Source organism: Streptococcus oralis ATCC 35037 (genome assembly GCF_900637025.1).
In the GTDB taxonomy this organism is placed as follows: Bacteria; Bacillota; Bacilli; order Lactobacillales; family Streptococcaceae; genus Streptococcus; species Streptococcus oralis.
On sequence record NZ_LR134336.1, the window covers coordinates 832,058 to 947,400 of the forward strand.

117 protein-coding genes, 1 tRNA gene, 1 pseudogene and 1 riboswitch (2 of these 120 running past the window's edge) are annotated in these 115,343 nt (G+C 39.7%); of the genes and pseudogenes, 107 read left to right on the plus strand and 12 right to left on the minus strand.

Annotated elements, in window-relative coordinates; all coding sequences use genetic code 11:
- From lacD to lacG, 5 genes are all read left to right on the plus strand, one after another.
- Positions 1 to 911, plus strand: partial view of a tagatose-bisphosphate aldolase gene (gene lacD, locus EL140_RS04205; RefSeq protein ID WP_001229130.1) — the 3' portion only. The gene continues 70 nt to the left of window position 1, outside the view; only the last 911 of its 981 coding nucleotides appear in the window; its start codon lies beyond the left edge, outside the window; its stop codon occupies positions 909 to 911.
- Between the two features lie 236 nt (positions 912 to 1,147).
- Complete coding sequence (locus EL140_RS04210; RefSeq protein WP_000285724.1) at positions 1,148 to 1,984, plus strand: PRD domain-containing protein; 837 nt, start codon at positions 1,148 to 1,150, stop codon at positions 1,982 to 1,984.
- A 35-nt stretch (positions 1,985 to 2,019) separates the two neighbouring features.
- Positions 2,020 to 2,337, plus strand: coding sequence for a PTS lactose/cellobiose transporter subunit IIA (locus tag EL140_RS04215; protein ID WP_001078328.1), 318 nt, complete (start codon positions 2,020 to 2,022; stop codon positions 2,335 to 2,337).
- Entirely contained in the window at positions 2,337 to 4,031 is a 1,695-nt protein-coding gene (locus EL140_RS04220) for a lactose-specific PTS transporter subunit EIIC (RefSeq protein ID WP_001037310.1), read from the plus strand. Before EL140_RS04215 ends, EL140_RS04220 begins: the two co-directional genes overlap by 1 nt.
- A gap of 84 nt (positions 4,032 to 4,115) precedes the next feature.
- Positions 4,116 to 5,522, plus strand: a complete 1,407-nt coding sequence (lacG, locus tag EL140_RS04225; protein WP_000047702.1) for a 6-phospho-beta-galactosidase — start codon at positions 4,116 to 4,118, stop codon at positions 5,520 to 5,522.
- Between the two features lie 40 nt (positions 5,523 to 5,562).
- Here the strand turns inward: lacG and EL140_RS04230 are convergent, their stop codons facing one another.
- The 4 genes from EL140_RS04230 to nrdH all read right to left on the minus strand — a co-directional run bounded on the left by EL140_RS04230 (position 5,563) and on the right by nrdH (position 10,083).
- Positions 5,563 to 6,330 (minus strand): DeoR/GlpR family DNA-binding transcription regulator, encoded by a 768-nt coding sequence (locus EL140_RS04230; protein ID WP_000917585.1) that lies wholly within the window; start codon positions 6,328 to 6,330, stop codon positions 5,563 to 5,565.
- Between the two features lie 137 nt (positions 6,331 to 6,467).
- Positions 6,468 to 7,430: a class 1b ribonucleoside-diphosphate reductase subunit beta gene (nrdF, locus tag EL140_RS04235; protein ID WP_000451378.1), complete on the minus strand. Its 963-nt coding sequence runs from the start codon at positions 7,428 to 7,430 to the stop codon at positions 6,468 to 6,470.
- Positions 7,431 to 7,624: 194 nt separating this feature from the next.
- Positions 7,625 to 9,784, minus strand: a complete 2,160-nt coding sequence (gene nrdE / locus EL140_RS04240) for a class 1b ribonucleoside-diphosphate reductase subunit alpha (RefSeq protein ID WP_000523274.1) — start codon at positions 9,782 to 9,784, stop codon at positions 7,625 to 7,627.
- Between the two features lie 80 nt (positions 9,785 to 9,864).
- Positions 9,865 to 10,083: a glutaredoxin-like protein NrdH gene (nrdH, locus tag EL140_RS04245; protein ID WP_000259240.1), complete on the minus strand. Its 219-nt coding sequence runs from the start codon at positions 10,081 to 10,083 to the stop codon at positions 9,865 to 9,867.
- A 362-nt stretch (positions 10,084 to 10,445) separates the two neighbouring features.
- On the opposite strand from nrdH, the gene EL140_RS04250 reads away from it, so the two are divergent.
- The 5 genes from EL140_RS04250 (at position 10,446) to EL140_RS04270 (ending at position 19,413) form a co-directional block, all read left to right on the plus strand.
- On the plus strand, positions 10,446 to 10,709 hold the full coding sequence (locus tag EL140_RS04250) for a phosphocarrier protein HPr (protein ID WP_000146948.1): 264 nt from the start codon (positions 10,446 to 10,448) through the stop codon (positions 10,707 to 10,709).
- A 5-nt stretch (positions 10,710 to 10,714) separates the two neighbouring features.
- Positions 10,715 to 12,448, plus strand: coding sequence for a phosphoenolpyruvate--protein phosphotransferase (gene ptsP, locus EL140_RS04255; RefSeq protein ID WP_000138129.1), 1,734 nt, complete (start codon positions 10,715 to 10,717; stop codon positions 12,446 to 12,448).
- 253 nt (positions 12,449 to 12,701) lie between these two features.
- Complete coding sequence (locus tag EL140_RS04260) at positions 12,702 to 15,239, plus strand: pneumococcal-type histidine triad protein (RefSeq protein ID WP_000700239.1); 2,538 nt, start codon at positions 12,702 to 12,704, stop codon at positions 15,237 to 15,239.
- 195 nt (positions 15,240 to 15,434) lie between these two features.
- On the plus strand, positions 15,435 to 16,352 hold the full coding sequence (locus EL140_RS04265; RefSeq protein ID WP_000747428.1) for a metal ABC transporter solute-binding protein, Zn/Mn family: 918 nt from the start codon (positions 15,435 to 15,437) through the stop codon (positions 16,350 to 16,352).
- Positions 16,353 to 16,365: 13 nt separating this feature from the next.
- Complete coding sequence (locus EL140_RS04270; RefSeq protein ID WP_000731459.1) at positions 16,366 to 19,413, plus strand: pneumococcal-type histidine triad protein; 3,048 nt, start codon at positions 16,366 to 16,368, stop codon at positions 19,411 to 19,413.
- Between the two features lie 36 nt (positions 19,414 to 19,449).
- Here EL140_RS04270 and pepT read toward each other — a convergent pair whose 3' ends face one another.
- A complete protein-coding gene (gene pepT / locus EL140_RS04275; protein ID WP_000222028.1) occupies positions 19,450 to 20,673 on the minus strand; it encodes a peptidase T in 1,224 nt (407 codons plus the stop codon).
- A 358-nt stretch (positions 20,674 to 21,031) separates the two neighbouring features.
- Here pepT and pitA point away from each other — a divergent pair, with 358 nt between their 5' ends.
- The 6 genes from pitA to hemH all read left to right on the plus strand — a co-directional run bounded on the left by pitA (position 21,032) and on the right by hemH (position 28,577).
- A complete protein-coding gene (gene pitA, locus EL140_RS04280) occupies positions 21,032 to 23,623 on the plus strand; it encodes a PI-2 pilus tip adhesin PitA (RefSeq protein WP_001026096.1) in 2,592 nt (863 codons plus the stop codon).
- Complete coding sequence (gene sipA, locus EL140_RS04285) at positions 23,623 to 24,174, plus strand: PI-2 pilus system signal peptidase SipA (protein WP_000924790.1); 552 nt, start codon at positions 23,623 to 23,625, stop codon at positions 24,172 to 24,174. The genes pitA and sipA overlap by 1 nt, the downstream gene beginning before the upstream one ends.
- Before the next feature lie 44 nt (positions 24,175 to 24,218).
- A complete protein-coding gene (locus EL140_RS04290) occupies positions 24,219 to 25,439 on the plus strand; it encodes a DUF7601 domain-containing protein (RefSeq protein WP_000750686.1) in 1,221 nt (406 codons plus the stop codon).
- A gap of 16 nt (positions 25,440 to 25,455) precedes the next feature.
- The gene (gene srtB, locus EL140_RS04295; protein WP_002874528.1) at positions 25,456 to 26,457 is read left to right on the plus strand and encodes a PI-2 pilus system class B sortase SrtG1; all 1,002 of its coding nucleotides are present in this window, start codon (positions 25,456 to 25,458) and stop codon (positions 26,455 to 26,457) included.
- Between the two features lie 75 nt (positions 26,458 to 26,532).
- Entirely contained in the window at positions 26,533 to 27,405 is an 873-nt protein-coding gene (srtB, locus tag EL140_RS04300) for a PI-2 pilus system class B sortase SrtG2 (protein WP_000858435.1), read from the plus strand.
- A gap of 77 nt (positions 27,406 to 27,482) precedes the next feature.
- Positions 27,483 to 28,577 (plus strand): ferrochelatase, encoded by a 1,095-nt coding sequence (hemH, locus tag EL140_RS04305; RefSeq protein ID WP_000709219.1) that lies wholly within the window; start codon positions 27,483 to 27,485, stop codon positions 28,575 to 28,577.
- Positions 28,578 to 28,618: 41 nt separating this feature from the next.
- Here hemH and mscL read toward each other — a convergent pair whose 3' ends face one another.
- Both mscL and EL140_RS04315 read right to left on the minus strand, forming a co-directional pair.
- Positions 28,619 to 28,999 (minus strand): large conductance mechanosensitive channel protein MscL, encoded by a 381-nt coding sequence (mscL, locus tag EL140_RS04310; RefSeq protein ID WP_000910206.1) that lies wholly within the window; start codon positions 28,997 to 28,999, stop codon positions 28,619 to 28,621.
- A gap of 79 nt (positions 29,000 to 29,078) precedes the next feature.
- Positions 29,079 to 29,516: a GtrA family protein gene (locus EL140_RS04315; RefSeq protein WP_002874529.1), complete on the minus strand. Its 438-nt coding sequence runs from the start codon at positions 29,514 to 29,516 to the stop codon at positions 29,079 to 29,081.
- A gap of 28 nt (positions 29,517 to 29,544) precedes the next feature.
- A riboswitch (PreQ1 riboswitch) is annotated at positions 29,545 to 29,641 on the plus strand.
- Here EL140_RS04315 and EL140_RS04320 point away from each other — a divergent pair.
- The 4 genes from EL140_RS04320 to dapA all read left to right on the plus strand — a co-directional run bounded on the left by EL140_RS04320 (position 29,639) and on the right by dapA (position 32,787).
- Positions 29,639 to 30,151: a QueT transporter family protein gene (locus tag EL140_RS04320; RefSeq protein ID WP_000737303.1), complete on the plus strand. Its 513-nt coding sequence runs from the start codon at positions 29,639 to 29,641 to the stop codon at positions 30,149 to 30,151. Its footprint overlaps the riboswitch before it by 3 nt.
- Positions 30,152 to 30,256: 105 nt before the next feature.
- Positions 30,257 to 30,329, plus strand: a tRNA-Thr gene (locus tag EL140_RS04325).
- Positions 30,330 to 30,718: 389 nt separating this feature from the next.
- Complete coding sequence (locus EL140_RS04330) at positions 30,719 to 31,795, plus strand: aspartate-semialdehyde dehydrogenase (protein ID WP_000542496.1); 1,077 nt, start codon at positions 30,719 to 30,721, stop codon at positions 31,793 to 31,795.
- A 56-nt stretch (positions 31,796 to 31,851) separates the two neighbouring features.
- Positions 31,852 to 32,787, plus strand: coding sequence for a 4-hydroxy-tetrahydrodipicolinate synthase (gene dapA, locus EL140_RS04335; protein ID WP_000121601.1), 936 nt, complete (start codon positions 31,852 to 31,854; stop codon positions 32,785 to 32,787).
- A 46-nt stretch (positions 32,788 to 32,833) separates the two neighbouring features.
- Here dapA and mnmE read toward each other — a convergent pair whose 3' ends face one another.
- Together mnmE and EL140_RS04345 are read right to left on the minus strand one after the other, a co-directional pair.
- Complete coding sequence (mnmE, locus tag EL140_RS04340) at positions 32,834 to 34,207, minus strand: tRNA uridine-5-carboxymethylaminomethyl(34) synthesis GTPase MnmE (protein WP_000632735.1); 1,374 nt, start codon at positions 34,205 to 34,207, stop codon at positions 32,834 to 32,836.
- Positions 34,208 to 34,341: 134 nt separating this feature from the next.
- Complete coding sequence (locus EL140_RS04345; protein ID WP_001117394.1) at positions 34,342 to 34,524, minus strand: 4-oxalocrotonate tautomerase; 183 nt, start codon at positions 34,522 to 34,524, stop codon at positions 34,342 to 34,344.
- 122 nt (positions 34,525 to 34,646) lie between these two features.
- Here EL140_RS04345 and EL140_RS04350 point away from each other — a divergent pair, with 122 nt between their 5' ends.
- The 82 genes and pseudogenes from EL140_RS04350 to EL140_RS04790 all read left to right on the plus strand — a co-directional run bounded on the left by EL140_RS04350 (position 34,647) and on the right by EL140_RS04790 (position 104,223).
- On the plus strand, positions 34,647 to 35,237 hold the full coding sequence (locus tag EL140_RS04350; RefSeq protein ID WP_000068127.1) for a thymidine kinase: 591 nt from the start codon (positions 34,647 to 34,649) through the stop codon (positions 35,235 to 35,237).
- On the plus strand, positions 35,234 to 36,313 hold the full coding sequence (gene prfA / locus EL140_RS04355; protein ID WP_001028817.1) for a peptide chain release factor 1: 1,080 nt from the start codon (positions 35,234 to 35,236) through the stop codon (positions 36,311 to 36,313). Before EL140_RS04350 ends, prfA begins: the two co-directional genes overlap by 4 nt.
- Positions 36,313 to 37,149, plus strand: coding sequence for a peptide chain release factor N(5)-glutamine methyltransferase (prmC, locus tag EL140_RS04360; protein ID WP_000761885.1), 837 nt, complete (start codon positions 36,313 to 36,315; stop codon positions 37,147 to 37,149). Before prfA ends, prmC begins: the two co-directional genes overlap by 1 nt.
- A complete protein-coding gene (locus EL140_RS04365) occupies positions 37,133 to 37,735 on the plus strand; it encodes an L-threonylcarbamoyladenylate synthase (RefSeq protein ID WP_000969272.1) in 603 nt (200 codons plus the stop codon). Before prmC ends, EL140_RS04365 begins: the two co-directional genes overlap by 17 nt.
- Position 37,736: 1 nt before the next feature.
- Entirely contained in the window at positions 37,737 to 38,168 is a 432-nt protein-coding gene (locus EL140_RS04370; RefSeq protein WP_000945729.1) for a GNAT family N-acetyltransferase, read from the plus strand.
- 49 nt (positions 38,169 to 38,217) lie between these two features.
- The gene (gene glyA, locus EL140_RS04375; protein ID WP_000575509.1) at positions 38,218 to 39,474 is read left to right on the plus strand and encodes a serine hydroxymethyltransferase; all 1,257 of its coding nucleotides are present in this window, start codon (positions 38,218 to 38,220) and stop codon (positions 39,472 to 39,474) included.
- A 7-nt stretch (positions 39,475 to 39,481) separates the two neighbouring features.
- Positions 39,482 to 40,456, plus strand: coding sequence for a nucleoid-associated protein (locus tag EL140_RS04380; RefSeq protein WP_000356113.1), 975 nt, complete (start codon positions 39,482 to 39,484; stop codon positions 40,454 to 40,456).
- The gene (locus EL140_RS04385; RefSeq protein ID WP_002874542.1) at positions 40,456 to 41,058 is read left to right on the plus strand and encodes a lysozyme family protein; all 603 of its coding nucleotides are present in this window, start codon (positions 40,456 to 40,458) and stop codon (positions 41,056 to 41,058) included. The genes EL140_RS04380 and EL140_RS04385 overlap by 1 nt, the downstream gene beginning before the upstream one ends.
- An 86-nt stretch (positions 41,059 to 41,144) precedes the next feature.
- Complete coding sequence (locus EL140_RS04390; RefSeq protein ID WP_001227373.1) at positions 41,145 to 42,119, plus strand: DUF1002 domain-containing protein; 975 nt, start codon at positions 41,145 to 41,147, stop codon at positions 42,117 to 42,119.
- Between the two features lie 72 nt (positions 42,120 to 42,191).
- On the plus strand, positions 42,192 to 43,547 hold the full coding sequence (gene rlmD, locus EL140_RS04395; protein ID WP_000914613.1) for a 23S rRNA (uracil(1939)-C(5))-methyltransferase RlmD: 1,356 nt from the start codon (positions 42,192 to 42,194) through the stop codon (positions 43,545 to 43,547).
- A 147-nt stretch (positions 43,548 to 43,694) separates the two neighbouring features.
- Positions 43,695 to 44,444 (plus strand): CPBP family intramembrane glutamic endopeptidase, encoded by a 750-nt coding sequence (locus EL140_RS04400; RefSeq protein ID WP_000134978.1) that lies wholly within the window; start codon positions 43,695 to 43,697, stop codon positions 44,442 to 44,444.
- A gap of 16 nt (positions 44,445 to 44,460) precedes the next feature.
- Positions 44,461 to 44,871, plus strand: coding sequence for a DUF7668 domain-containing protein (locus EL140_RS04405; protein ID WP_000510790.1), 411 nt, complete (start codon positions 44,461 to 44,463; stop codon positions 44,869 to 44,871).
- A gap of 112 nt (positions 44,872 to 44,983) precedes the next feature.
- Positions 44,984 to 45,145: a hypothetical protein gene (locus EL140_RS09595; RefSeq protein WP_000281046.1), complete on the plus strand. Its 162-nt coding sequence runs from the start codon at positions 44,984 to 44,986 to the stop codon at positions 45,143 to 45,145.
- Positions 45,146 to 45,165: 20 nt separating this feature from the next.
- Positions 45,166 to 45,657 carry a nucleotidyltransferase gene (locus EL140_RS04410; RefSeq protein ID WP_000054544.1) on the plus strand — a complete coding sequence of 164 codons (492 nt, stop codon included), beginning with the start codon at positions 45,166 to 45,168 and terminating at the stop codon, positions 45,655 to 45,657.
- An 829-nt stretch (positions 45,658 to 46,486) separates the two neighbouring features.
- Entirely contained in the window at positions 46,487 to 46,780 is a 294-nt protein-coding gene (locus tag EL140_RS04420; RefSeq protein WP_001110967.1) for a WXG100 family type VII secretion target, read from the plus strand.
- Between the two features lie 65 nt (positions 46,781 to 46,845).
- Entirely contained in the window at positions 46,846 to 50,304 is a 3,459-nt protein-coding gene (gene esaA, locus EL140_RS04425) for a type VII secretion protein EsaA (protein ID WP_001087830.1), read from the plus strand.
- A gap of 98 nt (positions 50,305 to 50,402) precedes the next feature.
- Complete coding sequence (locus tag EL140_RS04430) at positions 50,403 to 50,888, plus strand: type VII secretion EssA family protein (RefSeq protein WP_000757695.1); 486 nt, start codon at positions 50,403 to 50,405, stop codon at positions 50,886 to 50,888.
- Positions 50,888 to 51,136, plus strand: coding sequence for an EsaB/YukD family protein (locus EL140_RS04435; RefSeq protein ID WP_000692379.1), 249 nt, complete (start codon positions 50,888 to 50,890; stop codon positions 51,134 to 51,136). The genes EL140_RS04430 and EL140_RS04435 overlap by 1 nt, the downstream gene beginning before the upstream one ends.
- Positions 51,133 to 52,323, plus strand: coding sequence for a type VII secretion protein EssB (gene essB, locus EL140_RS04440; RefSeq protein ID WP_000867923.1), 1,191 nt, complete (start codon positions 51,133 to 51,135; stop codon positions 52,321 to 52,323). Before EL140_RS04435 ends, essB begins: the two co-directional genes overlap by 4 nt.
- Entirely contained in the window at positions 52,313 to 56,761 is a 4,449-nt protein-coding gene (essC, locus tag EL140_RS04445; RefSeq protein WP_000201552.1) for a type VII secretion protein EssC, read from the plus strand. Before essB ends, essC begins: the two co-directional genes overlap by 11 nt.
- A 106-nt stretch (positions 56,762 to 56,867) precedes the next feature.
- Positions 56,868 to 57,269 (plus strand): YwqH-like family protein, encoded by a 402-nt coding sequence (locus EL140_RS04450; RefSeq protein ID WP_000534139.1) that lies wholly within the window; start codon positions 56,868 to 56,870, stop codon positions 57,267 to 57,269.
- A gap of 1 nt (position 57,270) precedes the next feature.
- Positions 57,271 to 57,564 carry a hypothetical protein gene (locus tag EL140_RS04455; protein WP_000016523.1) on the plus strand — a complete coding sequence of 98 codons (294 nt, stop codon included), beginning with the start codon at positions 57,271 to 57,273 and terminating at the stop codon, positions 57,562 to 57,564.
- Entirely contained in the window at positions 57,561 to 58,217 is a 657-nt protein-coding gene (locus tag EL140_RS04460) for a DUF4176 domain-containing protein (RefSeq protein WP_000844685.1), read from the plus strand. Before EL140_RS04455 ends, EL140_RS04460 begins: the two co-directional genes overlap by 4 nt.
- Positions 58,201 to 59,760, plus strand: a complete 1,560-nt coding sequence (locus EL140_RS04465) for a T7SS effector LXG polymorphic toxin (RefSeq protein WP_000695164.1) — start codon at positions 58,201 to 58,203, stop codon at positions 59,758 to 59,760. Before EL140_RS04460 ends, EL140_RS04465 begins: the two co-directional genes overlap by 17 nt.
- Positions 59,761 to 59,769: 9 nt before the next feature.
- Entirely contained in the window at positions 59,770 to 60,426 is a 657-nt protein-coding gene (locus EL140_RS04470) for a DUF443 domain-containing protein (RefSeq protein WP_000405074.1), read from the plus strand.
- A 94-nt stretch (positions 60,427 to 60,520) separates the two neighbouring features.
- Entirely contained in the window at positions 60,521 to 61,177 is a 657-nt protein-coding gene (locus EL140_RS04475; protein ID WP_000405254.1) for a DUF443 domain-containing protein, read from the plus strand.
- Between the two features lie 42 nt (positions 61,178 to 61,219).
- Positions 61,220 to 61,876, plus strand: a complete 657-nt coding sequence (locus tag EL140_RS04480) for a DUF443 domain-containing protein (RefSeq protein WP_000248448.1) — start codon at positions 61,220 to 61,222, stop codon at positions 61,874 to 61,876.
- Positions 61,877 to 62,131: 255 nt separating this feature from the next.
- Positions 62,132 to 62,431, plus strand: coding sequence for a DUF4176 domain-containing protein (locus EL140_RS04485; protein WP_000036011.1), 300 nt, complete (start codon positions 62,132 to 62,134; stop codon positions 62,429 to 62,431).
- Positions 62,432 to 62,653: 222 nt separating this feature from the next.
- Complete coding sequence (locus EL140_RS04490) at positions 62,654 to 62,950, plus strand: hypothetical protein (protein ID WP_000534138.1); 297 nt, start codon at positions 62,654 to 62,656, stop codon at positions 62,948 to 62,950.
- 1 nt (position 62,951) lies between these two features.
- The gene (locus EL140_RS09710; RefSeq protein WP_002875613.1) at positions 62,952 to 63,701 is read left to right on the plus strand and encodes a hypothetical protein; all 750 of its coding nucleotides are present in this window, start codon (positions 62,952 to 62,954) and stop codon (positions 63,699 to 63,701) included.
- A gap of 52 nt (positions 63,702 to 63,753) precedes the next feature.
- A complete protein-coding gene (locus EL140_RS04500; protein ID WP_000269411.1) occupies positions 63,754 to 64,101 on the plus strand; it encodes a hypothetical protein in 348 nt (115 codons plus the stop codon).
- Entirely contained in the window at positions 64,101 to 64,781 is a 681-nt protein-coding gene (locus EL140_RS04505) for a hypothetical protein (RefSeq protein WP_000412066.1), read from the plus strand. Before EL140_RS04500 ends, EL140_RS04505 begins: the two co-directional genes overlap by 1 nt.
- A gap of 1 nt (position 64,782) precedes the next feature.
- Positions 64,783 to 65,076 (plus strand): DUF4176 domain-containing protein, encoded by a 294-nt coding sequence (locus tag EL140_RS04510; RefSeq protein ID WP_000926358.1) that lies wholly within the window; start codon positions 64,783 to 64,785, stop codon positions 65,074 to 65,076.
- 225 nt (positions 65,077 to 65,301) lie between these two features.
- Entirely contained in the window at positions 65,302 to 65,730 is a 429-nt protein-coding gene (locus tag EL140_RS04515) for a DUF5082 domain-containing protein (RefSeq protein WP_001279021.1), read from the plus strand.
- Positions 65,731 to 65,742: 12 nt separating this feature from the next.
- A complete protein-coding gene (locus EL140_RS04520) occupies positions 65,743 to 66,036 on the plus strand; it encodes a hypothetical protein (RefSeq protein WP_000357787.1) in 294 nt (97 codons plus the stop codon).
- Positions 66,036 to 66,740, plus strand: a complete 705-nt coding sequence (locus tag EL140_RS04525; protein WP_000250985.1) for a DUF4176 domain-containing protein — start codon at positions 66,036 to 66,038, stop codon at positions 66,738 to 66,740. The genes EL140_RS04520 and EL140_RS04525 overlap by 1 nt, the downstream gene beginning before the upstream one ends.
- On the plus strand, positions 66,740 to 68,854 hold the full coding sequence (locus EL140_RS09715) for a T7SS effector LXG polymorphic toxin (protein WP_126475665.1): 2,115 nt from the start codon (positions 66,740 to 66,742) through the stop codon (positions 68,852 to 68,854). Before EL140_RS04525 ends, EL140_RS09715 begins: the two co-directional genes overlap by 1 nt.
- A gap of 32 nt (positions 68,855 to 68,886) precedes the next feature.
- Positions 68,887 to 69,153 (plus strand): hypothetical protein, encoded by a 267-nt coding sequence (locus EL140_RS04535; RefSeq protein ID WP_000204308.1) that lies wholly within the window; start codon positions 68,887 to 68,889, stop codon positions 69,151 to 69,153.
- Positions 69,137 to 69,793 (plus strand): enhanced serine sensitivity protein SseB C-terminal domain-containing protein, encoded by a 657-nt coding sequence (locus EL140_RS04540; RefSeq protein ID WP_001021820.1) that lies wholly within the window; start codon positions 69,137 to 69,139, stop codon positions 69,791 to 69,793. Before EL140_RS04535 ends, EL140_RS04540 begins: the two co-directional genes overlap by 17 nt.
- Positions 69,794 to 69,825: 32 nt before the next feature.
- The gene (locus EL140_RS04545; RefSeq protein WP_004181369.1) at positions 69,826 to 70,071 is read left to right on the plus strand and encodes a DUF4176 domain-containing protein; all 246 of its coding nucleotides are present in this window, start codon (positions 69,826 to 69,828) and stop codon (positions 70,069 to 70,071) included.
- Positions 70,071 to 72,029: a GH-E family nuclease gene (locus EL140_RS09765; protein WP_269470916.1), complete on the plus strand. Its 1,959-nt coding sequence runs from the start codon at positions 70,071 to 70,073 to the stop codon at positions 72,027 to 72,029. Before EL140_RS04545 ends, EL140_RS09765 begins: the two co-directional genes overlap by 1 nt.
- Before the next feature lie 20 nt (positions 72,030 to 72,049).
- The gene (locus EL140_RS04565; protein ID WP_002879635.1) at positions 72,050 to 72,613 is read left to right on the plus strand and encodes a suppressor of fused domain protein; all 564 of its coding nucleotides are present in this window, start codon (positions 72,050 to 72,052) and stop codon (positions 72,611 to 72,613) included.
- 16 nt (positions 72,614 to 72,629) lie between these two features.
- A complete protein-coding gene (locus EL140_RS09660; RefSeq protein ID WP_197718139.1) occupies positions 72,630 to 73,838 on the plus strand; it encodes a hypothetical protein in 1,209 nt (402 codons plus the stop codon).
- Positions 73,839 to 73,860: 22 nt separating this feature from the next.
- Complete coding sequence (locus tag EL140_RS04585; RefSeq protein ID WP_000447048.1) at positions 73,861 to 74,238, plus strand: immunity 22 family protein; 378 nt, start codon at positions 73,861 to 73,863, stop codon at positions 74,236 to 74,238.
- A gap of 181 nt (positions 74,239 to 74,419) precedes the next feature.
- Positions 74,420 to 75,493, plus strand: coding sequence for an HNH/ENDO VII family nuclease (locus EL140_RS09720; RefSeq protein WP_232007598.1), 1,074 nt, complete (start codon positions 74,420 to 74,422; stop codon positions 75,491 to 75,493).
- 13 nt (positions 75,494 to 75,506) lie between these two features.
- Complete coding sequence (locus EL140_RS04600) at positions 75,507 to 76,049, plus strand: ankyrin repeat domain-containing protein (protein WP_002875492.1); 543 nt, start codon at positions 75,507 to 75,509, stop codon at positions 76,047 to 76,049.
- Positions 76,036 to 76,371 (plus strand): DUF2185 domain-containing protein, encoded by a 336-nt coding sequence (locus EL140_RS04605; RefSeq protein WP_000868444.1) that lies wholly within the window; start codon positions 76,036 to 76,038, stop codon positions 76,369 to 76,371. The genes EL140_RS04600 and EL140_RS04605 overlap by 14 nt, the downstream gene beginning before the upstream one ends.
- 303 nt (positions 76,372 to 76,674) lie before the next feature.
- Entirely contained in the window at positions 76,675 to 77,934 is a 1,260-nt protein-coding gene (locus EL140_RS04615) for an HNH endonuclease signature motif containing protein (protein WP_000192115.1), read from the plus strand.
- A gap of 109 nt (positions 77,935 to 78,043) precedes the next feature.
- Positions 78,044 to 78,538 (plus strand): SMI1/KNR4 family protein, encoded by a 495-nt coding sequence (locus EL140_RS04620; RefSeq protein ID WP_000389501.1) that lies wholly within the window; start codon positions 78,044 to 78,046, stop codon positions 78,536 to 78,538.
- A 266-nt stretch (positions 78,539 to 78,804) separates the two neighbouring features.
- Positions 78,805 to 79,329 carry a hypothetical protein gene (locus tag EL140_RS04625; RefSeq protein ID WP_230452378.1) on the plus strand — a complete coding sequence of 175 codons (525 nt, stop codon included), beginning with the start codon at positions 78,805 to 78,807 and terminating at the stop codon, positions 79,327 to 79,329.
- 47 nt (positions 79,330 to 79,376) lie between these two features.
- Positions 79,377 to 79,574 carry a hypothetical protein gene (locus EL140_RS04630; RefSeq protein ID WP_000258268.1) on the plus strand — a complete coding sequence of 66 codons (198 nt, stop codon included), beginning with the start codon at positions 79,377 to 79,379 and terminating at the stop codon, positions 79,572 to 79,574.
- A 25-nt stretch (positions 79,575 to 79,599) separates the two neighbouring features.
- Entirely contained in the window at positions 79,600 to 80,010 is a 411-nt protein-coding gene (locus EL140_RS04640) for a hypothetical protein (RefSeq protein ID WP_000537059.1), read from the plus strand.
- A complete protein-coding gene (locus tag EL140_RS04645) occupies positions 80,007 to 80,396 on the plus strand; it encodes a hypothetical protein (RefSeq protein WP_000656834.1) in 390 nt (129 codons plus the stop codon). The genes EL140_RS04640 and EL140_RS04645 overlap by 4 nt, the downstream gene beginning before the upstream one ends.
- A gap of 209 nt (positions 80,397 to 80,605) precedes the next feature.
- Positions 80,606 to 80,782: a filamentous hemagglutinin gene (locus EL140_RS09725; protein WP_232007599.1), complete on the plus strand. Its 177-nt coding sequence runs from the start codon at positions 80,606 to 80,608 to the stop codon at positions 80,780 to 80,782.
- Positions 80,779 to 81,177 carry a hypothetical protein gene (locus tag EL140_RS04655; protein WP_000625734.1) on the plus strand — a complete coding sequence of 133 codons (399 nt, stop codon included), beginning with the start codon at positions 80,779 to 80,781 and terminating at the stop codon, positions 81,175 to 81,177. The genes EL140_RS09725 and EL140_RS04655 overlap by 4 nt, the downstream gene beginning before the upstream one ends.
- 94 nt (positions 81,178 to 81,271) lie before the next feature.
- Positions 81,272 to 81,649 carry an immunity 22 family protein gene (locus EL140_RS04660; RefSeq protein WP_000811034.1) on the plus strand — a complete coding sequence of 126 codons (378 nt, stop codon included), beginning with the start codon at positions 81,272 to 81,274 and terminating at the stop codon, positions 81,647 to 81,649.
- A 126-nt stretch (positions 81,650 to 81,775) separates the two neighbouring features.
- Positions 81,776 to 82,750: an HNH endonuclease signature motif containing protein gene (locus tag EL140_RS04665; protein ID WP_000142179.1), complete on the plus strand. Its 975-nt coding sequence runs from the start codon at positions 81,776 to 81,778 to the stop codon at positions 82,748 to 82,750.
- 24 nt (positions 82,751 to 82,774) lie between these two features.
- Positions 82,775 to 83,275: an SMI1/KNR4 family protein gene (locus tag EL140_RS04670; RefSeq protein WP_000455918.1), complete on the plus strand. Its 501-nt coding sequence runs from the start codon at positions 82,775 to 82,777 to the stop codon at positions 83,273 to 83,275.
- A gap of 246 nt (positions 83,276 to 83,521) precedes the next feature.
- Positions 83,522 to 83,656 (plus strand): annotated as a pseudogene (locus EL140_RS09585) (TipC family immunity protein); the annotation flags it as partial.
- 394 nt (positions 83,657 to 84,050) lie between these two features.
- On the plus strand, positions 84,051 to 84,668 hold the full coding sequence (locus EL140_RS04680; RefSeq protein WP_000573115.1) for an SAP domain-containing protein: 618 nt from the start codon (positions 84,051 to 84,053) through the stop codon (positions 84,666 to 84,668).
- A gap of 40 nt (positions 84,669 to 84,708) precedes the next feature.
- Positions 84,709 to 85,563, plus strand: coding sequence for an ADP-ribosylglycohydrolase family protein (locus EL140_RS04685; protein ID WP_000900075.1), 855 nt, complete (start codon positions 84,709 to 84,711; stop codon positions 85,561 to 85,563).
- Between the two features lie 29 nt (positions 85,564 to 85,592).
- Entirely contained in the window at positions 85,593 to 85,982 is a 390-nt protein-coding gene (locus EL140_RS04690) for a DUF7668 domain-containing protein (protein ID WP_000421345.1), read from the plus strand.
- A gap of 234 nt (positions 85,983 to 86,216) precedes the next feature.
- Positions 86,217 to 86,888, plus strand: a complete 672-nt coding sequence (locus EL140_RS04695) for a hypothetical protein (protein ID WP_000760104.1) — start codon at positions 86,217 to 86,219, stop codon at positions 86,886 to 86,888.
- Between the two features lie 59 nt (positions 86,889 to 86,947).
- Positions 86,948 to 87,610 carry a DUF443 domain-containing protein gene (locus EL140_RS04700; RefSeq protein ID WP_000865034.1) on the plus strand — a complete coding sequence of 221 codons (663 nt, stop codon included), beginning with the start codon at positions 86,948 to 86,950 and terminating at the stop codon, positions 87,608 to 87,610.
- Positions 87,611 to 87,772: 162 nt separating this feature from the next.
- Positions 87,773 to 88,231 (plus strand): hypothetical protein, encoded by a 459-nt coding sequence (locus EL140_RS09730; RefSeq protein ID WP_001108323.1) that lies wholly within the window; start codon positions 87,773 to 87,775, stop codon positions 88,229 to 88,231.
- Between the two features lie 9 nt (positions 88,232 to 88,240).
- Complete coding sequence (locus tag EL140_RS09735) at positions 88,241 to 88,534, plus strand: hypothetical protein (RefSeq protein ID WP_002874562.1); 294 nt, start codon at positions 88,241 to 88,243, stop codon at positions 88,532 to 88,534.
- 38 nt (positions 88,535 to 88,572) lie between these two features.
- Complete coding sequence (locus tag EL140_RS04710; RefSeq protein ID WP_000841301.1) at positions 88,573 to 88,935, plus strand: hypothetical protein; 363 nt, start codon at positions 88,573 to 88,575, stop codon at positions 88,933 to 88,935.
- A 180-nt stretch (positions 88,936 to 89,115) separates the two neighbouring features.
- A complete protein-coding gene (locus EL140_RS04715; RefSeq protein ID WP_000710091.1) occupies positions 89,116 to 89,997 on the plus strand; it encodes a diacylglycerol/lipid kinase family protein in 882 nt (293 codons plus the stop codon).
- Positions 89,998 to 90,060: 63 nt separating this feature from the next.
- Positions 90,061 to 90,552, plus strand: a complete 492-nt coding sequence (locus EL140_RS04720) for a nucleotidyltransferase family protein (protein ID WP_001086579.1) — start codon at positions 90,061 to 90,063, stop codon at positions 90,550 to 90,552.
- A 176-nt stretch (positions 90,553 to 90,728) separates the two neighbouring features.
- Positions 90,729 to 92,471 (plus strand): glycoside hydrolase family 13 protein, encoded by a 1,743-nt coding sequence (locus EL140_RS04725; protein ID WP_000423947.1) that lies wholly within the window; start codon positions 90,729 to 90,731, stop codon positions 92,469 to 92,471.
- A gap of 119 nt (positions 92,472 to 92,590) precedes the next feature.
- Positions 92,591 to 92,902, plus strand: a complete 312-nt coding sequence (locus EL140_RS04730; RefSeq protein WP_000420560.1) for a hypothetical protein — start codon at positions 92,591 to 92,593, stop codon at positions 92,900 to 92,902.
- Between the two features lie 3 nt (positions 92,903 to 92,905).
- A complete protein-coding gene (locus EL140_RS04735; RefSeq protein WP_000708292.1) occupies positions 92,906 to 93,619 on the plus strand; it encodes an alpha/beta fold hydrolase in 714 nt (237 codons plus the stop codon).
- A 190-nt stretch (positions 93,620 to 93,809) separates the two neighbouring features.
- A complete protein-coding gene (locus tag EL140_RS04740) occupies positions 93,810 to 94,364 on the plus strand; it encodes a hypothetical protein (protein ID WP_000515984.1) in 555 nt (184 codons plus the stop codon).
- Positions 94,365 to 94,986: 622 nt separating this feature from the next.
- The gene (locus EL140_RS04750; protein WP_000732145.1) at positions 94,987 to 96,447 is read left to right on the plus strand and encodes an aminotransferase class I/II-fold pyridoxal phosphate-dependent enzyme; all 1,461 of its coding nucleotides are present in this window, start codon (positions 94,987 to 94,989) and stop codon (positions 96,445 to 96,447) included.
- Entirely contained in the window at positions 96,448 to 97,308 is an 861-nt protein-coding gene (gene speE, locus EL140_RS04755) for a polyamine aminopropyltransferase (RefSeq protein ID WP_000366719.1), read from the plus strand.
- A complete protein-coding gene (locus EL140_RS04760; RefSeq protein ID WP_000088752.1) occupies positions 97,305 to 98,564 on the plus strand; it encodes a saccharopine dehydrogenase family protein in 1,260 nt (419 codons plus the stop codon). The genes speE and EL140_RS04760 overlap by 4 nt, the downstream gene beginning before the upstream one ends.
- On the plus strand, positions 98,564 to 99,691 hold the full coding sequence (nspC, locus tag EL140_RS04765; RefSeq protein WP_000764385.1) for a carboxynorspermidine decarboxylase: 1,128 nt from the start codon (positions 98,564 to 98,566) through the stop codon (positions 99,689 to 99,691). The genes EL140_RS04760 and nspC overlap by 1 nt, the downstream gene beginning before the upstream one ends.
- The gene (gene aguA, locus EL140_RS04770; RefSeq protein WP_000573463.1) at positions 99,688 to 100,773 is read left to right on the plus strand and encodes an agmatine deiminase; all 1,086 of its coding nucleotides are present in this window, start codon (positions 99,688 to 99,690) and stop codon (positions 100,771 to 100,773) included. The genes nspC and aguA overlap by 4 nt, the downstream gene beginning before the upstream one ends.
- A gap of 9 nt (positions 100,774 to 100,782) precedes the next feature.
- Complete coding sequence (gene aguB, locus EL140_RS04775) at positions 100,783 to 101,658, plus strand: N-carbamoylputrescine amidase (protein WP_001246734.1); 876 nt, start codon at positions 100,783 to 100,785, stop codon at positions 101,656 to 101,658.
- 144 nt (positions 101,659 to 101,802) lie between these two features.
- The gene (locus EL140_RS04780) at positions 101,803 to 102,540 is read left to right on the plus strand and encodes a TraX family protein (RefSeq protein WP_000759207.1); all 738 of its coding nucleotides are present in this window, start codon (positions 101,803 to 101,805) and stop codon (positions 102,538 to 102,540) included.
- A 106-nt stretch (positions 102,541 to 102,646) separates the two neighbouring features.
- Positions 102,647 to 103,345, plus strand: a complete 699-nt coding sequence (locus EL140_RS04785) for a response regulator transcription factor (protein WP_001284151.1) — start codon at positions 102,647 to 102,649, stop codon at positions 103,343 to 103,345.
- A complete protein-coding gene (locus tag EL140_RS04790) occupies positions 103,345 to 104,223 on the plus strand; it encodes a sensor histidine kinase (protein WP_000639367.1) in 879 nt (292 codons plus the stop codon). The genes EL140_RS04785 and EL140_RS04790 overlap by 1 nt, the downstream gene beginning before the upstream one ends.
- 38 nt (positions 104,224 to 104,261) lie before the next feature.
- On the opposite strand, the gene EL140_RS04795 is transcribed toward EL140_RS04790, so the two are convergent.
- The 3 genes from EL140_RS04795 to EL140_RS04805 form a co-directional block, all read right to left on the minus strand.
- On the minus strand, positions 104,262 to 105,014 hold the full coding sequence (locus EL140_RS04795; protein ID WP_000581965.1) for an ABC transporter permease: 753 nt from the start codon (positions 105,012 to 105,014) through the stop codon (positions 104,262 to 104,264).
- A 10-nt stretch (positions 105,015 to 105,024) separates the two neighbouring features.
- On the minus strand, positions 105,025 to 105,933 hold the full coding sequence (locus tag EL140_RS04800; RefSeq protein WP_000859679.1) for an ATP-binding cassette domain-containing protein: 909 nt from the start codon (positions 105,931 to 105,933) through the stop codon (positions 105,025 to 105,027).
- 142 nt (positions 105,934 to 106,075) lie between these two features.
- The gene (locus tag EL140_RS04805) at positions 106,076 to 106,885 is read right to left on the minus strand and encodes a Cof-type HAD-IIB family hydrolase (protein ID WP_000593587.1); all 810 of its coding nucleotides are present in this window, start codon (positions 106,883 to 106,885) and stop codon (positions 106,076 to 106,078) included.
- A gap of 146 nt (positions 106,886 to 107,031) precedes the next feature.
- Here EL140_RS04805 and EL140_RS04810 point away from each other — a divergent pair, with 146 nt between their 5' ends.
- The 5 genes from EL140_RS04810 to EL140_RS04830 form a co-directional block, all read left to right on the plus strand.
- Positions 107,032 to 107,493, plus strand: a complete 462-nt coding sequence (locus EL140_RS04810) for a MarR family winged helix-turn-helix transcriptional regulator (RefSeq protein WP_000170425.1) — start codon at positions 107,032 to 107,034, stop codon at positions 107,491 to 107,493.
- Positions 107,486 to 107,905 carry an EVE domain-containing protein gene (locus tag EL140_RS04815; protein ID WP_001138501.1) on the plus strand — a complete coding sequence of 140 codons (420 nt, stop codon included), beginning with the start codon at positions 107,486 to 107,488 and terminating at the stop codon, positions 107,903 to 107,905. Before EL140_RS04810 ends, EL140_RS04815 begins: the two co-directional genes overlap by 8 nt.
- A 106-nt stretch (positions 107,906 to 108,011) precedes the next feature.
- The gene (rexB, locus tag EL140_RS04820; RefSeq protein ID WP_000772320.1) at positions 108,012 to 111,287 is read left to right on the plus strand and encodes an ATP-dependent nuclease subunit B; all 3,276 of its coding nucleotides are present in this window, start codon (positions 108,012 to 108,014) and stop codon (positions 111,285 to 111,287) included.
- On the plus strand, positions 111,284 to 114,937 hold the full coding sequence (gene addA / locus EL140_RS04825; protein ID WP_000802719.1) for a helicase-exonuclease AddAB subunit AddA: 3,654 nt from the start codon (positions 111,284 to 111,286) through the stop codon (positions 114,935 to 114,937). Before rexB ends, addA begins: the two co-directional genes overlap by 4 nt.
- Positions 114,938 to 114,954: 17 nt before the next feature.
- Positions 114,955 to 115,343, plus strand: partial view of a hypothetical protein gene (locus EL140_RS04830; RefSeq protein WP_000174746.1) — the start only. It continues 790 nt past the right edge of the window; only the first 389 of its 1,179 coding nucleotides appear in the window; the start codon lies at positions 114,955 to 114,957; the stop codon falls past the right edge of the window.

Genomic DNA, 115,343 nt, shown 5'->3' on the forward strand with positions numbered 1-115,343 from the left:
TTGCCTTTGACCAACGTGGTGCTTTGAAACGCCTTATGGCTCAATACCAAACAGAAGAGCCGACAGTGGCTCAAATGGAAGAACTCAAAGTCTTAGTTGCAGATGAATTGACAAAATACGCATCCTCTATGCTTCTTGACCCAGAGTATGGTCTTCCAGCTACAAAAGCGCTTGATCCAAATGCTGGTCTTCTCCTTGCTTATGAGAAAACTGGCTACGATACAACTAGCACTAAACGCTTGCCTGACTGCTTGGATGTTTGGTCTGCAAAACGCATCAAAGAACAAGGTGCAGACGCTGTTAAGTTCTTGCTTTACTATGACGTAGACAGCGCTGACGAACTCAACCAAGAAAAACAAGCCTACATTGAACGCATCGGTTCAGAGTGTGTGGCAGAAGATATTCCATTCTTCCTTGAAATCTTGGCTTACGATGAAAAAATTGCTGATGCAGGTTCAGCAGAATACGCAAAAGTGAAACCACACAAGGTTATTGGTGCTATGAAAGTCTTCTCAGACCCACGCTTTAACATCGATGTCTTGAAAGTAGAAGTTCCAGTCAACGTCAAATACGTTGAAGGCTTTGGCGATGGTGAAATCGTGCATACTCGTGAAGAAGCGGCAGCTTTCTTCAAAGCGCAAGACGAAGCAACAAATCTTCCATACATCTACTTGAGTGCGGGTGTATCAGCTAAACTCTTCCAAGAAACGCTTGTCTTTGCCCACGAATCAGGTGCAAACTTCAACGGAGTTCTTTGTGGCCGTGCAACTTGGGCTGGATCAGTTGAAGCCTACATCAAAGACGGTGAAGCAGCAGCTCGTGAGTGGTTGCGTACAACTGGATTTGAGAACATTGACGAACTCAACAAGGTTCTTCAAACAACAGCGACTTCATGGAAAGAACGTGTATAAGTTTCCCCCCTAATCTTAGGAACATTGATCTAAATAAAAATTTTAAAAAAAGTTGAATGTAAAGGTTTACAAAAAAACTGACTTGTGCTATACTTAAATCACAAGTTAATACAAGGTGAGTGTTACTAAGTAATATTAGGCATGATCACAGGTGAATTAGAAATCAAAGGATTTTCTAGTTCATTTGTGGTCATTTTTTGTACTCATATACCTTTAAGATATAAAAGGAGGTTGACATGTATCGAATTCTAAATCCAATGAATCACAATGTTTCACTTGTCAGAAATGACAAAGGAGAAGAGGTGATTGTAATTGGTAAGGGGATTGCATTCGGAAAGAAGAAGGGGGATTTGATTGCTGAAAATCAGGTTGAGAAAATCTTTCGGATGAAGACCGAAGAGTCCAGAGAAAATTTTATGGCTCTGCTCAAAGATGTTCCGCTGGATTTTATCACAGTGACTTATGAGATTATTGATAAGCTTTCTAAGAAATATCATTATCCGATTCAAGAGTATCTATACGTAACCTTGACAGATCATATTTACTGTTCTTACCAAGCTCTAACACAAGGAAGGTACAAGGATAGTAATCTGCCAGATATTTCTGCCAAGTATCCTGTCGCTTTTCAAATCGCAAAGGAAGCCTTTGAAATCTATCGTCAGAAGTTGACAGATCATTTCCCTGAGGATGAAATTATTCGGATTGCTTATCATTTCATCAATGCCGAAGGGGAGAATGAAGTTCAAGTGGTTGAGTCGATTGATAAGAGGAAAGAAATTCTCAGGAATGTCGAAGAAGTGCTAAAGGGTTATGCAATTCAACGAACCAAAGAGAATAATCATTTCTATGATCGTTTTATGATTCATTTGAATTATTTCTTGGATTATTTAGACAGATCTAGAGATGATAACCAATCACTTCTGGATATGGAAGATCATATTAAACAATCCTATCCAAAAGCGTTCGAGATTGGTTCCAAGATCTATGATGTGATTACGCAACATACGGGTCTTGATTTGTATAAAAGTGAACGAGTTTATCTAGTTCTACATATCCAACGTTTATTGTCATAAAAATTTAATTAAAAATACATAAGGAGAATTCTATCATGAATAGAGAAGAAGTAACATTGTTAGGTTTTGAAATTGTTGCCTATGCTGGCGATGCTCGTTCAAAACTATTGGAAGCCTTGAAGGCTGCTGAAGCTGGCGATTTTGCGAAAGCTGATACTCTCGTAGAGGAAGCTGGTGGTTGCATCGCTGAGGCTCATCACGCGCAAACAAGTCTATTAACTAAGGAAGCTTCAGGTGAGGACTTAGCCTATAGTGTAACCATGATGCACGGTCAGGATCACTTGATGACAACTATCTTGTTAAAAGATTTGATGCACCATTTAATCGAACTCTACAAGAGAGGAGTTAAGTAATGAATAAATTAATTGCTTTTATCGAGAAAGGAAAGCCTTTCTTTGAAAAACTGTCTCGTAATATCTACCTTCGTGCCATTCGAGATGGTTTCATTGCTGGAATGCCAGTTATTCTCTTCTCAAGTATCTTTATCTTGATTGCTTTTGTACCAAACTCATGGGGCTTTAAATGGTCTGACGATGTTGTCAATCTCCTCATGAAACCTTATAGCTATTCAATGGGGATTCTAGCTCTCTTGGTAGCTGGTACAACAGCTAAGTCATTGACCGACTCAGTAAACCGTAGCATGGAGAAAACCAACCAAATCAACTATATGTCGACACTTTTGGCTGCGATTGTTGGTTTGTTAATGTTAGCAGCTGATCCTATCGAAAATGGACTAGCTACTGGATTCTTGGGGACAAAAGGTTTGCTTTCGGCCTTCCTTGCTGCCTTTGTTACTGTAGCCATCTATAAGGTTTGTGTTAAGAACAACGTCACTATTCGTATGCCTGACGAAGTTCCACCAAATATCTCACAAGTCTTTAAAGATGTGATTCCATTCACTCTATCAGTGGTTTCTCTTTATGCTCTTGATTTACTAGCTCGTCATTTTGTTGGTGCAAGCGTAGCTGAATCAATCGGTAAATTCTTTGCACCATTATTCTCAGCTGCTGATGGCTATCTAGGTATTACCATTATCTTTGGTGCCTTTGCCTTCTTCTGGTTTGTTGGTATCCATGGTCCATCTATCGTTGAACCTGCTATCGCAGCGATTACCTATGCAAATGCCGAAGTCAACTTGAACCTTCTCCAACAAGGTATGCACGCTGACAAGATTCTTACTTCTGGTACACAAATGTTTATCGTTACCATGGGTGGTACTGGTGCGACACTGGTTGTTCCATTCATGTTCATGTGGTTAACCAAATCGAAACGTAACCGTGCAATCGGACGTGCTTCAGTAGTTCCAACTTTCTTTGGTGTAAATGAACCAATCTTGTTTGGTGCACCGCTTGTCTTGAACCCAATCTTCTTTATTCCATTCATCTTTGCGCCAATTGCCAACGTATGGATTTTTAAATTCTTCATTGAGACGCTTGGCATGAACTCATTTACTGCCAACCTTCCTTGGACAACACCAGGTCCGCTCGGTATTGTTCTCGGTACAAACTTCCAATTCTTGTCATTTGTACTTGCTGCTTTGTTAATCCTTGTTGACGTAGCCATCTACTATCCATTCCTCAAGGTTTATGATGAACAAATCCTTGAAGAAGAACGTTCTGGTAAAGCCAATGATGAATTGAAAGAAAAAGTAGCTGCAAACTTCAATACTGCCAAAGCAGATGCTATTCTTGAAAAAGCTGGTGTAGAAGCAGCGCAAAACACAATCACAGAAGAAACAAATGTTCTCGTTCTCTGTGCAGGAGGAGGTACAAGTGGTCTCCTTGCAAATGCTCTAAACAAGGCAGCTGCAGAGTACAAAGTTCCTGTTAAAGCAGCAGCTGGTGGCTATGGTGCTCACCGTGAAATGTTGCCTGAGTTTGATCTGGTTATCCTTGCTCCTCAAGTTGCTTCAAACTTTGAAGACATGAAGGCCGAAACCGACAAACTTGGTATCAAACTTGCCAAGACAGAAGGTGGCCAATACATTAAACTGACTCGTGATGGAAAAGGCGCTCTTGCCTTTGTTCAAGCGCAGTTCGAAGAGTAAAATGTAAATAGCGAAGAAGTGAGATGGAGGAACTCCTCCCAACTATACCCCCATCTCATTTATATTTCTTGAAAGGTGAAATACATGTCAAAAACATTACCAAAAGACTTTATTTTCGGTGGCGCAACAGCTGCCTATCAAGCAGAAGGTGCTACACATACTGATGGTAAAGGACCAGTAGCGTGGGATAAATATCTTGAAGATAACTACTGGTACACTGCTGAACCAGCCAGTGATTTCTATCACAAATACCCAGTTGACCTCAAACTTGCAGAAGAGTATGGTGTTAATGGTATCCGTATTTCAATCGCTTGGTCACGTATCTTTCCAACTGGTTATGGGAAGGTTAATGACAAGGGGGTTGAGTTCTATCATAATCTATTTGCAGAATGTCACAAACGGCATGTTGAGCCCTTTGTAACTCTTCATCACTTTGATACGCCAGAAGCTCTACATTCAAATGGAGACTTCTTAAACCGTGAAAACATTGAACACTTTGTAGACTACGCGGCTTTCTGTTTTGAAGAATTCCCAGAAGTAAACTATTGGACAACCTTTAATGAAATTGGGCCAATTGGTGATGGTCAATACTTGGTTGGGAAATTCCCTCCTGGTATTCAGTACGACCTTGCCAAAGTCTTCCAATCTCATCACAATATGATGGTGTCGCATGCGCGTGCAGTCAAGCTATATAAAGGTAAAGGTTATAAAGGTGAAATTGGTGTGGTGCATGCCCTGCCTACTAAGTATCCTCTGGATCCAGATAATCCTGCAGATGTCCGTGCAGCTGAGTTAGAAGATATTATCCATAACAAGTTTATCCTAGACGCGACTTATCTAGGACGATATTCCGAAGAAACCATGGAAGGTGTCAACCATATCTTAGCAGTCAATGGTGGAAGTTTAGATCTGCGTGAAGAAGACTTCGCTGTGCTAGAAGCTGCAAAAGACTTGAACGACTTCCTTGGAATTAACTACTACATGAGTGATTGGATGCAAGCCTTGGATGGCGAAACAGAAATCATTCATAACGGTAAGGGTGAAAAAGGAAGCTCTAAGTACCAAATCAAAGGTGTTGGTCGTCGTGTAGCTCCTGATTATGTCCCACGTACGGACTGGGACTGGATTATCTATCCTCAAGGTTTGTATGATCAAATCATGCGCGTGAAGAAAGATTATCCTAACTACAAGAAAATCTACATCACAGAGAATGGTCTCGGATACAAAGACGAGTTTGTTGATAACACTGTTTACGATGATGGTCGTATTGATTACGTGAAGCAACACTTGGAAGTTTTGTCTGATGCGATTGCAGATGGAGCTAATGTCAAAGGCTATTTTATCTGGTCGCTAATGGATGTCTTTTCTTGGTCAAATGGCTATGAAAAGCGTTACGGTCTCTTCTATGTTGATTTTGAAACCCAGGAGCGTTATCCAAAGAAATCAGCTCACTGGTACAAGAAACTAGCTGAGACCCAACTTATTGATTAAAATTGAACAAAAATTCCCCGCTACAAAGGCAGGGGAATTTTTATGGTTTTGATAAAAGAATGGTTGTTTGTTTTGACAGGTCTTCAAATGTTTCCTGACTCAGTTTGGAATCTGAAACGATGGTATCAATCTCTGAGATATTGTAGAAAGTGTAAAAATCAAACTTATTAAACTTGCTGTGGTCTGCTAGTAAGTATTTTTTATTGGCATTGTTCAAGGCGATTCGTTGTACCTCACCCTCTTCTTCACTGAAAGTAGCAATTGCCTTATCCTTAATACCATTACAACTTACAAAAGCTTTAGAAAACTGAAGGTTGGTCAAATCCTGTAAGGTAAGTGTCCCTACAAAAGCACCAGTGATGGAGCGATAATTTCCGCCAATCAAGATCAAATCTGTTAGTTTTCGTTCGTTTAGGATTAGAAAAACTGGAAGACTGTTTGTTACAACACGAATATTATCGATAGGGAGCTCACGAGCAAAACATTCTAAGGTTGTTCCTGGCCCGATAAAAATAGTTTCACCTTCGTCAATCAAATGGCCGGCAAAACGGCTGATTTCTTGTTTTTCAGCAATCTGCAAGCCTTGTTTTTCAACGTTTGAGCGTTCGTTGTTTAAGAGAGAACCTGTACGAAGTTTTTCAGCGCCACCGTGCACACGAACCAGCAAATCCTTATCTGCTAGTTCTTGTAAATAGCGGCGAGCTGTCATATCTGACACATCAAGACTCTCCATAATCTCTTTTACAGTAATAGTGCCTTTTGTGTTTACTGCTTCTAGAATACTATCTAGTTTTTCTTGCTTTAGCATCCTTATCACCTCGATTTCTACTATTATTATCTTACCATAAAACCCTCAATCAATCAAATAAAAAAACAAAATAAAACAAAAACAAAAATATCATGGTTGTTTTAAACAAACCATGATATTTTGAATGATTGGTCAAATTAGTCTAAACCGTAGTTGTAATCCTCGTCTTGCATGGCTTCAACTTCACCAAGGAGGTAACCATTTCCGACTTGAGAGAAGAAGTCGTGGTTAGAAGTTCCTGTTGAGATTCCGTTCATGACGATAGGATTGACATCATCTGCAGAATCTGGGAAGAGTGGATCTTGTCCTAGGTTCATAAGGGCCTTATTGGCATTGTAACGAAGGAAGGTTTTGACTTCCTCAGTCCAACCAACACCGTCATAGAGACTTTCTGTATAACCTTCTTCGTTCTCATAGAGGGTATAGAGCAGGTCGTACATCCATTCTTTGAGCTTTTCTTGCTCTTCTTCAGGCAATTCATTGAAACCAAGTTGGAATTTGTAACCAATATAAGTTCCGTGAACAGACTCATCACGGATAATCAGTTTGATGATTTCCGCAACGTTGGCCAGTTTGTTGTTACCGAGATAGTAGAGTGGGGTAAAGAAACCTGAGTAGAAGAGGAAGGTTTCAAGGAAGACACTGGCTACTTTCTTTTCTAGTGGGCTACCATTGAGATAGATTTCATTGATGATTTCCGCTTTTCTTTGTAGGTAGGGGTTAGTGTTGGTCCATTCAAAGATTTCTTCGATTTCAGCCTTGGTATTCAAGGTCGAAAAGATAGAAGAGTAAGATTTTGCATGGACAGATTCCATAAATTGGATGTTGTTAAAAACAGCTTCCTCATGCGGTGTACGGATGTCGGAACGAAGAGCCTGAACCCCTGTTTCAGATTGCATGGTATCAAGAAGGGTCAAACCACCAAAGACTTTTCCAACCAGGTCTTTTTCTTTGTTTGATAGTTTTCTCCAGTCGTCTAGATCATTTGACAAGGGGATACGCGTATCGAGCCAGAATTGCTCTGTCAGCTTTTCCCAAGTTGATTTGTCGATGACATCTTCGATGGCATTCCAGTTAATGGCTTTGTAGTAAGTTTCCATTTGAAATCTCTTTCTGTATGTAATAATGCGATTGTCAAATCATCTCTATTTTATCATAGTCTGAGAAGAGTATCGCACAAAAAGTCGGAAGCCCGACTTTTTAGTTTTTCATAGTATTTAAGATACTTATCAAGTTTTTTCTGGTGGGTAACTTAATCAGTAGTCTGAGAAAATGTGGTTGCCTCAGATAAAAATTAAATCACACAGCTTTCACATTGGTTAGCACCAACTTCTCCACCGTCGTCTGTAAAGGTACGGACGTAGTAGATAGACTTGATTCCCTTGTTAAAGGCATAGTTACGAAGGATAGACAAATCACGTGTCGTTTGTTTGTTTTCCTTCTTCCATTCGTAAAGACCTTTTGGAATGTCGCTACGCATGAAGAGAGTGAGCGAAAGCCCTTGATCTACGTGCTCAGTTGCAGCCGCGTAAACATCAATCACCTTACGCATATCCATGTCATAAGCAGAAGTGTAGTAAGGGATAGTGTCTGTTGACAAGCCTGCGGCAGGGTAGTAGATCTTACCAATTTTCTTCTCTTGGCGTTCTTCGATACGTTGTGTAATAGGATGGATAGAAGCAGAAACGTCGTTGATGTAGCTGATAGAACCATTTGGAGCAACAGCTAGACGGTTTTGATGGTAAAGTCCATCTGCTTGAACCTTTTCTCGAAGTTCAGCCCAGTCAGTAGCGCTTGGAATAAAGACATCTTTAAAGAGCTCTTTGACACGGTCTGATTTTGGAACAAATTCGCCTGTCACATACTTGTCGAAGTAGCTTCCGTTAGCATAGTCTGATTTTTCAAAGTTGTGGAAGGTGATACCACGTTCACGCGCGATGTTATTAGATTCTACCAAGGTCCAGTAGTTCATAAGCATAAAGTAGATGCTTGTAAATTCAACTGACTCAGCTGATCCATATTCGATCAGTTGTTGGGCAAGGTAACTGTGAAGTCCCATTGCACCAAGCCCAAAGGTGTGGGCCAAGCTATTTCCGTGGTCGATAGTAGGAACAGCTACGATGTGTGAACTATCTGTAACGAAAGTAAGGGCACGAACCATAGCGCGGATAGAACGACCAAAGTCAGGTGACGTCATCATGTTGACCACGTTGGTTGAACCAAGGTTACATGAAACGTCCGTTCCCATTTGAAGGAATTCTTGAGCATCGTTGATCAAGCTTGGTTCTTGAACTTGAAGAATCTCGGAACACAAGTTACTCATGATAATCTTTCCATCGACAGGATTTGCACGGTTAGCCGTATCAATGTTGACGACATAAGGGTAACCAGATTCTTGTTGCAATTTAGAGATTTCAGTTTCCAAATCACGCGCCTTGATTTTTGTCTTGCGGATGTTTGGATTTGCGACCAATTCATCGTATTTTTCAGTGATGTCGATGTAGTTGAACGGTACACCGTACTCAAGCTCTACAGAGTAAGGGCTAAAGAGATACATTTCTTCATTTTTACGAGCTAATTCGTAGAATTTATCGGGCACCACAACACCGAGTGAAAGGGTCTTTACACGAACTTTTTCATCAGCATTTTCTTTCTTAGTGGAAAGGAAGGCGATGATATCTGGGTGAAAGACATTGAGGTAGACAACCCCAGCACCTTGACGCTGACCCAATTGGTTAGAGTAGGAGAAACTGTCTTCGAAGAGTTTCATAACTGGTACGACACCAGAAGCAGCACCTTCATAACCTTTGATAGGTGCGCCAGCTTCACGAAGGTTGCTGAGGGAAATTCCCACACCACCACCGATACGTGAAAGTTGGAGAGCTGAGTTGATAGAACGGCCGATAGAGTTCATATCATCAGTTACTTGGATTAAGAAGCAAGATACCAACTCCCCACGACGAGCACGACCAGCATTCAAGAAGGAAGGAGTAGCAGGTTGGTAGCGTTGGTGGATGATTTCATTGGCAATATCAGTCGCAATCGCTTCATCCCCGTCAGCAAAATAAAGTGCATTAAAGAAGACACGGTCTTCCATACTTTCAAGGTAGTATTCACCGTCATTAGTCTTCAAGGCATACTGGTTGTAAAACTTATAGGCAGCCATGAATGATTTGAATTGGAAGTTTTGGTCTTTGATAAATTGATGCAATTCTTCCAAAAACTCTGGACGGTATTTCTTGAGAAATGCAGTTTCGATGTAGTTGTGTTCAATGAGGTAGTTGATTTTATCAGTAATTGAATCAAAAACCATGGTATTTGGAACCACATTTTCTTTAAAGAAGGCATCCAAGGCTTCCTTATCTTTATGAAGCATGATTTGTCCATTGACAGGACGGTTGATTTCGTTATTGAGACGGAAGTAGGTCACGTCCTCAAGATGTTTTAATCCCATAAAATTTCCTTTATCTAATTACAAAAGAAAGGCCTCTAAGTTAGCCCTAGAAGCAATCTCTTCTGGATGATGTACTAAGATTATGCTAATTGTTTCAGTTTTCCTGGTTGGAAGCCTGAAAAGACTTCAGTTGGTGTTTGGATAACAGGAGCTGCACTGAAACCGAGCTCTTTAACTTGATCGATGTACTCTGGTTGCTCGTCGAGATTGATCTCACGATAAGCGACATTGTTGCTGTCCAAGAAACGCTTGGTCATCTTACATTGGACACAGTTGTTTTTAGAATAAACGGTTACCATTTTCGTAACTCCTCTTTCAAAATAGATTACTTTCTTAGTATATCAGAAAAAAAAACTTTGTCAAACTTTTTAAACTAAATCTTGTGCTAAAAAGTTACAGTTTTAAAAACAAAGCACAAGATATAGTGTTTTGTAAGAGTGTAAAATTGGGTTTTCATTGAACTATCAAAGTTTATCAAAACAAAAAAACTATATACTGTATATTGGTAAGATAAATAGAAGATTTTCAGCAAGTTATCAGAAAGGAAATAGAAGAAAGTCCATAAAACACTTGAAAAATAATCTAGAAGGTGATATAATACAGTCTTGTAAGGGTTATCACATATAATCCAAAAAAGAAATAACTAAAGGAGAGTCAAACTATGGCTTCTAAAGATTTCCACGTAGTGGCAGAAACAGGTATTCACGCACGTCCAGCAACATTGTTGGTTCAAACAGCTAGCAAATTTGCTTCAGATATCACTCTTGAATACAAAGGTAAATCAGTAAACCTTAAATCTATCATGGGTGTTATGAGTCTTGGTGTTGGCCAAGGTGCTGACGTTACAATTTCAGCTGAAGGTGCAGATGCTGACGACGCAATCGCTGCTATCACTGAAACTATGGAAAAAGAAGGATTGGCATAAGGAAAATGACAGAAATGCTTAAAGGAATCGCAGCATCTGACGGTGTTGCAGTTGCAAAAGCATATCTACTCGTTCAACCGGATTTGTCATTTGAGACTATTACAGTCGAAGATACAAACGCAGAAGAAGCTCGCCTTGATGCCGCTCTACAGGCATCACAAGACGAGCTTTCTGTTATTCGCGAGAAAGCAGTAGGTACGCTCGGTGAAGAAGCTGCTCAAGTTTTTGACGCTCACTTAATGGTTCTTGCTGACCCAGAAATGATCAGCCAAATCAAGGAAACAATCCGTGCGAAGAAAGTGAATGCAGAAGCAGGTCTGAAAGAAGTAACAGACATGTTTATCACTATCTTTGAAGGCATGGAAGACAACCCATACATGCAAGAACGCGCAGCGGATATCCGCGACGTGACAAAACGTGTATTGGCAAACCTACTTGGTAAAAAATTACCAAACCCAGCTTCTATCAATGAAGAAGTAATCGTGATTGCGCATGACTTGACTCCTTCAGATACAGCTCAATTGGACAAAAACTTTGTAAAAGCTTTTGTAACCAACATTGGTGGACGTACAAGCCACTCTGCTATCATGGCACGTACGCTTGAAATTGCAGCAGTATTGGGTACAAACAATATCACTGAAATCGTTAAAGATGGTGACATTCTTGCCGTTAACGGTATCACAGGTGAAGTTATTATCAACCCAACTGATGAGCAAGCGGCTGAATTCAAGGCTGCTGGTGAAGCTTATGCGAAACAAAAAGCTGAATGGGCTCTCTTGAAAGATGCTAAAACAGTAACTGCTGATGGCAAACACTTTGAATTGGCTGCCAACATCGGTACTCCAAAAGACGTTGAAGGTGTCAATGACAACGGTGCAGAAGCTGTTGGTCTATACCGTACAGAGTTCTTGTACATGGATTCTCAAGACTTCCCAACAGAAGACGAGCAATACGAAGCTTACAAGGCTGTACTTGAAGGAATGAACGGTAAACCTGTTGTCGTTCGTACAATGGATATCGGTGGAGATAAGGAGCTTCCTTACTTCGATATGCCTCACGAAATGAACCCATTCCTTGGATTCCGTGCTCTTCGTATCTCTATCTCTGAGACTGGAGATGCTATGTTCCGCACACAAATCCGTGCTCTTCTTCGTGCGTCTGTTCACGGTCAATTACGTATCATGTTCCCAATGGTTGCGCTCTTGAAAGAATTCCGTGCAGCGAAAGCAGTCTTTGACGAAGAAAAAGCAAACCTTCTTGCTGAAGGTGTTGCAGTTGCGGATAATATCCAAGTTGGTATCATGATCGAAATTCCTGCAGCAGCAATGCTTGCAGACCAATTTGCTAAAGAAGTTGACTTCTTCTCAATTGGTACAAACGACTTGATCCAATACACAATGGCAGCAGACCGTATGAACGAGCAAGTTTCATACCTTTACCAACCATACAACCCATCAATCCTACGCTTGATCAACAACGTTATCAAAGCAGCTCACGCTGAAGGAAAATGGGCTGGTATGTGTGGTGAGATGGCTGGTGACCAACAAGCTGTTCCACTTCTTGTCGGAATGGGCTTGGATGAGTTCTCTATGTCAGCAACATCTGTACTTCGTACACGCAGCTTGATGAAGAAATTGGATACAGCTAAGATGGAAGAGTACGCAAATCGTGCCCTTACAGAATGCTCAACAATGGAAGAAGTTCTTGAACTTCAAAAAGAATACGTTAATTTTGATTAATCGAAAAGTCCTTGCAACGCAGTTGCAGGGATTTTTTGATATTTTTAAAAGAATTTTCAAGAAAATCTTTCTTATAGAAAGTCCAACCTTGAAAAAGTAGTGGTCAGAATAAAAAAATACTTAACCGGTTCATAAAATCCTTGACAAGTTGGAGATTTAGGGGTAAACTATTAACCAGTTAAGTAAAAGAAAGGAGTTTCTGCAATTTAGGAATGAATTGCAACTAGAAATATCGAAAAGAAAGTGAGTTTCAATGAAAATTAATAAAAAATACCTTGCTGGTTCTGCGGCAGCTTTAATTTTAAGTGTTTGTTCTTACGAGTTGGGACTTTATCAAGCTAGAACGGTTAAGGAAAATAATCGTGTTTCCTATATAGATGGAAAACAGGCTGCGCAAAAAACAGAGAATCTGACTCCTGATGAGGTTAGCAAGAAAGAAGGCATCAATGCGGAGCAAATCGTCATCAAGATAACAGACCAGGGCTATGTCACTTCACATGGTGACCACTATCATTATTACAATGGCAAGGTTCCTTATGACGCTATCATCAGTGAAGAGTTGCTCATGAAGGATCCAAACTACCAGCTCAAGGACGAGGATATTATCAGTGAAATCAAGGGTGGTTATGTTATCAAGGTAGATGGAAAATACTATGTCTACCTTAAGGACGCAGCCCATGCGGATAATGTTCGTACGAAAGAAGAAATTAATCGACAAAAACAAGAGCATAGTCAGTATCGTGAAGGAGGAACTTCAGCAAACGATGGTGCGGTAGCCTTGGCACGTTCACAAGGACGCTATACCACAGATGATGGCTACATCTTTAATGCTTCTGATATCATTGAAGATACTGGTGATGCTTATATCGTTCCTCACGGCGACCATTACCATTATATTCCTAAGAGTGAGTTATCAGCCAGCGAATTGGCTGCCGCAGAAGCCTTCCTATCTGGTAGAAGTGGTCAATCAAATACGCCTACATATCGCCGTACCAATAACAACAGTGCTAGCAGTGATATAGATAGATGGACCCCATCCTATAATAATCAAGGTAGTGGCTATACGAACACAAACACGGCTAACAACAGTAGCGACGATAACCAAGCAAGTCAGAGTGATGAGGATATTGATAGCCTTCTGAAACAACTTTACGCCTTGCCGCTCAGCCAACGACACGTAGAATCTGATGGTCTTGTCTTCGACCCAGCACAGATTACAAGTCGAACAGCTAGAGGAGTTGCTGTGCCTCATGGGAACCATTACCATTTCATCCCTTATTCACAGATGTCTGAATTGGAAGAACGAATCGCTCGTATTATTCCTCTACAGTACAGTTCGAACCATAGGGTGCCGGATTCAAGACCAGAACAACCAAGTCCACAACCGACTCCGGAACCTAGTCCAAGCCCGCAACCTGCACCAACTCCTCAACCAACTCCAAGCAATCCAATTGACGAAAAATTAGTTAAACAGGCTATTCGAAAAGTAGCTGACGGCTATGTCTTTGAGGAGAATGGAACCTCACGTTATATTCCTGCCAAGAAGCTTTCAGCAGAAACAGCAGCAGCCATTGATAGTAAACTAGCCAAGCAAGAAAGTTTGTCTCATAAACTCGGAGCTAAGAAAACCAATCTCCCATCTGATGATCGAGGATTTTACAATAAGGCTTATGATTTACTAGCAAGAATTCATCAGGACTTACTTGATAATAAAGGGCGCCAAGCTGATTTTGACGCTTTGGATAAACTGTTGGAACGTTTAAATGATGAAAGCAGTGATAAAGTCAAGTTGGTGGATGATATCTTGGCCTTTCTAGCACCGATTCGTCATCCAGAACGTTTAGGAAAACCAAATGCGCAAATTGCCTACACTGATGATGAGATTCAGGTAGCCAAGTTGGCAGGCAAGTATACAACAGAAGATGGCTATATCTTTGATCCTCGTGATATCACCAGTGATGAGGGGGATGCCTATGTAGCTCCACATATGACCCATAGTCATTGGATTAAGAAAGATAGTTTGTCTGAAGCCGAAAGAGCGGCAGCCCAGGCTTATGCTAAAGAGAAAGGTTTGACTCCTCCTTCAACAGACCATCAGAATCCAGGAAATACGGAGGCTAAAGGAGCAGAAGCTATCTACAACCGCGTGAAAGCAGCTAAGAAGGTGCCGCTTGATCGTATGCCTTACAATCTCCAACATACCGTGGAAGTTAAAAACGGTAGTTTAATCATTCCTCATTATGATCATTACCATAACATAAAATTTGAGTGGTTTGACGAAGGACTTTATGAGGCACCTAAGGGGTATACTCTTGAGGATCTCTTTGCGACTGTCAAGTACTATGTCGAACATCCAAACGAACGTCCGCATTCAGATAGTGGTTGGGGGAATGCAAGTGACCATGTTCAAAGAAACCAAAATGGTCAAGCTGATACCAATCAAACGGAAAAACCATCAGAGGAGAAACCTCGTACAGAAAAACCTGAGGAAGAAAAACCTCGCGAAGAGAAACCTCAGAGTGAGAAACCAGAATCTCCAAAACCAACTGAGGAGCCAGAAGAAGAATCACCAGAGGAACCAGAAGAACCTCAGGTTGAAACTGAAAAGGTTGAAGAAAAACTGAGAGAGGCTGAAGAGCTACTTGCAAAGATCCAAGACCCCATTATCAAGTCCAATGCCAAAGAAACTCTCACTGGCTTAAAAAATAACCTGCTATTTGGCTCCCAGGACAACAATACTATTATGGCAGAAGCTGAAAAATTATTGGCTTTGTTAAGGGAGAGTAAGTAGTTGTAACAACATTTTCTAACTCCTAAAAACAGGATAGGAGAACTAGAAAAGTTAAAATCGAAAATGAGAACAGAATGTAAGTTCTAGTTCTCATTTTTTTCATGAAAATATGTAAAATATCTTGACATATAGTGTAAATAAAGATAAACTATTTACTAGTTAATTAAATGGTTAAATACTAGTTAAGGAGTAACGATGAAAAAAAGAACATTTCTATTATTAGTGGTAGGTCTCTTGGTTCTTGTCTTAGGAGCATGTAGCCAAAAAGAAAAACAAGAAGCAAAAGGGATGAAGATTGTAACAAGTTTTTACCCAATCTATGCCATGGTCAAAGAGGTATCAGGTGACTTGAATGACGTACGGATGATTCAGTCAAGTAGTGGGATTCACTCCTTTGAACCGTCAGCAAATGACATTGCTGCTATCTATGATGCAGATGTCTTTGTCTACCATTCTCATACGCTCGAATCTTGGGCTGGAAGCCTAGATCCTAACTTGAAAAACTCAAAAGTTAAAGTTTTAGAAGCTTCTGAAGGAATGACCTTGGAGCGTGTACCAGGTTTGGAAGATGTAGAAGTAGGGGATGGAGTTGATGAAAAGACACTCTATGACCCTCACACTTGGTTAGATCCAGAAAAAGCAGGTGAAGAAGCTCAGATTATCGCTGACAAACTTTCGGAGATTGATAGTGCTAATAAGGAAACGTATCAAAAGAATGCTAAAAACTTTATCGCTAAAGCCCAAGAATTGACTAAGAAGTACCAGCCTATTTTTGAAAAAGCGAGTCAAAAGACCTTTGTTACACAACACACAGCCTTTTCTTATCTCGCTAAACGCTTTGGTTTGAAACAACTTGGTATAGCAGGGATTTCCCCTGAACAAGAACCAAGTCCGAGACAACTAACAGAAATTCAGGAATTCGTTAAGACCTATAAGGTTAAAACCATCTTTACTGAGAGCAATGCTTCTTCTAAAGTCGCTGAGACCTTGGTCAAATCAACAGGAGTTAGCCTAAAGACACTCAATCCTTTAGAAGCAGATCCTGAAAATGACAAAACTTACTTAGAAAATCTAGAAGAAAACATGAATGTTCTTGCAGAAGAATTAAAATGAGGAGATGATGAAAATGAAGAAGAAATACCTTGCAGCAGGATCGGCTCTTGTCCTTTCCCTAAGCCTTTGCATCTATGCATTGAACCAACACCAGGTAGAAGGAAACAAAGATAATAACCGTGTGTCTTATGTCGATGGGAAGCAAGATTCTCAAAAAACAGAGACCCAGACACCAGATCAAGTTAGCAAAAAAGAAGATATTCAGGCTGAACAAATTGTCGTGAAAATCACCGATCAAGGTTATGTGACTTCACATGGTGATCATTTCCATTATTACAATGGTAAAGTTCCTTTTGACGCGATTTTCAGCGAAGAACTGTTGATGAAAGATGCCAATTATCAACTGAAAGACGCTGATATTGTCAACGAAATCAAAGGTGGCTACATTATCAAGGTTGATGGTAAGTATTATGTCTACCTTAAAGATGCGGCTCATGCTGATAATATTCGTACGAAGGAGGAAATTGAGCGCCAAAAACAAGACCATACTCACGACGCACCAACTTCTAATAGTGCAGTGGCGCTTGCTCAATCTCAAGGTCGCTATACAACTGATGATGGCTACATCTTTAATCCTTCTGATATTATAGAGGATACTGGAGATGCTTATATCGTACCTCACGGTGGACATTACCACTACATTCCAAAGAGTTCCTTGTCTGCTAGCGAATTAGCTGCTGCCCAAGCCTACCTCTCTGGAACTAGAACTCAGCAGAGTGTGACTAACTATCGTCCTAGTCCAAACGAAACTGGTCAAACTACCAACCAAAGTCAACAGGCTGAAACACCAAGTAATCAAGCTGAGAGTCTTCAGAGTCTATTGCAACAGCTCTATGCTCTTCCAAGTAGTCAACGTTATGCTGAATCAGATGGCTTGATTTTTGACCCTGCTAAGATTTCAAGTAGAACGCCGAGTGGTGTGGCGATTCCTCACGGAAATCACTATCATTTCATCCCATATACAAAACTTTCTGCCTTGGAAGAAAAGATTGCGCGTATGATTCCTTTATCTAGCGACGGTGGGAAGCCAACACCTTTGGAAAATCCAAGCAAACCAACAGAACATCCAGCTCAACCAGATCATCATCATGACCAAGACGGTAACCATGGAAGTCAGGATACCAACCACGAAGATCATGACCATGATGGAGAGGAGCATGACCATCACCACGGTGAAGAACATGATCATGGTTTTGCAGCTGACCGTGTTATTAGTGAAGATGAGCAAGGGTTTGTAGTTTCTCATGGAGATCACGCTCATTATTTCTTTAAGAAGGACTTGACTGCAGCCCAAATCAAAGCTGCCCAAGATCACTTGAAAGAAAATCATCAGTCTCAGCACGTTCAACCACTTGCAAAGACTGTGGAAAGTTTCTCAAGAGATGCTAGCGATGAAGAAAAAATCAAGTATATCTCACAGACCTACGGAGTACCGCTTGAAGCGATTCGCATTTCAAATGGATTCTTTGTCTTTGGAAATCCGGATCAAGCCTATGATCCAACCCATATCCATCCCTATGCTGTTCGAAAAGAACATGTTCGTATTCCTCTCCAAACTGGGAACCCAGAACTGGATTTCCTAAATGAACTGTATACAACTGCCCTACGTGATGGGGTATCTCCTTATAGTTTACAGGTAGAAAGTGGTAGTTTTGTGATTCCTCACGGAGACCACAATCACTACATCAAGGTTCAAACTAAGGGCTATGAAGTAGCTTTGAAAAATAAGATTCCGGCCCTACAATCGACCTATCAACCTGGAGCATTTGATGAACAAACAGTTCTATCTAAGGTGGATCAACTGTTAGCAGATAGCAGAAGTCTCTACAAAGACCAGCCAATCATGCAGAGACGGGTTGAACTTGCTTTGGGGCAATTCACCGAAAATATGAAAAAACTGGCAACAAACTCAACTGCTGGATACCTAGCAGCCTTGGATCTCTTTGATAAACAGTATATCCATGTGGATCAAAGTATGGCACCGGTTGAAACTTCACCTTTAGATAAGAAGTATCAAGCCCTTGTAGATAAGATCAATACACTGGATACAGATACTTATGGCTTGCCTAAGAAAGATCTTTTGGTACATTTGCAGGAAGCAAAACTAGCACAGGATGAGACAGAGTTGACTGCGATTGAAGCGAAACTGCAGGCCTTGCAAGATTTCCGAGATCGGACAGGGGTTACAACAGTAGAGTACATCAAGTACTTCTACGAACATGTGTCTGATGGTCGTTTGAGAGAAGAACTTCGGAACCGTGTTGCCAAGTTGACATGGGAACTTTACCAGTCACAATCTTTCCTCAAAGCAACCGACTTGAACAAGTTATTCCCAACTATTTACCAAACTAAGTTAGAAGTAGAAGAAGCTCTCAAAGAAGAACCCGTTTCTACAAAAGTTGGTAAGACTATTCTAGATACGGAAAAAGTAGATAGTCAAACTGCTAAGACCGCCATCTATGAATTCCTAAAAGAACTCTACGGTGATTTTATGCCAGAAGAGCGGGTTAGTCATGTTAAGAAGGAAGAAGTGGATGCTCTCCTAACTAAAGCTGCTCAACTCCTAGCACGTGTCAAAGAAGATGGTGTCAAACAATCCCTAGCTGAAGAAGCAGCTAATATCAAAGCGGCTACTGAAAAGGAAAATGCAGACCTTGACGAAGCTAAAACACAACTTGAGGATCTCTTGAATCGTATTGCAGCGACTATCCAACGAGAGAAAAAAGAAGCAGAACAAGATCCACAAACGGTGATTATCTACCAAAAACTCTATAATATCTTGCTCTCTCTTCACAAGTACTTAGAGGATAACAAAGGATCTGATGCTGACTTTGAACGTGTCGATGCCCTTTTTGATCAACTCGCAGCTAAAAGTAGTGATAAAGAAGGTCTCCTCACTCTAGCTAAAGATATCATTAGCTTGAACCAAGAACTTCGTTCAAAAGCAAGTGAAACTGACAGTCAATCTAAGTCTGAGAAAGGCAGTGAAACAACTGCTTCTCAATCAAGCGAAAAGCAAGAGAAAAGTGAGACTGAGCCAAGTGCTCAACCAAACGAATAAAAAGAAAGACGAAGTAGCTGAGCTACCTCGTCTTTTTTAGTCTTTATAAGCTACAATACCAATGATGGTATCCACCGCACGCTCCATGGTCTGAAGACTCACGTATTCAAAACGTCCATGCATGTTTTCACCACCAGCAAAGATATTAGGAGTTGGGATCCCCATAAAGGAAATCTTAGACCCATCTGTTCCACCACGAATTGGTTCGATAATTGGCGTGATTCCCAGATCCTCCATTACGGCTTTGGCAATGGTTACAGGAGTCATGTCTTTCTCAATGACTTCCTTCATATTGTAGTACTGGTCTGTCAGAGTTAAGGTCACGCGATTATTCCCAAGCTCTTGATTCATCTTGTCAGCGATGGCTTGCATAGCTGCTTTACGAGCTTCAAAGGAATCCTTTTCAAAATCTCGAATGATGTAGCTTGCACGCGCCTCCTCAACACTACCTGACACATCCATAAGATGATAGAAACCTTGATAACCATCTGTCAATTCAGGTCGGTCATTCTCTGGAAGTTGATTATGAAAATCAATCGCTAGCTGAAGGGCATTGACCATCTGTCCTTTAGCAGTACCAGGGTGAACATTGCGCCCTTGGAAATGAAGCTCAGCAGCAGCTGCTGAGAAAGTTTCATACTGAAGCTCACCTAGCGGACCACCATCAACAGTATAGGCAAAGTCAACGTTAAAGTCTTCAGCATCAAATTTGTTAGCTCCAACACCGATTTCTTCATCTGGTCCAAAACCAACTCGAATCTCACAGTGTTTGATTTCGGGATGAGCAGTCAGATATTCAATAGCAGTCATAATTTCAGCAATCCCTGACTTGTCATCAGCACCCAGCAAGGTCGTGCCATCAGTTGTGATAAGCGTTTGGCCTGGATATTTCTCAAGGCTCTTGAAATCAGCAGGATCGAGTTTAAATCCAGAATCACCCAAGTCGATAACTCCACCATCGTAATTTTCAATGACTTGCGGATTAACTCCCTCAGCATTAAAATCAGCAGTATCCATGTGGGAGATGAAGCCAATCTTGCGTGTAAGGCTGGGATCATTAGCTGGTAAGGTACCAATAGCAAAACCATTTGGAAGGTAGTAGACGTTTTGCAGACCGACACGTTTCATTTCAGGAATAAGAACATTGGTCGCAAAATCTACCTGGCTTTGCGTACTTGGAGTAGTAGTAGAGTGTTCATCAGAACGCGTATTGACCTTAACGTAGGTCAAGAAACGATCTAAAAGGTTCGGATAAGTCATAAAAACTCCTTTAACAATCATAAAATAGAATGCAAACTTCGGAAAAAACCTTATTCTGAAAATTTCATGAATTTTGAAAAAATATAATAATTCAAATTCAATAGACTTTTAAATGAAATTTTGGATATTCTAGAATAAAATATATGCATTGATATTTTATGAGATTTTTTTATTCTTTTTTCATTTTACCATAGAATAGTTTGAAAGACAAAGAAGAATCATACTCTTTTATTAATTAACATAATATAAAATTAATCATATTAATTGACACTGCGTGAACTTTATTGTACAATTATCTTGTAAATGTCCTAGATTGATATAGTAACAATATTAGTACATTCTAGTTAAGGAGAATAAAATGAACATTCGCTTCGATTTTAAGAAAGTTCAAATTATTGCACGCCGTTTAGTTACACTGTTAGCTATTCTCTTTTTGTGTGCTCCGATAAGTCTGTTAAATGCAGATTCTACTACAGAACCTCAGACAACTCTTCACAAGACAATTACTCCGATATCAGGACAGGATGACAAGTATGAGTTGTCATTGGATATCACGTCCAAACTGGGAACGGAGACCCAAACGGATCCCTTGGATGTTGTTTTAGTAGCAGACCTCTCAGGAAGTATGCAGAATCAGGATGTCCAATCTTTTGATGGACGGACGATCAGTAGGATTGACGCATTGAAAAATACTCTAAGAGGAACAAATGGTCGTAAGGGCTTAATTGATACCATTCTATCCAATTCCAATAACCGCTTATCTATGGTAGGATTTGGTGGGAAAATTGACAATAAAAAGGTTGATCAGTATTGGGATGGAAATAAATGGAGACTATTTAGACCATACTGGCCCTATGAACGGATGACAAAATACTATGATGGTGTTTCACCATGGGATGATGCTAACACGATTTTAGGATGGAGTAACAATGCTCGTGCTGCTAAAACAGCGGTATACAACATGAGTATTGCAGGAGGTAATTCCATTGGTACTGAGTCAGGGATTGGTACTGGGACCAATATTGGGGCTGGATTAACCTTGGCCAACCAGTTAATGGGAAGTGCAAGATCTAATGCTAAGAAAGTCGTTATTTTGCTTTCAGATGGCTTTGCGAATATGGTCTACGATGCCAATGGTTACACTATATATAACTACAATAACGAAGATCCTAATATCGAAACAGCTCCCCAGTGGTTTTGGGATAGATTAAATAATAATCTAAATAGTCTATCATATAGCTTGGCTCCAACACTTGATGGTTTCTATTCGATTAAATTTCGTTATTCAAACAATGTCGACAGTATTACCAGTCTGCAATATTATATGAGGCAACATAATGCCTCCATTCCAAATGAAATATTCTCTGCAAATGATGAAGACCAGTTACGGGACAGTTTTAAAGATATCACTGATAAGATTCTGCCACTGGGAATCCACCATGTGTCCATCAAGGATGTTCTTTCTAAGTATGTCCAGCTATTACCGAACGGATCGTCAGAGTTTCGTGTAGTGAAAGAAAAGGATGGTAGCAGTGAAATATTAACTGAAAATCAAGTAACTTTTGATACCAAAACAACCTCAGAAGGATTAGTGGAAGTTACGGCAAAATTTTCTCCGAATTATTCCTTAGAAGATGGAGCTAGATATGTCCTAAAATTCACTGTTACATCTAGTCAAGAAGCCCTGGATGCCATTGCTGGTGATAAAAAACTAGAGGCTGGTGATGCTGAGGGTTCTGATGTCAATAAACTCTACTCCAATAAAGGTGCTAGTGTCACCTATTCCTATGGAATAGGCAACTCTCAAACCAAGACCAAAGAATACTCTGACAACCCAACATTTAAGCCTTCAGATCCATTAACGGTACCAGTGGAAGTTGAATGGCAAGGTGTGACGGGTGCGAGAACTGTTATTACAGCTGATCAACCGAGTAATGTTGAACTGAAACTGGTTCAAAAGAACAAGAACGGAGGTTCTGATAATCAAGACTATCGAAAGACAAATGTGAATGTTAGTAAAAACGTATCTAATGAAACGAGGAACTTTGAAAAAGTTGCCAAAGGATATCAATACGATTTAATTGCACCCGATGTCCCAGCCTTTACCAAAGAAATAAAAAATGTTGGTACAGAATCTAACCCATCCTTTAAGGTAATCTATAAACAATTGCCAAGTCTGACGATTAAGAAAGTGTTGGAAGCTGAAAATAACTTGAACAAGGAGTTTAGGATTAAGGTAAAACTAACCTCTCCTGATTCTAAGCCATTGAATGGAACTTTCGGAGAGATAACTGTTGTGAATGGTGAAGCGGAGATCCGTGTCGAAAAACGAAAGCGTTGGAGAGGCATTCTAAGCTATCTTCCTCGAGGAACCCATTACAAGGTTGAAGAAGAAGCGGCATCAACGAATGGTTACCACGTTACATATGAGAATCAAGAGGGTGATCTGAATAAAGACGAAACAAGCACTGTCACGAATCACAAGCTTCCAAGTTTATCCGTTACAAAAAAGGTTACGGGTGTATTTGCCAACCTATTAAAATCCTTCAAGATTACCATTAACATCAGGGATGCTCAGAATAGTCCATTGAATGGAACCTATACTGCAACGGTGAATAATAAAAGAACCCCTCTGCAATTTACGAATGGTCGAGCGTCTATTGATCTAAACAAAGATCAAACCATAAAAATTGATGGACTTCCACTTGATAGTCACTATACCGTAGAAGAGGAAACAAACTCTTCTCGTGGATATCAGGTATCTTATGAAAATCAAGAAGGCAAACTGGATGGGGATAAGTCCGCGACAGTCACGAATAATAAGAACAGTGTACCTGAAACCGGAGTTGACTTCCTCAGCAGTACACTCATGTTAGGAATAATCCTTCCTCTAGGAGGAATCTTCTTTACAATCCTACTCGGCTATCTAGTGGTACATAGGAGAAAATAATGCTACTTAAAAAGAAACATAAGAAAACAGTAACACAAGTCAATCGGGATAAGTCTCCGCCGAGTGTATGGGGAGATATCCTCTACTTAGTCAGTAAGCTTCTGATGGTTGGGTTTGTACTAGCCACCCTTTACTTTTTTGTCTTTGGACTATTGAGATACAATGACGATGGCATGAAGCCAGCCTTAAAAGATGGCGACTTGGTTGTCTACTATAGGTTGGATAAACGTTATTCGATTGGTGATCTGCTCGTCTATAGTTATAAGGGCAAGGAAAGAGTGGCGCGTGTCATTGCAACCGAAGGAAGTACGATCGATATAAACGAAAATGGTCTCATCATCAACGGTTCTCCTCAACAAGAGCAGGATATCTACAAAGAAACGCTGCTCTATAAGGAAGGGGCTACCTTCCCAATGAAAGTCCCAGCAGGACAACTCTTTGTCCTCGGAGACAATCGAACAACGGCTGTAGATAGTCGTGCTTTTGGAACCATTCCTATACAGGATACCCATGGCAAGGTGGTAACAGTCCTAAGGCGACGGGGCTTTTGATGACAATTTATGAAAAAAGAAATTAAAAAATAAAAGGAATAATCATGAAAAAAACATTTTTGAAAAAATTAGTTACTGCAAGTATTGCAGCTGTAACCGCCTTGTCGGTCTTTAGAGGAGTGCCAACATTTGCGGATGATAATGATGTGGCGACTGCCAAAGCAACTGGTGAAACAAGTGCAAAAGTTTCTATTAATAAGGTGTTGAACATTGCTGAAGGAATTACAACACCTGAAGCAACTTTTACATTTACTTTCACCCCTAAAACTGGTACATCATCAAATGGTGCACCCTATGAAACAATTGATTCTTCTAATGGTCAAATTACAGATAAAAATGTATCTTATTCTGGAACAGACGTTTTAGCAACTGGCCAAACTAACATTAAGAAAGATACCGGCGATATTTTTAGAGAAGTGAACTATACACATGCTGGTGAATATGTCTATACTGTTGCTGAAAAACAAAATGTTGGTTGGAAAGTTATTCAAAAAAATGGTTCACCTATTGATTTTATGACATATGATAATCGCAACTATGAAATGCACGTTATTGTTAAGAACAAAACTACAGGAGGAACATATATTTCTTCTGTGTATTTTAAACAAGTATCCCCAAGTGTGAATGGTAAAGTAAAACCATCTGAAAGTGGAACTACTTACAAATATGATCTTTTCACTAACATTTATCGTAAAAATGCTGGTAAAATTACAGATCCAAATGAACCAAACCCTAATAAACCAAATGTTTCAAAAGTTGACCCAAATGCTAAATCTTTAGTAATTAAAAAAGTTGTATCAGGTGCTACTGCAGATAAATCAAAAGATTTCACTTTCAAGCTTACTTTCACAAAAGCATCTACAGAAACTTCACAATCAATCACTGGTAAAATCGGTGAAACCTCAAAAACATTTGTCTATGGTCAAGAAACGACTATAACACTACGTCACGATCAATCTTTAGTGTTTGACACAATTCCTGCTGGTACTCGTTATAAATTGGTTGAAACTGGATCTCAAGGTTACACAGCTTCAGCTGCATATAAGGAGAACGGAGCATCAAAAAATCAAGCTGGTACAGTTTCTACAAATTTCACTCAAGATAGTATCCTTATTGGTGAAAAACCAAACGATAACACTATCACAAATAGCTTACCAGACGTTACCCCTACTGGTCTCTTGATTGACAACCTTCCTTTCATCTTGATGATTGGTCTTGGTTTGGCTGGATTTGTTGTTTTGTCTAAAAAACGCAGACAAGCTTAGGCAACTGGTTTGACCGATGAAAATCAAGCGTGAGAAACCAAAAAGGAGTTTGTCTAGGCGTCTGGTCCTTGCTGTAGATGCATTGATGAATCATATCTTGCTCCTCTTGACAGCCTTAGTCTTTCTCTTTGGTTTCTACGCCCTTTGGGATGCCAATCAGGTTTATTCTCAGGCTTCATCAAGTGAGTATGAGGCCTATAGACCAGTGAGTACCACTGAGAAGGATGAGCTTGCTAGTTTTTCTGGCTTTCACAAGCTACAGCAAGTCAATCCAGAGGTTATCGGTTGGATCAATGTCTATGGCACCAATATCGACTATCCCTTAGTCCAAGCCAAAGACAATGAAAAATACCTGAACAAGGATTCCAAGGGAGAATTTGCAGCTACAGGAGCTATTTTCCTTGAGGCTCGAAATGAATCCAAGTTCGAAGACTTTAATACCATCATCTACGGGCACCATGTAGAAAATGGGGTTATGTTTGGAGATGTAGCAAAGTTTTCTGATAAGGAATTCTTTGACCAGCATCGCTACGGTAGTATTTACTATAATGGCGTTGAAAAAGGTCTTGAGATCTTTGAAATGCTCGAGGTAGACGCCTATGACTTTAACATCTATGATCCAGGTATTAATGGAGATGATCGGCGCCAAGAATATATCGATCACTTACTCTCGGTTGCCATTCACAAACGAGACATTACACTGGGGCCAAATGACCATATCATCCTTCTCAGTACCTGTTTCCTAGACGTAACAAATGGGAGACATATCGTAGTTGCCAAGATTACGGATACGGTTCCAAAGAACACCTTCCATACGAAAAAATCAAAACCATTTCCTTACAGCGTCTTTGATGATTCGTCGCTCGGACGATTTCTCTCATCGATTCCTTTGTGGATATGGTATATCATCTTATTTATCTTGCTCTTGCTATTGATCTTCTTGCTCATCATCCTCTACTTGATCTTGCGTCGTAGAAGAGAAGCAAAGGAAGAAGGGGCAGATACCATTACTGACTAAACTACCAATAAAAGAGAAAGGGACAGCCTCTCTTGCTCTTTTATTTTCAAGGCTAGAAAGGAGAAAGAAGGAAATATGAAAACAAGTACAAGTCGCGAAGCCATAAAGGCCATTCTATCCCTCTTTCTAGCTTTTTTCTGTCTTTTTACAGCTGATAGAGCTCTTGCGAGCGACTACGATCATTATAATCCCATTGAAAAGGATGCCAGCAGTACGGGCTTTGAAACCTTGCAACACCTCAACAAGGATGTTTGTGGTTGGATTAGCCTCGATGGGACCAAGGTAGACTATCCTCTCTTACAGAGTCAGGACAATGTCAAATACCTTGACCGCAATGCCTTTGGCGATTATACTGTGTCAGGTTCTATATTCCTAGACTATCGTTTTAACCCAAATTTTACGGACTTTAACACCATCATTTATGGTCACTCCATGGCTTCTGGTGCTATGTTTGGGGAGATTCAAAAATTTGCGGATCAAGATTTTTTTGAAAAGCATCGTTATGGCTCTATCTATTATAACGGCCGTGAACGAGGGCTTGAGATATTTGGAATTTTAGAAGTAGATGCCTATGACACGGAGATTTACCGAATTTTGAGTTCCAACGATGAGGAACACCAGGCCTACTATCAATATTTGCTAAGTAAAGCCAAGTACAAGCGAGATGTTTCCTTGACCTCAACGGACAAGATTGTTTTATTAAGCACCTGTTTCCTTAATATTACCAACGGACGGCATATCCTCTTAGCTAAAATAACGGATGCACCAGTAAAAGCAGCCCAGGATAAAAGTGGGGAAGCAGTAGGGACGCGGTATTTCGATCAAGGCCTACCAACGCATTGGATTTATATCCTTGCCTTTCTTCTCCTGATTATCGTTATTTTACTCCTTGTCGTTATCATCCTAATCATAAGGCGAGATAGAAAGACAAAAGAACAAAAGAAATAGTAGACGTCGGAAGCGTTTACTATTTTTTTCTTTCATGATAGAATAGATAGTGAAAATAATATCATAAGGATGATAACATGAAAAAAGCTATATTAATGATGACCTTTGGATCTCCAGAGGAGATTAGTTTTGAAGGAGTAGCAGAATTTTTTACAAATATTCGTCGTGGTGTTAGACCCCAAGACCACGAGATTCAGACTCTCTATGACAACTATGTCCTTATCGGTGGGACGCCCTTGCAGCGGATTACACGTGAGGAGGTTGATTTAGTCAAGGAACGTTTAGGCGAGGAGTACGGTATCTACTTTGCCAATAAGTTTTCTCGGCCCTTTATCCCTGATGTGATCAAGCAGATGGAGTCTGATGGTATTGAAGAATGTATTTGTTTGATTTTGGAACCTCATTATTCCTTTTACTCAGTCATGGGGTATGAAAAGTTTTTGGAAAGCCAGCAGATCCGATTTTTAGTCATTAAGGACTGGTATCAACAACAGCCTTTGCTGGACTTCTGGACAGATGAGATTGAAAAAATTTTACGAAACCATGTGGGAGAAGAATCTTTCAAGGTAATCTTTTCAGCTCACAGTGTTCCCATTTTTGCCTTGGATTATGGAGATCCTTATATCGATCAGATTTTCGATAATAGCAAGCTCATTGCTGAACAACTCGGCCTAACAGCCGACCAGTATACCAATACTTGGCAGAGCGAAAGCGATATTGGAATCCCTTGGATCAAGCCAGATGTCTTAGAATATTTACGAGAACAAAAGCAACATCCAGAGCATTATATTTTTGTCCCGATTAGCTTTATCAGTGAGCACATCGAAGTCTTGTTTGATAACGATGTGGAATGTTATGAGTTGTGTCAAGAATTAGGTGTCACCTACCATCGTCCACCTATGCCCAATACAGATAGCCGTTTAATTGACGCTTTAGTTGCTACTGTACGAGCCAATGAAGACAAAGAATTTAAAGCTTTTCTCCCAGAAGAAGAAACCTTCGATGAGTTAGCGCCTTCGGCAACTACAAAGGACATCATGGAGGAGACAGACGACCTTCAGATGCCAGAATTTGTCAAAAAGCTCATTGAGAAAAAAGGCCGTGAAAATGTGAAGATGCCTTACTTGATTAAGAAAATGCTCGAAAAAGCTGGGAAGTTACCAAAAGAGTAAAGAAAAAAGGATTTAGCTTTAAGCTAAATCCTTTATCTGTTTTATTTTTTCTCAAGAAGAGCTTTGATTTCTTGAAGAACTTCAAGTTCAGTTGGAGCAGCAGGTGCTTCCTCAACTACTTCCTCTTTCTTACGAAGGTTTTGCGCTTTTTCCATAGCTTTAATAACGAAGAAAAGCACAGTACCTACAACGAGAAAGTTGATAATAGCACTCAAGAATTTACCATATGTAACACCATTCCATGCAAGCTCAGCGATGTTTTGTACTTTCGCAGCTTCCAAAGCTGGGTTCAATAGAAGTGGAGTGATGATATCGTTAACAAATGAAGTAACGATAGCACCAAATGCAGAGGCAATGATCACACCGACAGCGAGGTCAACGACATTACCACGAAGCAAGAATTCTTTAAGATCCTTTAACATTTTCATAAATTCCTTTCCTAATTTTCTAATTTATTATATCCTAAATTGTGACAAAAAGCAACTTGAACGCTCAAAGTGGTCAGTTGTTTCCTTTAAAAATATAGATTTTGCTGAAAATATAGTTTAAAATGATGATCAAGATTTGTGCTAGAATAGTTTCAATCGTATTAACCCTATCTATATTAAATTCGACAAACTGGCCAATAATATCAGGGAAAGTTGTAACAAAGATATAAGTTAAAAGAACGTCAAGACCAAGAGTAGAAAGACGAGCTAAGAAAAACTTAGCCAGGCGGGTTGGCCAATTCCTTCTCTCTTGTTTAAAGACGATTGTATCATTTGTGAGAAAGGCAAAGAGAATCCCGATAATATTTGCGAGGGCAGTTGCGAGGATTTCCTGGTGGCTGATATGGTAAATAACCAAACGTGATACAATAGAAACCAGAGTAGTAGCGCCACCAAAAAAAAGATAGGCAAGGATTTCATTATCAAAGAAAGCTTTTATTTGATTTTTCATGATTTTAGTATAGCATAAAGTCATATATTGTGCTATACTGGTAAGGTTGATAACCTCAACCCTTGGTGCTTAGCTTCTTTCACCAAGCATATTTTACGCGGGAAACCGCTAAAGGAGAAAACATGAAAAAATTAACTGTTCGTGACATGGCAGACATCGCTATCGTTGCTGCGATCTATGTAGTTTTGACTATTACGCCACCAATCAATGTTCTTAGTTTTGGGGCGTATCAGTTCCGTATTTCAGAAATGTTGAATTTCTTGGCCTTTTACAACCCTAAATATATCATCGGTGTGACAATTGGATGTATGATTGCTAATTTATTTAGTAGTTTTGGCCTAATAGATGTCTTTGTCGGTGGAGGTTCTACCCTAGTTTTCCTTAGTCTAGGGGTATTGCTCTTTGCAAAATACAGCAAAGATTACCTCTTTAACGGATTGATTCGAAAAGATCATTTCTTCTTTTCAATCCTCTTCTCCATTTCAATGATTACCATTGCAGCTGAACTCCATATCTTGACAGAAGCTCCCTTCTTCTTCACATGGTTCTCTACTGGAATTGGTGAGTTTGCATCACTTATAGTGGGAGCGATTTTGATTGGTAAATTGGGACAGCGAATCGATCTAACAAAATAAGAAGTTTATAAGCTAGATTCTTGCTAAATCTAGCTTTTTTCATTCCATAAAATTAAAAGAGAGCGCTTGACAAGAACATAGAACTATAGTATACTTTTTAGGTAAGCTGATTTAGCTCAGTTGGCAGAGCGCATCCATGGTAAGGATGAGGTCGCCGGTTCAATCCCGGCAATTAGCATTAAATAGATACAAAAACTCTTATTTACAAGGGTTTTTGTTATGTCTGCCCCAAATTTTTCAAAGATATTTCTTATGCACCTGTATAAATGAAGCAAAGAGTTTTGGCTGTTGACAAAAGTGACTCTATCTAGTAGAATAGTAGATGCGATGAGTCGATAGGCAGTCTTCGGACTGCTATTGAGCATAAGGAGGTCACAACGCAGGAGCGGACCTTGATGAGTTGTGTGAACCTGCTCATCACATGAAGATGCCTCTTAGTCCCTGGTCAATGACTAGGGATTTTTAGTTTTCAGAAAATATAGTCTAAAAATGCTTTTCAATTTCTGGAAAAAGTAGTATAATACATCTATTATAGAAATTTTTAGAAAATTCCGAAAGAGGTTATTTATGGGATATACAGTTGCTGTAGTCGGCGCGACAGGTGCTGTCGGAGCTCAGATGATAAAAATGTTGGAAGAATCAACACTTCCAATCGATAAAATTCGTTACCTTGCTTCTGCACGTTCAGCAGGCAAAACTTTGAAATTTAAAGACCAAGATATTACGATTGAAGAAACAACTGAGACAGCCTTTGAGGGTGTTGATATTGCACTCTTCTCAGCAGGTGGTTCGACATCAGCTAAGTATGCACCATACGCAGTTCAAGCTGGGGCAGTAGTAGTAGATAACACATCTTATTTCCGTCAAAATCCAGATGTTCCTTTGGTTGTTCCAGAGGTCAATGCTCATGCACTTGATGCCCACAACGGAATCATTGCCTGCCCTAACTGTTCAACAATCCAAATGATGGTGGCTCTTGAGCCTGTTCGTCAAACATGGGGCTTGGATCGTATCATCGTTTCAACTTACCAAGCAGTCTCTGGTGCAGGTATGGGAGCTATTCTTGAAACACAACGTGAACTTCGTGAAGTCTTGAATGATGGTGTGAATCCACGTGATTTGCATGCGGAAATCTTGCCTTCAGGTGGTGACAAGAAACACTATCCTATCGCCTTTAACGCTCTTCCGCAAATCGATGTCTTCACAGACAATGATTACACTTACGAAGAGATGAAGATGACCAAGGAAACGAAGAAAATCATGGAAGATGACAGCATCGCAGTGTCTGCAACATGTGTTCGTATTCCAGTCTTATCAGCTCACTCTGAGTCAGTTTATATCGAAACAAAAGAAGTGGCCCCAATCGAAGAAGTGAAAGCAGCTATCGCAGCCTTCCCAGGTGCAGTTCTTGAAGATGATGTAGCTCATCAAATCTATCCACAAGCCATCAATGCAGTTGGTTCACGTGATACCTTTGTTGGTCGTATCCGTAAAGACTTGGATGCAGAAAAAGGAATCCACATGTGGGTTGTTTCAGATAACCTTCTCAAAGGTGCTGCCTGGAACTCAGTTCAGATTGCAGAAACGCTTCATGAACGTGGATTGGTTCGTCCAACAGCTGAGTTGAAATTTGAATTAAAATAGTCATATCGTTTAGGAGTTCAGATGAACTCCTTCTTTGAAATAGAGAGGTGTTTCTCATGTCTTATCAAGATTTAAAAGAGTGTAAAATCATCACAGCCTTTATTACCCCTTTCCATGAGGATGGTTCCATCAACTTTGATGCCATTCCAGCCTTGATTGAGCATTTATTGGCCCATCACACAGACGGCATTCTCCTAGCTGGAACAACTGCTGAGAGTCCAACTTTGACTCACGATGAAGAGTTGGAACTCTTTGCAGCTGTACAAAAGATTGTTAATGGACGTGTTCCTTTGATTGCGGGTGTAGGTACCAATGATACCCGAGACTCAATTGAGTTTGTCAAAGAAGTCGCAGACTTTGGCGGTTTCGCTGCTGGGCTTGCAATCGTACCTTACTACAACAAACCTTCACAAGAAGGCATGTATCAGCACTTTAAAGCGATTGCAGATGCTTCTGACCTACCGATTATCATCTATAACATTCCAGGGCGTGTGGTTGTCGAATTGACTCCAGAAACCATGCTTCGTTTGGCTGACCACCCAAATATCATCGGTGTTAAGGAATGTACTAGCTTGGCTAATATGGCTTACTTGATTGAACACAAGCCAGAAGAATTTTTGATTTATACTGGTGAGGATGGAGACGCTTTCCATGCTATGAATCTTGGTGCGGATGGGGTTATTTCTGTTGCCTCCCATACAAATGGAGATGAGATGCACGAGATGCTCACTGCCATTGCAGAAAGCGATATGAAGAAAGCAGCAGCTATTCAACGTAAATTCATTCCTAAGGTCAACGCCCTCTTCTCTTATCCAAGTCCTGCTCCAGTTAAGGCTGTTTTGAACTATATGGGATTTGAAGCTGGACCAACTCGATTACCTCTAGTTCCAGCACCAGAAGAAGATGCTAAACGCATTATCAAAGTTGTCGTAGATGGCGACTACGAAGCGACCAAGGCAACTGTAACAGGTGTTTTAAGACCAGATTACTAATAAAGACAATAAAATCCATGACCGCAAGAAGGATCATGGATTTTTCTTATTTTCCTAAACAGAATTGGCTAAAGAGTTGGGTGATGAGTTCATCAGGTGCGGCATCTCCAGTGATTTCTCCGAGAATTTCCCAAGTACGAGTCAAATCTACTTGAAGAAGATCAACTGGCATACCCAGTTCCAGCCCTTCATTAACAGCTTGTAGGCTTTCAACTGCTTTTTCAATCAAGGAAATATGACGGGCATTTGACAAGTAAGTAGCATCTTGCTCGACCAAACCAGCATTTTCAAAGAAGAGGTTGTTAATGCGTTCTTCAATCTTATCGATGTTTCGATTTTTAAGGACTGAAATGCGGATGATATCTTCTGGAAGTTCCTCTGTTTCAATAGCTTCTTGCAGGTCAGTTTTGTTGAGGAGAATGATTCGATTAGTATCTTGACTAATTTCAAGAAGTTGTCGGTCTTGGGCAGTTAGAGGTTCGCTAGCATTTAAGACAAGCAGGACCAAGTCAGCTTCCTTGAGGGCTTTTCTAGAACGTTCGACACCGATTTGTTCCACGATGTCATCTGTTTCACGGATACCAGCTGTATCAATCAATTTTAGAGGAACCCCATTGATGTTGACGTATTCTTCGATGACATCACGGGTGGTACCAGCGATGTCCGTTACAATAGCCTTGTCTTCACGAAGGAGATTGTTGAGGAGACTGGATTTCCCAACATTGGGACGGCCGATAATGGCAGTGGAAATTCCCTCACGAAGGATTTTACCACGACGAGCTGTTCTAAGGAGATTGGTTAGCAATTGCTCAAACTCCATAGTTTTCTCACGGACGACTGCAGTAGTGGCTTCCTCAACATCGTCATACTCAGGATAGTCGATATTGACCTCAACTTGGGCAAGTGTATTGAGGATTTCTTGGCGAGTATTATTAATGAGGTCAGAAAGAGAACCGTCCAATTGTTTGACTGCGATATTCATGGCCTTGTCTGTCTTAGCACGGATGATGTCCATCACTGCCTCAGCCTGTGTCAAGTCCACGCGACCGTTTAGAAAGGCGCGTTTGGTAAATTCACCAGGTTCTGCTAACCGAGCTCCTTCACGGATAGCTAGTTGGAGAATCTCATTGGTCACCGCAATCCCACCGTGAGTGTTAATCTCGATAATATCCTCACGAGTGAAGGTCTTTGGAGACTTCATAGCTCCAACCATAACTTCGTCCATGACCTTCCCTGTCTGCGGGTCAATAATGTGACCGTAGTTGAGGGTATGGCTTGCAACCTTGCTCAAGTCTTTTCCTTTAAAAATCTTTTGCGCAATGGCAAAACTATCTGTTCCGCTCAGGCGGACAATACCAATGGCTCCTTCACCTAGTGGAGTAGAGATAGCAGCGATGGTATCAAATTCACGTGTAATCATACTATTTCCTTTTGTATTTCTTTTCTTAGGATAGGTATCCAAGCATCTCTTCAAATTGTAACAAAATTAGACTATTTCTTCAATGGATGCTACTTGGAGATTGAAAAAGCCTAAGCAATTCTGCTTAAGCTGGTTTATTTGGTGCGCATTTCCCCTTGAGGAAAGTAAGTTCCTTCTGGCATGTCGTTGATGATGACATGAACAGCTGATTGAGGTGCTCCAGTGTTGCGGACAACAGCTTCCGTTACTTCCTTAGCAAGAGCTTTCTTTTGATCGAGCGTGCGACCTTCAAATAAATCGATGCGTACAAATGGCATAATAGCTTCCTCCACTAGTTTTTGATTTCTTCTATTTTACCACATTTTGCCGTTTAAAGCTTCAGAAAATTATGATATACTAGAATGTAGCAAAAATTTAGAAATGGACGTGAAATAATAGCATGGCACAGTTGTATTATCGTTATGGGACCATGAACTCTGGTAAGACGATTGAGATTCTCAAGGTGGCCTATAACTACGAGGAGCAAGGAAAGGGAGTTGTGATTATGACTTCGGCTCTGGATACGCGTGACGGTGTTGGCTATGTGTCGAGCCGAATCGGCATGAAACGCCCAGCCATTGCGATTGAGGAAACGACGGATATCTTCGGCTATATCCGAGACTTACCTGAGAAACCTTACTGTGTGTTGGTCGATGAGGCCCAGTTTCTCAAGCGTCACCATGTTTACGACCTAGCTCGTGTTGTCGATGAGTTAGACATACCTGTCATGGCTTTTGGTTTGAAGAATGACTTTCGCAATGAATTGTTCGAAGGTTCCAAATATCTCTTGCTCTTAGCAGACAAGATTGACGAAATCAAGACCATTTGTCAGTACTGTAAGAAAAAGGCGACTATGGTGTTGCGTACGCAGGATGGTGTGCCAGTCTATGATGGCGAACAAATTCAGATCGGTGGAAATGAAACCTATATCTCAGTCTGCCGAAAACATTATTTTGCGCCTGAAATCAATAAGGAGAATGAAGAAAAATGAACATCTATGATCAACTACAAGCTGTAGAAGACCGTTATGAAGAATTAGGAGAATTGCTCAGTGACCCTGATGTCGTTTCAGACACCAAGCGATTCATGGAGCTTTCAAAAGAAGAGGCTTCAACTCGTGATACGGTAACAGCCTACCGTGAGTACAAACAAGTTCTTCAAAACATCGTTGATGCCGAAGAGATGATTAAGGAATCAGGCGGAGATGTGGACTTGGAAGAAATGGCCAAGCAAGAATTGAAAGATGCCAAGGCTGAAAAAGAAGAGTATGAAGAAAAATTGAAAATCTTGCTCCTTCCAAAGGATCCAAACGATGACAAGAACATCATCCTTGAAATCCGTGGAGCAGCTGGTGGAGATGAAGCAGCGCTCTTCGCTGGAGACCTTCTAACCATGTACCAAAAGTATGCAGAAGCCCAAGGCTGGCGCTTTGAAGTCATGGAAGCTTCTATGAATGGTGTCGGTGGTTTCAAGGAAGTGGTTGCTATGGTTTCTGGTCAATCTGTATATTCTAAGCTTAAGTACGAATCTGGGGCCCACCGTGTGCAACGTGTCCCTGTGACAGAGAGCCAAGGCCGTGTCCACACCTCAACAGCGACAGTTCTAATCATGCCTGAAGTGGAAGAAGTAGAGTACGATATTGATCCAAAAGACCTTCGTGTTGACATCTACCACGCATCTGGTGCTGGTGGTCAGAACGTCAACAAGGTTGCGACTGCCGTTCGTATTGTTCACTTGCCGACCAATATCAAGGTTGAGATGCAGGAAGAACGTACCCAGCAGAAAAACCGTGAGAAGGCTATGAAGATTATTCGTGCGCGTGTGGCTGACCATTTTGCTCAGATTGCCCAAGATGAACAAGACGCTGAGCGTAAGTCGACAATCGGTACTGGTGACCGTTCAGAACGTATCCGTACTTACAATTTCCCACAAAACCGTGTCACAGACCACCGTATTGGATTGACCCTCCAAAAACTAGATACCATCTTGTCTGGTAAATTGGATGAAGTTGTGGATGCCTTGGTTCTTTATGACCAAACACAAAAATTAGAAGAATTAAACAAATAATGAAATTAGCTCAATTATTTTCAGATTTTGAAGAAGAGTTGATGAGACAAGGAGAGGAAGCAGAAAGCCTCTCTTTTGTCTACCGTAGCCTAAAAAATCTCTCTTTTACGGACTTTGTCTTTGCTCTTCAGCAGGAAGTGACAAAAGAGGAAGAAAATTTTGTAGAAGAAATTTACCAGCAGTTAGTGGCTCACAAACCGGCGCAGTACATCATTGGTCACGCAGAATTTTTTGGAATGCAGTTAAAAGTAGATGAGCGGGTTTTGATTCCTCGTCCAGAGACAGAAGAGTTGGTGGAACTCATCCTCACAGAAAATCCTGAGGAAAATCTTAAGGTCCTAGATATTGGAACTGGAAGTGGTGCCATAGCCCTCGCACTAGCAAAAAACAGACCAGATTGGTCAGTGACAGCAGCAGATATTTCACAAGAGGCTTTGCAGCTTGCATCTGAGAATGCCAAAAATCAAAATCTTAATATATTTTTTAAAAAATCTGATTGTTTTGCAGAAATTTCTGAAAAATATGATATAATTGTATCCAATCCACCCTATATCTCTCGTGAAGATGAGTCAGAGGTTGGTTTGAATGTTTTGCATTCAGAACCTCATCTAGCTCTCTTTGCAGATGAGGATGGCCTAGCTATTTATCGCAGAATTGCGGAAGATGCAAAAGACTATCTCACAGATGGTGGTAAGATTTACCTTGAAATTGGATACAAGCAAGGTCAAAGTGTTCCTGCGCTTTTTAGGAAATATCTTCCTGAAAAACGAGTACGAACACTCAAAGACCAATTTGGTCAAGATAGGATGGTTGTAGTTGATGATGGACAGGATTAGACAAGAGTTGGAAAAGGGCGGAGCTGTTGTTTTGCCTACAGAGACAGTTTATGGTCTCTTTGCTAAGGCCTTAGACGAAAAAGCTGTCGACCATGTTTACAAACTCAAACGTCGTCCTAGAGATAAGGCACTCAATCTTAATGTCGCTTTTCTAGAGGACATCTTGCACTTTTCAAAGAATCAGCCAACTTATCTACAAAAGCTTGTAGAGGCCTTTTTACCGGGTCCCTTGACCATTATCCTCGAAGCCAATGACCGAGTTCCCTATTGGGTCAACTCTGGTCTTGCAACTGTCGGATTTCGGATGCCGAGTCACCCCATTACACTTGATTTGATTCGAGAGACAGGTCCTTTGATTGGGCCGTCTGCCAATATCTCGGGTCAGGCGAGTGGCGTGACCTTTGCTCAAATTCTAGAGGATTTTGACCAAGAGGTTTTGGGACTGGAGGACGACGCTTTTCTAACTGGACAGGATTCGACGATTTTGGATTTGTCTGGAGACAAGGTGAAAATCTTACGCCAGGGGGCGATTAAGCGAGAAGATATTCTTGCACAGTTGCCAGAGATTTCTTTTGAGGAGGAATGAGATGCTAAGAAATTTGCAAGAAACAGATGTGAATGCTATATGTGAGATTAACCAAGAGGCTTTGGGCTATTCTTTTAGTTCAGAGGACACAGCTAGTCAACTAGCTAGACTGTCTCAGGATTCTCATCATTTCCTACTTGGCTATGAGGATGAGGTCAGCCATGTCCTACTTGGATATGTCCATGCTGAAGTTTATGAATCCCTCTATTCCAAAGCAGGATTTAATATTTTAGGCTTAGCAGTTTCGCCTCAAGCACAAGGACGAGGTATCGGTAAAAGCTTACTGCAAGGGTTGGATCAAGAAGCAAAAAGACGGGGTTATGGGTTTATCCGCTTAAACTCTGCTGATCATCGTCTGGGAGCTCATGCATTTTATGAAAAAGTTGGTTATACTTGTGATAAAGTGCAGAAACGGTTTATTCGCATCTTTTAGTATAATTTCTTAAACTAAAGGACCAGTCACACTATAAAGGAGAAGACCTATGATTTTTGATAAAGACGATTTTAAAGCATACGATGCTGATCTCTGGAATGCTATTGCCAAAGAAGAAGAACGCCAACAAAACAATATCGAGTTGATTGCTTCGGAAAACGTGGTTTCCAAGGCTGTTATGGCAGCTCAAGGGTCTATCTTGACAAACAAATATGCCGAGGGTTACCCAGGACGCCGTTATTATGGTGGAACTGATGTAGTAGACGTGGTAGAAACTCTAGCTATTGAACGTGCAAAAGAAATTTTCGGTGCTAAATTCGCCAATGTCCAACCTCACTCAGGAAGCCAAGCCAACTGTGCAGCATATATGGCTTTGATTGAGCCTGGTGACACTGTAATGGGAATGGATTTGGCAGCAGGTGGACACTTGACCCACGGAGCTCCAGTTAGCTTCTCTGGTCAAACCTACAACTTTGTTTCTTACAGTGTTGATCCTGAAACGGAACTCTTGGACTTTGATGCTATCTTGAAACAAGCCCAAGAAGTAAAACCAAAACTAATCGTAGCAGGTGCTTCAGCCTATTCTCAAATTATTGATTTTTCAAAATTCCGTGAAATCGCAGATGCTGTTGGGGCGAAGCTCATGGTCGATATGGCCCATATCGCTGGTTTGGTTGCGACCGGTCTTCACCCAAGCCCAGTGCCATATGCTCATATCACTACAACAACGACCCACAAAACCCTTCGTGGACCACGTGGTGGCTTGATTTTGACAAATGATGAAGATCTAGCTAAGAAAATCAACTCAGCTATTTTCCCAGGTATTCAAGGTGGTCCTTTGGAGCATGTTGTCGCTGCTAAGGCTGTTTCCTTCAAAGAAGTTTTGGACCCAGCCTTCAAGGAATATGCTGCTAATGTCATCAAAAACAGCAAGGCTATGGTTGAAGTCTTCTTGCAAGACCCTGATTTCCGTATCATTTCTGGTGGTACTGAAAATCACCTCTTCCTAGTGGATGTAACCAAGGTTGTAGAAAACGGAAAAGTTGCTCAAAACTTGCTGGATGAAGTCAATATTACCCTAAATAAAAACTCAATTCCATACGAAACCTTGTCACCATTCAAGACAAGTGGAATTCGTATCGGAGCAGCAGCCATCACTGCACGTGGATTTGGTGAAGAAGAAAGCCGTAAAGTGGCTGAACTCATCATTAAAACCCTTAAGAATGCAGAAAATGAAGCTGTCTTAGAAGAAGTGAGAAGTGAAGTCAAAGCGTTGACAGATGCCTTCCCACTATACGAGGACTAATACTTTTATGGACATTTATATTAAGAAAGCTATTATCCATCAGTTCAGCCCAGATGATACTGAGCTGTTTCTAGCGGATAAATTTCTCAATATCACTCCAAAAATCGAAGAATACCTGCGCAAAAAAATTGAACGCGTGTATTCAGATGAAGCCAAGACTGGGATTTTCGAAGAAGAAAATCCCTTCTTCAATCACATCACAGATGATTTGTTGGAGACATCAGTAACACTGGCTAATCTCTGGAAAGAGGAGTTTAGCATTTCTGAAAATCTCAAGACCAATGACTTGGTTTTTGTTCAGTTTTCTAAAGAAGGCGTTGAACATTTCGCTTTCTTGCGAATTGCTCTACGTGAGACCTTGACCCACCTTGGTGGAGAAGTTGATAACCCAATCAAGCTAACTCAGAATAACCTTCCTGGATTTGGAACAGGGGCTGATGAGGCTTTGGTGGTCAATCTTCAAAGTCGCAAGTACCATCTCATCGAAAAACGAATCAAGTACAATGGGACTTTCTTGAATTATTTTTCAGACAATCTCCTAGCTGTTGCACCTAAGATTTCGCCAAAAAAATCCATCAAGGAACTGGAAAAAACGGCCCAGAGAATTGCTGAAACTTTTAACACAGATGATTTTCAATTTCAATCTAAGGTCAAATCAGCGATTTTTAACAATCTGGAAGAAAACAATGAACTGTCACCTGAAAAATTGGCTAATGACCTTTTTGACAACAATCTGACAGCTCGTTTGAGCTTTATCGACCTAGTCAAGGAAGCCGTACCAGAACCAGTCCAGTTCGATGAAATTGATGCTAGTCGCCAATTAAAGAAATTTGAAAATCAAAAACTTTCCTTGTCAAATGGAATTGAACTCATCGTTCCAAATAATGTTTACCAAGACGCAGAATCGGTCGAGTTTATCCAAAATGACAATGGCACCTATTCTATCTTAATCAAAAATATCGAGGATATTCAAAGTAAATAATGTTTAAATTTATAAGAAGAGTGCTTGTGCTAGCAGTCTTCCTTTTAGCAGGATACAAAGCTTATCATATCCATCAGGATGTTAAACAAGTCATGACCTACCAACCCATGGTTCGAGAAATCTTGAGCGAAAGAGATACTCCAGCCAATGAAGAGTTGGTGCTCGCCATGATTTATACCGAAACGAAGGGAAAAGAGCGGGATGTCATGCAGTCTAGTGAGTCTGCTAGTGGCGCTACCAATACCATCAATGACGATGCCTCTAGTATTCGCCAAGGGATACAAACACTAACAGATAACCTCTATTTGGCACAGAGCAAAGGAGTAGATGTCTGGACCGCCGTTCAAGCCTATAATTTTGGACCTGCCTATATCGACTTTATCGCTCAAAATGGCAAGGAAAATACTCTGGCATTAGCCAAGCGTTACTCCCGAGAAACGGTCGCTCCAATCCTTGGTAATACTACAGGGAAGACCTACACCTATATTAACCCTATTTCTATCTTTCACGGTGCCGAACTCTATGAAAATGGTGGAAATTATTACTACTCGAGACAGGTTCGCTTTAATCTCTATATCATGAAATTCTTTAATTTCTTCTAAACATCTGGTTTGACCAGGTGTTTTTCACTATAAGTTTTCTTTAAGATTGTTTTATTACCCTAGAAAGGTAAAGGAGGGAATACCCCATGAGAAAGAAATTCTTTCTAACAAGTGCTGCAATATTGTGGGCTGCAACAGCTATGACGAGTGTCCACGCAGCAACAGATGTTCAAAAAGTAATCGATGAAACCTATGTACAACCCGAATATGTCCTAGGTTCTTCTCTATCTGAAGACCAGAAAAATCAAACTCTTAGCAAACTTGGCTATGACGCATCAAAAGACACCAAAGATATCAAAACTATGACACCTGATATCTATTCGAAAATTATGAATGTGGCTAATGATGCTAGTCTACAGCTCTATTCTTCAGCTAAGATTCAAAAGCTAGGAGATAAGTCGCCTCTAGAGGTCAAGATTGAAACGCCTGAAAATATCACCAAGGTGACGCAGGATATGTACCGTAACGCAGCAGTGACGCTGGGAGTGGAGCATGCCAAAATCACAGTTGCAGCTCCTATTCCAGTTACAGGTGAGAGCGCCCTTGCAGGGATTTACTACTCGTTAGAGGCCAATGGTGCTAAAGTACCGCAAGCCAATAAAGACTTGGCCCAAGAGGAGCTAAAAGCCTTATCAGATATCAATGCTGAAAACAAGGACAAGTCAGGCTACGATGCCAATAAACTCAATGTCGCTTTGGCAGATATCAAGGCAGGAATCGCAAAGGCAAAAGAAGCCAAAGGCAATCTGACAGAAGAAGATGTTCGCAAAATTGTAGAAGACACACTAAAAAACTACAAACTCGATCAGGTTATAACAGGAAACCAGGTCAATATCATCATCAATTTTGCACTCAACCTTTCAAAGAGTGACATTTTGAACAATGCTGATTTCACTAAAACCCTAAATGACCTCAAGGAAAGTATTGTTTCCCAAGCTGGAGATAGTTTTAAAAATATCAATCTCAACTTTGATGCCAATAAAGCGCTGGAAGACGGGGGCAACTTCTTTAGCTCCCTTTGGCAAGCCATTGTCAACTTCTTCAAGAGTTTTGGTGCTTAGGTCATTTCATGATATAATAGATGGTAACAGAAATGTTGCCGTCTTTTTTTAGACCGATAGAAAGTGAAGAATATGTTAAAGAAAAATGATATTGTAGAAGTTGAAATTGTTGATTTGACCCATGAAGGGGCAGGAGTTGCCAAGGTAGAAGGCTTGGTCTTTTTTGTAGAGAATGCTCTTCCGACTGAGAAAATTCTTATGCGTGTCCTTAAAGTCAATAAAAAAATTGGCTTTGGGAAAGTTGAAGAATACCTTGTTCAATCACCTCATCGTAACCAAGATTTAGATTTGGCTTACCTGCGTTCAGGAATTGCTGACTTGGGGCATCTTGCCTACCCAGAACAGCTCAAGTTTAAAACCAAGCAAGTCAAAGACAGTCTCTACAAAATTGCTGGCATTAGAGATGTAGAGGTCGCTGAAACGCTGGGTATGGAACATCCAGTCAAGTACCGAAATAAGGCACAGGTGCCCGTTCGTCGAGTGAATGGTGTCTTGGAAACAGGTTTTTTCCGTAAAAATTCGCATGATCTCATGCCACTGGAAGATTTCTTTATCCAAGATCCTATGATTGATGAGGTAGTAGTGGCCCTACGCGACTTGCTCCGTCGTTATGATTTGAAACCTTATGATGAAAAGGAACAGTCTGGCTTGATTCGAAACCTCGTTGTGCGTCGTGGGCACTATTCAGGACAAATCATGGTCATTTTGGTAACCACTCGTCCGAAAGTTTTCCGTGTTGACCAATTGATCGAACAACTAATCAAGCAATTTCCAGAGATTGTCTCTGTCGTGCAAAATATCAACGACCAGAATACCAATGCTATTTTCGGTAAGGACTGGCGAACACTTTATGGTCAAGACTACATTACCGACCAAATGTTGGGAAATGACTTCCAAATATCTGGACCAGCCTTCTATCAGGTCAATACAGAAATGGCTGAGAAACTCTATCAAACAGCCATTGACTTTGCAGAGTTAAAAGGAGATGATGTGGTGATTGATGCTTACTCAGGAATTGGAACGATTGGATTGTCTGTTGCGAAACATGTAAAGGAAGTCTACGGTGTTGAAGTGATTCCAGAAGCCGTGGAGAATAGCCAGAAAAATGCTAGTATAAATGGCATCACTAATGCCCACTATGTATGTGATACAGCTGAAAATGCTATGAAGAATTGGCTCAAGGAAGGTATCCAACCAACCGCTATCCTAGTCGACCCACCAAGAAAAGGCCTCACAGAAAGCTTTATCAAGGCAGGTAGTCAAACAGGAGCAGACCGCATTGCCTATATCTCCTGCAATGTTGCAACCATGGCGCGTGATATCAAACTCTACCAAGAGTTGGGCTATGAATTGAAGAAAATCCAGCCGGTGGATCTATTTCCTCAAACGCACCACGTGGAGTGTGTAGCTTTGCTTGTAAAAGCCTAGAAAGCTTGGTATGAATCAATAATGAAAAGCCTTGATTGTAAGGCTTTTTTTGTGTTTTTGTGATAGAATATAGGTAGTTATAATCGAGAGCAACTAAGAAGCAGTAACAAATATTACATTTAAAATAATCAAAATAAGGAAGATAAAATGACAGAAATTGATAAAAGGAATTTAAAAAATTATCTTTATATTACATTTGGAATTACTTATATAGCTTGGGGGCTTCTTGCCATCTTTACTCAATCTCATATTTTTGGATTAGAAACATTTATAGGGAGAATGTTACATATAGTAGGTGCACTTGGTCCAGCTATTGCAAGTGGCTTTTATTTGAAAAGGAATAATATAAAATTTAAACATTTTATATTTAATAAAAGAAAAAATAGTAGTATTTATTTCATTATTCATTTGTTAGCAATTTTGATACTATTTTCTGTATCTTCCTTAGAATTAAATGGAGTATCAATTTATCTGATGCCATTATTCTTTATACAACTAATTTTTTTTGGTGGTGGACATGAAGAATTAGGATGGAGAGGAATACTACAGCCATTACTTGATAAAAAATATACTTATTGGCAATCTAATTTGATTGTAGGTTCAATCTGGGGAATTTGGCATCTGCCTTTATGGTTTATAGTTGGAGAAAGTCATCAAGGATTTCCTTTTATTTTATTTTTTATACATACGTTATTTTTAAGTTTTGTTTTAGGACTTCTTTACCGTCAAACGAAATCTGTCGGTTACTGTTTATTATTTCATGCGTTCGCAAATTTGTTAAATCTCTATTTTGTGTTAAAAATTAATGCTATTTTTATTATAATTTTTATTGGTTATTTAATTTATACAATATTGGCAAGTAATAGAATTAGTAAAGAAAAGGATTTTAAATTTTAGAAAAGGAAGTATTATCATGGGAATATTCGATGATTTTGAGTACAAAGAAAACTACCAAAATGAAGAAAAAGTAATTGAAGTACTTAAAAAGATTTTAAGAGCAATTCATCTAAATAATTATAGAGATATTATGGATTGTGTTGATGGTTCGGAAGTTGATGATGTAAAAGAGTTACTTGAATATATTGACGAGTCATTACAATTAAATGATTTTGATAAAATTGATGAATATGGTGTAGAATGTAATTTCCATCCGAATTATGAGTATTCTCAACTACAAGTTTATGAATTTAATGATCAAACTGGTTTTGCTGTTGAATATCAGATGACCTCCGATTCTGAATTAGTAGATTTAACCCTACAGTTAGAATTTTTATATAATGAGGATGGTTACAAAATAACTTCTATAGATGTAGATCCTGGATAAACCAAACTTAATTATCTTTGTTATATGATAAATGCGTATATTAAGGATAAATAATTTGATTGTAAATTGCTTAAAATATTGGTTAGTTTTTCAAATATTGGGAGAATGAAAGATGTATCTATTGGAATTGTACCAAAATGATTATTCTAAAGATTTAGTCGTGTTTGATTTTTTAGAAGATGGAAAAGACTTTGTATCTAAAATAACTGGATATACTCTAGAAAATGAAAATGATTTTGTTCAAGGTAATAAAGTAGAAATAATGAACATTTAGATGAAAGGTTTAGAGTAAACATGAGTCTCTTATTTGAAGAATTTAAAACCATTTGTTTCCATTTAAATCGAGTCGGAATTACACCGACACTGATGGGTTCTTTGGGATTGGAGTATAGAACGAAAGAAAATTGGGTGCCGTCTGACATTGACATTCATGTGCCTGGTGACCCTAGAGGTTGGGAAGCACCGGATCATCTAAGAATTTATGACTGGGACAAGATAATGAAAGTGATGAAAGACTTAGGCTACGTCTTAATAGATATTCATGAGCATGAATTCCAAAAGGATAGAGTGAGTGTTGAATTTGGAAGTATCGATTCCTTACTTGATTTTGCAGGAGTTTCGGAATCGGATATAGAGCTTATTCACATTGAAGGCATCACTTTTCGTCTTCCAAGTCTGGAGCAGTATCTAAGTATTTACAAAGCTTCTTCTCAAGACTCCTATCGAAATGATCACAATAACAATAAGGATTTTAAAAAGATCGAGTGGCTGGAAAGACATTTGTAAATTATCATATAAAAAGTAGTAAGTTGTAAGACTGGCTGCTATGTTATTTTTATCATCATTTTTATTGGTCATTTAATTTATTCTATATTGGCGAGTAATAGAATTAGTAAAGAAAAGAATTTTAAATTTTAGATCAGCTTATCCATTATTGAAAGTAACGAATTTTAATTAGATGATTAATGTTAGAGAATTATCAATTGTAATTTTAAGTGGAGTTATGGATGCCGTTTCTTTTGGGAGTGATGATAATCTTTCCGTTCCACAGTATCATTTTAAAATGATTTTCATTGCCTTTTGTTTATTAGTATAAAAGCAGAATATTACCACATATCGAGGTTGTAGGACTGCTGGAGAGAAAGGGATAAAGCCCACCGTTTCAGGGTTTACAAAAGACTTGATATTCGGTTTTTTTTGAATTTTTGAGTGAAGTATAAATCTAACAGTCTAAAGTGATGTAGTAGGATTGGTAGTGGTAAAGTATGAAATTTATTCCCACATACGCAGAGGGGGTGCAAAATGTTCCAGCAGGTAGGGTGTCTGTGGGAATTGTTTTGCACCCCCTTTTTTTGATATCACCAAGATGGTCGATGGAAGTAGGAGTTCAGTAATTGATACAATAGTCTACAATGAAATGCTTTATAACCTAGTATTTCTATATTGAAAGATGTGACATGCTTGATTGCATACATCAAATAGTGGGAAGTATTCAATCGATTTATAAAGTTGAATCAAAATTCTAAAAAACACTTGCAATTTGACGAGTTTGTGATACAATATTGACTATAAGGTTATCGGGAAGATGACCAAGTCAAAAAAGGAGAATAATGATATGCCAGCAATTTCGTTGACCCCAGAACAGTTAAAGTCTGAAGCACAAACTTATACCAATGCTTCTGAACAATTGAAAGATGCCATTAACAAAGTTTCAGGCGCAAATGGTCGTCTTCAAGGACAATGGCAGGGTGCGGCTTTCCAATCTTACTTGGAACAATTCCAACAATTATCAGTAAGCGTAACTCAAATGGAACAACTTCTTGAAAGTATCCATGCACAATTGAATCAATACGCAGATACTGTTGCTGATCGTGACCGTCAGGATGCAACTTCATTTGGTTTGAATTAATCATCGGTGAACGGTGCTTCGAAAGGGGCGTCGTTTTTTGCTAGTTATAAGTGGAAAAGGGAATAATGAATAGTCCTCATAAAGAAAAACGATACTTAAAAATTTTAACTGCAGTAGCATGCGTATCCCTGTTATCAGGTTCTCTTGTTTATTTTGCATTAAAGGATCAGAGCCTTCACTATTCAAGTGAGATCAAGCAAACTGCTAAGGTTCAATATGCGCTTGTGAATGAAGATAAAGGTGCAAGGTTTGAAAATACTGATTATAATTTAGGCTCGGATTTTGTCACTTTAATTAATCAGGATACAGAGAATAACTGGGAGACAACTAATCGTAGCGTGGCTGAAGCAGGATTGAAGTCTGGTCAGTTTGATGCAGTTATTACTCTTCCGTCAGACTTTTCTGAGAAATTGTTGAGCTTAGAGAGTGTTTCTCCAGAAAAAGCCACTGTTTCTTACCAGATTCGCGAAGGGCAAAACGAACAAGCTAATCAGGCTGTCCACAGTCAAGTTAATACAGTCTTACAAGGATTTAACCAACGGGTGGTTCGGATGTATTTTTCGAGCATCATTCGGAATCTTTCAGATGCACAGACGAATGTGAATCAGATGGCATCTACAGAGTTGTCTCAAAATACGTTCATCATTTCAAATATTCAAGCTCCATTTTCGACCCTACCAGATTCATTTAGAAGTACTCAATCCATTGCAAATAGTCTGAAGACGGATAATGAACTCTTTAAGACCCAACAAGAAGCTTTTGTTAAATCAGTCGCAAGCAGCATGGAAGCGAACAACAACTCTTTAGATGTTTCTGGGAAAGCCCTTGAGTCTACAACAAACTCTGTGAATGAGTTTTCAAAAGAAGCTAATACTCGTCTTGAAAAGTCAACCGACCAATATAAGGAGCAATCTGAAAAAGATAAGGCTACCTTGGAAAAACAATGGACAGATGATCAGAAACATTATTTTGACTTGTATAATGCCCTTTACACTGTCGGGAATGCTAAATTAAAAGAATTGCAGTCTTCCGATACGGCAACCGGTTCCTTTATGGCAGATTTCAAGGCTAAGGCGGGGGAGTATAAAACTGCACAAAGTAAGGTCAAGGGGAACTTAGAGGCACAAATCACTTCTTTAGAAAAAGAAGTAGCGGAGCTTAGAGCACTCAGGGAGACCATTGCAGAGACTTATTATGGCTCTAAGGATTTAAGTGATCAGACAGCTACTGATAAAGATATTCGCTCGGCTATTTTGAACTTAATGACGAAGCCAGAAAATCGAAGCAAACTCCCTAAGCAGTATATTGAGGCAATTGCTAGTCACTTACCGATGATTTCATCTGGAGATTTGAGTGCTCTCATTGCTAAATTAGAGCAAGATAAATTGATCTCATCAGATGAGGCTACAACTTATCGTAATGCACTGAAAATTGTGTCTAACTACAGTAGCGAGTTGGGTGGCTCTTTAGGACAAAATACAACCTTTAAGTATCTGTCCTCAGCGGCTACTGTTACTAGTCCAGTGACCTATCCCATTCACCAAACTCTAGAATTTGATCCGTCAACTGGTAGTCAGACAGTCCAATTGAACATCGATGATGCAAAGATGGGGAATCTTGAACTGGAAGGTGTGACGAAAGATTCAATTGAAGCCTCTATCCGTCAACAGTTAAAAGATACAGGCTATCATGTGACAGCTGCAGTATCAGGAAATACAATTCAAGTCACATTTGTCAATGAAAGAACGGCGTCAACTACTCCTGTCGCCTCTTCGGGCTCAGGGGGATCAAGTACTTCAAATGCGGGTGCAAGTGATGCAGCAACATCTACAAATTCCACTTCTACAAGTGAAAGAACGGCAGCAACGCCAACTACTTCATCAGAAGTCAGTCAACCAAGCTATGCGACACTTCCTAAAAAGGTGAGTGTCACGATTAGTGGTCAGATAAAGTGGAATTTATCTGATGATGTGAAAAAGAATTCCTATAACCAAGTAGGTTATAGTTGGACAGATGGAAGTTCAGTTCAAGCTAGTGCTCAATTATCTGTCTTTAATGGTAAGTATGACACTTTGGCTGAGGATTTACCTGCGATTCTGAAAAACTTCCAAAACCTAGACCTTACTGCCCAACAAATCGTTACTTTATTTGCATCACCAGGGGCAAGTTTAGATATCAATCAATTTGCAGGCACGCTATCAAGTGGTACTCTCGTACAAAAGGCTAGTCCAGATTCTGTATATAGTCTCTACAATAATCTAACTGACGATGAACGGGCTTCAGAAATATCGGATGTTTTAGTTACGAAGTATCGACTTGCAGGAGATAATTTATACAAACAGGTAGATCAGCAATTAAAGGATGTGACAGATATTCTAGGTGAAAAAGAGAATCCTAAAGAAGGCACCCTTCATCAAGTGTATCAGTCTCTCCCAGACTCAGATTTGCTTGTTAAGCAAGCTTCTGCCTTAAATACCTGGTATGGGGAAATGCAGAAGGTCTTAGATGAGGCTCATAATCAGTGGAAAGATTCTGAGAAACTTGCTTATGAATCAGTTGTCAATGATCAAAATCCACAACCAGAGAAGATGAATACCTCTAAGCTGGAAGAAGATGTGAAGTCACTTTTGTCTCAATACGATAGCTTACGAGATAGTTCTAAAAAAGCTGCACAAGCTACAGCTGATGGAGCTGCTCAGGTACGAGATATCTCACCACAAATCCAACAGTTAAACGAGACAACAGAGTCGGTTCAAAAGTCTGCAGATGGTGTTCTTTCCAGTCTGAATCAGAGTGTGAAGGAAACAAGTGGTACAGTTGAGAAAAATACCTCTTATGCAGAACAGTTTGGAAAGGTGCTTGCCAATGCGAAAAGTGGAGGTGCTGATAACAAGCAAGTGTTTAATTTCTTATCCGATCCAATTACTACAAAAGTTACAGAAGGTAAGACACAGGCAGCTAGTCACATTTCCATCATCCCCTATTATATGACCTTGTTGTTATCGGTTATTTCTTTTGTGATAGCTATGACGATCGGACGCTTTGTTAAAGATAGACAGGAAAGGGAAGAAACTGATCTTTTGACAACGAAAAAGTGGGACTTGAAACTTCAAAGTTTCTTACCGACAATCATAACAGTTGCTGTTGGTTCGATTTTGTTTTCAGGAGTTACAATAGGAGTAGCAACAGCAGCCAATGGATTCTTATGGTTCATTTATAGCTTTATGTTAATGGCAAGTTTGATTTTGATGCTATCTTACGGCTTGAAGAAAGCTCCGTATCCGACTTATATTGTATCCGCATCCCTCTTAGGTTTTTATCTCCTACTAACTCCTATTTTGGGAGTAGCAACTCAATCAGGAAGTTTCCTTAATTTCTTATATCGAATGTCTCCGTTACAAAATATTGAAAATGGCTTTAGTTATCTCTTGGTTGGTGGTAGCTTAAGCATTGTAACGATTCTTCTACTCTTATTATTTGTAGGAATCGGAGTTAGTCTTAATCTCTTTACAAGAAAGAAATAATCAAGGTAAGGATCCGTAAGGATCCTTTTTGTCTTCTTGTGAGATGGTGTGATTTGTAGTATAATAAAGCTATCTTTACCAAGTGGGGGAGGAGATTTATGAAGAAGGTTCAAGTCATTTTTAGTCTATTATTGTTGTGTCTTTTTCTTAACTCAGGTGATGTCCGAGCAGATGATGGAAGTTTTGAAATTAATAATCAAACCATCTATGATCAAGGGAACAGTCCTCAGACTACTAAGTCTAAGAATATTCCTGAATTATTTTTAGAAGATAGTGTGAAGAAAGAAAAACAGCTACAAAAAGCACAGCAAGAGAATATTCATCAAGCGCAGTCCTCTCTTTTTACCGGGACTAAAGATACGAATAGTTTTCAGAGTCAGGATAAGGTGACGCGTGGCTTGTTTCAAGCAGATTATAGAGCAGATGAAACAATTTTGACTGGAGAGAGCACCTCTAACACTTCGCTACCTACTTGGCTATCTATTTTGGGATTTGGGATAGGTCTACTTGGAGTGACCTATCTAGGTGTTTGGCTAGGTAGGAAGTACTCAAAAGTGCTTCGTTTTAAGAAGGAGAGTGTGTGATGAAGATAATTACGGTTGGTATAAAATGGAGAGAGCAAATATATGATTTGAAACTTCCAACACAGGTTTCATTCAAGAGAGTAAAAGAGCTGATATGTGAGTCATTTTCAATGATGAACCAAGAGCTACCAAGTCACTTTGATCTTCAAGTGACTAATAAATCAATTGTCTTTTATGATGATGACCAGATAGCGGACTTTCCTTTAGGAAACGGAGATCAATTAGAAATTGTAGGGAGAAAGAAATGAAAGTACAAGAGACAAGTATCCAATCCAAGTGGTCGAAAGAGGCTGGTGAATTAGAGATTAAGTTATCCGCTAATCAATTTCAACTGAATCGGATGAAGCAGTATCGATTCTTTTTAGAAAGCACGGCACATTTAGCTCAAGGAGCAGTGAAAGAAGAGGCAGAAGAGGTCGTCCGTCTTTCTTACCAAATTCCAGCAGGTTATCAGTCGATTCGAGAAGCTGTTGAAAATAAAGAAATCTTAGAGCGCCTTCATCTTTTTCAAAAGTTACAATTCTTAAAAGAAGCTGTCGATCAGCCTATGAAACCCTTTATTCACCCAGATAATCTGTTTGTAAGCGGGGAAAGTGTCCTTTTAGGACATAGAGGGATGACAGATAGTGTTGTTCCTTTTTCACTCATGAAAGAGGACTTGTTAAAGCAATATAAGGCTTTAGCTGTGTTCATTTTACAACCTAAGCTCAACTTTGAAGAGTTAATTGATAGTCTTACGACGGTAAAAAATGCTTTTGCGGAAACTCTTTTTAAAGCGGAGACTTTTGATGAAGTAGACCATCTCATTAGTGAGCAGGTTCGTATTCAAGAAGAGAAGCGTCAAAAGGAAAAACTGTTTGTCTCGAAAAGGAACTATCAATTGTTTAAATGGGGTTCTTTAGGACTCGCAATTGTAACAGTTGCGATGGGGATTGCAACAGGTATTTATACTTTTTATGTGGTGCCTAAGCAGGATAAAATCATTCAGGCTGAGACGAGTTACATTGCTAAGGATTATACGGCAGTGGTAGAAGGTCTTAAGTCAGAAGCTCCAAATAGTCTTCCAAAGGGAGTCCAGTATACACTTGCGGCTAGCTCGTTAGAGTTAGACAATCTGACTCAAGAACAAAAGGAAGCTGTATCTAGAAACTTGTCACAGAAATCTAGTGAGAATACTCTTTCTTATTGGATCTATATCGGCCGTGGGGAACTTGAAAAAGCACTTGATATTGCTCAAAATATTGGGGACATTCAGTATATCCTTCATGCTTATACGAAGCTCTATGATCAGGTCAATACAGACAGTACGATGAGCGGAGCGAAAAAGCGAGAACTCCTTGAAAAGTATCAAAAAGAAATTGATAAGTTACAGGAACAATTAAACGGAAGTTCAAAGGCAAATATTACATCAAAGGAGACTAAAAATGGCAACTAAGGGCAAACAAGCGACTTGGAGTCAAAAGCTGTCAGATGAAGAGGTTCTTTGGCATGTGTTTTCGTTTAAAGAATGCTTTGAGTACAAAGAGTTGACCGAAAGGGCCTCCTCAATCAATATTGGAGAAAGTCATATCTCAATTACTGAAAGTGGTCTTGAAAAGGACGGAATCCCTTGGGCTGGTCAGGAGGAGGAAAGTCTGGTAGCCATTCCACATGAACAGATTCAGATCCATTCCTTTACCTATCCTAAGCTGGACTTACTCTTTTCTAAGGAGAAGAAAGCAGATGTTTGCCTTGAAAGTCAAGCTCTCCTTTACCTGAAGGTTAAGGAGAATACCTATCATCTCTCTGGATCATCTAATGGAGCTAAGGTTTATCTAAATGGACAAATTCTAGAGGAAGTTGATGCCTCTATTCAGGTAGGGGATGTTTTGGTGGTGGACTGCTTTCTTTTCTCATTTCGAGAACATCAGATCCATTTCCTGCCCTTGAGCGGACAGTACACTATCCAATCTGATCATTTGTTTGAAGAACCTTATCAAGCTGAGTTCCCACATGAGTTTCCTAATTATCGTAGAAGTCCACGCATTTATCTAAAAGAGCCTGAGGACAAGGTGGAAATCAATTCACCAGCGCCAGAAGAAAAACTTAGACGTGGTGAGCTATGGCGTGCGATCGTACCGCCTGTTGGAATGGTGGTGATTAGCGGAGCCTCTAGTGTCTTTATGCAGGGAAATGCCTTGCTTATGATGGGAATGGCCAGTGCCAGTCTCTTGACAGCTGGATTTTCAGTATCGAGCTATTTTACCAACAAAAAGGAAGTCAAAGAGAAGAATCAGAAAAGAAACGATGATTATCAAGAGTATCTCTTAGAGACAGGAAGCCAATTGAGTCGTCTAAAGGCGGAACAAAAGAAAGCCTTGACATATAATTTTCCATCGGTTGATGAATTAGTGGATTTAGTAGAAAGTTACAACCCACGGATTTATGAGAAGATGGTGACAAATGATGACTTTCTAAAGGTTCATTTAGGAACTGGAGCGATTGATTCTAGTTATTCCTTACGTTTTCAACCAACCAATCGCAAGGAAGACTGGAGCCGCTTTGTCGAGAAAAAACTGGTACAACCGCATATAAAATTAGAGGATGCGCCTATTGTTCTCTCTCTACGTGATCAGGCTTTGGGATTAGCGGGAGCAGCTCCTGTCTTACGAGTAGCAGTTCAAACACTATTGTTTCAGATTGCGGCGCTCCATTCCTACCATGATGTAGAGTTTGTGACCTTGGTCTCCCAAGAGGAATACGAGAATCACTGGCGAGAATGGCGCTGGTTGCCTCATGCGCAAATGCGGAGTCTCAATCTACGGGGACTTATTCACGATGACCAGACCAGGGACATGGTCTTGACCTCTTTTTACCAGATGTTAGTCAAGCGTCGTCAGGTTGTTCGGGAACAAAAGCAGGAGCAAATCTTCTCGCCGCACTATGTCTTGACGATTTTGGATGAGTCATGGCTGTCAGGACATGGGCTCAATGAATTTCTGGCAGAGGATATGACCCAGTATGGGGTGACGGTTATCTGGGGTAAGGAAAGTCTCAATATGTTGCCTGAGACGGTGACGGCAGTGGTTGATTACCAAAATGGAGAGACAGCCAAGCTCGTCAATAATCATCATATCTATGTCAACCAAGACTTTAAGCCTAATCGTCTGCCTCAAAATGGAAAACTTGAAGAAGCGATTTACCGTTTGGCCAATCTCAATCATATCGAAGTGGAGAAAAACTCGATTCCAGATACGATTTCCTTTATGGAACTCTACGGTGTTAAGCAGGTCGAGGAATTGGATGTGGAGAAACGCTGGCAGGCGGCGGATGCATCTAAGTCTCTCGCTGTACCGCTAGGTGTTCGAGGGAAGGATGATATTGTGCTGCTCAACCTTCATGAGCGTGCCCATGGTCCACACGGACTAGTTGCAGGGACTACCGGCTCTGGTAAGTCTGAGATTGTGCAGAGCTATATTCTGTCTCTAGCTGTTAACTTTGCGCCAGAAGATGTTGGATTTCTTCCGATTGACTTCAAAGGGGGAGGAATGGCCAATCTCTTTGCCAAGCTGCCTCACTTGATGGGTGCTATTACTAACTTGGATGGAGCTGGGACGGCTCGTGCGCTGAAGAGTATTCGTGCGGAACTTCAAAAGCGTCAGCGTCTCTTTGGGAAATTCGGTGTCAACCATATCAATGGCTATACCAAGCTCTATAAAAAAGGGAAGGCACTTAGCGATCCAGAGGAGAAAAAGACCTATCCGACAGAGCCTTTACCTCATCTTTTCCTGATCTCAGATGAGTTTGCGGAGTTGAAGCAAAATGAACCAGAGTTTATGGCAGAACTCGTCTCCACGGCACGTATCGGACGTTCCCTAGGGGTTCACCTGATCCTTGCGACTCAAAAGCCATCTGGAGTGGTAGATGAGCAGATCTGGTCTAATTCTCGCTTTAAGCTGGCGCTCAAGGTTGCCGATCCTTCAGACTCAAATGAGATTATCAAAACCCCAGATGCGGCTAGTATCACTCAGCCTGGTCGTGCTTATCTTCAGGTCGGAAACAATGAAATCTATGAACTCTTCCAGTCAGCATGGAGTGGAGCGGATTATCAGCCTTATAGTGATGAAGGTAATCAAGTAGATGAACGGATTTGGTTAGTGAATCAACTAGGGCAGAGCGAACTCTTGATTGACGGAAATGACGGGGATTACTCGGTTGAAGAGACACAAGAGCAGGAGACAGAGCTTGAAGCTGTGATTGATTATATCAATAAGGAAACGGAGCGTCTGCAAATCATCCTCCCTGAAAAGCCATGGTTACCACCTCTTGGAGAGGAGCTAGTAGGAGCGGCAATTGACCGCCAAGCAGAGTGGACAACCCCACGTCAACTCTCCATTCCACTAGGCATGCTGGATCTGCCAAGTGCTCAAAAGCAAGAGGTCTACCACTTTGATATTGAGGAGTTAGGCAATACCGTCTTATATGGGTCCCCAGGCTTTGGAAAATCAACAGCTCTTCAAACTATCCTCATGAATCTGGCTCGTAGAAATACGCCTGAGCAAGTTCAGTTTAACCTTTTTGATTTTGGGACGAATGGTCTCTTACCAATTAGAGAGTTGCCACATGTGGCGGATCTGGTTCGACTAGATGAGGAAGAAAAGCTCCTCAAGTATCTGAAACGTCTGGATAGTCTTATGAAAGAGCGGAAAGCCCTCTTTACAGAGGCTGGCGTGTCTAGTCTGTCACAGTATGAGCAAAAGACGGGTCAAGCACTCCCTGTTCTTCTCAACTTCTTTGATGGCTATGACTCAGTACGGGAAAGCCCATTAGAGGAGATCATCGAGTCAGCTGTCAACCAGCTCCTACGTGAAGGAGCTAGTCTGGGTATTTATACTCTGATAACCGTACTCAGCGCTAGTAGCTTGCGTTTACGGATGAGCTCGACGATTCCCAATGCTTTGAGCTTTTACTTAGTAGAAGAAGGAGCGCTTCGGACGGTTATGGGACGTGATGCCCTGCCAGGCCAGGAAATTGTCGGCCGTGCTCAGGTGACACAGGAAGAAGTTCTAGAGTTACAAGTCTATCTGCCGATAGAAGGAAAAGACGATATCGACCGTCTTTCTCACTTAACAGCAGAAATCCAATCGATGAATCAGGACTGGCAAGGCTTACGTCCAGAAGCAGTACCTATGTTGCCAAGTAATATTTCTACGAGTTTCTTTGAAGATCACGAGGAAGTTCAGGATATGTGGCAAAGAGGCGAGTTGCCAATTGGTTTTGACAAAGAAAGCACACACCCGGTTGGCTTTGTGCCAAAACGAGACGGCTACTTTGAGCTTCTCTATGATACCATGCAACAGCTAGAATATGGCGAAGCAGCGCTTCTGACAGGCTTAGAAAAAGTGCCTAGTCACATTAAAAAGTTCTTGGTGGATCCAACAGGAAACTACCATCAGTCGGAAGGGCTGTTCGACGAAGTATTTGTGGGCGAGGAGATCCCTGGTTTCTTTATGGATATGCAGTCTGAAGTGGATGCGCGCACGCCAGCTGATTTGGATTATCCTATCTACATCTTGATTCCAGAAGCACAAGCCCTCAGCAAGCTTATGAATCTTAAGATGACAGAAGATGCCTTTAAGGCTCTCCTGCACAAAGGAGGGACAGTTGGGCTCCACTTCATCTTTATGGGTGAGCTTCGTCAGATCGTTAACGGCTATATGGAAGTGGATAAGATTCTGAAGGTCAATGTGCCTGCAGGCTGTATCGGTATTCGTTTCCAAGACCAGAATGTTGTATCTATCAAGAGTAGCTTCACAGAATCGGTTGTCGGAGTGGATGAGTACAACTACTTCACCAGCCGAGAAGGCTATCGTATTAAGCTTATCAGTGAATAAAAGCGAGTCATTTGACTTGCTTTTATTTTTAGGGTTCTTTCCCAATCCTTATGGTAAAACATTGGAATTTTTGATATAATTAGAAAAAAAGTGGAGAAGTTTATGTATGGGACGATACGATAGTGCTATTGCGAATTGTCATGCACAAATCCGTTGGATTCGTTTGGATATACGTACTTATGAGAATAAGATAAGACGGTTGGAATCTGCGAATGATTGTATCCAGAGTCAGATGGATGTTGTTAGTAAAAACAAGACTTCTGCGAGTGATTTGAATAAGCACTCTACAACTGATTTTCAAGGGACTCGTCGGGAAGATTTTAATAAAACGTTAGCAGGAATTTCTGATGCGATTACAACTTGGTTGACAGATACAGAAATGAATCGTAAGAGTATTCGCTTTAAAATATCAGAATATAATGGGAATATTGAAGATTGCCAGACCAAAATTAATAGTCTGAATAGCCAGATTGAATACTATCATCGCTTGAATAGGGAGGAGGACTAGTATGTCAGGTCAAGCAGAAATATATGTCCAAACAGAAGAATGGGCTGGACAGGTCGGACATTATCATTCGGGTGTTGCCTCTGTTCGTCCACTATCTACTCTTCCTTTTTCCTATACAGATTTATCTCCTTTTAAGAACTTTAATCAAGCCATTCAGAATTTAAATACATCTGTCATAAAATATCGAACTTATGTGAATTCTCAATCCTCTAATATGCTTAGGGTTTCTGAGAATAAGTTGTTGGATGATCGTTCAGGAGCAGATGGATTTCAAGATGGGATTCGATTAAAATGAAGACAGCAGAACAAATTTGGAAAGAGTATTGTGACGGTAATACGGCATTTCCCACTACAGATTTTTTACATCAGATAGCTTTTATTTTAAAAAATCGTCCAGAGGTATTGGGCGCAATCGTAAAAGCTTTTTTGGATAAAAAACCAAACTATATTTATCATCCGCGGATTGGCGCTGATATTGAAGTGACTTTTTTACCGAAAGAAGTGTATATTTGTCGGAACGAGACAGAGATTACGTTATCTAAAAGTGAGTTTGTCCATTTTTTAGATGGGGTTGATAAGGTTTATAGCGATATTCTTCCCTTGGGCACATTGGTTGAGATTGATAAGGAGCAGTTATCTCAAGAGTTAGTAGTGTCACTTTTAGGCGATGAGCCACTTTATGTCATGATTATGGGGCGAAAAGTCGTTTTCGACGGAGCTTATGTGGATTATTTAGCACAGTTCTGGCCTCTTGGTCTTCAAGCAGAGCTTCCACCGATGGCTATTCATAAGACCATGATCAAACGAATCATCGCTCAGGGTTATGCGGAATCAGAAAAAGAAAGTTCCTATGTGGGTCAATTACGGGAAATATTAATGAAAACAGCTATTCCTTCCCACTTTTATCTACGATTACAGGAGGAGTTAGACGATGAAAATCAAGCGTAGTGAGTTGGAAAGTTTAAAGGATTTTCTCTATAAGCAGACCCAAGCTTTCGAGTCTGATTTGGCTGAGGCACAGTCGACTGCGCAGAGTCTTGCCTCGAGTCAAGCGCTGCGTGGTGATGTCAAGACTGCGATTAACCATGAGTTGAACTATTATAACCTCCCTCTCCTTCAGGGTTATGTGGATTATTCTAATCTGCTTTATACTGAGTTTGACAATCTGATTTCTGACTTTGAATCAACAGTCGGTGAGAAAAGCGCAACAGCTGTCATCAACAGTGAGGCCTTAACTAGCTTGAAGCAGAGTGTGGATGGTCTCCATTCCTCCATTGTCCGGGATATGGATGCGACGAATAAATATTATACGGAAATTTCTGACTTGATCTCACTGAAAGCTCCCAGTAAGGATAAGTTGAGTCGGGCTATTGAGGCGTCGAAACAGTCGCTTTCAGAGACGGAGAAGCGCCTGACTGCCTTCAATGACAAGCAGGCCACAAGTGAGTTAGATGCGATTTTAAACAATCAAAATAAGGGCTTAACGAAGGTGAGTGGGACGGTTACCATGGCCAGCCCTTATCGTAATCCTGAAGCGCTAGCTATCTATCGTAATCCTCATTTCAAGAAGGCGGTAAACCGTTATCACCAGAAAGTGGATAGTCTAGCAAGGGCTTACTTCCAGAAGAATCATCCAGGCGTTGCATTTGACAAGGATAAGGCAGGGATTGAGGAATTGCAGGCTCTGGCGAGGGAGGTGACTAAGAAGGCGGAGTATGGAGATTCATCTTCAGTTAAGACGTTAGGAGACTATGGTAATGACTTAGCGGAAACTTCAGTCTATACAAGTCTTGAAGAAGGTATCAAGCACCTTATTGAGAAAATGAAAGTATCAGTACCGGATGCAGCTAATTATTGGAGCGTAGGAATGACTGGTAATTCATATTATCAAAATATGAATTTCTCCTTTAATGCTCAACAATTTGCGAAAGACTCCACGACGAATGCTCTAAAAGGTCTTTTTAAGAATATTACTGTGTCAGAAGTTGGTATTCCGATTCCAGGTACGAATGTTTCCATGGGGATATCAGGTATTAGCTCGGTCTTTATGGGATTAGACCTTGTCAAAAATCTTCAAGAAGAAAATGCCGGACGTGCCTTTACACATACTGCAGTAACGACGGCAGTGACAGCAGTAGGGGTTGATATGCTTACTACAGGAATAATATATGCTAGTGTTGGGACAGGCTATGTTGCTAGTGGAGCTACCATTTTAGCAACTGCTATGGCAAGCAATCCAGTTGGTTGGTCAATTGCGGCTGGTGTTGCAGTAGCTTTTGTAGTTGACCAAGCTTATAAAAATAACTTTTTGGGCATTAAAACCATAGCAAATGAGATGGGCGACAATCTTGAAAAAAGTGTTAAGGAAATAGGAAGCAATATTGATTCAGGTATCAAAGAAGTTGGAAACAAAATTGATGCAGGTATCAAGGAAGTCGGAAATAGTATTGATACCGGTATTAAATCAATTCAGAAAGTGTTTGGGTGGTAGGAGTAAAAGATGGAGATAAATTTTAGAAATTCTAACATTGGTTGCTATCAAATAGTCGAAATAGATGGGCATTCTCAGAAATATATTATGGATACTAGCACTCTGAAACCTAAGAGATACTGTTGGGGGTTATTACCCCAAAATATCACTGTTGATATGACGGAATTGGATAAGAAAAATGTTAGTTTTGAAACAAAATCAAAAACACTATTGGGAACTAGCACTATAGCTATAATGGTCCAACCGATTGTAAAAATTGGATACGATATGTTAAAAAATTTATTTGTAAATTATGAGATAAGTCAACAAATATTCTTAAAGATAGTTTTATATTTTATTTCTATGTTGATTTCTTATCTTGTTATTTGGAATTCTCTGAGAAAAGCTCATAAAATTGCGGCTGAGCGGTTACCTAAGGAAGGTAAGAAATTTAGATTAACATTTCAAACGACTAAAAGAAGAGAGTTAACAGGCTATATATTTCTTTTCCTAAACATAGCATGCTTACTTTTCTTTTTAATGTTAAACAATGGTGAAGAGGGAGCAATTTTAGTAATTAATGGTATAATTTCATTAGCCTTATACTTGAGCGTTTGGACGATGCCCCCAATAAGCTTTGCTTATAGAAATAAATTTTTGACAGTTGAAAGAATTGAAGAATTGTGATAATGATAAAGCGACCTTTATGCTGAGGTTTCGATGGATTTGATAGTGGTTTACAAAATTATTGAATTACCGGCTTTGTATTTGGAGGAAAATTTTGGAAATTAACTATAGAGAAACGAAGTATTTTTGTCATCAACTTGTAGAACTAAATGGGAAAAAATACATATTAGATGCAAGTTCAATGACTCCTAAGTTCTACTATTGGGGTGTTCCAACGGAGGAATTAACGGTTGAGATGGCGGAACTAAATAGAGAGGATATCAATTTTAGTACCCCGATTAATAAGTTTAAAGCTTCATATGTGGCAATCATGGTTCAACCGCTTGTATGGATTGTTTATTCTTTATTGAAAACTTTTTTTAAAGAGTACAATATTAGCCAACAGATAATTTTAAAATTAGTAGTATTTTGCGCATCTATACTATTCTCTTACTTGATTTTTTATTTGAAAAGAGAGCAAGAACGTAAAAATGTTAAAGCTTTACTGCCTTCTTCTAGTAGAAGATATGAGATGATTTTTAAACCAATATCTGCAAGAAAGCAAGTTTTTGACGCCTATATTTTTACTGTTCCTATAATAGCTTGTTTGGCACTTTATTTGTCTATTAATGATGGAGGAGAAGGTATTGTTCTCGTTATTAATAGCATTATCTCATTTTTTCTTCTATCATTTTTATTTGGAAAGGTTCCCATTCTTTCCGCTTATAAGATTAGAAACGTCACATTTGAAGGAATTAGAGAAATTAAATGAGGTCTTTGATTCAGGCATTAAATCAATTCAGAAAGTGTTTTGGTGGTAAATGTGGAAATTAATTTTAGAGGATTAGATGTTGCTTATTTTGATGTGTTAGAGATGGGAGAGAAAAAGTACGTTCTTGATTCCAACTCCACAACACCAAAGAGTTATTATTGGGGACTTTCCCCTGAAACTCTTGAAGTTGATTTGATAGAACTCGATAGTCAGAATAAAAATTTTGATAAAAAAATTAAGATGGGTCCTTCAGGAATGCGTATGGTATCTATTGGTTTTGGTCTTCTTTCGTATAGAGTAGTAACATCAATTTTTAGATATTATGATATTAGTCATAATCTATATTTAAAAGTATCTTTATTTCCTATATCTATTTTGGTAGCTTATATTGTCTATCAAAGTATTTTAATCAAATCAAGGAAGGAAATTTCAAGTCGTTTATCGCAGGAGAAGAAGAGGTTTAAAATAGTCTTTCAGAATAATAAGAAAAAAAGACAATTCCATGCCTATCTATTTCTCATTTTACATACAATTGCTTTCTCTATTTATATGGGAGAAGATGATGGAACAGAAGCTGCAATTCTAGTGTTGAATGGTTTGTTGGCCTATCTATTTATTTGGATTGAATCTGGCGTTATTCCATTGACTTATGCTTATCAAAAGAAATACCTAGAATTTAAAGAAGTGAAAAAGGTATAATATAACTTATAATAAAATTCAGAAAGTGTTTGGGTTGTAGTAGTAAAAGATGGAGATAAATTTTAGAAATTCTAACATTGGTTGCTATCAAATAGTTGAAATAGATGGGCATTCTCAGAAATATATTATGGATACTAGCACTCTGAAACCTAAGAGATACTGTTAGGGGTTATTCCAATTGATGTATTTTATAATAATCAACAACTTTTTTTCGACCGAATTTGAGGAATTAAACTAGCTTACGAAGGAGTGTATATGTCAAAAATTTTACCTATAGGAAGTATTGTGTATCTCAATAAAGGAAATCAGAAATTGATGATTTTGAATCGGGGAGTTACTATTCATCAAAATAAGCAAGATGTTTTATTTGATTACTCAGCAGCTATCTACCCGATGGGTTTAAATCCTGATCAATTATTTTATTTCAATCATGAAGATGTGGATCGAATTGTATTTAAAGGATACTCTGACGAGGAAGAAGATCGATTTGTGGAGCTTTATCTACAATGGCTAGAAGAAAACAAGGAAAAGGTAGTGAAAGGAAGAACAAAATAGTATCATTTTTATACTTTTTTTACCAGAGTAGCTTCACAGAATCGGTTGTCGGAGTGGATGAGTACAACTACTTCACCAGCCGAGAAGGCTATCGTATTAAGCTTATCAGTGAATAAAAGCGAGTCATTTGACTTGCTTTTATTTTTAGGGTTCTTTCCCAATCCTTATGGTAAAACATTGGAATTTTTGATATAATTAGAAAAAAAGTGGAGAAGTTTATGTATGGGACGATACGATAGTGCTATTGCGAATTGTCATGCACAAATCCGTTGGATTCGTTTGGATATACGTACTTATGAGAATAAGATAAGACGGTTGGAATCTGCGAATGATTGTATCCAGAGTCAGATGGATGTTGTTAGTAAAAACAAGACTTCTGCGAGTGATTTGAATAAGCACTCTACAACTGATTTTCAAGGGACTTGTCGGGAAGATTTTAATAAAACGTTAGCAGGAATTTCCGATGCGATTACAACTTGGTTGACAGATACAGAAATGAATCGTAGAGGCCTTAACTAGCTTGAAGCAGAGTGTGGATGGTCTCCATTCCTCCATTGTCAGGGATATGGATGCGACGAATAAATATTATACGAAAATTTCTGACTTGATCTCACTGAAAGCTCCCAGTAAGGATAAGTTGAGTCGGGCTATTGAGGCGTCGAAACAGTCGCTTTCAGAGACGGAGAAGCGCCTGGCTGCCTTCAATGGCAAGCAGGCCACAAGTGAGTTAGATGCGATTTTAAACAATCAAAATAAGGGCTTAACGAAGGTGAGTGGGACGGTTACCATGGCCAGCCCTTATCGTAATCCTGAAGCGCTAGCTATCTATCGTAATCCTCATTTCAAGAAGGTGGCAAACCGCTATCACCAGAAAGTGGATAGTCTAGCAAGGGCTTACTTCCAGAAGAATCATCCAGGCGTTGCATTTGACAAGGACAAGGCAGGGATTGAGGAATTGCAGGCTCTTGCGAGGGAGGTGACTAAGAAGGCGGAGTATGGAGGGGAAGGAAAAAATCAAACTTACACGTTAGAGGAAGCCGTGAAAGATTTCGCTGAAGGCTTGACGCCAAGCGAATTTTCTAAAGAAACTATAGGAGCTTTTTTGGATCATGTTAAAGGGAAAGTTATTGAGGAATCTAAAAATATAGGTCGTTCACTGGCGGCGACTTTGCAACCGCGTGATGCTGCAGGAAGATTTATAAAAGATAGTTCAAAAATGAGAAATTGGCTAACTAGCACGCTGAAAAAAAATACCGAATTCTACCAGTAAAGTTCTTGGAAATGATGCTAAATGGGGTGGAAGAGGACTTGTTGGTCTAGGAATGTGGTCAGAAGGAAGTGAGCATTATAAAGAATACCATAATGTTGGTAGAGCAGTTAGTTATGGCTTAACGGCTGGAACAGCTGGCTGGGTAGCCGGTCTTGCTGTGGATTCAGCTTTGGCTGGAGCAGCTACAGGTTTACTTCCAATTGTAGTTGGTGTAGGAGCAGCTGTTGTAGTTGGTTCTGCTGTTTCTGTAGGTGTAAAAGCTCTGTATAAAAATGTGAAACCATTTAGAGCTGTAGTTGATGGTGCAGGAGATCTTTTAAACGGAATAGGAAAAGGAATATCTAATATCGGAAAATCATTTAGCAATCCACTTAAAGCAATTAAAGGAGTTTTTGGATAATGGAAAAAAAAGATAAATATGTAGCCCGTGTAGTAGGTAGACTAGACAATCGTTATTATTTAATAGAAGTCCATAACCGTCTTTATGTAATAGATTATTTTAATCCAAATGACATCCGAAATTATTTGTGGGGATTTTTTCCAAAACATTTTTCAAGTTATAATATTTATGATGTTACAGATAGATCAGATAGATATAAAATTAAGCCTAATCCAAAATGGTTATCTGTTTTTAAAAGTATCAATGCTAGTAGTTTTATCAGTTTAGTGGTAGCATTGTGGTTATTGTTCTTTCCACCTACTTTTGCTCATAATGATAAAATCCCTCAGTTTTGGCTTCCGATTTTAGTTGTATTTGTTGTAGGTCTGCTACTGATTATTACTTTTTTAAATTTAGGCTTGGATAAAAGCATTGACCTTGAACAATTAGACCATAAAATAATAAGCCCTACTACAGTAATTAAATCTGAGAAAACATATTTACCTGAAAAATTAGCAAAATTTATTTTCTTTGTTTTAGGATTATCTGCTTGCTTTATAGTCGGAATACTCACATCAAATTATTTTACATTATTCTTCTTCACTTTTGTTGGGGGATATGCTTTGATATTGTACCCTTATTTTATAGAAATAATACTAAACAAATATAAGTTTCAAATTAAAAATACACAGGAGGCATAAAATGTTATTACCATTAGGAAGTATTGTTTACCTAGCAGATGGTAACCAGAAAGTTGTGATTATTGGTCGTGGAATGATTGTTAATCAGGAGGGAACAGATGTTGTTTTTGACTATACAGGCTCTGTTTTTCCAGACGGTCTCAATCCAGAAGAGATTTATTATTTTAACGAAGAAGATATTGACGAAGTCATATTTGAAGGTTACCGTAATGATGAGGAAGAACGCTATGCAAAGCTTTATCTACAGTGGTTGGAGGAAAACAAGGAGAAAGTGGTAAAAGGAAGAACGAAATAGTATCATTTTTATACTATTATTTTTACCAGAGTAGCTTTACAGAGTCCGTTGTCGGAGTGGATGAGTACAACTACTTCACCAGCCGAGAAGGCTATCGTATTAAGCTTATCAGCGAATAAAAGCGAGTCATTTGACTTGCTTTTATTTTTCATTCCTTATGGTAAAACATCAAAATTTTTGATATAATTCTATTAACTGTAAGATTTAGTCAAAAGAGGTATAAAGATGAGTGATTTTGAAGAAAAGCGGCTTGCTAGTAATGCTTATAATCGAGCGCAAGCGAGTCGCTATGAAAGTTTGGCGAATCAGTACCAGAAAGCATACGATAAGAAAAAAGCAGAGATTGAGAAGTTAGAATCTGCTAGAAAAGAACTTTCTAAGCAAATTCAATCCTATAGTGAGTTCCGCAATACAGTTTCTCAATACTCTACAACTATTTCTACAGATACCTTTAAAGGGACAAGACGTGATACATTTGATAAGACTTTATCGAAAATTGCGACGACGATGAATACGCATCAAAATGATCATGAAATGAATTTGGCGAAGTTGGATGCAGAGATCGCAAAGCGAAAATTGGAGCTAGGCGATTTAGGTGGTGCTATTGGAAGTGCTTGGAATGCGGTTGAAAGCTTCTTGGCAGCTATTTTTTAGGGAGTAGGATAGATGGATAAAATAGGAATCAGTTCGGCTTCTTGGCAACGTGTTGTTACCTCAGCACGGACTAAGGTCGCATCTGTATCAGACATTCAAGTGACAAAGATTGGAAAAACTACCTTGAATCGGATGAAATCTTTTGAGACCCTTCAAGAACAAGCGAAAAAAATTCTGAGTGATTATAAGGATTTTGAAATGGAGCGTACTTCTCAAATGATTACGGTTGGTGAGAAGATTGTGGCTGATGATAAAGCTATGGCCGGTCAGTTTGATAAGAATACAGCCAATGTGAGGTTTAAGTAATGGTTCAATACGATAAGAATAAGATTTTTACAAGTATTATTACTAGCCGTACGAGAGAGACATTCGAAGTAGATGATACTTTGATTCAACTTGGTCAACAATTAGGAATGCGTCCGCAGATTTTGAAGGGACTCTATAAGGCTCTGAGAAAACTGGAGGATATCTATGAGTATGTGCCAAGTTTCGGTGCAACTTTTACTTGTCATTTTGATTATGAGAACCAGGAAGCTCAGATCCATTATAATCAACTAGATCAACTATTTTCCATCACGGATTTACAGGATTTTATGGGGATTGTGGACAGTGTCTACAGTCCTATTTATCCTTTAGGTTCTGTTGTTGAGCTAGATTTGGAGCTCTTACCAGAGGAACTCCAGAAGAGCTTAGCGGAGGGGCCAGGACCACTCGTTACGATTTCAGGCCGTAAGATGCCTCTTCAAGAAGGATTTGATGACTATGTGGTAGACTACTTGGCTCGCATCTGGCCCTTGGGTGAGATGCCTGGAATGGATGCTTTTTTCGTTAGTAACATGATGATTGAGCGGCTTCGTTTTGAAGGTTACAGTGACGATTGGGAAAGTCAGTTCACAGAGGATGTTTTACGTGCGACTCAGCTCTCCCATCAACAAGTCTCGACTGCCTTTATGCGCAGTGAGGATTTTGTTCGGTATTATGAGCCGTATTTAAACACGGAGGAAGGCTAATGGGATTTTATGTAGATATTGCGGAGCTTCAGAAAGCCCAAGAGGCCTATATGAAGATGGTCGCAACTGCTCAGAGTCAGTTGGATACCGCTAAAAATGGGATGAATGCCATCATCACCAGTAATTCCATGCATGGAGAAGTTGGGAAAGCGATTACGAATGAAATCAATAATGTTCATAACCCCGTGATTGTTGGCTTAAAGAATGGCTTAGAATTTCTAGGTTCTGAGTTTTCCAAGACGATCACGGATTTTCAGAATCTTGTTGGCGAAACCTCTGCAACGGCAGTTTTAGCAGAAGAAACTTTGGATGATGCGGTCAAGAAGCTAAATGAAGCCGATGAAAAGCATAAGGTGATGGATACCAATTTCAAGAGTATCTATGATGGTATTTCGAGTCTCTATCGTCTGAGTGCTCCCTTAAGCAGCACCTTCTATACCAATACCCAGACAGCCCGGAAGTATGTTCAAGATACGAAGAATAAGGTCAATGCCTTTGATAAGATGACGACAACCAGCAGTGCGGAGCAACTTTTTAGTGCTTTAAGTAGCCAGATGGCAGCTGCTGGAAGAGTGAAGAGTCTGAGTTATAGTGATCCTATTTTGACCGACTTTGTGGCGCATGAAGATCTCGGTAAAGCGATTTATGAGATGGATCAGCAGTATGCGAAAGCCAAGGCAGAAGCGATTGAGGCTGCTAAACGCAAGGCAGAACAAGAAGCCGCTGAGCGAGAAGCTTCTTATCGCCGTCATCACCCCGTCCAAGCCTGGCTGAAGGATCGCTCGAATGGGATTGGTTCCTGGTGGGGCGATGTTGTTGAGGGAACACGAAATCTGCCTATTCCACAGGACTTGAAAGATACACTCCTGTTTGCGGAAGGTTTTATTGGTTCAGCTGGAAGTATGGTTTCAGATACTGCCATCGGAGCTGTAGATTTGACTCAGATCATTGGCATTGCTAGTATTGATGGCGTCAATCGCTTAACAGGAGGTCGAACTCCAGAGTGGATGAAGCGGGACTTGCAAGGAACGGCAGATAACCTGTCTAGCCTTGCGGAGTTAGGAGTAGGAACTTACACTGCTCTGACGGATCCAGGAGCGGCTCAGCGTGGTCAGGATCCCAATGCTAGTTATGCGGATAAGGCAGCTTATCGTGCTCAGGAGACAGGGAAAGCCCTCTGGGATAAAGTTACCCATATGGATGCCTATGATGCAGGAGGCTTGACCTTTGAGATTGCCAGTCTTTTTGTCGGTCCAGCAGCTGTAGGTAAGATGGCTAAGGGCACGAAACTCGGAGCTAAGGCAGCTGAGATGATTCAGTTAGCCAAGAACAGTACCAAGGCAAGAATTCTCGCAAATGTCGAAAAATGGGGATCAAAGGTTGACAATATCCTAGCGAAGAGCAATAATGTCATTGGAAAATTTGGCGAGAAATTATTAGACACCCGAATCCCAGTCGGCATTCGTAAAAAGGCATTTGCCTTTGCGGGAGGTATGGGCTCAATGCCTACCTTCAGCGTTGAGAGTAAGACTCTGCGTGAGGTTAGACAGTTCTTTAGTAAACATGCGGATGATGTAGTGAGAGTGGCAGAGAAGCCCTTTGATAAAGAGCGGATTCTTGAAAATATTAGGCAAAGTCGACTTGCACGGGAAAGTTCGAAGTTTGGGGAGTATTTAAGAAAAGAAAATCAAATTAAATACCCTACAGGTATTGATGGTAGTGTAAAAATAATAGAGAAGGCTGACCTTCCATCATGGATTGTGGATTCATTTCAGGATGGACAATATCGGACGGTAGTGACAACAGAAGAAGTAACTGTTTATCGTACATTTGGAGGACACTCTGATGCTGGAGGAGGTTTTGTAACTTCCAGCCCTTCAAAAAATAGAATTCAAGCGAAGATTGATACTGCATTACTTCCCGAATGGAAAAATACTCGAATGTATGAAGTAGAGATTCGAATTCCTAAAGGAGAAACACTGAGTATTGGAAAAGTTGCGCCGCAGAAGATTTCTTTATCAGGGACTGTGCTGAAAGGTGGTGCTGACCAAATATTATTACCGCAAGACTGGCCATTAGAATGGATTTCGGATTTTAGAATAGTTCCTAATTGATGGATTATCAATAATTGAGGGAGAAAAGAGATATGACAAGTAGTTTAAAGCGAATTGCTGAAAAAATTGTTTTTATTATTGAAGAAGAGTACCCCAAACAAAAAAGTGTTACAGGCTCAATTCAAAGTATTTATCAATTAGCAAATGAAATTATAGAAAGTGGAGAAGTAGCAAAAAACATAAATCTTAAAAGTCTAGTTAGAATGTTTGCAGATGAGACAACGCATTATCAAAGTGAGATCATTTACTTACTTCAAGATTTAGATAAGGAATTGAAAAAGAATGAACATAAAAGATAGTTTACAACATTTTTCATCGAATCGAACAGAAGAGAATAGGTCGAAACTTCTTTCAGATATGGAGAAATGGACGCTGTTCGTCCCTATAAGATGGGTAGATAAGCAGACGTTCCGCATTCTCCATATTCAGGATAGAACAGAAAATTTTTATCTGCCGATTTTAACGAGTAAAGAAGAGCAACTGCCGCCTATAAGTGATAATAATTCAATTCGTTTGGAATCTGTTTGCCTATCTGATTGTATACAGTTACTTCAGTCTAATCATCAAATAGCTGGAATTGTTCTAAACCCTATGTCTGATAATGTAGTCCTTCCATCGGCTTTATTCCACGGACAGAATACGACGAAAAAACAAGTATCATTTGGAGTTCCAAGTAAAGATTATTCTTGGCTGACAACTCCTTTAAGTTCATTCTTACAACAGAATACGGGTGTTCGGACGGTCTACCTATTGATGGTTGTTAGAGAGGATCAACCAGTAGCAACGCTCGTTGTAGATGGTGAAGAAAAAGATTGTCTTGCTATTGTTGATTATTTAAATCATCAGCAGTATTCTGAAGCTATTGATATTCTTCCCCTACAGACAGCTTTTTCAAAAGAAATCATTAAAGATGTTTCTCCTTTTTATACTAATCTATAGTACCATCTCTTCAAGAAGGATTTGATGACTATGTGGTAGACTACTTGGCTCGCATCTGGCCCTTGGGTGAGATGCCTGGAATGGATGCTTTTTTCGTAAGTAACATGATGATTGAGCGACTTCGTTTTGAAGGTTACAGTGACGACTGGGAAAGTCAGTTTACAGAGGATGTTTTACGTGCGACTCAGCTCTCCCAGCAACAAGTATCGACTGCCTTTATGCGCAGTGAGGATTTTGTTCGGTATTATGAGCCGTATTTAAACACGGAGGAAGACTAATGGGATTTTATGTCGATATTGCGGAGCTTCAGAAAGCCCAAGAGGCCTATATGAAGATGGTCGCAACTGCTCAGAGTCAGTTGGATACCGCTAAAAATGGGATGAATGCCATCATCACCAGTAATTCCATGCATGGAGAAGTTGGGAAAGCGATTACGAATGAAATCAATAATGTTCATAACCCCGTGATTGTTGGCTTAAAGAATGGCTTAGAATTTCTAGGTTCTGAGTTCTCCAAGACGATCACGGATTTTCAGAATCTTGTTGGCGAAACCTCTGCAACAGCAGTTTTAGCAGAAGAAACTTTGGATGATGCGGTCAAGAAGCTAAATGAAGCCGATGAAAAGCATAAGGTGATGGATACCAATTTCAAGAGTATCTATGATGGTATTTCGAGTCTCTATCGTCTGAGTGCTCCCTTAAGCAGCACCTTCTATACTAATACCCAGACAGCTCGGAAGTATGTTCAGGATACGAAGAATAAGGTCAATGCCTTTGATAAGATGACGACAACCAGCAGTGCAGAGCAACTTTTTAGTGCTTTAAGTAGCCAGATGGTGGCTGCTGGAAGAGTGAAGAGTCTGAGTTATAGTGATCCTATTTTAACCAACTTTGTGGCGCATGAAGATCTCGGTAAAGCGATTTATGAGATGGATCAGCAGTATGCGAAAGCCAAGGCAGAAGCGATTGAGGCTGCTAAACGCAAGGCAGAACAAGAAGCCGCTGAGCGAGAAGCTTCTTATCGCCGTCATCACCCCATCCAAGCCTGGCTGAAGGATCGCTCGAATGGGATTGGTTCCTGGTGGGGCGATGTTGTTGAGGGAACACGAAATCTGCCTATTCCACAGGACTTGAAAGATACACTCCTGTTTGCGGAAGGTTTTATTGGTTCAGCTGGAAGTATGGTTTCAGATACTGCCATCGGAGCTGTAGATTTGACTCAGATCATTGGCATTGCTAGTATTGATGGCGTCAATCGCTTAACAGGAGGTCGAACTCCAGAGTGGATGAAGCGGGACTTGCAAGGAACGGCAGATAACCTGTCTAGCCTTGCGGAGTTAGGAGTAGGAACTTACACTGCTCTGACGGATCCAGGAGCGGCTCAGCGTGGCCAGGATCCCAATGCTAGTTATGCGGATAAGGCAGCTTATCGTGCTCAGGAGACAGGGAAAGCCCTCTGGGATAAAGTTACCCATATGGATGCCTATGATGCAGGAGGCTTGACCTTTGAGATTGCCAGTCTTTTTGTCGGTCCAGCAGCTGTAGGTAAGATGGCTAAGGGGACCAAGCTAGGAGCTAAGGCAGCTGAGATGATTCAGTTAGCCAAGAACAGCACCAAGGCAAGAATTCTCGCAAATGTTGAAAAATGGGGTTCAAAGGTTGACAAGATTCTTGCGAAGAGCAATAATGTCATTGGAAAATTTGGCGAGAAATTATTAGATACCCGAATCCCAGTCGGCATTCGTAAAAAGGCATTTGCCTTTGCGGGAGGTATGGGCTCAATGCCTACCTTCAGCGTCGAGAGTAAGACTCTGCGTGATGTGATGCACTTCTCAAGCAAACATGCGGATGATGTAGTACGAGGAGTAGGTGGTTCTGGAGAAGTAAGGCAACTCGTTCCGCGTAAGCTATCTGATTCAGAGAAAAAACTTTACAAGCGTCCATCAGGTTATAGGAAGAATACAAAGGAAACTGTCTGGGATAAAGCTAAGGATGAACAAGGTGTTGTCAAAGATCCTATTACTAAAAAGGTAATGGATATTGAGGAGCCTTGGGATATGGGGCATAAACCGGGACATGAATTTAGAAAACACCAACAAAGTGCGGCTGATAGAAAAATAACTCGTAAACAATTTTTAGATGAATATAATAATCCCAATAGCTATAGACCAGAGTTACCAGAATCTAATAGAAGTCACATTGGTGAAGATAAGACGGATTTTTATTTTGGTCCATGATTTTGAAGAAAGGACTTACTATGGAATATGATAAAAAAGAGATAGCTAGAAAGCTTTTAGATGATGTTGGCGGTACTCCAAGAGTATATGCATTTAAAGATGAATCTGGAAAAGAAATTGACATATTTTGTGGTGATGATTCTCCAATTGAACACGTATCTTCTTACTCCACTGTTGGGTTATCAGACTACACTTTGAACAAAAAGATAGATGATAAATCTTTAAGAGCAGAAATTATTGGTTCAACAGATAGTAGGAATGATTTGTTTCCAAATATAATAAGTGACTGTGCTTTTAAAGTGATGAATGGATCATCTCCTTGTATGCCAGGGACTGTATTTCTAAATGCAATAGATAATTATTATCTAGATTCTAATATGAAGCACATGTTATTGACTATCCCATTTTTATGGGAGTTGCACGATTTGGAATTTGATCATGAATATGTAACTTGGTTGTTTGCAGTTCCGATTTCTGAGTCGGAGTACCATTTTTTTGTTGAGAATGGGTATCAAAAATTAGAAATGTTATTTGAAAAAAACCAAATAGATATTTATGATTTAAATCGTAGTCCTGTGGTTTAGATGATATTTTACGTTGATGAAGGATTCTCTCCTGTTTGCGGAAGGTTTTATTGGTTCAGCTGGAAGTATGGTTTCAGATACTGCCATCGGAGCTGTAGATTTGACTCAGATCATTGGCATTGCTAGTATTGATGGCGTCAATCGCTTAACAGGAGGTCGAACTCCAGAGTGGATGAAGCGGGACTTGCAAGGAACGGCAGATAACCTGTCTAGCCTTGCGGAGTTAGGAGTAGGAACTTACACTGCTCTGACGGATCCAGGAGCGGCTCAGCGTGGTCAGGATCCCAATGCTAGTTATGCGGATAAGGCAGCTTATCGTGCTCAGGAGACAGGGAAAGCCCTCTGGGATAAAGTTACCCATATGGATGCCTATGATGCAGGAGGCTTGACCTTTGAGATTGCCAGTCTTTTTGTCGGTCCAGCAGCTGTAGGTAAGATGGCTAAGGGCACGAAACTCGGAGCTAAGGCAGCTGAGATGATTCAGTTAGCCAAGAACAGTACCAAGGCAAGAATTCTCGCAAATGTCGAAAAATGGGGATCAAAGGTTGACAATATCCTAGCGAAGAGCAATAATGTCATTGGAAAATTTGGCGAGAAATTATTAGACACCCGAATCCCAGTCGGCATTCGTAAAAAGGCATTTGCCTTTGCGGGAGGTATGGGAACCATGCCTACCTTCAGCGTTGAGAGTAAGACTCTGCGTGATGTGATGCACTTCTCAAGCAAACATGCGGATGATGTAGTACGAGGAGTAGGTGGTTCTTGGAAAGAAGAGCGCTTCTATGATGATATAAAAAATATAACAGCTAAGGATATTCCAACAGTTAAAAGTGGAGATTTTGAAAAATTTTTCAATTCTCTAACGGTAGAAGAGTTAGACTTTATTTGGAAGAAAAAGGAACTACGTAAGAAAATTGAACGTCAATTAAGATATCCTGGTGGAATGCATGAGTGGCATTTAGTTTCAAGGACTCCGCAATTCAAGTATTGGGATATAACTGCCGAAAAAATTAGAGAGTTACGTACTGCAATTTCAGATGTAAAGTTTATTAACCCTGAAGGAGTCCATGGTGGTTTAGGTTCTACAAAAGCACATAATGAATTGCTGGAAATTATTGATTCGTCGAAAGATTATGATATGTTTGTGAGAAGATTAAATATCTGGGCTAATTATCGTCTTGAGGGAGGAGTTCAGGTATTACCTAAGGGGCTAAGAATCCCATAGCTAATAGAAAGGATTTAATAAAATGGAAACAGACAATACGGTATCTATTTGGATAGGTAATTTCAAAAATTTAACTGAGTTAGAAAATTATATTAATCTAACTTATGATGATGAGGGAGAAATCGTTGTTTCTGATTTTTTCAACGATTTTAAGATAGACATTAATGATATAGATGAAGATTTAATTGAAAAAGCAGTTTTGTCAAATGAAACAAACGATATATCTATTATTTTGCGAACTGCTTCCTATGAGGAACAGTTGTTGTGTGAATTGAACGTATTAGAGAGTCTGACTATAAATAAAGGCAATGCAGTTGTACTAATCTATAACTATGCTTATGATGGCTCTGTAAAATCCTCAGATTATTTAAATTTCATTACAAGTGTAGATTATAGATAAAGCAATAACTTAGGAGTCTTATCGCCGTCATCACCCCGTCCAAGCCTGGCTGAAGGATCGCTCGAATGGGATTGGTTCCTGGTGGGGCGATGTTGTTGAGGGAACACGAAATCTGCCTATTCCACAGGACTTGAAAGATACACTCCTGTTTGCGGAAGGTTTTATTGGTTCAGCTGGAAGTATGGTTTCAGATACTGCCATCGGAGCTGTAGATTTGACTCAGATCATTGGCATTGCTAGTATTGATGGCGTCAATCGCTTAACAGGAGGTCGAACTCCAGAGTGGATGAAGCGGGACTTGCAAGGAACGGCAGATAACCTGTCTAGCCTTGCGGAGTTAGGAGTAGGAACTTACACTGCTCTGACGGATCCAGGAGCGGCTCAGCGTGGCCAGGATCCCAATGCTAGTTATGCGGATAAGGCAGCTTATCGTGCTCAGGAGACAGGGAAAGCCCTCTGGGATAAAGTTACCCATATGGATGCCTATGATGCAGGAGGCTTGACCTTTGAGATTGCCAGTCTTTTTGTCGGTCCAGCAGCTGTAGGTAAGATGGCTAAGGGGACCAAGCTAGGAGCTAAGGCAGCTGAGATGATTCAGTTAGCCAAGAACAGCACCAAGGCAAGAATTCTCGCAAATGTTGAAAAATGGGGTTCAAAGGTTGACAAGATTCTTGCGAAGAGCAATAATGTCATTGGAAAATTTGGCGAGAAATTATTAGATACCCGAATCCCAGTCGGCATTCGTAAAAAGGCATTTGCCTTTGCGGGAGGTATGGGCTCAATGCCTACCTTCAGCGTTGAGAGTAAGACTCTGCGTGAGGTAATGCGCTTCTCTAGCAAACATGCGGATGATGTAGCTAAAGAAAAAACGTTCCTTCAAGACATGGCTGGTATGTCTAGTACTACAACACCTTTATCTAATGCACCTTATATTAAAAATGGGAAACCTAATGGTAGACCAGGACCGACAGGAAAGAAGAAGCTTGAATTTGAAAAAGCGGTTTATGATGCTCAGGTTGATCCAGATGGTGTATTACGAGATTTAAATACCGGTGAAATTATTGAGTGGAAACCAGGACAACCTAGAAAAGGGGCTGTAGATTTTGGACATGAAAAAGGTAAAAGCTATAAAGAGATGTTTGAAAAATATAAAAACAGAGAGATAACATTAGATGAGCTTAAAGAATTTCAGTCTAATCCAGATAATTTTAGACTAGAAACACCTTCAGCAAATAGAAGTCATAAGTATGAGTAAGGAGATGGGTGATATGGAATCAAAAGCAATATTTGAAGCTGCACAGGTAGGCGATTTTAAATTACTGAAAGATTTATATAGCGGTAGTATAAATCAGGTAAATAAGGAACAATTGAATCTTTTATCGGTTGTCCTCACTAATAGTGATAAAATTGATGACCGAATTAAGATAATTAACTTCTTGCTCGATAGAGGTATAGATATAAACTATCAGGATAGAGATGGTAGAACAGCACTACATAATTTTTTTCAATTTAAAGCAAATTGGAGACCGAATGTAGATTACGCAGTAAATGTAATAGCTAGTTTAATTGAAGCGGGTATAAATATTAATGCAATTGATAAATATGGATCAGTAGCATTAATTTATTCTTTAACTGTTTTAAAATTAACAACGCAAGATGCATATCCTATTTATGAATTATTGCTAAAACATAATGCAGATTATACTCTAAAAAATGATGCGGGTAAATCTGCGTTAGACTACGCTAAAGAGTTATCTTGGAGAAATGATTTTTTAAATATTTTGGAGAAGTATAAAAATGAAAGTAAGTGATAATTATGGGGGATTTGTTCTATCAAGGAATGTAAAAAATGGATTACCTATTGCGTATACTTACAGAGAAAAATCTCGACTGTTACAATTAAATGGATGGACCATTTATTCTAGTTCCGATGATGAGGAATACGTAAATAATCCCCAAAATTTTGAAATTGTATCAGCAAAAACCATGTTTTCTATTGCACCCGTGATGGAAGAAATTTTTGAAGCGAAGTATGGGACGAATTTAGCGTGGCTATACGAGGAGGGGGTTCATGTTGGTTTCTATGATTTAAATGAGGAAAAGGAGGTAAAAATATCTGAAATTTTAGATTAGTTATATATACTAGTATTATCATGAAAGAGTCCTACTTAAGCCAAGGCAGAAGCGATTGAGGCTGCTAAACGCAAGGCAGAACAAGAGGCAACTGAGCGAGAAGCTTCTTATCGCCGTCATCACCCCATCCAAGCCTGGCTGAAGGATTGCTCGAATGAGATTGGTTCCTGGTGGGGAGATGTCGTTGAGGGCACACGGAATCTACCGCTTCCTCAAGGGATAAAAGGTACACTCCTGTTTGCGGAAGGTTTTATTGGTGCAGCTGGAAGTATAGTTTCAGAGACTGCCATCGGAGCTGTAGATTTGACTCAGATCATTGGTATTGCCAGTATTGATGGCATCAATCGATTAACAGGAGGTCAAACTCCAGAGTGGATGAAGCGGAATTTGCAAGGGACGGCAGATAACCTGTCTAGCCTTGCGGAGTTAGGAGTAGGAACTTACACTGCTCTGACGGATCCAGGTGCGGCTCAGCGTGGTCAGGATCCCAATGCTAGCTATGCGGATAAGGTTGCTTATCGTGCTCAAGAGACAGGAAAAGCCCTCTGGGATAAAGTTACCCATATGGATGCCTATGATGCAGGAGGCTTGACCTTTGAGATTGCCAGTCTTTTTGTCGGCCCAGCAGCTGTAGGGAAGATGGCTAAGGGCACGAAACTAGGAGCTAAGGCAGCTGAGATGATTCAGTTAGCCAAGAACAGTACCAAGGCAAGAGTTCTCGCAAATGTCGAAAAATGGGGTTCAAAGGTTGACAATATCCTAGCGAAGAGCAATAATGTCATTGGGAAACTTGGGGAGAAATTATTAGATACCCGAATCCCAGTTGGCATTCGTAAAGAGGCAGTTGCCTTTGCGGGAGGTATGGGCTCAATGCCTACCTTCAGCGTCGAGAGTAAGACTCTGCGTGATGTGATGCACTTCTCAAGCAAACATGCGGATGATGTTGTGAGAGTGGCAGAGAAGCCCTTTGACAAAGAGCGGATTCTTGAAAATATTAGGCAAAGTCGACTGGCGAGAGAATCATCAAACTTTAAAGAGTATGTAGCTAAAGAAAAGGACTTCTTTGAAGGCATTGCTAAAAATAAGAGATTTGAAGCATTTGGAAAAGGAGAATTATCCTTTGATGATGTCTTATCAGACTATGCTAAAGAGTATGCTGAATTAGTAAATAATAATGAAAAATGGACCTGGTCTAAAAATTTTGTTAATAGCAATAAAATTACTAAAGGACAAAAGCAATTAATTAAAAATCTTGCTATACAGGAAGGTTATATACCTAAAGTAAAAGTAACACCGGCTGAAGGAATGAGGTATGGATTTGCAGATTTTGAGGGAGCAAATCTAGTACAAGAAACTGTTCAGCTCCCCAAAGAACTTTGGTTAAAGACTGATAGAGAGCAATTTAAGTGGTTAAATGAAAAGATCGGTGGATTTAGAGAAGGGATGACTTGGCATCACACAGAAGTATCAGGAAAAATGGAGCTAGTTCCCTATGGCATACATAATATAACATTGCATAATGGTGGCCGATCAGCGGGTCTTTGGGCATATGCACCAAGATGATTCTGATATTGATTTTTTATGAGGTGTATGTAATTCTTGTATAGCGCTGCTAATATATATTGAATGTGGTATTCATTCTAAATATAAAAAGAAAGGAAAAAATTAGAAAGTGGAAGATATTAGAACGGTAATCCTCCCTTTGCCTAGTATTGAATTGGTTAAGGAAAAGGAGGAAGAATGGTGCATTGAGTTACCGAGTTCCTTTAAGGAATTCATAATCAGATATAATGGGATAATTCCTAAAAAGAATCTTTTTAAAATCAGTGATGATAAAGAGTATGTTATAGAAAGATTCCTTTGTATTTTAGATGATTTTGAAGAGAATTCCCTAGGAATGTACGATATTGATGTTATATGGAGTCCAATACTAGAAATTTTAAGTGTGGATCCAGATTCTGTTGGTGTAGAACTATTACCAGTAGCAACACTGTTCGGTGGTGATTTTATATGTTTAGATTATAGAGAAGGGACCCAGAACCCCAAGGTATGTTATTGGAAGCGTGAGGATTCATACGAATGGCATCCTAGTGTAGAGTTTGTTTCAGATACATTTGAAGAGTTTTTAGGAATGCTATATTCTGAAGATGATATTGCAAATAGCTAGTATTTGGTTACGGAATCATGCTTTTTGGTATATGTTAAGAGTAATGCACAAAATATAATGTAGGAGTTCTATTTATGAGTGATAAATTCCTTGAGTCATTTATTGAAAAAACTTTTTATAATGAGCTATTTAGTAAGTTGAAATCTTACATCTCTCTTCATAGGGATGAAATAATGGTTAAATCCTATACTCTATCTTCGATATCCTATAAAGCGCTAAATGATTTTAGCGTCAAGAGTGTTTTAACATGAAATATGGTTGGTGGTGTGTTAGAATCTTATTTGCTTGTAGTAGCGATATTAGAAATAAAAGGACACTCTAAATATGGATATGAAGTAGATAATGCTGAAATATGGCTAGATGTAACGGTTTCTTACCAATTGAATAATGGACTTCATCATTTCTCCGTAGGGAATATCACAGAGTATGATGCTACTAATAAAGAGATGAAACAAACTCCAGATTTTACTCTGGAGTTTGTTCCCTATATCTATACTAGGGATATGGAACAAGTTGCGGAAGGAATAGTGAGAAGATACTATCCAGAGGCGTTACAGACTCCGATGCCTCTACCTATTGATGAGTATCTTTCAAATATCGGTCTGACAAAAGTTGAAGGGAAATTGACTCCAGATAGTTCCGTTTTTGGAGAGATGATTTTTAAAGATACAACTGTCACGTTGTATGGTGAAGATACTCCTAAAAAATTGGCTGTTTCAAAAGGAACTATTCTGGTCGATCCAGAGGTAATCTGTTTACGAACAATGGGAAGCAGGCCACAAGTGAGTTAGATCCACTTTTAAACAATCAAAATAAGGGCTTAACGAAGGTGAGTGGGATGGTTACCATGGCCAGCCCTTATCGTAATCCTGAAGCGCTAGCTATCTATCGTAATCCTCATTTCAAGAAGGCGACTAATCGCTATCATCAGAAAGTGGATAGCCTGGCACGGGCTTATTTCCAGAAGAATCATCCAGGCATTGCATTTGACAAGGACAAGGCAGGGATTGAGGACTTGCAGGCTCTGGCTTCGTAAAGAGGCAGTTGTCTTTTCGGGTGGTATGGGAACCATGCCTGCCTTCAGCGTCGAGAGTAAGACACTACGTGATGTGATGCACTTCTCAAGTAAACATACGGATGATGTAGCAAGAGGTGTAGGTGGTTCTGGGAAGGCGGAGAGAGTCACACAAGCTGTCAATAATATGTCGGAGTTTTTTGAGACAGACTTTGGAAAAAAGATTGTGGGAAGCCTTAGAAAGACTAAGAAGAAGTATGACGGGCAGAGTGTTTATGAAGTGATGAAGAAGATTGATAGAAATTTGCGCAAAGGAGATTACCTGTATTTGGATGGTTTACATATGGACCATTTTGAAGTTTTTGATAAACGTGGTAATTTGAAATCTGTACTTAATCTTGATGGTACTTTAAACACAGATAAGTTATTAAAAGCTAAAGGAAGGAAATTACATTGAAGGAAGAAATCTATAAACTTTATGAGGTGTGTAAACGATTCAATTCGAGGCTAGGATACTCGTTAGAAGAAAATAAAAAATTAAAAGATTTTAAAGAATTGATAGATGATAATCTATCTGATGACTTTCAAGAGCTTATGTCAGGTATTTCAGCATTCAAGGAAGAAATAATTGATCAAAGTATAGCTGATGAGCAATACAGTCAATTCTATTACGAGTTATTGTCTTCGATGGCTAACTTTTCTTCTTACTTTGCAGATTTGCATGAAATAATTTTTGATCTAAACAAAAGACGCAGATTTAAAATGGGAGAAATTACCAAAGAGGAATTAGTCAGTTCAGATGAAATAATTTTAGACGATGAGGACGATGAATCTGGAAATTAAAGAATAGATATTTATTGTTTTTCTAAACGCATTAAAGATTTTGTCCGGCGGAGGATGTAGTACGAGGAGTAGGTGGTTCTGGTAGGGCGGAGCGAGCCACACAAGCTGTCAATAATATGTCGGAGTTTTTTGAGACAGACTTTGGAAAAAAGATTAGGGACAATCTTAGAAAGACGAAGAAACAATATGACGGGCAAAGTGTTTATGAGGTGACTAAAGATATAGATGATATTTTGAAAAAAGGAGATAAATTGTACTTAGATGGTCTGCATAAAGATCATTTTGAGGTATTCAATAAAAGAGGTAAAGTAAAGGATGTTCTTAATCTTGATGGAACTTCTAATAGTAAAAAATTTAATTTAGCTTCTGGGAGGAGATTAAAATGATTAGTTCAGAGTTAAAAGATGTAATGAAACGATTGACTATTCTTAATGAGAATAATAAAGGTGTGCTACTTAGAGAAGAAAGTATCAGAGATATAGACAATACGATAAATATCTTTCTAAAAAAATATGAAGATCGTTTTTATGAAGGATTAAGATTGTTTAACAAGATAGACATTACTACAATTTCCTCTTCAGAGAATTCAGATTATACTATTGCTTTCTATAATCTATTAACTGGAATTAGGGGGATAATCGATTGTTTTGATGACTTTGATGATATTTTAGTTGAAATGAATAAAAACTTCATGTATCAAAGTGGCGAAATAGCAAAAGAAGAATGGGAAAGTTCAGAGGAAGTTGTCTTGGATGACGAAGAAAATGAATTTGGAGATTGAAGAATAGATATTGATTCCTCTTAAATGAATGGGCAAGTCGAAGAATGAAAAATGGAATTTTAGATTTACCAGAAGGATTGGGAAGGTATTAAAAATGAAACAAAAAGTATCGTTATGGCTTGGTAATTTTGCCAGTCAAGAAGAATTTCAAGAATACTTCAAAATTTCATATAAAGAGGATGGGGATAGCGTTTCTTCAGAATTTGAGACAGACTTTCATTTGTCGTACTACGATAGAGATTTAGTTGAAAAAGATTGGGTTGATGTTTCTGAAAATAATATTGATGTTTTGCTTGAAGGTTTCTCATACGATGAAGAGATTATTATGCAGTTTCCTAAAATATCATCAACCTATAATACAATTGTTTTGATTTATGATTTTGATTATTCTAAAGAAGAATTAAAAGTAAGTAACAATGGTTCTGGGACATTAGAGTTTATTGGTATCGCAGAATACGATTACCAAGCGTAGCATATAAGGAATTCTGGCACATCATCACCCCATCCAAGCTTGGCTGAAGGACCGCTCGAATGAGATTGGTTCCTGGTGGGGCGATGTCGTTGAGGGCACACGGAATCTGCCTATTCCACAGGAGGCTTGACCTTTGAGATTGCCAGTCTTTTTGTCGGTCCAGCAGCTGTAGGTAAGATGGCTAAGGGTACGAAGCTCGGAGCTAAGGCAGCTGAGATGATTCAGTTAGCCAAGAACAGTACCAAGGCAAAAATCCTCGCAAATGTTGAAAAATGGAGTTCAAAGGTTGACAATATCCTAGCGAAGAGCAATAATGTCATTGGAAAATTTGGGGAGAAATTATTAGACACTCGAATCCCAGTCGGCATTCGTAAAGAGGCAGTTGCCTTTGCGGGAGGTATGGGAACCATGCCTGCCTTCAGCGTTGAGAGTAAGACTCTGCGTGATGTGATGCACTTCTCCACCAAACATGCGGATGATGTGGCGAAAGTAGCAGAGAAGCCCTTTGATAAAGAACGATTACTTCAGAATCTTAAAGAGAGCCAACTGGCGAGAGAATCGTCAAACTTTAAAGAGTATGTGGCTAAAGAAAAGGACTTCTTTGAAGGCATTGCTAAAAATAAGAGATTTGAAGCATTTGGAAAAGGAGAATTATCCTTTGATGATGTCTTATCAGACTATGTATCTGAATATACAAAGTTAGTAGACGGTAATACAACATGGAATTGGAATAAAGATATTAGAGAGAGGGCTAATCTTACAGGTGCTCAAAGACGCTTGATAAAGAATGAGTCAATTAGACATGGTCTGCTACCGAAAGTCGCAGTTCGACAAGTTGAAGGGCTTAGATATGGCTACGCAGATTTTAAAGGTGCAGGTTTGGTTCAAGAGACAGTACAATTACCAAAAGAATTATGGAAGAAGACTGATAGAGATCAATTTAAGTGGTTAAATGAAAAGATCGGTGGATTTAGAGAAGGGATGACTTGGCATCACACAGAAGTTCCAGGTAAAATGGAGTTAGTTCCATTTGGTATCCATAATATAGTTCCACACAATGGAGGACGTACTATAGGTCATTGGGCCGACGCTATAAGATAAATAGGAAGGATTTAATGTTTAATAATGGAATATAAAAATACGATAATAACACCATTACCTGACGAACAGTTACTGAATGAAGAAGAAAAGATATGGAGGGTTTCACTCCCAGCATCTGCTAAGGAATTTTTTAAACAATATAGTGGGTTGATTCCTAAGAAGAATATCTTTAGCGGAAAGTTACCTCAAGATCAGGAACGTATAATAGAACGTTTTTTATGTATTTTACATGATACTCAAAATCATACTTTGGGTATGTATGATATAGATGTAATTCTAACGCAATTAGATGAACGCTTACTGTATTCTGAAGATATTTTAGGAGTAGAATTACTACCTGTAGCGGCTTTATTTGGCGGAGACTTTGTTTGCTTAGATTATAGTCAGAGAAGGGAGAATCCTAGTGTGTGCATATGGCATCATGAATCTTCTTATGAACTTAATCCATCCACAACTTTTATCACGGATACATTTGAAGAGTTTTTAGGAATGCTATATTCTGAAGATGATATTGCAAATAGCTAGTATTTGGTTACGGAATCATGCTTTTGAGTATATGTTAAGAGTAATGCACAAAATATAACGCAGGAGTCCTATTTATGGGTGATAAATTCCTTGAGTTATTTATTGAAAAAACTTTTTATAATGAGCTATTTAATAAATTGAAATCTTACATCTACCTTCATAGAGATGAAATAAAAGTTAGATCCTACACTTTATCTTCGATATCCTATAAAGCGCTAAATGATTTTAGCGTCAAGAGTGTTTTAAAAGGACTTGGATTCTTACTACGACGAAGTCGTCAACCAGAAAGTCTTGAAAGATTGGTGTAGCATTTATGACAGCAAGTACTCGCCAAGCAACTATGGCGATATCAAAATTGAACCCCAGCGGGAGAATTGGTAGTAAGTTGTATAAGAAACTATGAAATAACTTTCAAACAGTTTTACTCATTTTTATTAGGGTATTTGGAATAAGACAGTATACTTTTCGTTCAAAAGTGTTATTTAAATGTTGATTCATTCACTTTCATTCTACAGTATAGAAGTTTGCTAGCACCACATGTTGAGGCGGTATCACTGCTTGTACGAGCTGAGGCATCAGCGAAGTAGAAGTAGATGTTCCGCCCATGGGATAGGACTCGTAGAATGAGGAGGGAAACCGACGAAATGATACGGTAAGTCCGAACCGCTGAGTGTGTAAGTTTGTTAGAGAAACGTGGATAAAACCTCAAAATATAGAGAGTAAAACTTCAGTTTTTAGAGATGAAAACCTAAACTGTTTTTAAGGAGGTAAAATATTGATAGAGAGTAGACCTGAGTTTGATAAAATCGCATCCTTTGATGAGTTTAATAAATATTACTGGTACCGTGATGAACTTTCAAAGATATGCAAGTCATTAGGACTTGAATATAGAGGTACAAAACAGGAACTTAATGATATAATTGAGCAGTACTTTAAGGGGAATTTGATTAAAAAATCATCAATAAAAAGGAATAAGAAACGAGTAGAAGTCCTCACCTTAAATACTCCCTTACTTGAATGTGGATTCTCTTTTAATGCATACTTTAGAGAATATTTCTCAACTTTAACAGAAGTTTCACCGTTTAAATTTACTGCTGATATGGCTACTGCTTGGAGAAAAGTAAAAAGCGACAATGATTTGAGTTTCACAATACAGGATATGCTAAAAGTTTATTATGGAAATTCAGATTATACCAAGTATGATCATTCAATTTGTCAATGGAACCAATTTCTAAAGGATTTCTGTGCAGACGAAAATAGTCACAATTACTCGAATAAACTAAAAGTAGCTTCTATTCTTTGGAAAGAAGTTAGAAATTCAAGTAATGAAAAAATATATTCAAAAAATCTTTTGACTGAATATGCTGATAAAATAAACGAGTATGGCAAGTAGAAATGTCAGTCTAAACTAATAGTTTGTAAGGAGGAATACCATGCTAGGAGCAATAGTTGGAGATATTGTAGGTTCAGTTTATGAATGGAACAATATCAAAACGAAAGACTTTCCATTATTTCGTGAGAATTGTTTTTTCACTGATGATACGGTCATGACCTGCGCTGTTGCTGAGGCTGTTATGATTGGTGGTCGGAAAGATGACTTTATTGATGCCATGAAAAAGTACGGCAGAATGTACCCCGATGCGGGCTATGGTACTCGGTTTAGTAGTTGGATCGATAGTGACAATCGTGAACCTTACTATAGCTTTGGAAATGGTTCTGCTATGCGTGTTTCTCCCTGTGCTTGGCTTATGGACTGTGGCTTTTGTGCAAGAACGGGTATGACACCATCAACTAGAAAGCTTGCACGACTTTCAGCAGAAGTCACCCATAATCATCTAGAAGGTATCAAAGGAGCCATGGCGACAACTGATGCTATCTTTCTGTGTCGTTATTACTTTGGAGGTTATTGCGGAGATTATGAGCAACCAATCAATGACAATCCTACAGAGTGCAAAAGACAGATCAAGGATTATATTGAGCAGGAATACGGCTACAATCTATCTCAAACTCTAGATGAAATCCGTCCTAACTATCGTTTCAATGAAACCTGCCAGGATACTGTACCCCAGGCCATTATTGCATTTCTAGAAAGCAGAGACTTCGAAGATGCTATAAGGAATGCCATCTCCCTAGGTGGCGATAGTGATACTCTTGCTGCAATTACTGGGAGCATAGCTGAGGCGGCATATGGTATTCCGGACTGGATCAAGGAACAGGCCTATTCCTATCTAGACGAGCCTTTAAAGAATGTCATTGAACGATGGGAGCTTTACATAGCAGGAAAATGATGGTTTAGTTAAGTAGAAAGGTGGCACCGATGGAATTACTTGATAAGCATAAAAAAGAAAAAGTGATAGACGTTATCACAAATATTTTAACCGCTATTCACCTGAAAAAATACGAAGACATTATGAATTATGTCGACGAATCAGAGATTGACGATTTAAATGAATTTTTTGGTTATGTTGAAAAGACATTAGAATTAAATGATTTTGATACGATTGATGAGTATGGTGTGGAATGTCATTTCAATCCGCCTTATGAGTATTCTCAATTGGAGATTTATGATTATGATGACCAGACTGGGTTTGCTGTTGATTATGATTTGACTTCAAATTCTGAATTAGTAGATATGGTGTTGCAAGCAGAGTTTCTATATACCGATAATGGCTATACAGTAAGATTTCTTAATGTCGATCCTGGTTAGGAAAAGTTTAATAAGCAATATCCTTGATACACTATTTATACAGACATTTAAGATTTTCTTGAATGTCTTTTTTGTATAAGAGTAAGATCAAAGCTTTTAAACTATAAAGTTTTCCTATCAATAGGTCAATTGTCTTTAAATGCATTTTATAAATGAATTTAAATGGTTATAGAAAGTTATTTCTAGTATGTTCGTGCTATAATAGTTTTAGACTTTTTATTTTTGGAGATATAAATGAAAAAATATAAGCATTTATTATGGCTTTCTGGCCTGGTCATCGTTTTGATTTCGCTATCTTCATTGAATGCTTGTAGTTTGGGTGTTGAAACTATTCCCCAAAATAGAACAAAGGAACAGTACGAGTTTGAGAAAACGTTTGATCTCATGTTTAAATTTTTGGAACAAGAGCAGAAGGATTTTAATGGGCTGGAAGCTTATAAAAGTAGCGTCTATATAAAAAATGGTGACGAAGTCAAAAGATATGAAATTGACCTAGATATTACCAAGGCAGATGGTAAGGGTGACTATAGAATACAAATCGGAGAAAACAAAAAAACGGTTCCCGTTAGTTATTCTAATGGCAAATTGCATTACGATTCGGAGATAGACCCTTTATTTGATGAAGAGATTCTTAATTTAGTTGTCAAAAGAGATGTTTTTGAGTCCTTGAATATAAAAAGAACGTTAAGAACTGGAACAACAGAGCTTAGTGAAATTATCTACCAGCCAGAAAATAACTCTGACCTCTTTCAGAAACTGAAAAGCAAATATGATCTACCAGAGGAAACAACGTGCCAAATTAGAATAGATCACTCAGATAAAACAAATTATGGGATTACAATACAGTTAACATCGAAAGAGATGTCTGTCAAAATTGGTTTAACTATTATTAAAAAACGGGGCTAACGATTTAGGAATGTTATTGAAAAGAGTTTTTTAACTCTGAGAAGGATTTAAAGGTGACTATGAAAGTAAAATTTAAAGAAACGAATAAAGTATTTTTCAAAATAGTAGAAGTAGAGGGAGAAAAGTATATTCTAGATTTGACGACTGTTAGACCAAAATCCTATTTCTGGGGTTCTCTTCCCGATGAAATTACTGCAAAAATGCAAAAGTTAGATAAAAGAGATATGCGTTTTGAGAGTGTAGCTCCAACTATGAGTAAATCAATTGGGGTTGCAATTGGAACAGCAATAGGGGGTTCTGGCTATCGGCTTGTGACAAATTTTTTTAGAAACAATGGGATTAGTCACAACCTTCCTTTAAAGATAGGATTATATGGCTTGTTCATCTTCCTAGCTTATCTTGCTTTCTGGTTCATTGCCATAAGAGCTCGTCATAGCGTCCAAAAAAGACTTGAGAATAAAGCTTCAAATTATCAAATAACCTTTAAACCAGTTGGAAATAAACGTCAATTAAAACATTACAAACTTCTTCCTTTTATCCTTGTTCCGACTCTTGGATGTTTTGCATTCTATCTATATACTATTAACGGAACAGAGGGAGCCTTACTTGTTATTAATAGTATTCTATTATTGGGATTTTTTACAGTGATTTTAGGCATGTCACCACTCCGAGAAAGTGTCGAAAAGCAAGAACTTGTTTTTGAAAAGATCGAGAAGTTATAAATTAAGATGAAAGATGTTTTATGATCTTCTTATGCAGGTCACATTGGGCTATTTTATCAGAAAATTAGGGAACTGATTAGAGAGAATTCTGTTAGTCAATGACTCATTTAAGGTTCAGAACTGCTCTCGTAATGCCGCATTATAATTTAGAAAAGGAGTAAAATGAATTATCTAGAAATACGCAAGAAATATGGATTTTATAGAAAAGTTGCGATTGTTTTGGCTGTTCTTCTCAGCCTTTTTGTAGCTTGGATGGTGAAAGATAGGACTATTCAAACCCTTTGTATTTTTTTCATAAATGCACTCTTATTTCTTTTTATTGCACTAATCAGAAGAGGGTATGTAAGGAGTAGCACTAAGTTACTACATATGGACTTAGATTTACCATCTTGGAAGCAATACATTGAATTGAAGAAAGTTGCAAAAAGAGCTATTATAAAAATGGATGTGACGCTAACATCTGTTGTCTATTCCTATATGATTGGTGATTTTGATGCTGCCATTAAGGAGGCTTTTGAAGCAATGACTAATCAAAAACTGAAGCCGAAATACAGGGATTTCTTTGAGAGTTACCTCATTCGCTCGAGTATTCTTGCGCATCCTGAGCTAACTAGGGACTAACTTGAACTTATGTTAAACAAAATGTCCATATCAGATCCAACTCTAGCTGAGAAAACAAAATGCGTGAGCAGTGCGCTCTACGATTTAACAATTACTCATCAAGCCAATGATTACTTTGAAGACTTGGAAAACGAATTTAAATATCAACAATTGGAAATCACTTACTATCAAGCTTTGAACTCTAAATTAAAAGGAGAGGTGAGCAGGGCGAATGAGTTGTTTAGAAAACTTGCTCAAGAAGATGAACAGCTCTATATCGTTCAGAAGTCTAAAGAATTTTTAAATAGTGAATCTATTAATTAGCGATGAATAAGTACAGAAAAGGATAAAAAGGACTAAGTGTGAAATCAAATAAATTATTGCTAATAAACGGAGTTATTTCTTTTATAGGAGCTTTAACAATTGCTTACCTTTCTTCTAAAATGTGGACATTTGAAATCATTTACTGGGTGATACCTAAGCTTGTTAGACTTTCTAGTTGGGATGGAATCTACTTTTCAACTTGTTTAATATTGCTGTTTTTTGGTTTTGTAGCATTCCTTCTTCATGATGAGAAATCAAAAGTCAATAAGAAGACTTATCAGTTTCTTTTGATTGCATCTATTATTGGTTTTATTCCGATATTAGCTGGATTTTCCAGTGTGTTCGCATTAGTTTCAGCTATTTTATACTTAATGGATTATATAAAATTGTCAAAAAAGTAAAGTAGTGGATTGCTAACAATAAGTATTTATTCTTGTTTAAGTTGAGGTTAGTGCTTGATACATTAACGTCTCTATTCTAGTTAGTGGATTCGATTTTTCAAGCATTTGGATGGCGTTTACATAACTCAAGTGATATAATTAGTTACTAGAATTTTTGTAACCATTAAAGGAGTATTATCAATGAAAAAAGCAATGTTAATTATCAACCCTACCTCTGGTGGGGAAAAGGCTTTGGATTATAAGGTTAAGCTGGAGAATAAGGCCAAAGATTATTTTGAGCACGTGGAAACCAAAATTACCGAAAAAGCGCTGGATGCAACACACTTTGCTGAGGAAGCGTCTCGTGAACAGTACGATGCAGTGCTTGTTTTCGGTGGGGATGGGACTGTCAATGAAGTTATTTCGGGTATTGCTGAGAGAGACTACACTCCGAAGTTAGGGATTATCCCTGGCGGTACGGGCAACCTCATTACGAAACTGTTGGAAATCAATCAAGACATCGATGGCGCGATTGATGAACTTGATTTTAACTTAACCAATAAGATTGATATTGGTAAAGCAAATGACAACTATTTTGGTTATATCTTTAGTATTGGTTCTCTGCCTGAGGCGATTCACAATGTGGAAATCGAGGACAAGACAAAATTCGGTATTTTAGCCTATGCTGTAAATACCATGAAGTCTGTCATGACGGATCAGGTCTTTAACATTAAGGTTGAGACAGAAAATGGAAATTATGATGGTGAAGCGAGTCATGTTTTGGTTCTCTTGACAAATTACTTCGCTGATAAGAAAATCTTTGAAGAAAACAAGGATGGCTACGCCAATATTTTGATTCTAAAAGATGCTTCTCTATTCTCTAAATTATCTGTCATTCCTGATTTACTAAAAGGGGATGTTGTTGGCAATGATAATATTGAGTATATCAGAGCGCGCAATATTAAGATCTCTTCAGATAGTGAATTGGAGTCAGATGTTGACGGCGATAAGTCGGATAATCTACCTGTAGAGATTAAGGTACTGGGCCAGCATATTGAAGTCTTTTCACAACCGAAAGAGTAGAAGGTAGAAACAAGTTTGTCTTTCACTGCTAAAACTGAATTCATATCAACGATTGGAGGAGAAATGAATTCTCTATTTGATGAATTTCGAACAATTTGTTCACATTTAAACCAAGTCGGAATCACTCCGACGCTCATGGGGTCTTTGGGGTTTGAATACCGTTCAAATGAAGAATGGCAGCCGTCTGACATTGACATTCATGTGCCTGGTGACCCTAGAGGTTGGGAAGCGCCTGATCATCTCAGGATTTATGAGTGGGAAAAGATAATGAAAGTGATGAACCGCTTAGGCTACACCTTAATAGATATTCATGAGCACGAATTCCAAAAAGATGGCGTGAGCGTTGAATTTGGGAGTATCGATTCCTTACCTGATTTTGCAGGAGTATCTGAATCAGATATAGAGTTGATTCATCTCGAGGACATCACGTTTCGTGTTCCAAGTTTGGAACAGTTTTTAAGTATTTATAAGGCTTCTTCCCAAGATTCCTATCGAAATGAGAACAATAGCAATAAGGATTTTAAAAAGATAGAGTGGCTGGAAAGACATTTGTAAATCATTAATCAGAAAGTAGTAGGTATTTAATACTTACTGCTTTTTATTTTGTAAAACAATCCACTCAAAACTATGGACAAGGCTTGAAAATAAAATTTTAAAGTAGTATACTAGAATTACAATCATGAAAACGTTTGCGCAGCAAGGTGAATAAAAGTAAACTAGGAGACAGAATAATGGAATTAACAGCCATTTACCACAGACCAGAGTCGGAGTATGCTTATCTCTATAAGGATAAGACAATGCACATTCGTATCCGGACTAAGAAAGATGATATTGAAAACATCAACTTGCATTATGGAGACACTTTTATCTTTTTAGAGGACCACTATGAAGCAAACAAGGCGATGGTCAAAGTGACTTCTGATGCCTTATTTGATTACTGGCAAGCAGAAGTTTCAGTGGGCTATGCTCGACTACAGTATCTTTTTGAACTCAAAGATAAGCAAGGTCAGAGTATTATTTATGGCGATAAGGGATGTGTTGAAAACACGCTAGAAAATCTTCATTATGAAGGAAATGGTTTTAAAATCCCGTATATCCATGAGATTGATGCTTGCCATGTTCCTGACTGGGTAGCAAAGACGGTATGGTACCAGATTTTCCCAGAACGCTTTGCTAATGGAAACCCTGAGATTTCACCTGAAGGTGCGCTAGCTTGGGATTCCTCTATCAAACCAAAGACGAGCGATTTCTTTGGTGGTGATTTACAAGGTATTATTAACCATCTGGATTACTTGCAAGATTTGGGCATTACAGGACTTTATCTCTGTCCGATTTTTGAATCCCCAAGCAATCACAAGTACAATACGACGGATTATTTCGAAATCGACCGTCATTTTGGAGATAAGGAGACCTTCCGTCGACTGGTGGACCAAGCCCATCAGAGAGGCATGAAAATCATGCTGGACGCTGTTTTTAACCATATCGGGGATCAGTCGCCACAATGGCAGGATGTTCTCAAACATGGTGAAGATTCCGTTTACAAAGACTGGTTCCATGTTCAAGAGTTCCCTGTGACAAAGGATAAGCTGGGAAACCCAAGAAAACTCCCTTACCATACCTTTGCCTTTGCCAGCTATATGCCCAAGCTAAATACGGCCAATCATCAAGTGAGGGACTATTTGCTAAGCGTTGCGACCTACTGGATTGAAGAGTTTGATATTGATGCTTGGCGCCTGGATGTGGCCAATGAAGTTGACCACCAATTTTGGAGAGATTTCCGTAAGGCTGTTTTGGCTAAAAAGCCTGACCTTTATATTCTTGGAGAGGTCTGGCACACTTCCCAGCCCTGGCTAAATGGCGATGAATTCCACGCAGTCATGAACTATCCTCTCTCCGACAGCATTAAGGATTATTTCTTGCGAGGGGTTAAGAAGTCACCTCAATTCATCAATGAGATCAATGGCCAGTCTATGTACTATAGACAGCAGATTTCGGAAGTGATGTTCAATCTTTTGGATTCGCATGATACGGAGCGCATTTTGACTACTGCCAAGGGAGATATCCAGCTTGTTAAGTCTGCCCTTGCCTGCCTCTTTTTGCAAAGGGGAACACCGTGTTTCTACTATGGAACTGAGTTGGAGTTAGGTGGAGGGCCAGACCCAGATTGTCGTCGTGTCATGCCTTGGGAACGTGTTTCCGATAGCAATGAGATGTTCAATTTTATGAAGAAATTGATTCAGGTTCGCAAGGATGCTTCAGGCATTATCCAACATGGCACCTATAGCCTAAAAGAAATCAAGCCGGACGTGCTATCTCTCGAATGGAATTATGATGGACAAAAGGTCCAAGCTATTTTTAACCAATCAACTGAAAATTATCTTGTAGATAGTGATGCTGTAGCTCTAGCAAGTCATTGCCAAGTATTGGACCAGCAACTGGTGATATTGCCTAAAGGTTTTGTGATTTTTTACTAGGGAGAAATTAAAAGTGAAAAGAAAATTCTAGTATAGAAAGCATTTTACAAACAGACTATTTGGTGTCTTGCTACAACTGATATATAATTTAACTTAGAGAGAATAGGAGGATTAATCAGATGGAATTAAAAGATTTTACAGAAAAAGAACAGGAAATGATTAAGAAAGGGCTGACTACGTCTAAGATTAGTAACAAGGAAACTGCTGAGAAAATTCTTGCGCTTGTCCCACAAGACTTGATTAAGCGCATCCCTTTTTTTGTCAGAAAACATGCTACAACACGTACTATTAAACGCATTTCAATTGAACACCCTGAACTCTACGCTGCAGCCCAAACAAGTGGTGAAATCCCAGAAAAAGAACGTGAAGAATTGCGTCAGATTATCACGACTATCTTTGAACAAAAGATGAATAAGCATAGTATTAATTAGAGAATGAAAATATATTTTATTGGCGGTTTGGGAAGTAATGTCTGTCATAGCAAGGATTTTCTTCAAGAGCTAGACTCGATTGCTTGTTTTATAAATCCATATGAAAAGTATTTTAGAGATGAAATAGAGTTGAAATCATGGTTTAAAAAGGAGATAGTTGGGGAAGAATCTATCTGTCTGATAGGCCATTCTCTCGGAGGAGATTTGGCTCGTTATTTCGCATCGGAATTTCAAGAAGTGAAAAAACTGATTCTTTTGGATGGTGGCTATTTAGATTTAGATAAGATTTTACTTTTAGATACAGAGTTAGAGGAAACCAAAAACTATATCAAGTCTCAAAACCTTTCTGACATAGATATTCTTATTTCTAAAGAAAAATCTGAAGCAAAGCATTGGTCAAAAAATATGGAAGAAGCTGTAAGACATTCCTATCATTGGAATGTGCAGTATAATAGATATGAGTTAGCTATAAATTATGAAAATATAGAAACGTTACTACAGCTACGGAGAAAAATACAAGCGTTTAAGAGAAAAGTGGGAAATACCTTGTTTATTAGTCCTCGATATCCTAATGAAGTAGCATGGATAGAAGAGGCTCTAAAAGAATTGCCAGACTATTTTGATACTATTTTTCTAGATAACTTTGATCATGAGCTTTATACTCAAGCACCTAAAGAAATTGCTTCTTTGATTAATGAGTGGCTCTCTTATTCTTAGCGAACGATTGATTGAACTATGATAATTAATATAAGATTACAGTCTACTCAGATTCAATAAAAATCGTACACCTGATGATTTGTCTGGTGAAGGAAATATTCCACAGTACAGTCGGACGGGATAGATAGAAATTGGTTATAGAATTTGTAAGAATAATAAATTTTAAACGTTAAGATGGAGGATTAAAGAGATGGGAAAAATTGAATGGAACCAGATAAAGACGCGTTTAGATGCCTTGCTGGTCATTGATGAGTATCGAACAGATCCAAACGAGACCTGGCTTCGATTGATCGTTAAGACTGAGGAAAGCTATGGACTCCGTTACCTTATCGACAACGGTTCTGGTGATTCTCTAGATGTGATCTTTACTGATAAAATCATCCTTATAAAGGGCTTTGATCATGAAAGCAGTTTGAGTCAATTTGCTGCGGATGAGTGGAATCAAGACATCATAGACGGATTTTATAGAGGACTGGATGAAAAGTATCAAAACCTATACTCAGAAGAGCAAAAAGATGAAACAACCTTCTTTATCTGGTATGACGGTCAAGAACATCAAAATACCTATCAAGATCAGGACGGTGGCGAATGGTTATTATCCTATTTCTTTGACAGTTTTGAGAAATTTCATGAGTTTGTGACGGATTACTATTCAATTACCGTAGATGAGGACTTACTTAGAAAACTTTACAATCAAGGACAGCTTTCAGAAGTAGAATTGGAGCAGTTGATTCATACTTCCTAGCTGGAAATATTTATGAAATCTGATGAAAAGAATTGATTTTCAATATCAAGTTATACTTTAAGAATTATTGAAGTAGTTAATGTCTGTAGTTCCTTTTTTCTTATGCAGATAACGACTTAAAACGATTTCTTTTTATTGTTGAAAGATATTTCGCGAACAAAAAACAAAATTCTTTAAAAAAGTTTCACAAAATCCTTTACAAGTTCTTATAAACATGATATAGTTATTAGGCTTAGAAAATGAGATGATGTTTTCTAGCAAATATAAACCCGAGTAAAAAATGCCTACGGACAGGCAGGGTTGAATGCCGAAGCGTGGTTGAAAAGCCACATTATTGATAGGGTTAAAAGCCTACTTTTATAAGTTGATGTTAGGATATTTGTCCTAATTCATAAATTTTAGTGTGGTGAAAGCACACGTCATCTTGTGAAACGATCAATAAAGTACGTAATATTTGCTACTAGAGAGTTAGGAAACATCAGGAACAGACATACTCAACAGAAACCAAAATACACACGTCAGAAGATTGCAGAGCAGGTGAAAACCTGCTCTTTTTTCATAAGTCAACCTTTAGTCGCCTTTATCTTCTTGAGGTGCTAAAAATACGGTAAAGGAGTATGTCTTGAAGAAGTTAGATCAAAACCAAGCCCCAATTTACGAGGCCTTGGTCAAGCTACGCAAGAAAAGGATTGTCCCCTTTGATGTGCCAGGTCACAAGCGTGGACGAGGAAATCCAGAACTTGTCGAACTGTTAGGGGAAAAATGTGTTGGCATTGATGTCAATTCGATGAAACCCTTGGATAATCTTGGTCATCCCATTTCGATTATTCGTGATGCGGAGGAATTGGCTGCAGATGCTTTTGGTGCAGCCCATGCCTTTCTCATGATTGGTGGAACAACTTCATCGGTGCAGACTATGATTCTTTCCACCTGTAAGGCAGGAGATAAGATTATTCTACCGAGAAATGTCCATAAATCTGCCATCAATGCGCTGGTTCTATGTGGTGCCATTCCAATCTATATCGAGATGAGTGTAGATCCTAAAATCGGCATCGCTTTAGGTCTTGAAAATGACCGTGTTGCACAGGCAATTAAGGAGCATCCAGATGCCAAGGCTATTTTGATTAACAATCCTACTTACTATGGAATTTGTTCAGACCTCAAGGGTTTAACGGAAATGGCTCACGAAGCTGGCATGATGGTTTTAGTAGATGAAGCCCATGGAGCGCATTTGCATTTTACAGATAAATTGCCACTATCTGCTATGGATGCTGGAGCTGATATGGCGGCGGTCTCTATGCATAAGTCTGGTGGGAGTTTGACCCAGAGCTCCATCCTGCTTATCGGGGAGCAGATGAATCCTGAGTACGTTCGTCAGATTATCAACCTGACCCAGTCAACATCAGCATCTTACTTGTTGATGGCTAGTCTGGATATTTCACGTCGTAACTTAGCCCTTCGTGGCAAAGAGTCTTTTGAGAAAGTCATTGAGCTATCCGAATACGCTCGTCGTGAAATCAATGCTATCGGTGGTTACTATGCCTACTCAAAAGAGCTCATAGACGGTGTTTCGGTCTGTGATTTTGACGTGACCAAGCTGTCAGTTTACACTCAGGGGATTGGCTTAACAGGTATCGAAGTTTATGACCTCCTGCGAGACGAATACGATATTCAGATCGAATTTGGTGATATTGGGAATATCTTAGCTTATATTTCGATTGGTGACCGCATCCAAGACATCGAACGTTTGGTCGGTGCTTTGGCGGATATCAAGAGACTCTACTCAAGAGATGGAAAAGATTTGATTGCTGGAGAATATATCCAGCCCGAGTTAGTGCTGTCTCCACAAGAAGCCTTTTATTCAGAGAGAAAAAGTTTGACCTTGGCTGATTCTGTTGGACATGTCTGTGGGGAATTTGTCATGTGCTATCCTCCAGGCATCCCAATCCTAGCACCAGGTGAACGGATTACACGAGAGATTGTGGATTATATCCAATTTGCCAAAGAACGTGGTTGCTCCCTCCAAGGAACGGAAGATCCAGATGTCAATCACATCAACGTCATTAAGAGAAAGGAGAACTAGATGGATTTATGGTTTTCTGAAGTTCATACTCCAGATGTGAAATTGTCCCTGAGAACAGCCAAGCAACTCTACGCTGGTAAGAGTGAATGGCAGGATATCGAAGTATTAGATACGCCAGCTTTTGGGAAAATACTGATTTTAAATGGGCACGTCTTGTTTTCAGATGCGGATGATTTTGTCTACAACGAAATGACGGTCCACGTTCCCATGGCTGTCCACCCAAATCCAAAGAAAGTCTTGGTTATTGGGGGTGGTGACGGCGGTGTTGCCCAAGTATTAACCCTCTATCCAGAATTGGAACAAATCGATATTGTAGAACCAGATGAGATGTTGGTTGAGGTTTGTCGTGAGTATTTCCCAGACTTTGCTGCAGGGCTAGATGATCCTCGTGTTACCATTTACTACCAAAATGGTTTACGCTTTTTACGAAACTGTGAGGATGATTACGATATCATTATCAACGATGCGACAGATCCATTTGGACATACGGAAGGGCTCTTTACCAAGGAATTTTACGGTAACAGTTACAGAGCTCTGAAGGAAGACGGGATCATGATTTACCAGCATGGGAGTCCTTTCTTTGACGAAGATGAGTCAGCTTGCCGAAGTATGCACCGCAAGGTCAATCAAGCCTTTCCAATTAGCCGTGTTTATCAGGCACACATCCCAACCAGTCCAGCTGGCTATTGGCTGTTTGGATTTGCATCGAAAAAATACCACCCTGTCAAAGATTTTGACAAGGAAGGCTGGAGAAAACGCCAGCTTTTCACAGAATACTACACTGCAAACTTACATGTGGGGGCCTTTATGTTGCCCAAGTATGTAGAAGACATTTTAGAAGAAGAGGAAGGAAAAAAATGAGTCGTTTATTAGTTATTGGATGTGGGGGCGTTGCCCAAGTTGCTATTTCAAAGATTTGCCAAGATAGCGAAACCTTTAAAGAAATTATGATTGCTAGCCGTACCAAGTCAAAATGTGATGACTTGAAAGCTAAACTAGAAGGCAAAACAAGTACTAAGATTGAGACAGCTGCTCTTGATGCAGACAAGGTAGAAGAAGTGGTTGCCTTGATTGAAAGCTACAAGCCAGAAGCCGTTTTGAACGTAGCTTTACCATACCAAGACTTGACCATTATGGATGCTTGTTTAGCGACTGGAGTTCACTATATCGACACAGCTAACTACGAGGCAGAGGATACAGAAGATCCTGAGTGGCGTGCCATCTACGAAAAACGCTGCAAGGAACTTGGTTTTACAGCCTACTTTGACTACTCATGGCAGTGGGCTTATCAGGAAAAATTCAAAGAAGCAGGCTTGACTGCTCTGCTTGGATCTGGCTTTGACCCAGGTGTAACCAGCGTTTTTTCAGCTTACGCCCTTAAACATTATTTTGATGAAATCCACTATATCGATATTTTAGACTGTAATGGTGGTGACCACGGTTATCCATTTGCAACTAACTTTAACCCAGAAATCAATCTACGCGAGGTTTCTGCACCAGGTTCTTACTGGGAAGATGGAAAATGGGTCGAAGTTGAAGCAATGTCTATCAAACGTGAGTATGATTTCCCTCAAGTTGGACAAAAAGACATGTATCTCCTTCATCACGAAGAAATTGAATCACTGGCTAAAAACATCCCAGGAGTTAAACGTATTCGTTTCTTCATGACTTTTGGTCAATCTTATCTAACGCATATGAAATGCTTGGAAAACGTTGGTCTCCTTCGTACGGATGCTATTAACTTTAATGGACAAGACATTGTGCCGATTCAATTCTTAAAAGCCTTGCTTCCTGATCCTGCCAGCCTTGGCCCACGCACTGTTGGAAAAACCAATATCGGCTGTATCTTTACAGGTGTCAAAGACGGTGTTGAAAAGACCATCTATATCTACAATGTTTGCGACCATCAGGAATGTTACGCAGAAGTTGGTTCACAAGCCATTTCTTACACGACTGGTGTTCCAGCCATGATTGGGACAAAATTAGTGATGAATGGTACTTGGAAACAACCTGGGGTTTATAATCTTGAAGAATTGGATCCAGATCCATTTATGGAAGCTTTGAATGAGTATGGCTTGCCTTGGGTTGTGGTTGAAAATCCGCAAATGGTGGACTAATGAAGTTAGAACAAGTACCAACACCAGCCTACGTCATTGACTTAGCCAAACTAGAGGAAAATTGCCGGATTTTACAGCAAGTTCAGGAAGAAGCGGGCTGCAAGGTTTTACTTGCTCAGAAGGCTTATTCCCTCTATAAAACCTATCCTTTGATTAGCCAGTATCTTTCTGGTACAACTGCAAGTGGTCTCTATGAGGCCAAGTTAGCTAGAGAAGAGTTCCCGGGAGAAGTCCATGTCTTTGCGCCAGCTTTCAAGGATGTGGACATGGAGGAATTGCTTGAGATAACGGACCATATCGTTTTTAACTCGGAGAGACAGTTGCGTAAACATGGTCCTCGTTGTCGAGATGCTGGTATCAGTGTAGGCTTGCGCCTCAACCCTCAGTGTTCAACCCAAGGTGATCACGCGCTCTATGATCCTTGTGCACCTGGCTCTCGCTTTGGCGTGACACTTGATAAAATTCCTAGTGATTTGTTGGATTTAGTGGACGGACTTCATTTTCACACCCTTTGTGAGCAGGGGGCAGATGATTTACAGACAACTTTGAAAGCTGTAGAAACGCAGTTTGGTCCCTACTTACATAAGGTCAAATGGCTCAATATGGGGGGCGGACACCACATCACAATAGAAGGTTACGATGTGGATTTGCTGATTTCTGAAATCAAGCGTATCCGAGAAACTTACCATCTTGAGGTCTATATCGAGCCCGGGGAAGCCATTGCGCTCAATGCGGGTTATCTAGCAACTGAAGTATTGGATATTGTCGAAAATGGTATGGAGATCTTAGTTTTAGATGCCTCCGCGACCTGCCATATGCCAGATGTACTTGAAATGCCCTATCGTCCACCTTTGAGAAACGGATTTGATGCGCGTGAAAAAGCCCATACTTATAGGCTTTCTTCTAATACCTGTCTGACGGGCGACGTGATTGGAGATTATAGCTTTGAAAATCCAGTCCAAATAGGTGATAAGCTTTATTTCGAAGACATGGCAATCTACTCCTTTGTTAAAAATAATACCTTTAATGGTATTGGCTTGCCAAGTCTCTATCTCATGGACGAGCGAGGTGACTGTAGTCTAGTCAAAGCCTTCGGCTACCAAGACTTTAAAGGGAGATTATCATGATAGAAACTCCGAAAAAAGCAGGCTATCGTATGCCAGCAGAGTACGAACCACACCATGGTACCCTCATGATATGGCCGACTCGACCAGGTTCATGGCCCTTCCAAGGAAAGGCTGCCAAAAGAGCATTTAGCCAGATTATCAAGACCATAGCAGAAGGGGAAAGAGTCTATCTTTTGGTGGAGCAGGATTATCTATCTGAAGCCCAATCCTATCTAGGAGACAAGGTTGTTTATTTAGATATTCCTACTAATGATGCCTGGGCGCGTGATACTGGGCCGACCATTCTCATCAATGATAAAAAAGAAAAGTTGGCAGTCGACTGGTCTTTTAATGCATGGGGTGGCGCTGTAGATGGTCTTTATCAAGATTATGAAGAGGATAACCAGGTAGCCAGTCGTTTTGCTGAGGCCTTGGAAATGCCTGTCTATGATGCTAAACCTTTTGTACTGGAAGGCGGAGCAATCCATAGCGATGGTCAAGGAACCATTCTTGTGACTGAAAGTTGCCTACTAAGCGCTGGTCGCAATCCTCATCTCAGTAAAGAGGAAATCGAGAGAAGATTATTGAACTATCTTGGCGCTGAAAAAGTTGTCTGGCTTCCTTATGGTATTTATCAGGACGAAACCAATGAACACGTTGATAATGTTGCAGCCTTTGTCGGTCCTGCAGAGCTTGTCTTGGCTTGGACAGATGATCAAAATGATCCTCAGTATGCCATGTCAGCAGCTGATTTAGAGCTTTTAGAGAAGGAAACGGATGCAAAAGGTCGTCCCTTCACTATTCATAAGCTTCCTATCCCAACTATTCGTCAGGTTGTCACTAAGGAGGATTTACCAGGTTATACCTATGAAGATGGGGAAGAGGAGCGTTATGAGGGCGAGCGTCTTGCAGCTTCCTATGTCAATTTCTATATTGCCAACAAGTCTGTCTTAGTTCCACAATTTGAGGATGTAAACGACCAGGTTGCCCTAGATATCCTCAGCAAGTGTTTCCCAGACCGAAAAGTTGTCGGAATACCAGCCAGGGATATTCTCTTAGGTGGTGGCAATATCCACTGTATCACCCAACAAATCCCAGAATAGGAGAAAAAGATGAGAAATGTTAGAGTTGCAGCGATCCAGATGCAATGTGCCAAGGATGTGGCAACAAATATCCAAACAGCAGAGCGTTTAGTACGTCAAGCTGCAGAACAAGGCGCACAAATTATTCTCTTGCCTGAATTATTTGAACTCCCTTATTTCTGTCAGGAACGCCAGTATGACTACTACCAGTATGCCCAGTCGGTGATAGAAAATACAGCCATTCAGCATTTTAAAGTGATTGCTAAGGAACTACAGGTTGTTCTGCCGATTAGTTTCTACGAAAAAGATGGCAATGTCTTGTATAACTCAATCGCCGTCATTGATGCAGATGGAGAGGTGCTGGGCGTTTATCGGAAGACCCACATACCAGATGACCATTATTATCAAGAAAAATTTTACTTTACGCCTGGTAACACAGGTTTCAAGGTCTGGGACACTCGTTATGCTAAGATTGGAATTGGTATCTGTTGGGATCAATGGTTCCCTGAAACAGCCCGTTGTCTTGCATTGAATGGGGCAGAATTGCTTTTTTACCCAACAGCTATTGGTTCAGAGCCAATTTTGGATACAGATAGTTGTGGTCACTGGCAACGTACTATGCAAGGTCACGCAGCAGCTAATATTGTCCCAGTCATTGCAGCCAATCGTTACGGTTTGGAAGAAGTCACTCCTAGTGAGGAAAATGGTGGACAAAATTCCAGTCTTGACTTCTACGGTTCGTCCTTTATGACGGATGAAACAGGAGCTATTCTAGAACGAGCTGAAAGACAAGAAGAAGCTGTTCTGTTAGCTACTTATGACCTAGACAAGGGAGCAAGCGAGCGCCTAAATTGGGGACTGTTTCGAGATAGAAGACCAGAAATGTATCAACGGATTATGGACTAGAAGATACATTTCATAATCATTTTTTGATATTCACGCCTATCTTACAAAAATGTAAGATAGGCTTTTTAAATGTAAGATGGGTGTACGATTATACGTGGAAATGTATGCTATACTCTATGTAGATCAAAAAGAAAGAGGTTTATTATGAAAAAATGGAATGCGACGCAGTTGAAGTATCTGATGGCGGCAGTAATGGTTCTAGATCATATTCCGCATATTACCGGGATCGTTTCTCCTCTGTGGGAAGGTATCTTTCACGCCTTGACCCGTTGTGTGGGAGTTTGGTTTGCATATATGGCTATGGAAGGATTCATCCATACTCGAAATTTGAAAAACTACCTCATCCGCCTTTGGAGTTGGGCGCTGATCATGTTTGCTGGAAATAGCCTCCTCAATGCCCTATTTGCATCCAAAGGAGTAATGGTCAATAATAACATTTTCCTGACTTTGGCCATCGGTGTCACCATGCTTTGGATTGGTTTTCCCAGAAAAGAGCTGGATAAAAAAGAGAAGTTGTGGCGTCGGATTGGGCTTGCTGGGCTCTTGATTTTCGGTTGTCTTTTTACCGAGGGTGGTATCACCATGCTACCATTTCTCTTGATTAGTTACTCTTGCCGAAATCGTAAGGGCTTGCGAAATCTCCTCTATGCCTTTCTGTGGGCCTTCTTGTTAGTGACTTCCATCCAAATCTACGACACATGGTACCAAACACTGGAAATGATGCTTTTCAATTCTGACTGGCTCTTTATCACCGTATTTCCTTTTATTGCCTTGTATAATGGACAGCGAGGAAAAGAAACTAGTTGGAGTAAATATTTCTTTTATATTTTCTACCCAGCTCATCTATGGATTATAGCCTTGATTGCCTATTTGGTTAAGTAGATTCAATATCCATTAGCTCCTTCTTGCTTAAAATGTGAGAGGAGCTTTTCTGTATCTGGATTTCCTAATAAAACATGTTATAATAGTTTTAGAAAGGACGAGGTTTATGGCGAACATACTTGTAGTTGAAGATAATAATGAAATCCAGGAAATTTTAAGAACCCTTCTTACAGAGGAACACGAGGTGATTCAAGCATTTTCTGGGACAGAAGGTATCATGCAATTTGACAAAGGTGGCATCGATCTCGTCTTGCTAGATATCATGCTACCTGGGAAAAATGGTGACCAAGTCTTGCAAGCTATTCGACAAACGAGTCAGACTCCGGTCATCATGCTCACTGCTTTGGGTGATAAAAAGCTCATCAGCCAATATCTCCTAGATGGTGCCAATGATTATGTAGTAAAACCTTTTGATTTGGACGAAGTCTTTGCCAGAGTCACTGTGCAATTACGCCAAAGTGGTGAACATCAGTCAGAAGATCGAAGAGAAATTGATAACCTCGTACAAAGCTTTAAAAATATCCAGTTTGATGCGGATAGTTTTGAAATAAGTAACGCAACTGAAACCATTCGCCTTGCAAAGAAAGAGTGTCAGATTCTCCAAATGTTGCTCCAGCATCCTAAAAAGATCTTCACCAAAGAAGAACTCTATGAATTGATTTGGGAAGAAAGTTACCTGCCTGGAGACAATACGCTCAACACCCATCTAAGCAATCTCCGTAAAAAACTGCATCAACTGGATCCAAATCACGAGTACATCGAAACCATTTGGGGAGTTGGTGTTCGATTAAAAGGAGATAAGTAATGATTTACATTTTGATATCTATATTGCTCCTTACTAATATTATTTTGGCGATTTTTTTGATTCGCTATCATATAGCAATTAGAGATTTAAGCAGACAAATTGAAGAAAAGATTCGCTCTGGTAGCATGAAGAGGATCGGTGTAAATTTCTTTTCAAAGACCATTTTGCGTCTACATAACCAAATTGAGAATCTATTTCAAGAAGTGGAGCAAAACCAACTAATCATGAAGCGTGAAAAACGCACCCTAGATATGGCAATCAGTAACATTGCTCATGATATTCGGACACCTTTAACAATCGCTTCAGGATATACTCAACAACTAATAAAACATCCCGATAATAGTCAGGAAACTTTAAGCAAAATAGCCCATCATCAGGAACTGGTTTCCAAACGTTTGGAGGCCCTCCTAGAATACCGTCATTTGATGGAAGGAGCAGTCAAACCGAAACTGGAAGAACTTGATTTATCAACTTTTATAACGAAAAAGACTTTAGCTTATTACGACGTTTTTCAATCTTTACAGATTATTCTTGATTTTAATGTTGAACCAGGATTGAAAACGGCGACTGATGAGGACTTGCTTGATCGAATTATACAAAACCTCCTTGGAAATGTTCTCAAGCACGGTAAGGAGAAGGCACGACTTTCTTTGAAAAAGGAAGAAAATAGGCTTGTTTTGGAAATTGCTAATCTAGTCAAAAAAACTATCAAGAATATAGACAATCTCAGCAATCGTTTTTATTCTGAAAATATGTCGGATACTGAAGAATCCTCTGGTTTAGGTCTCTATATTACTGAGGAATTAGTTCATCTTCTTGGAGCGGATATGAAGCTAGCCACTGATGGAGAATGGTTTTCGGTCTTTATTTATCTTTAACAGAAGAAACCTCCTCTATATCCTAGAGGAGGTCCTTTTTATAAGCTCTTCTTCTTGAAAACGGTAAGGCCACTAAGAGAGAAGAAAAGTATGATAGCGATGCAAACCGTGATGGTATAGAGAATAGCTTGACTATCAGCAGTCATGGCATAGGCAAAATTTAAGCTCAGATATCGTAAAATTTCGATATTTGGAAAGATAAGCATTGGCATAGAAAGGATGATAGAGGTAACTAGATAGCCGATAAATACGGCAAGATAGGAGTGAGTCACATAGAGAATAAAGGAAATAATCGAAAGCCAGGCGAGGAGGCAGAGAAATTGAAGGAAAATCATTAAGAGGAGATTAGCAATAAAACCATCAGGTATCGTACCAAGTCCGTTTAATAGAGTCGCGGGAACAAAAGCAATCACAAGGCTGGCGATGAGTTGTAAGAGAGCGATACTTGCTAGAACAAAGAATTTAGCAAGGAAAAATTCTGTGCGAGAAACACCGACTGTCAAACTATTTTTATAAAGCTTGCCGATTAAATCCACTCCGAGAACTAAACATGTTAGTATAATGCAGAGAAAAACGAGGTTTGAATCATTGCTAGACGCATTGATTAGAGCTTCTATCCCATTCCAACCATGGGTAGGAGTCTCTGGTGGTGTTGTATTTACTGACATTAAATGTCCTGTAGCCCCGATAGTGGCACCCATTAGCAAGAGGACAAAGAGAATGAATTCTGTAATCCAAAATCCTTTGGAGCGGAAAAGACGGTAAAAATCTGCTTGAATGGTATGTATCATGATTTTTCTCCTATTCTACCAATTGTGTGAAGTATTCTTCTAGGTTTTGACGGGCAAAGTATATCTCATCAATAGCAACATCGGACAAAGTTAGTTGCTTAAGAATCTGTTTGACATCTTGTTCATTACCAAAGATATGGATTTCATTGTCAGGATTGACAACCTTACACTGGAGCTGGATTTGTTCTTTCAATACCTGACAAGCTCTTTCTTTATCGCTTGTTTTAAGCACAATATAATCCTCACTCAGTGTTTCAAATTCAGCTTTACTGATTTCACGGATAATCTTACCTTGATCCAGAATACCAAAGCGATTAGCTAAGAGATAGAGTTCTGACAAGATATGGCTAGAGATGAGGATAGTTATTCCTTTTTCTTGATTGAGTCGCTGGATCATGAGACGAAATTCTTTGATTCCAATCGGATCGAGACCATTAATAGGTTCATCAAGAATCAGGAAGTCGGGTTTGGATAGGAGGGCAATGGCGATGCCAAGCCTTTGTTTCATTCCTAGTGAGAAATCACGAAAGACTTTTTTCCCTGTATCTGACAAGCCAACATAGTCCAAGGTTTCATGAATCACCTTATCAGCATTTGGAATATGACGTATCATACAATAATATTTAAGGTTTTGATAAGCTGTCAAGTGATTGTGAGCTACAGGTGATTCGATAACAGAACCAACTCGAGATAAAGCCTTGGTCCACTCATTTTCTTCTTGGCTAGAAAAGAGGGAAACTGTACCTTTGTCAGCAAACAATAATTGTGTAATGATTTTAATAAGAGTAGTTTTACCTGCTCCATTTTTTCCAATTAGACCATAAATATCTCCCTCTTTTATGGTTAGACTAAGATCTTGAAGAATAGCTTGTTGGCCGAATTGTTTGGTCAGTCCATGAATTTCGAGTACTGTTTTCATGATTTTCTCCTTTTGATTTATTTTTCTAACTTTAGTATAAGCTATAGAAATCAAAGAAACATCAAGTAATTCTAAAGAGTTTCTAAAGTTTTGTAATTCTTAAAAGAAACAAAACCCAGTTGACATGAACTGGGCTTCTCAATTATAAAATATACTTCTCAATGGCACGCGCAACGCCGTCTTCTTCGTTGCTGGTTGTAACGTCATTGGCTAAGGATTTGACATGGTCGCTGGCATTTCCCATAGCAATGCCAAGTCCTGCAAACTGAAGCATTTCGATATCGTTATTGGCATCGCCCATGGCCATAATTTCTGAGGGCTCGATCTTCAAAATCGCTGCTAGTCGAGAAAGAGCAGTAGCCTTTGTTGTTCCAAGTGGCATAGCTTCATAAATGACAGGCTGCGAACGAACACCGCTGAACCGTTGGCATAGTTCTGTCGCAAAACGCTGCTCAAAATCGTCTGTTTGCTCTTTTGTTCCTAAAAACATGCCTTGGAACATCCGATACTTGCCACTAGTCGCGTCCTCAAGGGAGATTTCAGTCAGGTCTGAAAAGACGAGCTTGGCATCATTTTGAACGATTTGATTAGGCTTGCCACCGAGAACAAAATAATGTTCCTCATCAAAAAGAGTTAACTGGACGTCGCTTTTTTCTGCTAAGTCATATAGGTATTCAATGTCAGCTGGACTGAGTTCTTGCCAGTCAACTAGACCCCAGTCACTGGTCTGGTGAGTTGAACAACCATTATTGACAATGACGTACTCATTCTGGAGGTCCAGTCCTAGTTTTTTATAGTAGGGAAGGACACCGAAAAGCGGGCGACCTGTACAGAGAACCAGTTTGACACCTTTTTCAATAGCTTGGTGAATGGCAGTGATGTGGGCTTGCGGGATTTCCTTGGCTTCGTTAAGGAGGGTTCCGTCCATATCCAAGGCAAGTAGTTTAATCATAAGACTTCCTTTTCTAGGTGTTTTGCTTTTATTATAGCATATAGACTATAAAATGTCTGACAGAATTGTAACATTTGACTTTCCTTTTCTTGAAAAACAAAGTAAATTCTTATATAATATGTATACTTAATATTTAAGGAGAAATAATGACAAAGTATCACTTTAATTCAATTTACAAAAATGATGAAACAGAGTCTACAGGTCTTCTTTTCATCAAAGTCTACAACAAATGGGAAAGCAACTTAAAAAGAGTTTTGAAATCAGTTGACCTCACTTTGCCTCAGTTTATCGTTTTGACTTCGCTCTTGTTTCTGAGCAATAGAGAGGAATATGTAACGCAAGTTGATATCGCACGGTTCACTGGTATGGATGTTATGACGGTTTCCCAGATTGTTAGGCTACTGGAGAAGAAAGACTACATTAAACGTGATCAACATCCAAAGGATAGTCGGGCAAAACTGGTCTCAGTGACGAAGTCTGGCGCGGAGAAGGTCAATCAAGCTTTACCTTTAGTAGAAGGTGTTGATGAAGAATTTTTTGAAAAACTATCTAACGATAGAGAAGTTTTTAATCGCTTTTTAGTAGAGTTGGAGGATAAAAATGCCTAGATATTGGGTAGGAGTTGTTTCGCAGAACCATGTTTTAAGAGGAGTTGAAGGAAATTTTTGTCAGGTCTGTCATGGAAAGAGCGGACCCTTAAATCGTATGAAAAAAGGAGACTACCTTTTATACTATAGCCCAAAATACGATATGAATGGTCAAGATAAGTTACAGGCTTTTGTGGCCGTAGGTAAAATTATAGACGATAAGGCCTATCAAGTAGAGCAATTCGAAGGATTCTTTCCCTTTAGACGAAATGTTGAGTATTATCAGCCAGTCAAAGATTGTTCCATAGAAGTAGCCAGACAACATCCTGAATGGAAAGACTATACTTCTCGACTTCGTTATGGGCATTTTGAAGTTTCCAAAGACTTTTTTCTCTATATCTTTCAGCATATGAAAGTGGATGATGAAGGATGATTGATTTGCTAATTAAATGATTGTCAACTAGAATTTTGGATTTGGACTGTGAAGCGAACTTTGCTATAATAGAGTAAGAAACTTTGATAAAGCAAACGAGGCTGAGATGAAATTACTTTATACTGATATTCGGACTTCTTTGACTGAAATTTTAACGAGAGAGGCAGAAGAGCTAGTTGCTGCAGGCAAGCGGGTTTTCTACATCGCCCCCAACTCTCTTTCATTTGAAAAGGAACGTGCCGTGCTGGAATGCTTGTCCCAGCAGGCTTCTTTTGCGATTACCGTTACGCGTTTCGCTCAAATGGCTCGTTACCTGGTCTTGAATGACTTGCCAGCTAAGACGAGTCTTGATGACATCGGGCTTGGGATGACTTTTTATAAATGCCTTGCCGAACTCGATCCCAAGGACTTGCGTGTTTATGGTGCGATTAAGCAGGATCCTCAATTTATCCAGCAGTTGATGGAACTTTATCATGAGATGACGACTGCTCAGATGAGCTTTTTGGACTTGGAAAGTTTGACTGATGAGGATAAACGAGCAGATTTACTCTTGATTTTTGAGAAAGTAACAGCCTATCTTAATCAAGGTCAGTTGGCTCAGGGAAGTCAGCTGTCCCATTTGATTGAGGCTATTGAGAATGACAAGGTAAGCAGTGATTTCAGTCAGATTGCCTTGGTTATTGATGGATTTACCCGTTTTTCTGCCGAGGAAGAGCGTGTAGTGGATCTGCTTCATCGAAAAGGTGTCGAGATTGTCATTGGTGCTTATGCAAGCAAGAAAGCCTATATCAGTCCGTTCACTGAAGGTAATCTCTATCAAGCCAGTGTGGAATTTCTTCATCATTTGGGGGCAAAATACCAAACACCTGCTCAGGATCGTTCTCAGACTCATGAGAAAATGGATAGTTTTGACAAGGCTTCTCGTTTGCTAGAGTCTTCTTATGACTTTTCAGAACTCGCTTTAGATGTTGATGAGAAGGATCGTGAAAATCTGCAAATCTGGTCCTGCTTGACGCAAAAAGAGGAGTTGGAGTTAGTAGCGCGTAGCATTCGTCAGAAATTACATGACCATCCAGAACTGAGTTACAAGAATTTCCGTATTTTGCTGGGGGATGTGGCATCTTACCGGCTATCACTGAAAACTATTTTTGACCAGTACCAGATTCCTTTCTATCTTGGTAGAAGTGAATCCATGTCCCATCATCCCTTAACCCAGTATGCCGAATCTATTTTGCGTTTGAAACGCTACCGTTTTCGTCAGGAGGATTTGATTAATCTCCTCAGAACTGGTCTGTATACTGACCTTAGCCAAGCGGATATTGATGCTTTTGAGCAATATCTCCGCTATCTTGGTATCAATGGCTTGCCATCTTATCAGCAGACCTTTACCAAATCCCACCATGGAAAATTTGATTTAGAGCGTTTAAATTCTCTTCGTCTGCGCGTTTTGGCGCCACTTGAAACCTTATTTGCCAGTCGAAAACAAAAGGCTGAAAATCTCTTGCAAAAGTGGAATGCTTTTCTAAAAAATGCTGCTTTAAGCAAGCAGATGCAAGAATTGACAGCTACTATGGAAACTCTAGAACAGGAAAGACAAGCCGAAGTTTGGAAAGCCTTCTGCCATGTTTTAGAACAATTTGCGACCGTTTTTGCCGGTTCACAAGTTAGTCTAGAGGACTTCCTGTCCTTGCTTCATTCTGGGATGAGTTTGTCCCAGTATCGCACCATTCCAGCAACTGTTGATACTGTTCTGGTGCAGAGTTATGATTTGATTGCACCTATGACCGCTGACTTTGTCTACGCCATCGGGCTGACTCAGGATCATTTACCAAAAATTGCGCAAAACACCAGCCTGTTAACAGACGAAGAAAGACAAAGCCTAAACCAAGCGACTGAAGAGGGAGCACAATTACTGATTGCAAGTAGTGAAAACCTCAAGAAAAATCGCTACACCATGCTTTCCTTAGTCAATGCTGCCCGTAAACAATTGATTTTGTCAGCTCCAAGTCTTCTTAATGAAAATGAGAGCAAGGAATCAGCCTATCTTCAGGAACTGGTGGGTTTTGGATTTAGCCGGTTAGAGAAGAAGATTCATCAAAAAAGTCTGTCTAAGGATGATATGGGTTCATATCACAGTCTCTTGTCTAGTCTCGTTTCCTATCATCAGCAGGCGGGTTCTAGTGAAAATGAAGAAGATTTGACCTTTGTCAAGGTTCTGGCGCGTGTGATGGGGAAAAAACTTGACCAAAAAGGTCTTACAAATCCTGCACTCCCAACTAGCCCAAGCAGCAAGCCATTAGAGAAAGAGACCTTGCAGGCTCTCTATCCAGCTGACAAAGAGTTTTACCTGTCTACGTCTGGTTTGACAGAGTTTTACCGCAATGAATACAGTTATTTCCTCCGTTATGTCTTAGGTTTGCAGGAAGAATTGCGCCTGCGTCCAGATGCTCGCAGTCATGGGAATTTCTTGCACCGTATTTTGGAACGTGCCTTGAAACTACCTGCTGAAAATTCCTTTGATCAGCGTTTGGAACAAGCCATTAAGGAAACCAGCCAAGAACGCGAATTTGAAGCTATTTATCAAGAAAGTTTGGAAGCCCAATTTACCAAGGAAGTTCTTCTTGATGTTGCTCGGACAACTGGGCATATCCTCCGCCATAATCCAGCCATTGAAACCATCCAAGAGGAAGCAACATTTGGTGGTAAAGATCAGGCCTTTATTCAATTGGATAATGGTCGGAGTGTCCATGTGCGAGGCAAGGTTGACCGTATTGACCGCCTGAAAGCTGATGGAGCACTGGGAGTGGTGGACTACAAGTCTAGTCTGACTCAGTTCCAGTTTCCTCATTTCTTTAATGGGCTTAATTCCCAACTGCCTACCTATCTTGCTGCCCTAAAAAGAGAAGGGGAGCAGGACTTTTTCGGAGCCATGTACTTGGAAATGGCTGAACCTGTCCAATCTCTGTTGACCGTTAAGAGTCTGGCAGGAGCAGTAGTAGAAGTCAGCAAATCAATGAAATACCAAGGACTCTTTTTAGAAAAAGAAAGCAGTCACTTGGGCGAATTTTACAACAAAAACAAGGCCAACCAGCTGACAGACGAGGAATTCCAGCTCTTATTGGACTACAATGCCCATCTTTACAAGAAGGCAGCTGAGAAGATTTTACAAGGCCAGTTCGCCATCAATCCCTATACCGAAAATGGCAGAAGCATTGCCCCATACGTTCAGCAACACCAAGCCATTACTGGATTTGAAGCAAATTACCACTTGGGACAAGCCCGTTTCCTTGAGAAATTAGACTTATCTGATGGCAAGCGTCTGGTAGGAGAAAAACTTAAGCAAGCTTGGTTTGAAAAAATGAGAGAGGAGTTGAATCGATGAAGCCCATTTCCTTTTTAACTGAGGAAGAAATTCAAAAACTGCAAGAAGCAGAAGCGAGTTCGAACAAGGAACAAAAGAAAACAGCTGAGCAAATCGAAGCCATTTATACCGCAGGGCAAAATATCCTTGTTTCAGCGTCTGCTGGTTCAGGGAAGACCTTTGTCATGGCCGAACGCATTCTGGATCAGTTAGCGCGTGGTGTAGAAATCAGCCAACTCTTTATCTCGACCTTTACCGTCAAGGCTGCTACAGAACTCAAAGAACGCTTGGAGAAAAAAATCAGCCAACAAATCCAAGAAGGTAACGATGTCGATCTCAAACAACACTTGGGACGCCAGTTGGCAGACCTGCCAAACGCTGCCATCGGAACCATGGACTCCTTCACACAAAAATTCCTTGGCAAGCATGGTTATCTGATTGATATCGCACCGAACTTCCGTATTTTGCAAAATGAAAGTGAACAGTTAATCCTCAAAAATGAAGTTTTTCATCAGGTGTTTGAAGACCATTACCAAGGTGAGAATAAAGAGAAATTTAGCCGTTTGGTGAAGAACTTTGCTGGGCGTGGCAAGGATGAACGTGGTCTGCGCCAGCAAGTCTACAAAATCTATGATTTCCTTCAATCCACCAGCAGTCCCCAAAAATGGCTGAACGGGTCTTTCCTCAAAGGGTTTGAAAAAGCTGACTTTGCAAATGAAAAAGACAAACAAACTGAGCAAATCAAGCAGGCGCTTTGGGACATGGAAAGTTTCTTCCGTTATCATCTGGATAACGATGCCAAGGAGTTTCCAAAAGCTGCCTATTTAGAAGCTGTTCAACAGGTTCTGGATGAAATTAGCTCCTTAAATCAAGAGTCCGATAGCCAGGCTTATCAAGCAGTGCTTTCTCGTGTTGTCGCCATCTCGAAGGAGAAAAATGGTCGAGCTCTGGCTAACTCCAGTCGTAAGGCCGATTTAAAACCACTGGCTGATGCCTATAACGATGAGAGAAAGACCCAGTTTGCTAAACTAGGACAACTGTTAGATCAGATAACCATTCTCGACTATCAAGGGCGTTATCATAAAGATACCTGGGATCTAGCTAAAACCTTCCAAACCTTTATGAGTGATTTTGTGGAGGCTTATCGTGAACGTAAACGCCAAGAAAATGCCTTTGAATTTGCTGATATTAGTCATTACACCATTGAGATTTTAGAGAATTTCCCACAAGTCCGCGAGGCTTATCAGGAACGATTCCACGAAGTCATGGTCGATGAGTATCAGGATACTAACCACATTCAAGAACGGATGCTGGAATTGCTGTCGAATGGTCACAATCGCTTTATGGTGGGAGATATCAAGCAGTCTATCTACCGTTTCCGTCAGGCAGATCCCCAAATTTTCAATGAAAAATTTCAACGCTATGCGCAAAATCCTAAAGAGGGTAAGTTGATACTCCTCAAGGAAAATTTCCGTAGCAGTTCAGAAGTGCTATCAGCAACCAATGATGTTTTTGGACGTCTTATGGACCAAGAGGTCGGCGAAATCAACTATGATAGCATGCACCAGCTTGTTTTTGCTAATACCAAGCTGGCTCCTAATCCAGACAACAAGGCAGAATTTCTCCTCTACGATAAGGACGATAGTGGGCAAGAGGAGGAAGAGAGCCAAACAGAATCGAAACTAACTGGGGAAATGCGTCTGGTCATCAAGGAAATCTTGAAGCTCCATCAAGAGAAAGGTGTAGCCTTTAAGGAAATTGCCCTTTTGACTTCCAGTCGCAGTCGAAATGACCAGATTCTACTTGCCCTGTCTGAGTACGGAATTCCAGTTAAAACCGACGGTGAGCAAAACAACTACCTCCAATCCCTAGAAGTACAAGTCATGCTGGACACCCTGCGCGTCATTCACAATCCCCTGCAAGACTATGCCTTGGTAGCTCTGATGAAGTCTCCTATGTTTAGTTTCGATGAGGACGAGTTGGCACGCTTGTCCCTTCAGAAAATAGAAGATAAGGCCCAAGAAAATCTCTATGAGAAACTGGTCAATGCTCAAAAACTGGCAACAAGTCAGAAAAACTTGATTTATACAGCTCTAGCTGAAAAACTCAATCAATTCATGGATATTTTGGATTCTTGGCGCTTGTATGCCAAAACCCACTCTCTCTATGACTTGATTTGGAAGATTTACAACGACCGTTTTTACTATGACTATGTTGGAGCCCTGCCAAACGGTCCAGCTAGACAGGCCAATCTCTATGCCCTAGCTCTACGAGCTGACCAGTTTGAAAAGAGTAATTTCAAGGGCTTGTCTCGTTTTATCCGTATGATTGACCAAGTCCTAGAAGTCCAGCACGATCTCGCAAGTGTAGCCGTCGCACCGCCTAAAGATGCTGTGGAACTCTTGACCATTCACAAGAGCAAAGGACTGGAGTTTCCTTATGTCTTTATCCTCAACATGGATCAGGACTTCAACAAGCAAGACTCGATGTCAGACGTCATTCTCAGCCGTCAAAATGGGCTTGGTGTCAAATACATTGCCAAGGTGGAAACAGGAGCAGTGGAAGCACACTATCCTAAAACCATCAAACTCTCCATTCCTAGCCTGACCTATACGCAGAATGAGAAAGAACTGCAACTGGCTAGCTATTCAGAGCAGATGCGTCTGCTGTATGTTGCCATGACAAGGGCTGAGAAAAAGCTCTATCTTGTTGGCAAGGGCTCTCGCGAAAAGCTAGAAGCCAAGGAATACCCAGCAGCAAACAATGGAAAATTAGATAGCAATACCAGACTGCAAGCAAGAAATTTCCAAGATTGGGTCTGGGCTATCAGTAAAGTATTTACCAAGGACAATCTCAACTTTAGCTATCGTTTTGTTGGTGAAGACCTGTTGACTAGAGAAGCTATTGGTCAATTGGAAAACAAGAGCCCTCTCCAAGATAGCTCTCAAGCAGACAATCGCCAGTCAGAAACTATCAAAGAAGCTTTGGAAATGCTGAAAGAGGTGGAAGTTTATAATACTCTTCACCGCGCAGCCATTGAACTACCAAGTGTTCAAACCCCAAGCCAAATCAAGAAATTCTACGAACCGGTTATGGATATGGAAGGGGTAGAAATTACTAACCAAACTCAATCATCGGAAAAGAAAATCAGCTTTGATTTACCAGATTTTTCAACTAAAGAAAAGGTAACTGGAGCTGAGATTGGTAGTGCAACCCACGAACTCATGCAAAGAATTGACCTCATTCAGCAACCAACACTTGCTAGCCTGACAGAAACTCTCAAACAAGTTCAGACTAGTCCAGCTGTTAGAGACAAGATCAATCTTTCTAAAATTCTTGCCTTCTTTGATACAGCACTTGGTCAGGAAATTCTCGCTAATACCAGCCATCTTTACCGCGAGCAACCTTTCTCCATGCTCAAAAAAGATCAAAAGAGTAAGGAAGATTTCGTTGTCCGTGGAATCTTGGATGGCTATCTGCTTTATGAGGATCGCATCGTTCTTTTCGACTACAAAACAGACCGTTACGATGAACCAAGTCAACTCATAGACCGCTATCGTGGTCAGTTAGCCTTATACGGAGAGGCTTTATCTAGAGCCTATTCGATTGAAAACATAGAAAAATACTTGATTTTGCTCGGCAAAGACGAGGTTCAAGTTGTAAAAGTATAACCTAGAAAGGAGACCTCATGACACTTCCAGTTAGAAAATCCCTGCACGATGCGGTTTTACAGGCTTCAAAAGCCGATACTTGGGATCAAGCTACCAAGGAATGGAATGAAGTTTCCTTGATTTTTAATGGCATTGGCCGTAGTAATTGTGTTTGCGGGAATGCCATAAAATACGCCTACGAACTCTTTAATGGTGTCACAGGCCAACGCCTCTTTCCAATCGGTAGTGACTGCGTCCGTCATTTTCATCGTATTATCCTCGATCAGCAACTGGAAGAGGAAGACAAGCTTCTCAGAAAACTTGAAAACCTAACCAGAAAGGCTCAGAAAAAGGAAAAAATCAAGGTCAATAAAAGCGACTTTGACGAACGACTTTTAAAATGGTTTTGGGAAAAAGGTGTTTTCAA

Excerpts from the sequence above, each read along its gene's own strand:
- EL140_RS04210 (WP_000285724.1), top strand. The coding sequence starts at position 1,148 with ATGTATCGAATTCTAAATCCAATGAATCACAATGTTTCACTTGTCAGA.
- EL140_RS04215 (WP_001078328.1), top strand. The coding sequence starts at position 2,020 with ATGAATAGAGAAGAAGTAACATTGTTAGGTTTTGAAATTGTTGCCTAT.
- EL140_RS04220 (WP_001037310.1), top strand. The coding sequence starts at position 2,337 with ATGAATAAATTAATTGCTTTTATCGAGAAAGGAAAGCCTTTCTTTGAA.
- lacG (WP_000047702.1), top strand. The coding sequence starts at position 4,116 with ATGTCAAAAACATTACCAAAAGACTTTATTTTCGGTGGCGCAACAGCT.
- EL140_RS04230 (WP_000917585.1), bottom strand. The coding sequence starts at position 6,330 with ATGCTAAAGCAAGAAAAACTAGATAGTATTCTAGAAGCAGTAAACACA.
- nrdF (WP_000451378.1), bottom strand. The coding sequence starts at position 7,430 with ATGGAAACTTACTACAAAGCCATTAACTGGAATGCCATCGAAGATGTC.
- nrdE (WP_000523274.1), bottom strand. The coding sequence starts at position 9,784 with ATGGGATTAAAACATCTTGAGGACGTGACCTACTTCCGTCTCAATAAC.
- nrdH (WP_000259240.1), bottom strand. The coding sequence starts at position 10,083 with ATGGTAACCGTTTATTCTAAAAACAACTGTGTCCAATGTAAGATGACC.
- EL140_RS04250 (WP_000146948.1), top strand. The coding sequence starts at position 10,446 with ATGGCTTCTAAAGATTTCCACGTAGTGGCAGAAACAGGTATTCACGCA.
- ptsP (WP_000138129.1), top strand. The coding sequence starts at position 10,715 with ATGACAGAAATGCTTAAAGGAATCGCAGCATCTGACGGTGTTGCAGTT.
- EL140_RS04260 (WP_000700239.1), top strand. The coding sequence starts at position 12,702 with ATGAAAATTAATAAAAAATACCTTGCTGGTTCTGCGGCAGCTTTAATT.
- EL140_RS04265 (WP_000747428.1), top strand. The coding sequence starts at position 15,435 with ATGAAAAAAAGAACATTTCTATTATTAGTGGTAGGTCTCTTGGTTCTT.
- EL140_RS04270 (WP_000731459.1), top strand. The coding sequence starts at position 16,366 with ATGAAGAAGAAATACCTTGCAGCAGGATCGGCTCTTGTCCTTTCCCTA.
- pepT (WP_000222028.1), bottom strand. The coding sequence starts at position 20,673 with ATGACTTATCCGAACCTTTTAGATCGTTTCTTGACCTACGTTAAGGTC.
- pitA (WP_001026096.1), top strand. The coding sequence starts at position 21,032 with ATGAACATTCGCTTCGATTTTAAGAAAGTTCAAATTATTGCACGCCGT.
- sipA (WP_000924790.1), top strand. The coding sequence starts at position 23,623 with ATGCTACTTAAAAAGAAACATAAGAAAACAGTAACACAAGTCAATCGG.
- EL140_RS04290 (WP_000750686.1), top strand. The coding sequence starts at position 24,219 with ATGAAAAAAACATTTTTGAAAAAATTAGTTACTGCAAGTATTGCAGCT.
- srtB (WP_002874528.1), top strand. The coding sequence starts at position 25,456 with ATGAAAATCAAGCGTGAGAAACCAAAAAGGAGTTTGTCTAGGCGTCTG.
- srtB (WP_000858435.1), top strand. The coding sequence starts at position 26,533 with ATGAAAACAAGTACAAGTCGCGAAGCCATAAAGGCCATTCTATCCCTC.
- hemH (WP_000709219.1), top strand. The coding sequence starts at position 27,483 with ATGAAAAAAGCTATATTAATGATGACCTTTGGATCTCCAGAGGAGATT.
- mscL (WP_000910206.1), bottom strand. The coding sequence starts at position 28,999 with ATGTTAAAGGATCTTAAAGAATTCTTGCTTCGTGGTAATGTCGTTGAC.
- EL140_RS04315 (WP_002874529.1), bottom strand. The coding sequence starts at position 29,516 with ATGAAAAATCAAATAAAAGCTTTCTTTGATAATGAAATCCTTGCCTAT.
- EL140_RS04320 (WP_000737303.1), top strand. The coding sequence starts at position 29,639 with ATGAAAAAATTAACTGTTCGTGACATGGCAGACATCGCTATCGTTGCT.
- EL140_RS04330 (WP_000542496.1), top strand. The coding sequence starts at position 30,719 with ATGGGATATACAGTTGCTGTAGTCGGCGCGACAGGTGCTGTCGGAGCT.
- dapA (WP_000121601.1), top strand. The coding sequence starts at position 31,852 with ATGTCTTATCAAGATTTAAAAGAGTGTAAAATCATCACAGCCTTTATT.
- mnmE (WP_000632735.1), bottom strand. The coding sequence starts at position 34,207 with ATGATTACACGTGAATTTGATACCATCGCTGCTATCTCTACTCCACTA.
- EL140_RS04345 (WP_001117394.1), bottom strand. The coding sequence starts at position 34,524 with ATGCCATTTGTACGCATCGATTTATTTGAAGGTCGCACGCTCGATCAA.
- EL140_RS04350 (WP_000068127.1), top strand. The coding sequence starts at position 34,647 with ATGGCACAGTTGTATTATCGTTATGGGACCATGAACTCTGGTAAGACG.
- prfA (WP_001028817.1), top strand. The coding sequence starts at position 35,234 with ATGAACATCTATGATCAACTACAAGCTGTAGAAGACCGTTATGAAGAA.
- prmC (WP_000761885.1), top strand. The coding sequence starts at position 36,313 with ATGAAATTAGCTCAATTATTTTCAGATTTTGAAGAAGAGTTGATGAGA.
- EL140_RS04365 (WP_000969272.1), top strand. The coding sequence starts at position 37,133 with ATGATGGACAGGATTAGACAAGAGTTGGAAAAGGGCGGAGCTGTTGTT.
- EL140_RS04370 (WP_000945729.1), top strand. The coding sequence starts at position 37,737 with ATGCTAAGAAATTTGCAAGAAACAGATGTGAATGCTATATGTGAGATT.
- glyA (WP_000575509.1), top strand. The coding sequence starts at position 38,218 with ATGATTTTTGATAAAGACGATTTTAAAGCATACGATGCTGATCTCTGG.
- EL140_RS04380 (WP_000356113.1), top strand. The coding sequence starts at position 39,482 with ATGGACATTTATATTAAGAAAGCTATTATCCATCAGTTCAGCCCAGAT.
- EL140_RS04385 (WP_002874542.1), top strand. The coding sequence starts at position 40,456 with ATGTTTAAATTTATAAGAAGAGTGCTTGTGCTAGCAGTCTTCCTTTTA.
- EL140_RS04390 (WP_001227373.1), top strand. The coding sequence starts at position 41,145 with ATGAGAAAGAAATTCTTTCTAACAAGTGCTGCAATATTGTGGGCTGCA.
- rlmD (WP_000914613.1), top strand. The coding sequence starts at position 42,192 with ATGTTAAAGAAAAATGATATTGTAGAAGTTGAAATTGTTGATTTGACC.
- EL140_RS04400 (WP_000134978.1), top strand. The coding sequence starts at position 43,695 with ATGACAGAAATTGATAAAAGGAATTTAAAAAATTATCTTTATATTACA.
- EL140_RS04405 (WP_000510790.1), top strand. The coding sequence starts at position 44,461 with ATGGGAATATTCGATGATTTTGAGTACAAAGAAAACTACCAAAATGAA.
- EL140_RS09595 (WP_000281046.1), top strand. The coding sequence starts at position 44,984 with ATGTATCTATTGGAATTGTACCAAAATGATTATTCTAAAGATTTAGTC.
- EL140_RS04410 (WP_000054544.1), top strand. The coding sequence starts at position 45,166 with ATGAGTCTCTTATTTGAAGAATTTAAAACCATTTGTTTCCATTTAAAT.
- EL140_RS04420 (WP_001110967.1), top strand. The coding sequence starts at position 46,487 with ATGCCAGCAATTTCGTTGACCCCAGAACAGTTAAAGTCTGAAGCACAA.
- esaA (WP_001087830.1), top strand. The coding sequence starts at position 46,846 with ATGAATAGTCCTCATAAAGAAAAACGATACTTAAAAATTTTAACTGCA.
- EL140_RS04430 (WP_000757695.1), top strand. The coding sequence starts at position 50,403 with ATGAAGAAGGTTCAAGTCATTTTTAGTCTATTATTGTTGTGTCTTTTT.
- EL140_RS04435 (WP_000692379.1), top strand. The coding sequence starts at position 50,888 with ATGAAGATAATTACGGTTGGTATAAAATGGAGAGAGCAAATATATGAT.
- essB (WP_000867923.1), top strand. The coding sequence starts at position 51,133 with ATGAAAGTACAAGAGACAAGTATCCAATCCAAGTGGTCGAAAGAGGCT.
- essC (WP_000201552.1), top strand. The coding sequence starts at position 52,313 with ATGGCAACTAAGGGCAAACAAGCGACTTGGAGTCAAAAGCTGTCAGAT.
- EL140_RS04450 (WP_000534139.1), top strand. The coding sequence starts at position 56,868 with ATGGGACGATACGATAGTGCTATTGCGAATTGTCATGCACAAATCCGT.
- EL140_RS04455 (WP_000016523.1), top strand. The coding sequence starts at position 57,271 with ATGTCAGGTCAAGCAGAAATATATGTCCAAACAGAAGAATGGGCTGGA.
- EL140_RS04460 (WP_000844685.1), top strand. The coding sequence starts at position 57,561 with ATGAAGACAGCAGAACAAATTTGGAAAGAGTATTGTGACGGTAATACG.
- EL140_RS04465 (WP_000695164.1), top strand. The coding sequence starts at position 58,201 with ATGAAAATCAAGCGTAGTGAGTTGGAAAGTTTAAAGGATTTTCTCTAT.
- EL140_RS04470 (WP_000405074.1), top strand. The coding sequence starts at position 59,770 with ATGGAGATAAATTTTAGAAATTCTAACATTGGTTGCTATCAAATAGTC.
- EL140_RS04485 (WP_000036011.1), top strand. The coding sequence starts at position 62,132 with ATGTCAAAAATTTTACCTATAGGAAGTATTGTGTATCTCAATAAAGGA.
- EL140_RS04490 (WP_000534138.1), top strand. The coding sequence starts at position 62,654 with ATGGGACGATACGATAGTGCTATTGCGAATTGTCATGCACAAATCCGT.
- EL140_RS04500 (WP_000269411.1), top strand. The coding sequence starts at position 63,754 with ATGTGGTCAGAAGGAAGTGAGCATTATAAAGAATACCATAATGTTGGT.
- EL140_RS04505 (WP_000412066.1), top strand. The coding sequence starts at position 64,101 with ATGGAAAAAAAAGATAAATATGTAGCCCGTGTAGTAGGTAGACTAGAC.
- EL140_RS04510 (WP_000926358.1), top strand. The coding sequence starts at position 64,783 with ATGTTATTACCATTAGGAAGTATTGTTTACCTAGCAGATGGTAACCAG.
- EL140_RS04515 (WP_001279021.1), top strand. The coding sequence starts at position 65,302 with ATGAGTGATTTTGAAGAAAAGCGGCTTGCTAGTAATGCTTATAATCGA.
- EL140_RS04520 (WP_000357787.1), top strand. The coding sequence starts at position 65,743 with ATGGATAAAATAGGAATCAGTTCGGCTTCTTGGCAACGTGTTGTTACC.
- EL140_RS04525 (WP_000250985.1), top strand. The coding sequence starts at position 66,036 with ATGGTTCAATACGATAAGAATAAGATTTTTACAAGTATTATTACTAGC.
- EL140_RS09715 (WP_126475665.1), top strand. The coding sequence starts at position 66,740 with ATGGGATTTTATGTAGATATTGCGGAGCTTCAGAAAGCCCAAGAGGCC.
- EL140_RS04535 (WP_000204308.1), top strand. The coding sequence starts at position 68,887 with ATGACAAGTAGTTTAAAGCGAATTGCTGAAAAAATTGTTTTTATTATT.
- EL140_RS04540 (WP_001021820.1), top strand. The coding sequence starts at position 69,137 with ATGAACATAAAAGATAGTTTACAACATTTTTCATCGAATCGAACAGAA.
- EL140_RS09765 (WP_269470916.1), top strand. The coding sequence starts at position 70,071 with ATGGGATTTTATGTCGATATTGCGGAGCTTCAGAAAGCCCAAGAGGCC.
- EL140_RS04565 (WP_002879635.1), top strand. The coding sequence starts at position 72,050 with ATGGAATATGATAAAAAAGAGATAGCTAGAAAGCTTTTAGATGATGTT.
- EL140_RS09660 (WP_197718139.1), top strand. The coding sequence starts at position 72,630 with ATGAAGGATTCTCTCCTGTTTGCGGAAGGTTTTATTGGTTCAGCTGGA.
- EL140_RS04585 (WP_000447048.1), top strand. The coding sequence starts at position 73,861 with ATGGAAACAGACAATACGGTATCTATTTGGATAGGTAATTTCAAAAAT.
- EL140_RS09720 (WP_232007598.1), top strand. The coding sequence starts at position 74,420 with ATGGTTTCAGATACTGCCATCGGAGCTGTAGATTTGACTCAGATCATT.
- EL140_RS04600 (WP_002875492.1), top strand. The coding sequence starts at position 75,507 with ATGGAATCAAAAGCAATATTTGAAGCTGCACAGGTAGGCGATTTTAAA.
- EL140_RS04605 (WP_000868444.1), top strand. The coding sequence starts at position 76,036 with ATGAAAGTAAGTGATAATTATGGGGGATTTGTTCTATCAAGGAATGTA.
- EL140_RS04630 (WP_000258268.1), top strand. The coding sequence starts at position 79,377 with ATGGTTACCATGGCCAGCCCTTATCGTAATCCTGAAGCGCTAGCTATC.
- EL140_RS04640 (WP_000537059.1), top strand. The coding sequence starts at position 79,600 with ATGGGAACCATGCCTGCCTTCAGCGTCGAGAGTAAGACACTACGTGAT.
- EL140_RS04655 (WP_000625734.1), top strand. The coding sequence starts at position 80,779 with ATGATTAGTTCAGAGTTAAAAGATGTAATGAAACGATTGACTATTCTT.
- EL140_RS04660 (WP_000811034.1), top strand. The coding sequence starts at position 81,272 with ATGAAACAAAAAGTATCGTTATGGCTTGGTAATTTTGCCAGTCAAGAA.
- EL140_RS04670 (WP_000455918.1), top strand. The coding sequence starts at position 82,775 with ATGGAATATAAAAATACGATAATAACACCATTACCTGACGAACAGTTA.
- EL140_RS04685 (WP_000900075.1), top strand. The coding sequence starts at position 84,709 with ATGCTAGGAGCAATAGTTGGAGATATTGTAGGTTCAGTTTATGAATGG.
- EL140_RS04690 (WP_000421345.1), top strand. The coding sequence starts at position 85,593 with ATGGAATTACTTGATAAGCATAAAAAAGAAAAAGTGATAGACGTTATC.
- EL140_RS04695 (WP_000760104.1), top strand. The coding sequence starts at position 86,217 with ATGAAAAAATATAAGCATTTATTATGGCTTTCTGGCCTGGTCATCGTT.
- EL140_RS04700 (WP_000865034.1), top strand. The coding sequence starts at position 86,948 with ATGAAAGTAAAATTTAAAGAAACGAATAAAGTATTTTTCAAAATAGTA.
- EL140_RS09730 (WP_001108323.1), top strand. The coding sequence starts at position 87,773 with ATGAATTATCTAGAAATACGCAAGAAATATGGATTTTATAGAAAAGTT.
- EL140_RS09735 (WP_002874562.1), top strand. The coding sequence starts at position 88,241 with ATGTTAAACAAAATGTCCATATCAGATCCAACTCTAGCTGAGAAAACA.
- EL140_RS04715 (WP_000710091.1), top strand. The coding sequence starts at position 89,116 with ATGAAAAAAGCAATGTTAATTATCAACCCTACCTCTGGTGGGGAAAAG.
- EL140_RS04720 (WP_001086579.1), top strand. The coding sequence starts at position 90,061 with ATGAATTCTCTATTTGATGAATTTCGAACAATTTGTTCACATTTAAAC.
- EL140_RS04725 (WP_000423947.1), top strand. The coding sequence starts at position 90,729 with ATGGAATTAACAGCCATTTACCACAGACCAGAGTCGGAGTATGCTTAT.
- EL140_RS04730 (WP_000420560.1), top strand. The coding sequence starts at position 92,591 with ATGGAATTAAAAGATTTTACAGAAAAAGAACAGGAAATGATTAAGAAA.
- EL140_RS04735 (WP_000708292.1), top strand. The coding sequence starts at position 92,906 with ATGAAAATATATTTTATTGGCGGTTTGGGAAGTAATGTCTGTCATAGC.
- EL140_RS04740 (WP_000515984.1), top strand. The coding sequence starts at position 93,810 with ATGGGAAAAATTGAATGGAACCAGATAAAGACGCGTTTAGATGCCTTG.
- speE (WP_000366719.1), top strand. The coding sequence starts at position 96,448 with ATGGATTTATGGTTTTCTGAAGTTCATACTCCAGATGTGAAATTGTCC.
- EL140_RS04760 (WP_000088752.1), top strand. The coding sequence starts at position 97,305 with ATGAGTCGTTTATTAGTTATTGGATGTGGGGGCGTTGCCCAAGTTGCT.
- nspC (WP_000764385.1), top strand. The coding sequence starts at position 98,564 with ATGAAGTTAGAACAAGTACCAACACCAGCCTACGTCATTGACTTAGCC.
- aguA (WP_000573463.1), top strand. The coding sequence starts at position 99,688 with ATGATAGAAACTCCGAAAAAAGCAGGCTATCGTATGCCAGCAGAGTAC.
- aguB (WP_001246734.1), top strand. The coding sequence starts at position 100,783 with ATGAGAAATGTTAGAGTTGCAGCGATCCAGATGCAATGTGCCAAGGAT.
- EL140_RS04780 (WP_000759207.1), top strand. The coding sequence starts at position 101,803 with ATGAAAAAATGGAATGCGACGCAGTTGAAGTATCTGATGGCGGCAGTA.
- EL140_RS04785 (WP_001284151.1), top strand. The coding sequence starts at position 102,647 with ATGGCGAACATACTTGTAGTTGAAGATAATAATGAAATCCAGGAAATT.
- EL140_RS04790 (WP_000639367.1), top strand. The coding sequence starts at position 103,345 with ATGATTTACATTTTGATATCTATATTGCTCCTTACTAATATTATTTTG.
- EL140_RS04795 (WP_000581965.1), bottom strand. The coding sequence starts at position 105,014 with ATGATACATACCATTCAAGCAGATTTTTACCGTCTTTTCCGCTCCAAA.
- EL140_RS04800 (WP_000859679.1), bottom strand. The coding sequence starts at position 105,933 with ATGAAAACAGTACTCGAAATTCATGGACTGACCAAACAATTCGGCCAA.
- EL140_RS04805 (WP_000593587.1), bottom strand. The coding sequence starts at position 106,885 with ATGATTAAACTACTTGCCTTGGATATGGACGGAACCCTCCTTAACGAA.
- EL140_RS04810 (WP_000170425.1), top strand. The coding sequence starts at position 107,032 with ATGACAAAGTATCACTTTAATTCAATTTACAAAAATGATGAAACAGAG.
- EL140_RS04815 (WP_001138501.1), top strand. The coding sequence starts at position 107,486 with ATGCCTAGATATTGGGTAGGAGTTGTTTCGCAGAACCATGTTTTAAGA.
- rexB (WP_000772320.1), top strand. The coding sequence starts at position 108,012 with ATGAAATTACTTTATACTGATATTCGGACTTCTTTGACTGAAATTTTA.
- addA (WP_000802719.1), top strand. The coding sequence starts at position 111,284 with ATGAAGCCCATTTCCTTTTTAACTGAGGAAGAAATTCAAAAACTGCAA.